119 protein-coding genes and 3 tRNA genes (1 of these 122 cut by a window edge) are annotated in these 108961 nt (G+C 62.5%); 48 read left to right on the top strand and 74 right to left on the bottom strand.

Going from position 1 to position 108961, the window contains the following annotated elements:
* From nuoH to Q0603_RS17935, 10 genes are all read right to left on the bottom strand, one after another.
* A protein-coding gene (gene nuoH, locus Q0603_RS17980; RefSeq protein WP_298728291.1) for an NADH-quinone oxidoreductase subunit NuoH crosses the window boundary here: on the bottom strand, window positions 1-963 show its 5' portion. Its footprint begins 72 nt before the window's first position; 963 of the gene's 1035 nt are visible here — the first part of the coding sequence; the start codon lies at window positions 961-963; the stop codon falls past the left edge of the window.
* A complete protein-coding gene (gene nuoG, locus Q0603_RS17975; RefSeq protein ID WP_298728289.1) occupies window positions 956-3019 on the bottom strand; it encodes an NADH-quinone oxidoreductase subunit NuoG in 2064 nt (687 codons plus the stop codon). Before nuoG ends, nuoH begins: the two co-directional genes overlap by 8 nt.
* Window positions 3020-3052: 33 nt before the next feature.
* A complete protein-coding gene (gene nuoF, locus Q0603_RS17970) occupies window positions 3053-4351 on the bottom strand; it encodes an NADH-quinone oxidoreductase subunit NuoF (RefSeq protein WP_298728287.1) in 1299 nt (432 codons plus the stop codon).
* Window positions 4352-4366: 15 nt separating this feature from the next.
* Window positions 4367-5005: an NADH-quinone oxidoreductase subunit NuoE gene (gene nuoE, locus Q0603_RS17965; protein WP_298728285.1), complete on the bottom strand. Its 639-nt coding sequence runs from the start codon at window positions 5003-5005 to the stop codon at window positions 4367-4369.
* Complete coding sequence (locus Q0603_RS17960; protein ID WP_298728283.1) at window positions 5002-6180, bottom strand: NADH-quinone oxidoreductase subunit D; 1179 nt, start codon at window positions 6178-6180, stop codon at window positions 5002-5004. Before Q0603_RS17960 ends, nuoE begins: the two co-directional genes overlap by 4 nt.
* A gap of 1 nt (window position 6181) precedes the next feature.
* Window positions 6182-6841 (bottom strand): NADH-quinone oxidoreductase subunit C, encoded by a 660-nt coding sequence (locus Q0603_RS17955; RefSeq protein WP_298728281.1) that lies wholly within the window; start codon window positions 6839-6841, stop codon window positions 6182-6184.
* 23 nt (window positions 6842-6864) lie between these two features.
* Window positions 6865-7437 carry an NADH-quinone oxidoreductase subunit B gene (locus tag Q0603_RS17950; protein ID WP_298728374.1) on the bottom strand — a complete coding sequence of 191 codons (573 nt, stop codon included), beginning with the start codon at window positions 7435-7437 and terminating at the stop codon, window positions 6865-6867.
* An 11-nt stretch (window positions 7438-7448) separates the two neighbouring features.
* On the bottom strand, window positions 7449-7814 hold the full coding sequence (locus Q0603_RS17945; RefSeq protein WP_298728372.1) for an NADH-quinone oxidoreductase subunit A: 366 nt from the start codon (window positions 7812-7814) through the stop codon (window positions 7449-7451).
* Between the two features lie 442 nt (window positions 7815-8256).
* Window positions 8257-8333 (bottom strand) — tRNA-Asp (locus Q0603_RS17940).
* A 57-nt stretch (window positions 8334-8390) separates the two neighbouring features.
* Entirely contained in the window at window positions 8391-9317 is a 927-nt protein-coding gene (locus tag Q0603_RS17935) for an RNA polymerase factor sigma-32 (RefSeq protein ID WP_298728279.1), read from the bottom strand.
* Window positions 9318-9484: 167 nt separating this feature from the next.
* On the opposite strand from Q0603_RS17935, the gene Q0603_RS17930 reads away from it, so the two are divergent.
* The 3 genes from Q0603_RS17930 to Q0603_RS17920 all read left to right on the top strand — a co-directional run bounded on the left by Q0603_RS17930 (window position 9485) and on the right by Q0603_RS17920 (window position 12286).
* Window positions 9485-10087 (top strand): MarR family winged helix-turn-helix transcriptional regulator, encoded by a 603-nt coding sequence (locus Q0603_RS17930; RefSeq protein ID WP_298728277.1) that lies wholly within the window; start codon window positions 9485-9487, stop codon window positions 10085-10087.
* Between the two features lie 138 nt (window positions 10088-10225).
* Window positions 10226-11071, top strand: a complete 846-nt coding sequence (locus Q0603_RS17925) for a MoxR family ATPase (RefSeq protein ID WP_298728275.1) — start codon at window positions 10226-10228, stop codon at window positions 11069-11071.
* Window positions 11072-11101: 30 nt separating this feature from the next.
* Window positions 11102-12286, top strand: a complete 1185-nt coding sequence (locus tag Q0603_RS17920; RefSeq protein WP_298728273.1) for a VWA domain-containing protein — start codon at window positions 11102-11104, stop codon at window positions 12284-12286.
* Here Q0603_RS17920 and Q0603_RS17915 read toward each other — a convergent pair whose 3' ends face one another.
* From Q0603_RS17915 to rplM, 4 genes are all read right to left on the bottom strand, one after another.
* A complete protein-coding gene (locus tag Q0603_RS17915; protein ID WP_298728271.1) occupies window positions 12287-12853 on the bottom strand; it encodes a hypothetical protein in 567 nt (188 codons plus the stop codon).
* The gene (locus tag Q0603_RS17910; RefSeq protein ID WP_298728270.1) at window positions 12846-13415 is read right to left on the bottom strand and encodes a hypothetical protein; all 570 of its coding nucleotides are present in this window, start codon (window positions 13413-13415) and stop codon (window positions 12846-12848) included. The genes Q0603_RS17915 and Q0603_RS17910 overlap by 8 nt, the downstream gene beginning before the upstream one ends.
* Window positions 13416-13608: 193 nt before the next feature.
* Window positions 13609-14097: a 30S ribosomal protein S9 gene (rpsI, locus tag Q0603_RS17905; protein ID WP_298728269.1), complete on the bottom strand. Its 489-nt coding sequence runs from the start codon at window positions 14095-14097 to the stop codon at window positions 13609-13611.
* Window positions 14098-14099: 2 nt separating this feature from the next.
* The gene (gene rplM, locus Q0603_RS17900; protein WP_298728267.1) at window positions 14100-14567 is read right to left on the bottom strand and encodes a 50S ribosomal protein L13; all 468 of its coding nucleotides are present in this window, start codon (window positions 14565-14567) and stop codon (window positions 14100-14102) included.
* Between the two features lie 94 nt (window positions 14568-14661).
* Between rplM and Q0603_RS17895 the strand changes: the two genes are divergently transcribed.
* The gene (locus tag Q0603_RS17895) at window positions 14662-14970 is read left to right on the top strand and encodes a hypothetical protein (protein ID WP_298728265.1); all 309 of its coding nucleotides are present in this window, start codon (window positions 14662-14664) and stop codon (window positions 14968-14970) included.
* 102 nt (window positions 14971-15072) lie between these two features.
* Here the strand turns inward: Q0603_RS17895 and Q0603_RS17890 are convergent, their stop codons facing one another.
* On the bottom strand, window positions 15073-15495 hold the full coding sequence (locus Q0603_RS17890; RefSeq protein ID WP_298728263.1) for a PaaI family thioesterase: 423 nt from the start codon (window positions 15493-15495) through the stop codon (window positions 15073-15075).
* A 151-nt stretch (window positions 15496-15646) separates the two neighbouring features.
* On the opposite strand from Q0603_RS17890, the gene Q0603_RS17885 reads away from it, so the two are divergent.
* Both Q0603_RS17885 and Q0603_RS17880 read left to right on the top strand, forming a co-directional pair.
* Window positions 15647-15721, top strand: a tRNA-Asn gene (locus tag Q0603_RS17885).
* Window positions 15722-15914: 193 nt separating this feature from the next.
* Complete coding sequence (locus Q0603_RS17880; protein ID WP_298728261.1) at window positions 15915-16196, top strand: hypothetical protein; 282 nt, start codon at window positions 15915-15917, stop codon at window positions 16194-16196.
* A gap of 38 nt (window positions 16197-16234) precedes the next feature.
* On the opposite strand, the gene Q0603_RS17875 is transcribed toward Q0603_RS17880, so the two are convergent.
* Both Q0603_RS17875 and Q0603_RS17870 read right to left on the bottom strand, forming a co-directional pair.
* Window positions 16235-16909: a hypothetical protein gene (locus Q0603_RS17875; RefSeq protein WP_298728259.1), complete on the bottom strand. Its 675-nt coding sequence runs from the start codon at window positions 16907-16909 to the stop codon at window positions 16235-16237.
* 70 nt (window positions 16910-16979) lie between these two features.
* A complete protein-coding gene (locus tag Q0603_RS17870; RefSeq protein WP_298728258.1) occupies window positions 16980-17606 on the bottom strand; it encodes an NAD(P)H-dependent oxidoreductase in 627 nt (208 codons plus the stop codon).
* Between the two features lie 80 nt (window positions 17607-17686).
* Here Q0603_RS17870 and Q0603_RS17865 point away from each other — a divergent pair, with 80 nt between their 5' ends.
* A complete protein-coding gene (locus tag Q0603_RS17865; protein WP_298728256.1) occupies window positions 17687-18298 on the top strand; it encodes a TetR/AcrR family transcriptional regulator in 612 nt (203 codons plus the stop codon).
* A gap of 111 nt (window positions 18299-18409) precedes the next feature.
* Window positions 18410-19051, top strand: a complete 642-nt coding sequence (locus tag Q0603_RS17860; protein ID WP_298728254.1) for a LysE family translocator — start codon at window positions 18410-18412, stop codon at window positions 19049-19051.
* Window positions 19052-19092: 41 nt separating this feature from the next.
* On the opposite strand, the gene Q0603_RS17855 is transcribed toward Q0603_RS17860, so the two are convergent.
* A complete protein-coding gene (locus tag Q0603_RS17855) occupies window positions 19093-19992 on the bottom strand; it encodes an NAD(P)-binding domain-containing protein (protein WP_298728252.1) in 900 nt (299 codons plus the stop codon).
* Window positions 19993-20104: 112 nt separating this feature from the next.
* Here Q0603_RS17855 and Q0603_RS17850 point away from each other — a divergent pair, with 112 nt between their 5' ends.
* The 8 genes from Q0603_RS17850 (at window position 20105) to Q0603_RS17815 (ending at window position 26066) form a co-directional block, all read left to right on the top strand.
* Window positions 20105-20467, top strand: coding sequence for a helix-turn-helix domain-containing protein (locus tag Q0603_RS17850; protein WP_298728249.1), 363 nt, complete (start codon window positions 20105-20107; stop codon window positions 20465-20467).
* A gap of 223 nt (window positions 20468-20690) precedes the next feature.
* A complete protein-coding gene (locus Q0603_RS17845; protein ID WP_298728247.1) occupies window positions 20691-21575 on the top strand; it encodes a response regulator transcription factor in 885 nt (294 codons plus the stop codon).
* A gap of 101 nt (window positions 21576-21676) precedes the next feature.
* The gene (locus Q0603_RS17840; RefSeq protein WP_298728246.1) at window positions 21677-22126 is read left to right on the top strand and encodes a gamma-glutamylcyclotransferase family protein; all 450 of its coding nucleotides are present in this window, start codon (window positions 21677-21679) and stop codon (window positions 22124-22126) included.
* Entirely contained in the window at window positions 22111-22758 is a 648-nt protein-coding gene (locus Q0603_RS17835) for an NUDIX domain-containing protein (protein ID WP_298728244.1), read from the top strand. Before Q0603_RS17840 ends, Q0603_RS17835 begins: the two co-directional genes overlap by 16 nt.
* Before the next feature lie 68 nt (window positions 22759-22826).
* Complete coding sequence (locus Q0603_RS17830) at window positions 22827-23828, top strand: cysteine synthase A (RefSeq protein WP_298728241.1); 1002 nt, start codon at window positions 22827-22829, stop codon at window positions 23826-23828.
* Between the two features lie 12 nt (window positions 23829-23840).
* Window positions 23841-24563, top strand: coding sequence for an alanyl-tRNA editing protein (locus tag Q0603_RS17825; protein ID WP_298728239.1), 723 nt, complete (start codon window positions 23841-23843; stop codon window positions 24561-24563).
* Between the two features lie 26 nt (window positions 24564-24589).
* Complete coding sequence (gene sseA, locus Q0603_RS17820) at window positions 24590-25444, top strand: 3-mercaptopyruvate sulfurtransferase (protein ID WP_298728237.1); 855 nt, start codon at window positions 24590-24592, stop codon at window positions 25442-25444.
* A 10-nt stretch (window positions 25445-25454) separates the two neighbouring features.
* Entirely contained in the window at window positions 25455-26066 is a 612-nt protein-coding gene (locus Q0603_RS17815) for a GNAT family N-acetyltransferase (RefSeq protein ID WP_298728235.1), read from the top strand.
* Here the strand turns inward: Q0603_RS17815 and Q0603_RS17810 are convergent.
* The 3 genes from Q0603_RS17810 to Q0603_RS17800 form a co-directional block, all read right to left on the bottom strand.
* Window positions 26030-26488: a response regulator gene (locus Q0603_RS17810; RefSeq protein WP_298728233.1), complete on the bottom strand. Its 459-nt coding sequence runs from the start codon at window positions 26486-26488 to the stop codon at window positions 26030-26032. The genes Q0603_RS17815 and Q0603_RS17810 overlap by 37 nt on opposite strands.
* Before the next feature lie 44 nt (window positions 26489-26532).
* Window positions 26533-27987, bottom strand: a complete 1455-nt coding sequence (locus tag Q0603_RS17805) for an HWE histidine kinase domain-containing protein (RefSeq protein ID WP_298728231.1) — start codon at window positions 27985-27987, stop codon at window positions 26533-26535.
* Window positions 27988-28145: 158 nt separating this feature from the next.
* A complete protein-coding gene (locus Q0603_RS17800) occupies window positions 28146-28787 on the bottom strand; it encodes an ABATE domain-containing protein (RefSeq protein WP_298728229.1) in 642 nt (213 codons plus the stop codon).
* Between the two features lie 131 nt (window positions 28788-28918).
* Here Q0603_RS17800 and Q0603_RS17795 point away from each other — a divergent pair, with 131 nt between their 5' ends.
* Window positions 28919-29563: an AzlC family ABC transporter permease gene (locus tag Q0603_RS17795; protein WP_298728227.1), complete on the top strand. Its 645-nt coding sequence runs from the start codon at window positions 28919-28921 to the stop codon at window positions 29561-29563.
* On the top strand, window positions 29553-29873 hold the full coding sequence (locus tag Q0603_RS17790) for an AzlD domain-containing protein (RefSeq protein ID WP_298728225.1): 321 nt from the start codon (window positions 29553-29555) through the stop codon (window positions 29871-29873). The genes Q0603_RS17795 and Q0603_RS17790 overlap by 11 nt, the downstream gene beginning before the upstream one ends.
* A 49-nt stretch (window positions 29874-29922) precedes the next feature.
* On the opposite strand, the gene Q0603_RS17785 is transcribed toward Q0603_RS17790, so the two are convergent.
* The 6 genes from Q0603_RS17785 to Q0603_RS17760 form a co-directional block, all read right to left on the bottom strand.
* Window positions 29923-30663, bottom strand: a complete 741-nt coding sequence (locus Q0603_RS17785) for an amino acid ABC transporter ATP-binding protein (RefSeq protein ID WP_298728223.1) — start codon at window positions 30661-30663, stop codon at window positions 29923-29925.
* A gap of 13 nt (window positions 30664-30676) precedes the next feature.
* A complete protein-coding gene (locus tag Q0603_RS17780; protein WP_298728221.1) occupies window positions 30677-31765 on the bottom strand; it encodes an amino acid ABC transporter permease in 1089 nt (362 codons plus the stop codon).
* Between the two features lies 1 nt (window position 31766).
* Window positions 31767-32960: an amino acid ABC transporter permease gene (locus Q0603_RS17775; RefSeq protein WP_298728219.1), complete on the bottom strand. Its 1194-nt coding sequence runs from the start codon at window positions 32958-32960 to the stop codon at window positions 31767-31769.
* 100 nt (window positions 32961-33060) lie between these two features.
* Window positions 33061-34080 (bottom strand): amino acid ABC transporter substrate-binding protein, encoded by a 1020-nt coding sequence (locus Q0603_RS17770; RefSeq protein WP_298728217.1) that lies wholly within the window; start codon window positions 34078-34080, stop codon window positions 33061-33063.
* Between the two features lie 60 nt (window positions 34081-34140).
* Window positions 34141-34614, bottom strand: coding sequence for a YqaA family protein (locus Q0603_RS17765; RefSeq protein ID WP_298728215.1), 474 nt, complete (start codon window positions 34612-34614; stop codon window positions 34141-34143).
* The gene (locus Q0603_RS17760; RefSeq protein WP_298728213.1) at window positions 34611-36008 is read right to left on the bottom strand and encodes a M20 family metallopeptidase; all 1398 of its coding nucleotides are present in this window, start codon (window positions 36006-36008) and stop codon (window positions 34611-34613) included. The genes Q0603_RS17765 and Q0603_RS17760 overlap by 4 nt, the downstream gene beginning before the upstream one ends.
* 97 nt (window positions 36009-36105) lie before the next feature.
* Here Q0603_RS17760 and metC point away from each other — a divergent pair, with 97 nt between their 5' ends.
* Both metC and Q0603_RS17750 read left to right on the top strand, forming a co-directional pair.
* Window positions 36106-37287 (top strand): cystathionine beta-lyase, encoded by a 1182-nt coding sequence (gene metC / locus Q0603_RS17755; protein ID WP_298728211.1) that lies wholly within the window; start codon window positions 36106-36108, stop codon window positions 37285-37287.
* 46 nt (window positions 37288-37333) lie between these two features.
* Window positions 37334-38089, top strand: coding sequence for an enoyl-CoA hydratase (locus Q0603_RS17750; RefSeq protein ID WP_298728209.1), 756 nt, complete (start codon window positions 37334-37336; stop codon window positions 38087-38089).
* A 3-nt stretch (window positions 38090-38092) separates the two neighbouring features.
* Here Q0603_RS17750 and Q0603_RS17745 read toward each other — a convergent pair whose 3' ends face one another.
* The 8 genes from Q0603_RS17745 to Q0603_RS17710 all read right to left on the bottom strand — a co-directional run bounded on the left by Q0603_RS17745 (window position 38093) and on the right by Q0603_RS17710 (window position 44986).
* Window positions 38093-38566 (bottom strand): YbaK/EbsC family protein, encoded by a 474-nt coding sequence (locus Q0603_RS17745; protein WP_298728207.1) that lies wholly within the window; start codon window positions 38564-38566, stop codon window positions 38093-38095.
* Window positions 38567-38728: 162 nt separating this feature from the next.
* Window positions 38729-39235, bottom strand: coding sequence for a Fur family transcriptional regulator (locus Q0603_RS17740; RefSeq protein ID WP_298728205.1), 507 nt, complete (start codon window positions 39233-39235; stop codon window positions 38729-38731).
* A gap of 54 nt (window positions 39236-39289) precedes the next feature.
* Window positions 39290-40132, bottom strand: a complete 843-nt coding sequence (locus tag Q0603_RS17735) for an alpha/beta hydrolase (RefSeq protein ID WP_298728203.1) — start codon at window positions 40130-40132, stop codon at window positions 39290-39292.
* Window positions 40129-41211, bottom strand: coding sequence for a branched-chain amino acid ABC transporter permease (locus Q0603_RS17730; protein ID WP_298728201.1), 1083 nt, complete (start codon window positions 41209-41211; stop codon window positions 40129-40131). Before Q0603_RS17730 ends, Q0603_RS17735 begins: the two co-directional genes overlap by 4 nt.
* Window positions 41212-41223: 12 nt before the next feature.
* The gene (locus tag Q0603_RS17725; protein ID WP_298728199.1) at window positions 41224-42246 is read right to left on the bottom strand and encodes a branched-chain amino acid ABC transporter permease; all 1023 of its coding nucleotides are present in this window, start codon (window positions 42244-42246) and stop codon (window positions 41224-41226) included.
* Window positions 42243-42968 (bottom strand): ABC transporter ATP-binding protein, encoded by a 726-nt coding sequence (locus Q0603_RS17720; protein WP_298728197.1) that lies wholly within the window; start codon window positions 42966-42968, stop codon window positions 42243-42245. The genes Q0603_RS17725 and Q0603_RS17720 overlap by 4 nt, the downstream gene beginning before the upstream one ends.
* A complete protein-coding gene (locus Q0603_RS17715; protein WP_298728194.1) occupies window positions 42965-43735 on the bottom strand; it encodes an ABC transporter ATP-binding protein in 771 nt (256 codons plus the stop codon). Before Q0603_RS17715 ends, Q0603_RS17720 begins: the two co-directional genes overlap by 4 nt.
* 54 nt (window positions 43736-43789) lie before the next feature.
* On the bottom strand, window positions 43790-44986 hold the full coding sequence (locus Q0603_RS17710) for a substrate-binding domain-containing protein (RefSeq protein WP_298728192.1): 1197 nt from the start codon (window positions 44984-44986) through the stop codon (window positions 43790-43792).
* A 311-nt stretch (window positions 44987-45297) separates the two neighbouring features.
* Here Q0603_RS17710 and Q0603_RS17705 point away from each other — a divergent pair, with 311 nt between their 5' ends.
* Genes Q0603_RS17705 through Q0603_RS17680 form a run of 6 tightly spaced genes read left to right on the top strand, consistent with a single transcriptional unit; the run spans window position 45298 to window position 49760 of the window.
* Complete coding sequence (locus Q0603_RS17705; protein ID WP_298728190.1) at window positions 45298-45942, top strand: TetR/AcrR family transcriptional regulator; 645 nt, start codon at window positions 45298-45300, stop codon at window positions 45940-45942.
* Window positions 45939-46715: an enoyl-CoA hydratase/isomerase family protein gene (locus Q0603_RS17700; RefSeq protein WP_298728188.1), complete on the top strand. Its 777-nt coding sequence runs from the start codon at window positions 45939-45941 to the stop codon at window positions 46713-46715. Before Q0603_RS17705 ends, Q0603_RS17700 begins: the two co-directional genes overlap by 4 nt.
* Before the next feature lie 9 nt (window positions 46716-46724).
* A complete protein-coding gene (locus tag Q0603_RS17695) occupies window positions 46725-48224 on the top strand; it encodes a long-chain fatty acid--CoA ligase (RefSeq protein WP_298728186.1) in 1500 nt (499 codons plus the stop codon).
* Between the two features lie 3 nt (window positions 48225-48227).
* A complete protein-coding gene (locus Q0603_RS17690; RefSeq protein ID WP_298728184.1) occupies window positions 48228-48593 on the top strand; it encodes a MaoC/PaaZ C-terminal domain-containing protein in 366 nt (121 codons plus the stop codon).
* Window positions 48590-48964, top strand: coding sequence for a hypothetical protein (locus tag Q0603_RS17685; protein WP_298728182.1), 375 nt, complete (start codon window positions 48590-48592; stop codon window positions 48962-48964). The genes Q0603_RS17690 and Q0603_RS17685 overlap by 4 nt, the downstream gene beginning before the upstream one ends.
* Window positions 48965-48974: 10 nt before the next feature.
* The gene (locus Q0603_RS17680) at window positions 48975-49760 is read left to right on the top strand and encodes an alpha/beta hydrolase (protein ID WP_298728177.1); all 786 of its coding nucleotides are present in this window, start codon (window positions 48975-48977) and stop codon (window positions 49758-49760) included.
* On the opposite strand, the gene Q0603_RS17675 is transcribed toward Q0603_RS17680, so the two are convergent.
* The 10 genes from Q0603_RS17675 to Q0603_RS17630 all read right to left on the bottom strand — a co-directional run bounded on the left by Q0603_RS17675 (window position 49735) and on the right by Q0603_RS17630 (window position 59882).
* On the bottom strand, window positions 49735-51234 hold the full coding sequence (locus Q0603_RS17675) for a tripartite tricarboxylate transporter permease (RefSeq protein WP_298728176.1): 1500 nt from the start codon (window positions 51232-51234) through the stop codon (window positions 49735-49737). The genes Q0603_RS17680 and Q0603_RS17675 overlap by 26 nt on opposite strands.
* A gap of 4 nt (window positions 51235-51238) precedes the next feature.
* On the bottom strand, window positions 51239-51715 hold the full coding sequence (locus Q0603_RS17670) for a tripartite tricarboxylate transporter TctB family protein (RefSeq protein WP_298728174.1): 477 nt from the start codon (window positions 51713-51715) through the stop codon (window positions 51239-51241).
* Between the two features lie 49 nt (window positions 51716-51764).
* On the bottom strand, window positions 51765-52757 hold the full coding sequence (locus Q0603_RS17665) for a tripartite tricarboxylate transporter substrate binding protein (protein WP_298728172.1): 993 nt from the start codon (window positions 52755-52757) through the stop codon (window positions 51765-51767).
* Window positions 52758-52942: 185 nt separating this feature from the next.
* Window positions 52943-53716, bottom strand: a complete 774-nt coding sequence (locus Q0603_RS17660; protein ID WP_298728170.1) for a Crp/Fnr family transcriptional regulator — start codon at window positions 53714-53716, stop codon at window positions 52943-52945.
* 37 nt (window positions 53717-53753) lie between these two features.
* On the bottom strand, window positions 53754-54887 hold the full coding sequence (locus Q0603_RS17655; protein WP_298728168.1) for a DNA polymerase III subunit delta': 1134 nt from the start codon (window positions 54885-54887) through the stop codon (window positions 53754-53756).
* Window positions 54884-55540, bottom strand: coding sequence for a dTMP kinase (tmk, locus tag Q0603_RS17650; protein WP_298728166.1), 657 nt, complete (start codon window positions 55538-55540; stop codon window positions 54884-54886). Before tmk ends, Q0603_RS17655 begins: the two co-directional genes overlap by 4 nt.
* On the bottom strand, window positions 55537-56718 hold the full coding sequence (locus Q0603_RS17645; RefSeq protein ID WP_298728164.1) for a D-alanyl-D-alanine carboxypeptidase family protein: 1182 nt from the start codon (window positions 56716-56718) through the stop codon (window positions 55537-55539). Before Q0603_RS17645 ends, tmk begins: the two co-directional genes overlap by 4 nt.
* Window positions 56696-57688: a septal ring lytic transglycosylase RlpA family protein gene (locus Q0603_RS17640; protein WP_298728162.1), complete on the bottom strand. Its 993-nt coding sequence runs from the start codon at window positions 57686-57688 to the stop codon at window positions 56696-56698. The genes Q0603_RS17645 and Q0603_RS17640 overlap by 23 nt, the downstream gene beginning before the upstream one ends.
* A gap of 114 nt (window positions 57689-57802) precedes the next feature.
* On the bottom strand, window positions 57803-58981 hold the full coding sequence (locus Q0603_RS17635; RefSeq protein WP_298728160.1) for a lytic murein transglycosylase: 1179 nt from the start codon (window positions 58979-58981) through the stop codon (window positions 57803-57805).
* A 58-nt stretch (window positions 58982-59039) separates the two neighbouring features.
* Window positions 59040-59882, bottom strand: a complete 843-nt coding sequence (locus Q0603_RS17630; RefSeq protein ID WP_298728158.1) for a YdcF family protein — start codon at window positions 59880-59882, stop codon at window positions 59040-59042.
* A gap of 102 nt (window positions 59883-59984) precedes the next feature.
* Between Q0603_RS17630 and Q0603_RS17625 the strand changes: the two genes are divergently transcribed.
* From Q0603_RS17625 to Q0603_RS17610, 4 genes are all read left to right on the top strand, one after another.
* A complete protein-coding gene (locus tag Q0603_RS17625) occupies window positions 59985-61289 on the top strand; it encodes an MmgE/PrpD family protein (RefSeq protein ID WP_298728156.1) in 1305 nt (434 codons plus the stop codon).
* 35 nt (window positions 61290-61324) lie between these two features.
* Window positions 61325-61816, top strand: a complete 492-nt coding sequence (locus Q0603_RS17620; protein ID WP_298728154.1) for a hypothetical protein — start codon at window positions 61325-61327, stop codon at window positions 61814-61816.
* Window positions 61817-62061: 245 nt separating this feature from the next.
* A complete protein-coding gene (locus tag Q0603_RS17615) occupies window positions 62062-62817 on the top strand; it encodes an MBL fold metallo-hydrolase (protein ID WP_298728152.1) in 756 nt (251 codons plus the stop codon).
* Window positions 62818-62896: 79 nt separating this feature from the next.
* Window positions 62897-62986 (top strand) — tRNA-Ser (locus tag Q0603_RS17610).
* 5 nt (window positions 62987-62991) lie between these two features.
* On the opposite strand, the gene Q0603_RS17605 is transcribed toward Q0603_RS17610, so the two are convergent.
* Window positions 62992-64458, bottom strand: coding sequence for a diguanylate cyclase (locus Q0603_RS17605; RefSeq protein WP_298728149.1), 1467 nt, complete (start codon window positions 64456-64458; stop codon window positions 62992-62994).
* A gap of 139 nt (window positions 64459-64597) precedes the next feature.
* On the opposite strand from Q0603_RS17605, the gene Q0603_RS17600 reads away from it, so the two are divergent.
* From Q0603_RS17600 to Q0603_RS17590, 3 genes are all read left to right on the top strand, one after another.
* Window positions 64598-65581 (top strand): DUF72 domain-containing protein, encoded by a 984-nt coding sequence (locus Q0603_RS17600; RefSeq protein WP_298728147.1) that lies wholly within the window; start codon window positions 64598-64600, stop codon window positions 65579-65581.
* 87 nt (window positions 65582-65668) lie between these two features.
* Window positions 65669-66025 (top strand): hypothetical protein, encoded by a 357-nt coding sequence (locus tag Q0603_RS17595; protein WP_298728145.1) that lies wholly within the window; start codon window positions 65669-65671, stop codon window positions 66023-66025.
* Window positions 66026-66520: 495 nt separating this feature from the next.
* The gene (locus Q0603_RS17590; RefSeq protein WP_298728370.1) at window positions 66521-66724 is read left to right on the top strand and encodes a cold-shock protein; all 204 of its coding nucleotides are present in this window, start codon (window positions 66521-66523) and stop codon (window positions 66722-66724) included.
* Window positions 66725-66791: 67 nt separating this feature from the next.
* Here the strand turns inward: Q0603_RS17590 and Q0603_RS17585 are convergent, their stop codons facing one another.
* Entirely contained in the window at window positions 66792-67844 is a 1053-nt protein-coding gene (locus Q0603_RS17585) for a tartrate dehydrogenase (protein WP_298728142.1), read from the bottom strand.
* Between the two features lie 175 nt (window positions 67845-68019).
* On the opposite strand from Q0603_RS17585, the gene Q0603_RS17580 reads away from it, so the two are divergent.
* On the top strand, window positions 68020-68508 hold the full coding sequence (locus Q0603_RS17580; RefSeq protein ID WP_298728140.1) for a PAS domain-containing protein: 489 nt from the start codon (window positions 68020-68022) through the stop codon (window positions 68506-68508).
* A 22-nt stretch (window positions 68509-68530) separates the two neighbouring features.
* Here the strand turns inward: Q0603_RS17580 and Q0603_RS17575 are convergent, their stop codons facing one another.
* The 6 genes from Q0603_RS17575 to Q0603_RS17550 all read right to left on the bottom strand — a co-directional run bounded on the left by Q0603_RS17575 (window position 68531) and on the right by Q0603_RS17550 (window position 74444).
* A complete protein-coding gene (locus tag Q0603_RS17575; protein WP_298728138.1) occupies window positions 68531-69781 on the bottom strand; it encodes an adenylate/guanylate cyclase domain-containing protein in 1251 nt (416 codons plus the stop codon).
* Window positions 69781-71055: an MFS transporter gene (locus tag Q0603_RS17570; RefSeq protein ID WP_298728136.1), complete on the bottom strand. Its 1275-nt coding sequence runs from the start codon at window positions 71053-71055 to the stop codon at window positions 69781-69783. Before Q0603_RS17570 ends, Q0603_RS17575 begins: the two co-directional genes overlap by 1 nt.
* A 177-nt stretch (window positions 71056-71232) precedes the next feature.
* Window positions 71233-71568: a hypothetical protein gene (locus Q0603_RS17565; RefSeq protein WP_298728134.1), complete on the bottom strand. Its 336-nt coding sequence runs from the start codon at window positions 71566-71568 to the stop codon at window positions 71233-71235.
* A gap of 56 nt (window positions 71569-71624) precedes the next feature.
* Window positions 71625-72092 (bottom strand): kelch repeat-containing protein, encoded by a 468-nt coding sequence (locus tag Q0603_RS17560; protein ID WP_298728132.1) that lies wholly within the window; start codon window positions 72090-72092, stop codon window positions 71625-71627.
* Window positions 72093-72404: 312 nt separating this feature from the next.
* Entirely contained in the window at window positions 72405-74093 is a 1689-nt protein-coding gene (locus tag Q0603_RS17555) for a thiamine pyrophosphate-binding protein (protein WP_298728130.1), read from the bottom strand.
* A 27-nt stretch (window positions 74094-74120) separates the two neighbouring features.
* Window positions 74121-74444, bottom strand: a complete 324-nt coding sequence (locus tag Q0603_RS17550; RefSeq protein WP_298728128.1) for an NIPSNAP family protein — start codon at window positions 74442-74444, stop codon at window positions 74121-74123.
* A gap of 344 nt (window positions 74445-74788) precedes the next feature.
* On the opposite strand from Q0603_RS17550, the gene Q0603_RS17545 reads away from it, so the two are divergent.
* Together Q0603_RS17545 and Q0603_RS17540 are read left to right on the top strand one after the other, a co-directional pair.
* Entirely contained in the window at window positions 74789-75142 is a 354-nt protein-coding gene (locus Q0603_RS17545; protein WP_298728126.1) for a DUF1428 domain-containing protein, read from the top strand.
* A gap of 27 nt (window positions 75143-75169) precedes the next feature.
* Window positions 75170-76375: a multidrug effflux MFS transporter gene (locus tag Q0603_RS17540; RefSeq protein ID WP_298728124.1), complete on the top strand. Its 1206-nt coding sequence runs from the start codon at window positions 75170-75172 to the stop codon at window positions 76373-76375.
* On the opposite strand, the gene Q0603_RS17535 is transcribed toward Q0603_RS17540, so the two are convergent.
* Complete coding sequence (locus Q0603_RS17535) at window positions 76372-76752, bottom strand: RidA family protein (protein WP_298728122.1); 381 nt, start codon at window positions 76750-76752, stop codon at window positions 76372-76374. The two genes, Q0603_RS17540 and Q0603_RS17535, sit on opposite strands and share 4 nt — an antisense overlap.
* Window positions 76753-76967: 215 nt before the next feature.
* On the opposite strand from Q0603_RS17535, the gene Q0603_RS17530 reads away from it, so the two are divergent.
* The 6 genes from Q0603_RS17530 (at window position 76968) to Q0603_RS17505 (ending at window position 82860) form a co-directional block, all read left to right on the top strand.
* Entirely contained in the window at window positions 76968-78155 is a 1188-nt protein-coding gene (locus Q0603_RS17530) for a pyridoxal phosphate-dependent aminotransferase (protein ID WP_298728120.1), read from the top strand.
* A gap of 193 nt (window positions 78156-78348) precedes the next feature.
* On the top strand, window positions 78349-78687 hold the full coding sequence (locus Q0603_RS17525; RefSeq protein WP_298728117.1) for a P-II family nitrogen regulator: 339 nt from the start codon (window positions 78349-78351) through the stop codon (window positions 78685-78687).
* Between the two features lie 106 nt (window positions 78688-78793).
* Window positions 78794-80203 carry a type I glutamate--ammonia ligase gene (gene glnA, locus Q0603_RS17520; RefSeq protein WP_298728115.1) on the top strand — a complete coding sequence of 470 codons (1410 nt, stop codon included), beginning with the start codon at window positions 78794-78796 and terminating at the stop codon, window positions 80201-80203.
* Window positions 80204-80345: 142 nt separating this feature from the next.
* On the top strand, window positions 80346-80879 hold the full coding sequence (locus Q0603_RS17515; RefSeq protein ID WP_298728113.1) for a DUF2231 domain-containing protein: 534 nt from the start codon (window positions 80346-80348) through the stop codon (window positions 80877-80879).
* A 98-nt stretch (window positions 80880-80977) separates the two neighbouring features.
* Window positions 80978-82468: a TrkH family potassium uptake protein gene (locus Q0603_RS17510; protein ID WP_298728111.1), complete on the top strand. Its 1491-nt coding sequence runs from the start codon at window positions 80978-80980 to the stop codon at window positions 82466-82468.
* Between the two features lie 83 nt (window positions 82469-82551).
* Entirely contained in the window at window positions 82552-82860 is a 309-nt protein-coding gene (locus Q0603_RS17505; protein WP_298728109.1) for a ferritin, read from the top strand.
* Between the two features lie 5 nt (window positions 82861-82865).
* Here the strand turns inward: Q0603_RS17505 and Q0603_RS17500 are convergent, their stop codons facing one another.
* The 3 genes from Q0603_RS17500 to Q0603_RS17490 form a co-directional block, all read right to left on the bottom strand.
* Window positions 82866-84083 (bottom strand): MFS transporter, encoded by a 1218-nt coding sequence (locus Q0603_RS17500; protein WP_298728107.1) that lies wholly within the window; start codon window positions 84081-84083, stop codon window positions 82866-82868.
* Window positions 84084-84240: 157 nt separating this feature from the next.
* On the bottom strand, window positions 84241-85005 hold the full coding sequence (locus Q0603_RS17495) for a glucose 1-dehydrogenase (RefSeq protein ID WP_298728105.1): 765 nt from the start codon (window positions 85003-85005) through the stop codon (window positions 84241-84243).
* A 4-nt stretch (window positions 85006-85009) separates the two neighbouring features.
* A complete protein-coding gene (locus Q0603_RS17490) occupies window positions 85010-86974 on the bottom strand; it encodes a PAS domain-containing sensor histidine kinase (RefSeq protein ID WP_298728104.1) in 1965 nt (654 codons plus the stop codon).
* A 78-nt stretch (window positions 86975-87052) separates the two neighbouring features.
* Between Q0603_RS17490 and Q0603_RS17485 the strand changes: the two genes are divergently transcribed.
* A complete protein-coding gene (locus Q0603_RS17485; RefSeq protein WP_298728102.1) occupies window positions 87053-87325 on the top strand; it encodes a hypothetical protein in 273 nt (90 codons plus the stop codon).
* Between the two features lie 21 nt (window positions 87326-87346).
* On the opposite strand, the gene Q0603_RS17480 is transcribed toward Q0603_RS17485, so the two are convergent.
* Entirely contained in the window at window positions 87347-87784 is a 438-nt protein-coding gene (locus Q0603_RS17480) for a nuclear transport factor 2 family protein (RefSeq protein WP_298728101.1), read from the bottom strand.
* A gap of 76 nt (window positions 87785-87860) precedes the next feature.
* Between Q0603_RS17480 and Q0603_RS17475 the strand changes: the two genes are divergently transcribed.
* Window positions 87861-88820 (top strand): LysR family transcriptional regulator, encoded by a 960-nt coding sequence (locus Q0603_RS17475; protein WP_298728099.1) that lies wholly within the window; start codon window positions 87861-87863, stop codon window positions 88818-88820.
* A gap of 128 nt (window positions 88821-88948) precedes the next feature.
* On the opposite strand, the gene Q0603_RS17470 is transcribed toward Q0603_RS17475, so the two are convergent.
* Entirely contained in the window at window positions 88949-90145 is a 1197-nt protein-coding gene (locus Q0603_RS17470; RefSeq protein ID WP_298728097.1) for an ABC transporter substrate-binding protein, read from the bottom strand.
* 296 nt (window positions 90146-90441) lie between these two features.
* Here Q0603_RS17470 and Q0603_RS17465 point away from each other — a divergent pair, with 296 nt between their 5' ends.
* On the top strand, window positions 90442-90792 hold the full coding sequence (locus Q0603_RS17465) for a GIY-YIG nuclease family protein (protein WP_298728095.1): 351 nt from the start codon (window positions 90442-90444) through the stop codon (window positions 90790-90792).
* Window positions 90793-90939: 147 nt separating this feature from the next.
* On the opposite strand, the gene Q0603_RS17460 is transcribed toward Q0603_RS17465, so the two are convergent.
* Window positions 90940-91464, bottom strand: coding sequence for a hypothetical protein (locus Q0603_RS17460; protein ID WP_298728093.1), 525 nt, complete (start codon window positions 91462-91464; stop codon window positions 90940-90942).
* 49 nt (window positions 91465-91513) lie between these two features.
* Window positions 91514-91930, bottom strand: coding sequence for an acyl-CoA thioesterase (locus tag Q0603_RS17455; RefSeq protein WP_298728091.1), 417 nt, complete (start codon window positions 91928-91930; stop codon window positions 91514-91516).
* Between the two features lie 93 nt (window positions 91931-92023).
* Here Q0603_RS17455 and parE point away from each other — a divergent pair, with 93 nt between their 5' ends.
* Entirely contained in the window at window positions 92024-93988 is a 1965-nt protein-coding gene (gene parE, locus Q0603_RS17450; RefSeq protein ID WP_298728089.1) for a DNA topoisomerase IV subunit B, read from the top strand.
* Window positions 93989-93991: 3 nt separating this feature from the next.
* On the top strand, window positions 93992-95188 hold the full coding sequence (locus Q0603_RS17445) for a GGDEF domain-containing protein (RefSeq protein ID WP_298728087.1): 1197 nt from the start codon (window positions 93992-93994) through the stop codon (window positions 95186-95188).
* Here the strand turns inward: Q0603_RS17445 and Q0603_RS17440 are convergent.
* From Q0603_RS17440 to Q0603_RS17385, 12 genes are all read right to left on the bottom strand, one after another.
* Window positions 95185-95883, bottom strand: a complete 699-nt coding sequence (locus Q0603_RS17440) for an alpha/beta fold hydrolase (RefSeq protein ID WP_298728085.1) — start codon at window positions 95881-95883, stop codon at window positions 95185-95187. The genes Q0603_RS17445 and Q0603_RS17440 overlap by 4 nt on opposite strands.
* Before the next feature lie 20 nt (window positions 95884-95903).
* A complete protein-coding gene (locus Q0603_RS17435) occupies window positions 95904-96449 on the bottom strand; it encodes a hydrolase (protein ID WP_298728083.1) in 546 nt (181 codons plus the stop codon).
* Between the two features lie 60 nt (window positions 96450-96509).
* A complete protein-coding gene (locus Q0603_RS17430; RefSeq protein WP_298728081.1) occupies window positions 96510-97346 on the bottom strand; it encodes a universal stress protein in 837 nt (278 codons plus the stop codon).
* Window positions 97347-97377: 31 nt separating this feature from the next.
* Window positions 97378-98214: a universal stress protein gene (locus Q0603_RS17425; RefSeq protein WP_298728079.1), complete on the bottom strand. Its 837-nt coding sequence runs from the start codon at window positions 98212-98214 to the stop codon at window positions 97378-97380.
* Window positions 98215-98319: 105 nt separating this feature from the next.
* On the bottom strand, window positions 98320-99156 hold the full coding sequence (locus tag Q0603_RS17420; protein ID WP_298728077.1) for a universal stress protein: 837 nt from the start codon (window positions 99154-99156) through the stop codon (window positions 98320-98322).
* A gap of 199 nt (window positions 99157-99355) precedes the next feature.
* On the bottom strand, window positions 99356-100387 hold the full coding sequence (locus tag Q0603_RS17415; protein WP_298728075.1) for an oligopeptide/dipeptide ABC transporter ATP-binding protein: 1032 nt from the start codon (window positions 100385-100387) through the stop codon (window positions 99356-99358).
* Complete coding sequence (locus Q0603_RS17410; RefSeq protein WP_298728073.1) at window positions 100380-101360, bottom strand: ABC transporter ATP-binding protein; 981 nt, start codon at window positions 101358-101360, stop codon at window positions 100380-100382. Before Q0603_RS17410 ends, Q0603_RS17415 begins: the two co-directional genes overlap by 8 nt.
* Before the next feature lie 6 nt (window positions 101361-101366).
* On the bottom strand, window positions 101367-102302 hold the full coding sequence (locus tag Q0603_RS17405) for an ABC transporter permease (RefSeq protein WP_298728072.1): 936 nt from the start codon (window positions 102300-102302) through the stop codon (window positions 101367-101369).
* Window positions 102299-103285 (bottom strand): ABC transporter permease, encoded by a 987-nt coding sequence (locus Q0603_RS17400; RefSeq protein ID WP_298728070.1) that lies wholly within the window; start codon window positions 103283-103285, stop codon window positions 102299-102301. The genes Q0603_RS17405 and Q0603_RS17400 overlap by 4 nt, the downstream gene beginning before the upstream one ends.
* Window positions 103286-103347: 62 nt before the next feature.
* Window positions 103348-104967: an ABC transporter substrate-binding protein gene (locus tag Q0603_RS17395; RefSeq protein ID WP_298728069.1), complete on the bottom strand. Its 1620-nt coding sequence runs from the start codon at window positions 104965-104967 to the stop codon at window positions 103348-103350.
* 188 nt (window positions 104968-105155) lie between these two features.
* Window positions 105156-106112, bottom strand: coding sequence for a succinylglutamate desuccinylase/aspartoacylase family protein (locus Q0603_RS17390; protein ID WP_298728068.1), 957 nt, complete (start codon window positions 106110-106112; stop codon window positions 105156-105158).
* The gene (locus tag Q0603_RS17385) at window positions 106109-106762 is read right to left on the bottom strand and encodes a LysE family transporter (protein WP_298728066.1); all 654 of its coding nucleotides are present in this window, start codon (window positions 106760-106762) and stop codon (window positions 106109-106111) included. The genes Q0603_RS17390 and Q0603_RS17385 overlap by 4 nt, the downstream gene beginning before the upstream one ends.
* A gap of 163 nt (window positions 106763-106925) precedes the next feature.
* On the opposite strand from Q0603_RS17385, the gene Q0603_RS17380 reads away from it, so the two are divergent.
* Entirely contained in the window at window positions 106926-107600 is a 675-nt protein-coding gene (locus Q0603_RS17380) for a pyridoxamine 5'-phosphate oxidase family protein (protein WP_298728064.1), read from the top strand.
* On the opposite strand, the gene Q0603_RS17375 is transcribed toward Q0603_RS17380, so the two are convergent.
* Window positions 107573-108889 (bottom strand): PLP-dependent aminotransferase family protein, encoded by a 1317-nt coding sequence (locus Q0603_RS17375; RefSeq protein WP_298728062.1) that lies wholly within the window; start codon window positions 108887-108889, stop codon window positions 107573-107575. The two genes, Q0603_RS17380 and Q0603_RS17375, sit on opposite strands and share 28 nt — an antisense overlap.
* Window positions 108890-108961: the final 72 nt, after the last annotated feature.

Below are 108961 nucleotides of genomic sequence, written 5' to 3'. Positions count from 1 at the left end.
CACCGGCAGGAAGACCTTCCAGCCCAGACGCATCAGCTGGTCATAGCGATAGCGCGGCACGGTGGCGCGCACCCAGATGAAGACGAACAGCAAGACGAAGATCTTGAGGCAGAACCAGACGATGCCCGGGATCCAATTGAATGGCGCAATGTCCAGCGGCGGCAGCCAGCCTCCCAGGAACAGGATGGAGGTCATGCCCGACATCAGGATCATGTTCGCGTATTCGCCAAGGAAGAACAGCGCGAAGGTCATCGACGAATATTCGACCTGATAGCCAGCGACCAGCTCGGCCTCGGCTTCCGGCAGGTCGAAGGGATGCCGGTTGGTCTCCGCCAGGGCCGAGATGAAGAAGATGACGAACATCGGGAAGAGCGGCAGTGCAAACCAGACCGTCTTCTGCGCTTCCACGATATCGACGAGGTTGAGCGAGCCGACGCAGAGCAGCACGGTGATGATCACGAAGCCCATCGAGACTTCGTAGGACACCATCTGCGCCGAGGAGCGCAGCGCGCCGAGGAAGGCATAACGCGAATTCGACGACCAGCCGGCGATGATGATGCCGTAGACGCCAAGCGAGGAGATCGCGAAGAGATACAGCACGCCGACATTGATGTCGGCGATCACCCAGCCATCGGCCACCGGGATCACCGCCCAGGCAATCAGCGCCAGGATGAAGGTGATGCAGGGTGCGGCGATGAACAGGAACTTGTTCGCACCCGACGGGATGATCGGCTCCTTGAAGATCAGCTTCACGGCATCCGCGAAGGGCTGCAGCAGGCCGAAGGGGCCGACCACGTTCGGGCCCATGCGCAGCGACATCGCCGCCAGCACCTTGCGCTCCATCAGGGTCAGGTAGGCCACCGCGATCAGCAGCGGCACGACGAGCATCAGGATATGGACCAGGATCGTCCCGCCCGGGAAGACATAACCGGTCCAGAGCGTGTTCCAGAAAGCGTCAGTCATGGGTGCCCGTCTTCGGCGTGGTTTCGCCGCGCGCGATGGCAGAGCATTCGGCCATGACAGCCGAGGCGCGGGCGATCGGGTTGGTCAGGTAGAAATCGTCAATCGGTGACTTGAATGGCGCGTCGGTGATCGAACCCGGCGTGCCGAAGCTGCCCCAGGCAGCCGGCGTCAGCTTGTCGACGGCGGCGAAATGCGGCGCCGCCTCCAGCATGCGGCGGCGCAGCTGGCCGAGATTGTCGTACGGCAGGGTCTGGCCGAGCACGTCCGACAGGGCGCGGATGATCGCCCAGTCCTCACGGGCCTCGCCCGGCGGAACCGCAGCGCGACGGCCAAGCTGCACGCGGCCCTCGGTATTCACCCAGGTGGCGTCCTTCTCGGGATAGGCCGCGCCCGGCAGGATCACGTCGGCGCGCTTGGCGCCGGCATCGCCATGGCTGCCCTGATAGACGACGAAGGCCGAACCGAAGGCGCTGGTGTCGAGCTCATCGGCACCGAGCAGGTAGACGAACTTCACCGCCCCCGAAATCGCACCGGCCTGGATCGCCGCAACGTCGCGGCCGCCCTCGCCCGGCACGAAGCCGAGATCGAGCGCGCCGACACGGCTGGCAGCCGTGTGCAGCATGTTGAAGCCGTTCCAGCCGTCCTTCACCAGACCGCAGTTCTCGGCCACCTGGCGGGCGAGCGCCAGGATGGCGGCGCCATCGGCCCGCGTGAGCGCACCCTGACCGATGATCAGCATCGGCCGCTGGGCGGACTTCAGCACGTCCGCGAAAGCATGCTTGCCTTCGGCAATGTCCTTCAGCGTCGACGGACCGGCGCCAAGGTAATCGACGCGATAGGTCAGCGGCACCTGCTCGCCGATCAGACCGATCTTGACGTTGCCGCGCAGATAGCGCTTGCGGATACGGGCGTTGATCAGGGCCGCTTCGCGGCGCGGATTGGTGCCGACCAGCAGGATCGCATCGGCCTCTTCAATGCCGGCGATGCCGCTGTTGAAGAGATAGCCGGCGCGGGTCGCCGGGTCGATCTTGGCCCCGTCCTGACGGCAATCCAGATTGGGCGAGCCCAGCTTGCCCATCAGATCCTTGAGGGCCATGACGCTCTCGGCGCAGGCGAGATCGCCCGCGATGGCGGCGATCTGGCTGCCATTCAGGCCCTGCAGCGCATTGGCAATGGCCGCGAAGGCCTCGCCCCAGGAGGCTTCCTGCAGCTTGTCGTCCTTGCGCACATAGGGGCGGTCCAGACGGCGATGCTTCAGGCCGTCATAGGCGAAGCGGCTCTTATCCGAGAGCCATTCCTCGTTGACCTCTTCGTTCAGGCGCGGCAGCACGCGCATCACTTCGCGGCCGCGCACGTCGATGCGGATGTTGGCGCCGACGGCATCCATCACGTCGACGCTTTCGGTCTTGCGCAATTCCCAGGCGCGCGCGGTGAAGGCGTAGGGCTTGGAGGTCAGCGCACCTACCGGGCAGAGGTCGATGACGTTGCCGGACAGCTCCGAGGTCAGCGCCTGCTCAAGATAAGTGGTGATCTGCATGTCCTCGCCGCGGCCAATGGCGCCGAGTTCGGGCACGCCGGCGATCTCCTGCGCGAAGCGGATGCAGCGCGTGCAGTGGATGCAGCGCGTCATCACCGTTTCGATCAGCGGGCCCATATACTTGTCTTTGACCGCGCGCTTGTTCTCGTCATAGCGCGAGGTGCCACGGCCATAGCCCATGGCCTGGTCCTGCAGGTCGCACTCGCCGCCCTGGTCGCAGATCGGGCAGTCCAGCGGATGGTTGATCAGCAGGAATTCCATCACGCCTTCGCGGGCCTTCTTGACCATCGGCGTGTCAGTCTTGATCACCATGCCATCGGCGGCCGGCATCGCGCAGGATGCGATCGGCTTCGGCGCCTTCTCCTGCTCGACCAAGCACATACGGCAATTGCCGGCGATCGACAGGCGCTCGTGATAGCAGAAACGCGGGATTTCCTTGCCGGCCGCTTCGCAAGCCTGCAGCACAGTCGAGCCGGGCTCGACCGTTACCTCAATCCCGTCAATGGTCAACGTGGGCATGCGTCTACCTTCCCCGCCTACGCTTCGCTACCGTCACTCGGCCGCAACCGGCAGAACCGGCTGGCCAGCATGGCGGGCGTCGATGCGGCGTTCGATTTCGCCGCGGAAATGCCGGATCAGGCCCTGGATCGGCCACGCCGCGGCATCGCCGAGCGCGCAAATCGTATGGCCTTCCACCTGCGTGGTGACCTCGAGCAGCATGTCGATCTCGCGCTTCTCGGCGCGGCCCTCGACCAGACGCTCCATCACCCGCCACATCCAGCCGGTGCCTTCGCGGCACGGCGTGCACTGGCCGCAGGATTCATGCTTGTAGAACTTCGACAGGCGCGCGATGGCGCGCACGATGTCGGTCGACTTGTCCATGACGATGACGGCCGCGGTGCCAAGGCCCGAGCGCTGAGCACGCAGGCTGTCGAAATCCATCAGCACGTCGTCGCAGATTTCCTTGGGCAGCAGCGGCACGGAGGAGCCGCCCGGGATCACGGCCAGCAGGTTGTCCCAGCCGCCGCGCACGCCGCCGGCATGCTTCTCGATCAGCTCCTTGAGCGGGATGCCCATCTCCTCTTCCACATTGCACGGCTTGTTCACATGGCCGGAAATGCAGAAGACCTTGGTGCCGGTGTTGTTCGGCCGGCCGAGGCTGGCAAACCAGTCGCCGCCGCGGCGCAGGATGGTCGGCACCACCGCGATGCTTTCCACATTGTTGACCGTGGTCGGGCAGCCCCAGACGCCGACATTGGCCGGGAAAGGCGGCTTCAGGCGCGGCTGGCCCTTCTTGCCCTCCAGGCTTTCGATCAGCGCGGTTTCCTCGCCACAGATATAAGCGCCGGCGCCGCGATGGATGTAGACGTCGAAATCGTAGCCCGAGCCGCAGGCATTCTTGCCGATCAGACCGGCGGCATAGGCTTCGTCGATGGCGGCCTGCAGGTTCTGGGCCTCGCGGTAGAACTCGCCACGGATATAGATGTAGGCCGCCACCGCGCGCATGGCGAAACCGGCGATCAGGCAGCCTTCAACCAGCTTATGCGGATCGTGACGCATCATGTCGCGGTCCTTGCAGGTTCCCGGCTCGCCCTCGTCGGCATTGACCACGAGATAGCTGGGGCGCCCGTCGGACTGCTTGGGCATGAAGGACCATTTCAGGCCGGTCGGGAAGCCCGCGCCGCCGCGGCCGCGCAGACCGGACTTCTTCACCTCTTCGATGATCCAGTCCTGTCCCTTCTCAAGAATGGCCTTGGTATTGTCCCAATCGCCGCGCTTGCGGGCAGCTTCAAGCCGCCACGACTGCTGGCCGTAGAGATTGGTGAAGATGCGGTCCTTGTCCTGCAACATGGGGCTGGCTCCGCCTTAATCGTCACTGCCGCCAGCGGAGGCCGGCGGATTGAAGCTGGTCAATGTGGTCGGACCGCCGAACGGCTCGGAGGACAGACGGCCGTTCTGCGGGCCGGGCTTCGGCGTCTCGCCACGTTTCAGCGCCTCCAGAATCTTGCCGGTCGACTCCTCGTCCAGATCCTCGTAGAAGTCGTCGCCGATCTGCATCATCGGCGCATTCACGCAGGCGCCGAGGCATTCCACCTCGATCACGGTAAACTTGCCGTCCGGCGTCGTCTCGCCCGGGCCGATGCCAAGATGCTTCTTGCAGGCCGCAACCACCTTGTCGGAGCCGCGCAGCCAGCACGGCGTCGTCGTGCAGACCTGGATGAAGTTCTTCCCGACCGGTGCCAGGTTGTACATCGTGTAGAAGCTGGCGACCTCGAGCACGCGGATCACCGGCATGCCGAGCATCTCGGCGATGTAGCGGATCGCCGCCTGCGGAACCCAGTTGTCGTGCTGACGCTGGGCCAAGTCGAGCAGCGGCATGACCGCGCTCTGCTGGCGGCCCTGCGGATACTTGGCGATGATCTTCTTCGCCAGCTCCAGATTCTCCGGCGTGAACTCGAAGCTCGCCGGCTGCTGCTCGGGGGGTGCGATATGGACGCCACTCATCGATCGATCTCCCCGAACACGATATCCATGTTACCGACGATAGAGACGGCGTCGGCCAGCATATGCCCCTTCGACATGAAGTCGGTGGCCTGCAGATGGGCAAAGCCCGGCGCATGGATGCGGCACCGGTACGGTTTGTTGGTGCCGTCCGAAATCAGATAGACGGCGAACTCGCCCTTCGGCGCCTCGACGGCGGCGTAGGTTTCGCCAGCCGGCACGTGGAAGCCTTCGGTGTAGAGCTTGAAGTGATGGATCAGCGCTTCCATCGAGCGCTTCATCTCGCCACGCCGCGGCGGCACGATCTTGCGGTCGTCGGACGAAACCGGGCCGCCTGGCATCGTCTCGATGCACTGCTTGATGATCCGGGCACTCTGGCGCATCTCCTCGATGCGGCACAGATAGCGGTCGAAGCAATCGCCGTTCTTGCCGACCGGAATATCGAAATCGTACTTCTCGTAGCCGTCGTAAGGCTGCGACTTGCGCAGGTCCCAGGCAACGCCCGAGCCGCGCAGCATCACGCCGGAGAAGCCCCAGTCCATCGCATCCTTGGCGCTGATCACGCCGATATCAACGTTGCGCTGGCGATAGATGCGGTTCTCGGTCAGCAGGCCTTCGATATCATCGATCACCTTCAGCATGCGCGGCAGGTAATTGATGATGTCCTCGTCCATGCCTTTGGGCATGTCCTGGTGCACGCCGCCGGGACGGAAATACGCCGCATGCATGCGGGCGCCCGAGACCCGCTCGTAGAACTCCATCAGCTTCTCGCGCTCTTCGAAGCCCCAGAGCGCCGGCGTCATCGCACCGCAATCGAGCGCATGCGTGGTGACGTTGAGCAGATGGTTCAACAGGCGGCTGATCTCGGCAAACAGCACGCGGATCGCCTGACCGCGCGCCGGCACTTCCAAGCCGAGCAGACGCTCGGTGGCCAGCACGAAGGCGTGCTCCTGGCTCATCGGCGCGACATAGTCGAGCCGGTCGAAATAAGGCATCGCCTGGAGATACGTCTTGTATTCGATCAGCTTCTCGGTGCCGCGATGCAGCAGGCCGATATGCGGATCGCAACGCTCGACGATCTCGCCATCCAGCTCCATCACCAGGCGCAGCACGCCGTGGGCCGCAGGATGCTGCGGCCCGAAATTGACCATGTAGTTGGCAATCGTGACTTCGGCCATCTTAGGACTTGGCCCCCTCGCCCGCCTTCTCGTCGCCCGGCAACACGTACTGGGCGCCTTCCCACGGACTCATGAAATCGAAACGGCGGAATTCCTGCGTCAGCTGCACCGGCTCGTAGACCACGCGCTTCTGCTCGTTGTCGTAACGCACCTCGACATAGCCGCTGAGTGGGAAGTCCTTGCGCTGCGCATGACCCTCGAAGCCGTAATCGGAGAGGATGCGGCGCAGGTCCGGATGGCCGGAGAACATCACGCCATACATGTCCCAGGTTTCGCGCTCGAACCAGCCGGCGGAAGAGAAAACGCCGGTCACGGACGGCACCGGCGTCTCCTCGTCAGTCTCCACCTTTACGCGGATGCGCTGGTTCAGCTTCAGGCTGAGCAGGTGATAGACGACGTCGAAACGCTTGGGCCGCTCCGGCCAGTCGACGCCGCAGATGTCCATCAGCTGGGCGAACTGGCAATTGCCATCGTCGCGCAGGAAGGTCAGCACCTTGGTGATGCGCTCGGCGGGAACGCGGATCGTCAGCTCGGCCTTGGCGACGCTCCATTCGAGCACGTCAGCTCCAAGGCTGGCCGCGATATGCTCGCCAAGCTCACGCAGCGCCTGCTCCTGCTTGTGCACGAGCGTCTTCCTATCTGGGGCAGTGGTCTCGGTCATACTCGCCGTCCTCAGCGCACGCGTCAGCGCGCAATCGTTCCGGTGCGCCAGATCTTCTTCTGCAATTGCAGAAGACCGTAGACCAGCGCCTCGGCAGTTGGCGGACAGCCGGGGACGTAGACGTCGACCGGAACGATGCGGTCGCAGCCGCGCACCACCGAGTAGGAATAATGGTAATAGCCGCCGCCATTGGCGCAGCTTCCCATCGAGATGACGTAGCGCGGCTCGGCCATCTGGTCGTAGAGCTTGCGCAGCGCCGGCGCCATCTTGTTGGTCAGCGTGCCGGCGACGATCATCACGTCGGACTGGCGGGGCGAAGCGCGCGGCATCGAACCGAAGCGGTCGAGATCGTAACGCGCCATGTAAGCGTGAATCATCTCCACGCCGCAGCAGGCCAGGCCGAAGGTCATCGGCCAGAGCGAGCCGGTGCGCGCCCAGTTTGCCAGCTTGTCGAGCGTGGAGATCACCACGCCCTTATCGGCCAGCTCGTCGGAGATATCCTTGAAGAACGTGTCCTGCGGGGAACCGGGCTGGACCAGATTGCTGGCCGACATGCCGGGGGCGCCGGGCAGGCCCGCCGCCTGAGGCTTGGTCATGGCGCCGTCGCTCATTCCCATTCCAGCGCTCCCTTCTTCCACTCATAAATAAAGCCGATGGTCAGAACGCCGAGGAAAACGACCATCGACCAGAAACCATACACACCGACCTCACCCAGCGAGATCGCCCAGGGGAAAAGGAAGGCCACTTCCAGGTCGAAGATGATGAAAAGGATGGCGACCAGATAGAAGCGGACGTCGAATTGTTTGCGCGAATCGCTGAACGGCTCGAAACCGCATTCGTAAGTCGAATTCTTTTCAGGATCAGGGGCGCGCTTGGCGGCCACGAAGGGCAGCAGGGCCAAGACCACAGCCAGTACGATTGCTAGGCCGAGAAAAAGCAGGATCGGCAGGTATTCCCGTAGCAGGGCGTCCACGGTCATTCCCCTTCCATAAAAAAAGCGGTCTGCTTTGGAGAGGCCCACCCCTCCCCGAAGCCGTGGCTGTTCTAGCCGGTTCTCTCTGGCGCTGCAACACGACCATTCGCCAAAAATTGCCGCAAGTGGCCGCCCCGGAACCGATTTTCGCCCTCGCTTGCGGCCGGCTGTCAGCCCTGCCTGAAGGCAGCAAAGCATGGATTTTTCTGGCGCGGAGTGCGCTGCGGCGCGTCGTGAAGCATGATGCCCGATTACCCGCAATACTGCTTTCGGTTCCTTCGCCGGCCGAAGGCTCTAAACGGAAACGCGCGGCACGCGTTCATCCGAACCACCATACGCGACGGACTTTTCCAGGTGCCGAGTCGGTCAGCCGCCGATGCGCCGTATCAGATGGCGCTCGTTACTGTTTGTTGTGATGGGATTTTCGGGATACCGGCGGGAGTGGCGAGAGTGACGGGACTTGAACCCGCGACCTCCGGCGTGACAGGCCGGCGCTCTAACCAACTGAGCTACACCCCCGCGGCAGGCGGCGGTTTACCCTCCGCCGCCGCCGAAGTCAAGCACAGGTCAGCCGAATTATGCAGCCGCGAAGCCGCTTAGATCTTCCAGCCGTTGCGCGGGCCGTTCATTGGCCTGTTTTGAGCGCCGCAGAACCAGGTTTTGCAGCTTCCGGAAGGCCTTGGTTTCGATCTGGCGCACGCGTTCCTTAGTCACGCCAAGCCGGCTGCCAAGCTCTTCCAGCGTTGTTTTCTCGTCCTTGAGCATGCGCTCGACGATGATGAGCTGTTCGCGCGGGCTCAGTTCCTTGAGCGATTCCACCAGCCATTCATGCCGCAGGCCGCCATCCATCTTCGTGGTGACGATTTCCTCCGGATTCGGATTGGGATCGGCCAGGAAGTCCTGGAAGGCGTCGCCGCCCTCTTCGCCGCCCACCGTTTCGTTCAGCGAGTGGTCGCGTGCCGCCAGGCGCTGAGCCATCGCGGCGACATCGGCTGGGGACACCTTGAGCGCCGTGGCGATCTCATCCCGCGTGGCATCGTCCAGCGTGATCGTGCCGCCACCGGCTCGTTCCAGCTTGGCGCGCAGCCAGCGAAGGTTGAAGAACAGCGCTTTTTGGCCCGCGGACGTGCCGGAGCGTACGATCGACCAGTTGCGCAGCACGTATTCCTGGATCGACGAGCGAATCCACCAGGCGGCATAGGTCGAGAACCGCACGCCGCGCTCGGGGTCGAAGCGGTTCACGGCCAGCATCAGGCCGACATTGCCCTCCTGGATCAGGTCAGGCATCGGCAGGCCGTAATTGCGGAAGCGCGCCGCAGTCGCGACCACCAGCCGGAGATAGGCCGAGATCAGCTTCTGCATGGCGGCATGCTCGCCGTTGTTGCGCCAGCGCCGGGCGAGGTCGAGTTCCTCCTCCTCGCTCAGCATGGCTTTACTCATGACGGTCGACAGATAGCGCCGGTCGGCGCCGTCCAAAGTCCGGGATGTACGCTCGGGGGCCATATTTTGCTCTCCCTCCATCGACTTTTACCCGCTGCTGTTCTAGGTTGGGTTCTTGAACGGCAGCCGGGCGGGGCTGGCTAAGTGGTATCGTGTCGATACGATCCCAAGGTTACTCCCCTCCTTCGTGGGCCGACAAGGATTTAATTTCGAGTCGATACAAAACCGTGATGCCGGTCACACCTCTCTCTGAGATCCTGACGAACGGGGAAAAAAGCCCGGTCGCTCAACGGGTTATCCTCCTCCTCGACCGCCTGTCGCGGCTGACCCGCGAGCTGCAATTCGTCGATGGCCTCAATCCCGCCCAGTGGGAAGCGCTGCGCTACATCGCCCAGGCCAACAAGCTGTCCCGCTCGCCCACCGCGCTCGCAGAATATCTCGGAGCCACCAAGGGCACGGTGTCGCAAACCCTAATCGCCCTCGAAGGCAAGGGCCTCATCACCCGCTGCAAGAAATCCTGCGACCGCCGCCAGGTGGAGCTCTGCCTGACTGAAGCCGGCGAAGCGATGCTGGCCAAGGATCCCATGCAGACGCTGGAGCGTGCCGCCACCGAGATGGCCGACGATCTGGGACCGCAGCTCGTAAAGGGCCTCACCCGACTGCTGCACGACCTGCAGACCCACCACAAGATCATGGAATTCGGCGTTTGCCAGGATTGTTCCCTCTTCTGCCTCCAGGACGATGGCGAAACCGGCGTCTGCGGCAACAACGGCCAGACGATCGACGCGCAAGAGAAGACCAAGATCTGCGTCAACTACAAAGCGGCGAGCTGAACCGGCCTCCCGCCGCCTTTCCGAAGCGATTGACGTCACGTCACCGCTTGCACGGCTGCTTTCCCCGACCTAGCGTTGAGCGCCTGCCGCCCCGCTGAGCCTCTCCTGATGAGCCTCACCAGAACTGGGAAACGTCGAATGAAATTCACTGGCACTGAATCTTACGTCGCCACGAACGACCTCAATGTCGCGGTCAACGCGGCCATTGCCCTGGAACGCCCGCTGCTGGTGAAGGGCGAACCCGGCACCGGCAAGACCGTGCTGGCCATCGAGATCGCCAAGGCGCTGAACGCGCCGCTGCTCACCTGGCATGTGAAGTCGACCACCAAGGCACAGCAGGGGCTTTACGAATACGACGCCGTCTCGCGCCTGCGCGACAGCCAGCTTGGCGACGAGCGAGTGAAGGACATCCGCAACTACATCAAGAAGGGCAAGCTGTGGGAGGCCTTCACCTCCGACGTTCGCCCCGTTCTGCTGATCGACGAGATCGATAAGGCCGACATCGAGTTTCCGAACGACCTGCTGCTCGAACTCGATCGCATGGAGTTCTTCGTCTACGAGACGGGCGAGACGATCAAGGCCAAGGTGCGCCCGATCATCGTCATCACCTCGAACAACGAGAAGGAGCTGCCGGACGCTTTCCTGCGCCGCTGCTTCTTCCACTACATCCGTTTCCCCGATCGCGAGACGATGGAGCAGATCGTCGAGGTGCATTATCCGGGCATCCAGAAGACGCTGGTGCGTGATGCGCTCAACATCTTCTACGACATCCGCGAAACGCCCGGCCTGAAGAAGAAGCCCTCGACCTCCGAACTTCTGGATTGGCTCAAGCTGCTGATGGCGGAAGATCTGCCCCCGGAGGCGCTGCGTACCAAGGAGCAAGGCAAGCTGATTCCGCCTTTGGCCGGGGCACTGCTGAAGAACGAGCAGGACGTGCATCTGTTCGAACGTCTCGCCTTCATCGCCCGCCGCGAGCGCGGCTGAGCCTGAAGCGGACCGGAACGCGAGGCCGGCATGTTCATCACCTTCTTCCTCGAACTGCGCAAAGCCAAGGTTCCCGCGACCTTGCGGGAATACCTGACGCTGATCGAGGCGATGGAAAAGGGCGTGCCGGAATACCGGGTGGAGGATTTCTACTACCTCGCCCGCGCCACCCTGGTGAAGGACGAGCGCAACCTCGACAAGTTCGACCGCGTCTTTGGGCAATGCTTCAACGGCCTGGAATTCATCGGCGCGGGCAGCGAGATCACTGCCGAGATTCCGGAGGAATGGCTGCGCAAGCTGGCCGAAAAAGTCCTGACTGAAGAGGAAAAGCGCCAGATCGAGGCGCTGGGCGGCTGGGACAAGCTGATGGAGACGCTGAAGAAGCGTCTCGAAGAGCAGAAAGGCCGCCACCAGGGCGGCAATAAATGGATCGGCACTGCCGGCACCTCTCCCTTCGGCGCCTATGGCTATAATCCGGAAGGAGTGCGCATCGGCCAGGACAAGTCGCGCAACCGCCGCGCCGTGAAGGTCTGGGACAAGCGCGAATACAAGAATCTCGACGACAGTGTCGAGATCGGCACGCGCAACATCAAGATCGCCCTGCGCCGCCTGCGCAAATTCGCCCGCGAAGGCGCCGAGCTCGAACTCGACCTGCCCGACACGATCAAGTCGACGGCCGCCAATGCCGGCTATCTCGACATCAAGATGGTGCCCGAGCGGCACAACAAGGTGAAGGTCCTGCTGCTCTTCGATATTGGCGGCTCGATGGACGACCATATCCGCGTCACCGAGGAGCTGTTCTCGGCCGCGCGCGCCGAGTTCAAGCATATGGAGTTCTTCTACTTCCACAATTGCGTCTACGAGAAGCTGTGGAAGGACAACCGCCGGCGCCACACGGAGTTCATCCCGACCTGGGAAGTGCTGCGCACCTATCAGCACGAATACAAGATCATCTTCGTCGGCGACGCGACCATGTCGCCATACGAAATCGTGCAGCCCGGCGGCAGCGTCGAGCACTGGAACGAGGAAGCCGGCTCGGTGTGGATGCAGCGCCTGCTGGACACCTATCCGAAGGCGATCTGGCTCAATCCGGTGCCGGAGAAATACTGGGATTACACCCCATCGGTGCAGCTCATGCGGCAGATCATGGGCAACCGCATGTTCCCGCTCACGCTCGACGGCATCGAGCGCGGCATGAAGGAACTGAACCGCTAGTTAGATGATGACCGCTTCGGCCGGTTCCTCGACGCGCTCGCGGGCCGGTTCGATCTGGAAGCCTTCGCGGGGCGGCAGCCGCAGCTGCATCGCCCCGATCGCATATTCCAGATTCGGCGCCGGCACTTCGTAGAGCCGGCCTTCGATCCAGCGATGCGCCGGATGGGCGAAACTGCCCGCATCGGCGCCGAGATCGGGATTGCGCACCAGCACCCGCCAGGTGCGATAGCGACGGTCCACCACATCCACCAGCGTCGCGGTGTAGCCGAGCGGCAGATCCTCCTCGCGATGGCGCCGCTGCAAGGCTTCCAGATCCGCCTCGGCGCGCTGCAGCTGCCCTTTCAGATCGGCGATCTCCTCGCGCATCGTCTCGATCATCTGTTCGGACGTTTCCGCCTGATGGGCGATCTGATCGCGCAGCGCGCTCAGCTCGTCGGCCTGCAAGCGGATGCGGTTCCAGGCAACATGCGAACGCTCGCCCAGCAGCAGGATGATCATCACCGCGATGCCGATATTGGCCGCCAATGCCAGAAAGCCGACGAATTCGGAGAGCGAGGCGTCAAACATCGCTCATCCTCAGCTTGCCGTCGAAGCGCCGGATCACCATGATCTCGGACAGTGCGCCGAACACCTTCTTGCTGCGCAGCCGCGCCATTTCCTCGTCTTCGTTGCCCCAGATGATCAGCCGCGCCGCGCGCCGGCCAGGAAACGGACAGACGGTCGAGCCCGGCCCGCTGAACATCTCGTGCATCTCCGGCCCGATCGCCTTGATGTACCAGCCCATCTGGCGTGGCCGCGGAATGCCGATCTCGTAGATCACAATGTTGTTGGGATCACTGAACTCGATTTCCTTGGCGAGCTTTTCGCCATAAGCGCTCTGTTTTTCCTGCAGCTTCAGCTCAAGCGCGGCTTTTTCCTCAAACAGCGCGTTATGCTCGCCGCTTAAGCCGACGAGCTTTTCGCGCATGTTCTCCGCTTCCTGCGCCAGGCGTTCGATTTCGAACTTGCCGCGGGCGTAATTCTTCACAAAGCGCTCAAGGCTGCTGGCGCCGAGCGAAACGGCAAAGAACATCAGCAGCGACGGCAGCAGCGCGTAAACAACGTCGGCGAGTTCCATAAAGGCGACCATTCAACCTCGTGACTTTCCAGCCGTCACTGTCAGGCAAAGCCGGAGCCAAATCAACGCCGTTTTACGGTAAACGCCGGGTGAATCTGCAAACCGGGACAGCGATTCGCGCGATCCCCTCGCCCAAGCAAAAAGGCCGGGGCAGAACCCCGGCCTTTGCAGCCGCCCAAGGGGCGGAGAAAGTAGCGGTAAGTGATCAGCGCTTCGAGAACTGGAAGCTGCGGCGGGCCTTCGGCTTGCCGTACTTCTTGCGCTCGACCACGCGCGGGTCGCGGGTCAGGAAGCCCTGAGCCTTCAGGGCCGGACGCAGCGCCGGCTCGAAATAGGTCAGCGCCTTGGAAATGCCATGCCGCAGGGCGCCCGCCTGGCCCGACAGGCCGCCGCCGGAAACGGTGGCGTAGATGTCGAACTGGCCGGTGCGGTTGGTCACCACGAAGGGCTGCTGCAGCAGCATGCGCAGAACGGGGCGAGCGAAATAGGTGGTGCTCTCCTTGCCGTTCACGATGAACTTGCCCGTGCCGGGCTTCAGCCAGACGCGGGCGACCGCGTCCTTGCGCTTGCCGGTGGCGTAGGCGCGACCGAACTTGTCCAGCTTGCGCTCGCCGGTGCCCTGGGCAGCGGCGGGAGCGGCCTTGCCGGCGAGATCGCTCTTGCTCAGATCAGCGAGTGTACGTGCCTCGGCCATGATCAGTCGTTCCTCTTATTCTTCGGATTGAGCGCGGCCACATCCAGCTTCACGGGCTGCTGCGCCTCGTGCGGATGGTTCGGGCCCTTATAGACCTTCAGCTTGGTGAGCTGGCGGCGGGCAAGCGGGCTTTCCTTCGGCAGCATGCGCTCGACGGCCTTGATGATGACGCGCTCAGGGAAGCGGCCATTGAGGCCCTCGCCGATGGTGCGGCCCTTGATGCCGCCCGGGTAGCCGGTATGCCAGTAGAAGGTCTTCTGCTGTGCCTTACGGCCGGTGACGCGCACCTTCTCGGCGTTGATCACCACGACATGATCGCCGGTATCGGCGTTCGGGGTGAAGATCGCCTTGTGCTTGCCGCGCAGACGCATGGCGATCAGGGAGGCAAGCCGTCCCAGCACCAGGCCCTCAGCGTCGATCAGCACCCACTTCTTGTCCACTTCGGACTCTTTAGCGTTGTAGGTCTTCATCGCACTTCCTAACGGGTAGAAGCCCGGGAAAGGCCATAAGGCCGTGCCACGGGCGGATCGGCGCGCACTATGGCGATTTCGCGCGCATAGTCAAATGCAATCCGCACAGAATTTCAAAGATTTACAGAGCGGTACTATAATACCAATAAACGATATTAGTAATTTCAACAACTTAAGTAAAAATACAGAAACTTACGCCATTCTGCCTACGCGGCGTGATATCAATGATTGCGGTGATATCAAATTGAGCCTTTCTGCACCGTTTCGCATCGTTGGGAACCGATTGAGCCCGTTTCAGCCCGTTTCAGCCCGTTTCGACTCGTTTGGATCCGTTCTGGCTCGTTCCCTGACCGTTTCAGCCTATTCCGCTCCGTTTGAAATGCTTCTGGCCCTGCCCACTTAGACACAGGGAATGCAGCCCCCTGCCGTGCCTAAGGTCCATCAGAACATGATGGGAACGAGGCGGCTCGATCAAACCTTCGTCGCGCCTGCTTATCCGCGCCAGCTACTTCTTCGCCGGGGGAATCGAATAGGTCAGAGTCGCATGGGCCACCGGATCGTCCCCGCTGCCATCCGACAGCAGCGTGATCTCGGCGACCGCCAGGCTCTTGCCCAGTTTGAGCATGGTGGCCTCTGCCGTCAGGCTGTGGACGCCCGGCTTGCGCAGGAAGTTGATGTTCAGATTCGTCGTGACCGCCAGCGCCACTGGGCCGATCAGGCCCAGGATCAGCAGATAGGCAGCGCAGTCGGCCAAGGTCATCATCGTGGGGCCAGAGACGGTGCCGCCGGGGCGCAGATGGCGCTCGTCGATCGGCATGCTGAGCCGCAGCTTCTGCCCGTCCCACGAATCGATACGAAACTGCGACGAGCGCATCTGCGGAAATTCCCGGTCCAGAAAAGCAGCCAGTTCGGCCTTGTCCATCTTCATGCGCTGCGGCCCTCCCCTTATTTCCGCTTAGCATCGCGGCGGACAGACGAAAAGTCCGGCCGTTACGTAAGATGGCGAAAAGCCGGGCGAAAATTTTGCTGACGGGACTTGCAGTTCGAAGCGCCTGTCGCTAGGTTGCGCGCCGCACTGATCCCAGGTAGCTCAGTGGTAGAGCAGGCGGCTGTTAACCGCCCGGTCGGGGGTTCGAATCCCTCCCTGGGAGCCATTCTCCCCAAAAGTCAGACACCTTCGGTTTCGGACGGCTCCGGCCAGCGTCATTCTGCCGCGCCGGGCATGTGCGGCGGTTTACTAATATAGTAAGCCTATTGGTAGAGCGTGCGCCGGTTCTGCCGCTGCGGGGGGAGCCGGACCGTTCTTCGGGAGCTTTCGCTTATCCGCTTCGGGGTTGGGTTGCTGACATGTCGACCGTCCTTCTGATCCTTGCCTTCTTCCTGATTGGCGTCCCCGGCGTGGTCTTCGTCATCCTTCAGGCGATCGCCGCGCATAAGCGCGCCAACCTCGCCTATGACTGGAGCCGCAGCGAGATCGCCCGCCGCACCCAGCGGGCGCACGAGCTCGAAATGGCCATCGGCAAGGAACGCGACACCATCGGCCGGCTGATGAAGGATGTTGCGGCACTGACCGCCCAGCGCAGCAAACTGGAAGCCATGCTCGAACAGAGCAAGTCGCAGCAGCAGTAAGCGCTGCGGCCAAGGGGCCCCCCTCGGTGCCCCACTTTTCAGTCTCCCACTATGTAATCCGCCAGGCTGTAGCAGTGGCTCGCCTGATAGGCATTCCGCCCGCGGTTCATATGCGTCAGGTTGAACCGGCGGATGGCACGCAAGGCACGCGGATTTGCCAGGAATTTACGGATCGATGCGGAGCCGCGGATTTTGACGACAAAGATATCGTCCCCGCGCGGGAAAAAATAACTGATGTCCTCCGGCTCCGCCACACAACCTTCGAAAAAGGCTTCGTCCAAGCTGTTCTGTCCCAGGGAATGATCGGTGGTAAAATCGGAGAGATGCACGATGCATCTCGCGCGGATGCCCTCGCCGTCTGCATAGATCGTGAAAAGCTCCATCCAGCTCGCATTGACCCGGATAAGCGGTCTGTCGGTGGTCGATGGCAGGCACGATACGGACCAATAGTGACGCTCGGTCTGCCGTGGCACGGGAACGCAGCTCTGGCCATAGATCCGGAGGATATCCAGAACCTCCGGCGCCTGCGAACGGCGCAGCAGCTTCTGGAACCGCGGAACGTATTTGAAGCGTAACTCTGGCGACTCCGCGCGCTCACCAGTATCGCGCAGGCTTATCTTTCCTTCCATCCAATCGCGCTGCTGTTCCAGATCAACGAACTGGCGCAGCCCCTTGAGGCTGCGGCGGCGACAGGAACCTCTGTCAGATGCCATGCAAATCCTGCGCTCTATGTCTCACCGACTTATCGGTGTCGCTCAACAATATAGAGCGCAGACTGCAAAGTTATGCTAGCAGTTTGGTTGCCGCCTTTTCCTGCTCCGCTGCGCTGAGCAGTTCGCGGCCGATTGCGCGGGCCCGCGCCAGATGAATGGCGGGGTCTTGCGTATCCGCTTCCAGCAGCATTTCCGAGCGCACGACGCGCGCACCGCAATAGTCGAAGATTCCATGCTCGATCTGGGTCTTCATGGCGGTGTCGTAGCCATGCCGCGCATAGAGGCCGGCATCGGCGCCGCCGATGGCGACAAGATGAACCGTCAGGCGCTGCAGCTTCTTGGTCGTGCCGCTGCCTGGCCGCTCGTCATAGGCCCAGCCATTGGAAAAGACCCGATCGATCCAGCCCTTGAGCAGCCCCGGCATCGACCACCAGTAAACCGGATAGACCAGCACCAAGGTATCGGCGTGGTCGATCCGCGCCTGTTCGGCCGCGACATCCGCAGGCGGCCCTCCCATCCGGCGATGCACCGCGTAATCGGCAGCACCGAAGCGCGGATCGAAGCCTTCCGCGGCAAGGTCGGCGATCTCGGCGCTATGGGCGGGATTGGCTTCCGTGACGCCGGCCGCGATCTCGCGGGCGATGCTGTTGGTCAGCGAGGCGGGATTCGGATGCGCTGTGACGATCAGGGCGTGCATGAGGCCTAACTCCTTGTGTGAACTGGAATTTCGAGGCATGCTTTTATATACTTTTAGTAAGTTACTTTTGGTATATAGGGATGGGAAAAGCCAAGGCAAGCAGGCAGACCGGCAAAACCGCGCGGCGGCGCCTGTCGCGCGACGAGCGGCATCGGCAGCTCATGGAGATGGCCTGGACGCTGATCCGCGAGGAAGGCAGCGATGCGCTAACGCTTGGCCGGCTGGCCGAGCGCTCGGGCGTGACCAAGCCTGTGGTCTACGATCATTTCGGCATGCGCGCTGGCCTGCTGGCGGCGCTGTATCGCGAATTCGATGTGCGCCAGACCGAACTGATGGACGCAGCCCTGGCGGCGAGCGCGCCGACCTTGGATGACCGCGCATCCGTCATCGCCGCGGCCTTCGTTGATTGCGTGCTGTCGCAGGGCCGCGAGATCCCCGGCGTGATCGCTGCCCTGGCCGGATCGCCCGAACTGGAAGCCGTCCGGCGCGAATGCGAGGCGGTCTATCTGGAGAAATGCCGCGCCGCCCTCGCCCCCTTCGCCGGTCCGCGCGGCATCACGCTTGCGGGGCTGCGGGCAATGGCGGGCGCGGCTGAAGCGCTTTCCGATGCCGCCGCCAACGGCGAGATCACGCCGCAGCAGGCGAAAGACGAACTGCGCGCGGTGATCATGGCGATGGTGCAGCGGCAATAACGCCGCTTCACGGGATCAGCGCTTCCTCAGGCCGGGATCGTAGCGATCCGTCATTGTATCGATACATCTGGGCACTTGCCTTGGTCTGCTGAACGAGACCAAGCTGGCGTCATGCTTGGCGACATCAATCTTCCGCTCATTCTTCTCGCCGCCCTTCTGGCCACCGGCAGCCCCGGTCCGGCGACGCTGGCAATTGCCGGCGCGTCGATGAAATCGGGCCGCAAATACGGCCTGGCACTGGCATCGGGCGTCAGCACCGGCTCGCTGATCTGGTCCGTGGCGGCAGCCTTCGGTCTTGGCGCGGCGATGCTGGCCAATGCCTGGGTGTTAGAAGCGATGCGCTATTGCGGCGCGGGCTACCTCCTCTACCTCGCCTTCAAATCCGCCAGGTCGGCGATGAAGCCGGACGAACTGAAGCCGGGCGAACTGAAGCCGCGCGAGGGCGTCTATCTGTCGCTCAAACGCGCCTATGCGAGCGGGCTTGCGATCCATCTGACCAATCCGAAAGCCATTCTGTTCTTCGGTTCGCTCTATGCCGTAGGCATACCGCCGCAGACCCCGCCGCAGGCACTGGCGATAGTGATCCTTGCCGTGGCGATCCAGAGCACGCTGATTTTCCATGGTTATGCGCTGCTGTTTTCCAGCGCGCCGACAATCAGGGGCTACATGCGGCTGCGGCGCTGGTTCGAAGGCGTCTTTGCCGTCGCCTTCGGCGCTGCGGGCCTGAAGATTCTCACCACGCGGCTTCAGTAAGAATGCTTCGGGCCGGCTGAGCGGCCCGAAGCGATGTCGGTTCAAACCGTTTCCATCTTCCGCGGCGCGCTTGTGGGCGTGCGCAGAATCTTGATCAGCGCGGCCAGTTCCTGATCGGCAAGGCCCGCCCGCTGCGCCTGCCGCAGCCAGCCATTCATCATGCGGGGCAGTTCCGTATTGAGCCCCAGCGATGCAGAAATCTGCTGAATGCGGGCCACGGCCGGGATCGAGATGCGCAGCGGGCTTTCCGTCACCGTGAAGTCGTCTGACTGGATCGCCTTGCTTTCATGCTCGAAGAAAGCGCCAAAGCTTGGCGACATGACGTTGACCAGTCTGCCATAGACGGCGACATCGATGCCGACGGTCTCGGCGATCCGCGCGCCATGCAGGAAGCCGGCATAGGCGCCGTAGACGTAGGACAAGGTCGCCAGATCCGCCGCAGCGGCGGCTTCAATCCGCTCGCCGAGATAGACGATGTTGCCGCCGAGGATTTTCAACGCAGCCTCCGCCTCCGCGAAGACGGCCTGCTGGCCGCTGACAAGGATCGGCGTATCCGGCTGGCCCATCTGGCTTGGCGCCGCCTGGATCGCGCCATCGAGATAGCGGCCGCCATGGGCTTCGACGAAGCTGGCGGCGCTGCGCGCATCCTCCGGGCTGCCGGTGCCGAGATTGATGATCAGGCGGCCGTGCAAGGCTGGGGCTGCTCCCGGACTGGCGAGGATTGCGTCGGCGGCGGCGTGGTCGAAAACGATAAAGAGCGTCAGCGGACTGGCGGCAATTGCTTCGGCTGGCGTCACAGCCAGCTTTGCGCCGCGCTTGACCAGGGCTGCGGCCTTCTCCGCGCTGCGGTTCCACAGCGTCACCGTCCTGCCCGCCTTGAGCATCAGATCGGCAAGCGCAACGCCCATTTGCCCAAGGCCGACAATCGTCACATCTGTCATTGATAGTCTCCTTTTTGATGTGGAGACGCTCAACTGGGGCCGCTATATCCCCTCCGACAAGTACGGACCAATTTGTCAGCTACGCACCGGCAGGTATGTAACGGCGGGAAACATGGCGAAAAAAACTTATGCCTGCGGCATCGGCCCCTCGTTTGAAGTGATCGGCGGCAAATGGAAGGCCGTCATCTTATGGGAATTGCGCGATGGCAGGCTGCGTTTCGGCGAATTGAAGCGCCGCGTGGAAGGCGCCAGCGAAAAGGTGCTGATCCAGCAATTGCGCGAGCTGGAGCGCGACAAGCTGATCACCCGCCATGTCTACCGTGAGGTGCCGCCGCGGGTGGAATACGAACTGGCCGAATGGGGGCACAGCCTGAACGCAGCTCTAGCACCGATGGCCGACTGGGGCGAGGCCTATGCCAAGGCGACCGGGCGCTATCCGGCAGAGCCGCTGCCCGAGCAGACGGTATCCCGGTAAGCGACTTATGGAATCGAACCAATCCGCCCACTGTTGCAGTTGAAATCACATCTTAAACTTTAGTCTGAAGAACTCTGCTAAGACCAAGGGCGGCGCCGCTGAACCACATTCTCCGATCCTGGAGCGGTTGAATAACATTTACCCGCTACTCTGGAAAATTCGCGCTAAAAATCCAATTTTTGTCGCAGCGGACGCGTTCCGGCTGTGCTGCGGTTACGCTAGAATGCGCCCCTCCAAGGAGATGATGGCTTTGTCGAACGGCTCGATCAGATACGCCGATGACGTAGGCGACGACCGCCACGACGGTCCGCGTCCGCCCCAGGCCAGCGCCTGGAAGGTGCTGATCGTCGACGACGAACCCGACGTGCATTCGCTGACCAAGCTGCTGCTGCGCAACTTCAACTACCGCAAGCGGGGATTGCAATTCCTCAGCGCCTATAGCGCGGCGGAAGCGCGCGAGCTGCTGCGCAATAACCCGGACACGGCCCTCGTGCTGCTTGACGTGGTGATGGAGACCGAGCATGCCGGGCTCGCGCTGGTCGATTACATCCGCAACGAACTCGGCAACAAGTCGGTGCAGATCGTCGTGCGCACCGGCCAGCCCGGCCAGGCGCCGCCGCTGACCGTGATCTCGAACCACGGCATCAACGATTACAAGGAAAAGACCGAGATCACGCAGCAGAGCATGATTCTGACGGTCGTGAAGGCGCTGCGGCTCTATGAGGATTTCCTGCCGAGCTACATCGCTGCGGCGAAATTCGCGCACCTGGCCGACCGCGCACGCGCCGGCGCCGATGACCGCGAATTGCTGCGCAGCCTGCGCCAGGAACTGGAGAATGCCGACGAGATCGCCATACCGCGTCCGCCGGCGGAAGAGCCGCCCGATCCGCGTCTGGCGGCGCTTACCGAGCGTGAGCGTGAAGTGCTGAAATGGGTCAGCCAGGGCGATTCCAACAAGGCCATCGCGATCCGGCTCGGCGTGCAGGAAGTGACCGTGAAGGCGCATCTGCGCCAGATCTTCTCCAAGCTGCAGGTCTTCAACCGCACCCAGGCGGCATCGCTGGCGCTGCGCCTGCTGGAGCGCGAAGCCGAGACGGCGGCGCGCTGACGCTTGCTGTCACGGTTACCGTCACGGCCGAGCGGCGCGTCCGCATTCGGTCACTGCGAGAACTTTGCGAAGACCGCGCATCTCCATTAACTACCAGGTCCATGCAGTATTTCTTTTACGGCACGCTTTGTGATCCCGATATCCGCCAGTTCGTGCTGGGCTACCGGCCCAGCCCGCGGCAATTGCGGGCGGCGGTGCTGACCGGCTTCCGCCGCAAGCAGGTGTGCGGCCGCAGCTATCCCATCCTGGTGCCCTCGCCGGGCAGCAAGGTGGATGGCCTGCTGTTCGCCCCCGCCCGCGCCGAGGATGCCTTGCGCCTCGCCGCCTATGAGGGGCCGGAATATCTGACGCGCGCCTTGCCGGTGCGTCCCGTTGGCGCCGCCGGGTCATGCCGCGCGTTTGTTTTCCTGCCTGCGCGTGACGCCACGGGCGAGCCTGCCTTGACGCCATCCCATGGCGACTGGCGTTTCGAAACCTGGCTGCGCCGCCATAAAACCAGCTTCCTCTCCAGCCTCCAGAATCAGGGCCTGTTTCCATGCGCCAACCCGTGAATACCAAGCTGCAACCCATGCCGGTGGAACTGATCCGCCAGGAAGGCGTCTTTCGCGGCCATCTCAAGGTGGATGAGCTGATCCTCCGACACGGCCTGTATGCCGGGGGCATGAGCGATGAGATCAGCCGCGAGGTGATCTGGCGCCGCGATGCGGTGACGGTGATCCCTTACGACCCCAAGCGCGACGAAGTCGTGCTGATCGAACAATTCCGCGCCTCGGCGCTGTTCAACAACGATCCCGCCTGGATGGTGGAAATCGTCGCCGGGCTGATCGAGGATGGCGAAGACATCGAGGATGTCTGCCGCCGGGAGCTGAAGGAAGAAAGCGGACTGGAAGCCATCGGGCCGCTGATCCCGATCAACATGGTCTATTCGACGCCCGGCTTCTGTTCGGAACGGTTCTACATGTATTGCGCCCAGGTCGACGCCTCTCAGGCCAATGGCGTCTATGGTCTGAAAGACGAGCATGAGGATATCCGCGTCTTCGCCCTGCCCTTCCAGGAAGCCTTTGCCCAGTGGGAAGCTGGGAAAATGCCGAACTCGCCGGCCACCATCGGCCTGCTGTGGCTGGCGGTATACCGCGACCGACTGCGCCAACGCTGGGAAGACCCCCGCGGGTTGCGACCCTAACCCCCCCTCGGTATAGGATGGTTCCGGGGAGAGATTTTTCGGCCTGGACCCACCATATCGAGCCCGTCATGGATATCCGCAAAGACTTCATCGACAGTATCGGCAAGACCCCGCTGATCCGCCTCCGCCGCGCTTCCGAGATGACCGGCTGCGAGATTTACGGCAAGGCGGAATTCATGAATCCGGGCGGCTCGGTAAAGGACCGCGCCGCTCTGTTCATCGTCCAAGATGCCATCGCCAAGGGCCAACTGCGCCCGGGCGGCACCATCGTGGAAGGCACGGCCGGCAATACCGGCATTGGCCTGGCTTTGGTCGGCAATGCGCTCGGCTTCAAGACCGTGATCGTCATGCCGGAAACCCAGAGCCAGGAGAAAAAGGACATGCTGCGGCTCTGCGGCGCCGATCTGCGCCTAGTGCCCGCCGTGCCCTATAAAGACCCGAACAACTACGTGAAATATTCCGGCCGCCTGGCCGAGGAACTGGCCAAGACCGAGCCCAACGGCGCGATCTGGGCGAACCAGTTCGACAACGTCGCGAACCGCGAAGCGCATTACCGCACGACGGGTCCCGAAATCTGGGAGCAGCTCGACGGCAAGATCGACGGCTTCACCTGTGCGGTCGGTTCGGGCGGCACCTTCGCCGGCGTGCTGATGGCGCTGAAGGAGCGTAATCCGAAGGTGCAGGTGGCGCTGGCCGATCCGATGGGCGCCGCTCTGTATCACTATTACAAGCATGGTGAGCTGAAGGCCGAAGGCAGCTCGATCACCGAAGGCATCGGCCAGGGCCGCATCACGGCGAACCTGGAAGGCATTACGCCGGACGAGGCCTTTCAGATCCCTGACGAAGAAGCCCTGCCGGTGGTGTTCGATCTGCTGCGCTATGAAGGCCTCGTGCTGGGCGGCTCGACCGGTGTCAACGTGGCGGCGGCAATCCGGCTGGCCAAGCAGATGGGCCCGGGCCACACGATCGTCACCATCCTGGCCGATGGTGGCGCGCGCTATCAGAGCAAGTTGTTCAATCCGGAGTTTTTGCGCAGCAAGAACCTGCCGGTCCCGAGCTGGTTGGAGTGAAAGTAGAGTGCGATGACCGAGTTGCTGTTTCGTGAGGATGCTTATCTGCCCCAGTGTCAGGCGGTGATTACCGCCATCGACGAGCGCGGTTTCCAGACCGACAAGACGGTGTTCTATCCGCTGGGCGGCGGGCAGCCGGGCGATATCGGGCGTCTGGTGCTGGATAGCGGCGAGGTCGTCGAGATCACCGACACCGTGAAGGGCGATGGCCCCGATGGCGTCATCCACAAGCCGGGCGCGGGCAGCGCCGCGCTGAAGGTCGGCGCCACCGGACGGCTGGAAATCGACTGGGAACGCCGGCACCGGCTGATGCGCATGCATACCTGCCTGCATCTGCTCTCTGCGCTGGTCCCCTTCCCCGTTACCGGCGGGCAGGTCGGCGATGGCAAGGGACGGCTCGATTTCGACATGGCCGACAGCATCCCCGACAAGGAAACGCTGACCGCCAAGCTGAACGAGCTGATCCAGGGCGATCACAAGGTCACGGCGCGCTGGATCAGCGATGAGGAACTGCTCAGCAATCCCGAACTGGTGAAGACAATGGCGGTGAAGCCGCCGATGGGATTGGGGCGCGTACGCCTGGTCGAAGTTCATGGCGTGGACAAGCCGCTGGACCTGCAGGCCTGCGGCGGCACCCATGTGAAACAGACCGGCGAGATCGGTCTGGTGACAGTGCGCAAGATTGAAAACAAGGGACGGCAGAATCGCCGCGTCAATATCGAATTCGCCGCCTGACGAATGTGGCTCCAGGGAGTGTTTTCATGGATTACGTGAATGCCGATGCGCTGGTATCGACCCAATGGCTGGCCGATCATCTGACAGCGCCTGACCTGCGCATCGTGGATGCTTCCTGGTATCTGCCGCACATGAACCGCAACGGCAAAGAGGAATATGCTGCGCAGCATATTCCCGGCGCCGTTTATTTCGACATCGACGAAATCTCCGACACCGACAGCAACCTGCCCCATATGCTGCCGAGCCCGGAGAAATTCGCGTCCCGCATGCGCCGGCTGGGCATCGGCGACGGCAACCGCATCATCATCTATGACGGATCGGACAACCACCTCTCCGCCCCGCGCGCATGGTGGATGTTCCGCGTCTTCGGCCATGAAGATGTCGCCGTGCTGAATGGCGGCCTGAAGAAATGGATGGCCGAGGGCCGTCCGGTGGAGGACCTTCCGCCGCTGCCGCGTGAGCGTCATTTCACCGCGCGGCGCAACGACCTGCTGGTGCGCGACGTCGATCAGATGCGCGCCAATCTCACCAGCCATCGCGAGCAGGTACTGGATGCGCGCAGCGCCGGCCGCTTCAACGGCACTGAGCCCGAGCCCCGCCCCGGCCTGCGCGGCGGTCACATCCCCGGCTCGCTCAACGTGCCGGCCTCCATGCTGACTGATCCTAAGACCGGACAGTTCGCATCCGCCGATGCGCTGCGCGGGATTTTCGAAAAAGCAGGCCTCGATCTCACCAAGCCTGTTACCACCACTTGCGGCTCCGGTGTGTCAGCCTGCGCTCTTGCGCTCGGCCTGCATCTGCTCGGCCACCGTCAGGTTGCCGTCTATGACGGCTCCTGGACGGAATGGGGCGGCCGCCCCGATCTGCCGGTAGAGCGGTAAGGCCGGAGCAATGGCAGAGGCGCCGCAGACCGGCAACGGAACGGTAGAACCGGCAGTCTTCCGCCTGCCGCCGGCGCAACTGCAAAGCGACGGCCGCTACAACGTCACCGTCGTCTATCTAGAAATGACCAAGGCACCACCCGAGACGCCCAATCCGCCGCCTCTGGTACCGAAACTGGCCCTGATGAAGCTCGACCATCCTACGGTGAGCTTCTACCGCTATCTCTACGAAGCGGTGGGCCGCGCCTGGCATTGGGTGGACCGGCACCGGCTGAGCGACGTTGCCCTGTCGCAGATCATCAACGATCCGAAAGTCGAAATCTGGGTGCCGTATGTCGGCGGTGTGCCGGCTGGCTATATCGAACTGGATCGCCGCGACGAAGCCAACAGCGAGCTGAAGCCGATCAACATCGCCTATTTCGGCCTGATGCCGGAATTCTTCAGCCGCGGTCTTGGCCCATGGCTGCTGCGCTGCGGGATACGCCAGGCCTTCAGCTATGGCACCAGGCGGCTGACGGTGAATACCTGCAACCTGGATCATCCGGCAGCATTGCCGCTGTATCAGAAGCTTGGCTTCCGCCCCTATCAGACGCGCGAAGCGCTGTTCGACCCGCGTTGGTAATTAATACAAAGCTGTTGCGGCGAATTCGGCCCTGCCTGCTTGAGCATCCAGGCCGAGCTCAAGGCGTTAAGCAGCATCTCCACGTCATAAGGCTTGTGCACGACCTTGCAATGCAGCCAGGACTGCAGCAAGCCGGTGCGGCCATAACCGGTGGTGAAGACAAACGGGATACCTCCATTCTGCAGGCGTTCGGCCACCGGGAAGATCAGATCGCCGCCGACATTGACGTCCAGAATCGCCATATCCGGCTGATGGCGGTTCAGCGTCTCATCAGCCTCCGCGACACTGGCCGCAAGCCATATGGCGGAGCAGCCGAGATCGCTTAAAACCTGCTCGATCATGAAGGACACGATAGCCTCGTCCTCAACGACGAGGATTTTCAATCCCTCCAGGGAGGCACTGGATAAATCGAACCGTGCCATATCGTTGTTGCCTGTCGAGCGAATTCCCATCGCTGATCTACCGGCTAGTGATTTTCGGCCGCTGGGGTTGCCGCCAGCGGAATGTTTATGGTGCAGCGAAGCCCGCTCGGCTCATAGGCGATGACGGCATCGCCTTTCAGTTCAGCGGCTACGCCTCGTTCAATCAGACGGCTTCCAAAGCCACGCCTATGCGGCGGCCGCACCTCCGGCCCGCCGGATTCCTGCCATACGGCCTGAAGCATATGCCCGGTTTCGCTTTCCCGGGTAGTCCATTCTATGTCGATCGCTCCTGTCTCTGCCGACAGAGCGCCATACTTTGCGGCATTGGTCGCAAGTTCATGCAGAATCATGGCGAACAGCGGCGCCGCCCGCGGGGTAAGCCGAACGGGCATTCCTGCCAGGCGGATGCTGTTTCCGCTGTTGCTGTAGGGCTCGAGGATATTCTCGATCAGGGTTTTCAGATCGGCATTCGTCCAGCCCGAAAAGGTCAGCAACGTATGCGCCTTGCTGAGGGCAAAGAGGCGTCCGTCAAAGATCCGGCAAGCCTCGCTGGGCAGGCCGACGCCCCGAAACGTCTGCACGGCCAGCGATTGCACAGTGGCCAGCGTATTCTTGACGCGATGATTGAGCTCGTCGATCAAAACCTTCTTGCGCTCTTCCGCTTGTTTGCGTTCGCTGATATCGACCAGCATGTTGACGGCGCCGGTGATCGTTCCATCGGCATCAAATAGCGGCGTCGGATAGGCAATGAACGGCACCCGCGTTCCATCCGGCCGTTCAGTGATGGCTTCCTCTCCGCGGATGGCGCGACGCTCCCTGATCGCAACCGCCATCGGGCATTGATCATGCGGCAAGGCTTCGCCATCGGGCCTGTAGATGCGCCAGGAACCGCACCACCGGCTTTCTCCGATCACCGGCGTAACGCCCCAGAACACCTTGGCGGCGGCGTTGTAGAAGGTAATGCGGCCTTCCGCATCTGTGGTGTAAACAGCCGCCGGAAGGCTCTCCAGCAATTCGCGGAACCAGCGTTCGCGCTCGCGCAGATCATCCTCCGCCTGCCTGTGGCGGCTGGCGTCATGGAAGCAATTGATGGCACCGACGACATTACCCCCGGCATCTTCCACCGGATCGATGAAAGCAAGCACGATGCTGCGTGAACCATCCGGGCGCTCGACAATCAGTTCCTTGCCGCGCAGGGGCTGGCCGGTTCTTAGAACCTGCGCCATCGGCGCTTCATCAGGCGGCAGCTCACTGCCATCGATTTCATAGAGTTTATGGGCGCCGCCGAACCGCGTCTGACCGTCTTCCAATTGCGGAATCCGTCCCCAGATCTGCACGGCATGGCGATTGAACCAGCAGATGCGGCCGTCCGCGTCACAGGCGTAAACCGCGATCGGCAGCATGTCGACGAAGCGCGGCGGCGTTTTGAGCACAGCTTCGCTGCCATCGAATTGCTTGGCGAAGGCTAAGTGCGGCCGGGACATTTCCACTTCACTCATCACACCTCCGCCGCATCGCGGCTGCGAGTCGATTGTGCACGGTGTTCGTGTGTTAAACCCACATCCAGGCAATTTGGAGGCAGAAAAAATCGCTCTGCCGTTTGGATGCGGGAGCTTTGGCGCGGCAATACCCGCGCAGCGGGCCAGCCGTGCCAGGCTTAAAGATCGGCCTGGCGTTTGACCCGCTGGTAATGCCGGCGCGCTTTGGCGCGATTGCCGCAGGCCTCCATCGAGCACCAGCGGCGGCGGCGATTGGGGCTCGTATCGAGAAACAGCCAGCCGCAGCCCGGGCCGGCGCAGCGGTGAATGCGATCCAGATGATCGGAGGTCAGCAATTCGGCCGCGAGATGTGCCAGCCGAATCACCGGCACCTGCAAGCCTGCCGCCGCTTGCCGGCGGACCCAGGAATAACCGCCGTTTTTCGGCGAAACCTGCAAGGTGGCCGGCGCCGCAACGAGCAAGCTATTCACGCAGGTCAGATCATCATCCGCCGGGTCCTGCCCGGTCTTGGCTGCAGCCAGCAGCCGGTAGACTGCTTCCCGCAAAACCTTGGCCTGCTCCAGCACGGCATTCGCCGCTGCTGCATCGCGGATCGCCTCGGCTGCCAATGCCTCGGCTTCTTCCGCGCCGACCAGATTGAGCCGTCTTGTCCAGGCAAGCAGCGCATCGTAGGAAACCAGCAGTTCCACGGGGCCGCCGGCTTGCGCTTCACGGTCGCGCCAGTCGAGCGTGTTGATGAAATCGAGGACCGGATGGCCCCCGAGAAGCTCGATGGTCAGAACGCGCAGCGGCTGGGTCATACTAACCAGCATACTGGTTGACTGAAATACCGCCAAGTCCTAGCTTCCCCGCCATGCCAGACGCAATTCAACAGGTGGAGCCGCAAAACTCCGCGCCTCCCAGTTTTACCCGCTCCGGTGTGTGGCATGGCATGCGGCTGACGGTGCCTTTCAGCATCAGCGCCTTTCCTTTTGGCGTGGCCTTCGGTGCGGCAGCGGGCGCCGTGATGCCGCCGGGCGACGCTACGCTGATGAGCGCGCTCGTCTTTGCCGGCAGTGCGCAATTCGCCGTGCTGGGCTTATGGACGATGCCCCTGCCGCTGGTGGCCCTCACCCTCACCGCCTTGCTGGTCAATGCCCGGCATGTGGTGATGGGAGCAGCGCTGCATCCCTTCTTCGCTGGATTGCCGCGGCGCTGGGTGATGCTGATGGCCGCCGGGATGACCGATGGTGGCTGGGCAATCACCATGCAGGAAGTCACGCGCGGGCGGCGCGATCTCGGCATCCTGGCCGGAACCATCATCATGCAATGGCCGGTCTGGGTCGGCGGCACCTTGCTGGGCGCCCTGATTGGCAGCGCCGGCCTTGATCCTAAGCGCTGGGGCCTGGACGTCCTGATTGCCGGCGTCTTCGCCACCACGGTGATTGGACTGTATCGCGGCCGCGGCGACATTCTGCCCTGGCTGGCGGCCATCGGCGGCACCGCAGGGGCCCTGCTCTGGCTGCCGGGCAACTGGTACATCCTCATCGGCGGCGCCTGCGCCGGGCTGGCCGGATTGTGGCGCCATGACAAGTGACCTGATCGGCCTGAACTGGATCTCCGTCGCGGCGATTGTCGGGATGGCCGTTGTCACCCTGGCGACGCGGCTTGGCGGCTTCTGGCTGATGGGCAATGTCACCATCACGCCGGGGATCGAGCGCTTTTTGCGTCACATGGCGGGTGGCGTGCTGGTCGCCATCGTCACGGCTGCGGCCATGAATGGTGACGAGGCGATGTGGGCCGGTCTTGCGGCCGCCATCGCCGCCATGCTGATCCTGCGCAAGCCGATGACGGCCATCGCCCTCGGCATGGCGATTGCCGTAGGCTTGCGACAATTCCTGATCTGAACCCCGCGCCGCCCTACGCGCCGATCTAATGGGGCGAGCCTGAGCCGGATCAGTGCAGGATCTGGCTCAGGAACAGCTTGGTGCGCTCGTTCTGCGGATTGGCGAAGAATTCGTCGGGCTTGTTCTGCTCGACGATCTCGCCGCGATCCATGAAGATCACGCGATGCGCCACGGCCTTGGCGAAGCCCATTTCGTGCGTGACGCACAGCATGGTCATGCCGCCCTCTTCCGCGAGCTGGATCATCACGTCCAGCACTTCCTTGACCATTTCCGGATCGAGCGCCGAGGTCGGCTCGTCGAACAGCATGATCTTGGGGTTCATGCACAGCGACCGCGCGATGGCGACGCGCTGCTGCTGACCGCCGGAAAGCTGGCCCGGATATTTCTTCGCCTGTTCCGGGATGCGAACGCGCTCCAGATACTTCATCGCGGTGGCCTCGGCTTCCGCCTTCGGCTTCTTCAGCACCCAGATCGGCCCCAGCGTCAGGTTTTCCAGCACCGTCAGATGCGGAAACAGATTGAAATGCTGGAACACCATGCCGACCTCACGGCGGATCGCCTCGATATTCTTGAGATCGTTGGTCAGCTCGGTGCCGTCCACGATGATGTGGCCGCGCTGATGCTCTTCCAGGCGGTTGATGCAGCGGATCATCGTCGACTTGCCGGACCCGGACGGACCGCAGATCACGATACGCTCGCCGCGCGCCACGCTGAGATTGATGTTCTTCAGGACGTGGAACTCGCCATACCACTTGTTGACTTGTTGCAGTTCGATAATAGGCGCAGCCATGGTTGTTTAATCCTCAGCGCTTATGTCCGGTGGCCAGCTGCTTTTCGAGCTGCTGGCTGTATTTCGACATGGAGTAGCAGAACACGAAGTAGATGGCCGATATGAACAGGTAGGCTTCGATGGAGAAGCCGCGCCATGCCGGGTCGACCAGCGAGGTCTTGGTCGCATTCATCAGATCGAAGATGCCGATAATGACGACCAGCGACGTGTCCTTGAAGACGGCGATGAACAGGCTGACCATCGGCGGGATAACGATCTTGAGCGCCTGCGGCAGAATGACCAGTCCCATCTTCTGCCAGTAGCTCAGGCCCAGAGAATCGGCGCCTTCATACTGCCCCTTCGGGATCGCCTGCAGGCCGCCACGCACCACCTCGGCGATGTAGGCCGCCGCGAACATGATGATGGCGATCTGCGCGCGCAGCAGCTTGTCGATGGTGAAGCCTTCCGGCAGGAACAGCGGCAACATCACCGACGACATGAACAGCAGCGAAATCAGCGGCACGCCGCGGATCAGCTCGATATACACCACACAGATCGTCTTGATCGCCGGCATCCGCGAACGGCGCCCCAGGGCCAGCAGCACCCCTAGGGGAAATGCGAAGGCGACGCCGAAGGTGGCCAGGATCAGGGTCAGCGGCAGGCCGCCCCAATTGGTGTTCTCGACATAGGTCAGGCCGAAGACGCCGCCCCACATCAGGATGCCGACCAGGGTGAGACCAACGGCCCAGATCCCGACCAGCCGCGGCTTCCAGAACCGCCGCATGCAGCTCACCACGATCAGCGAGGTGAGAATGATCGCCGCCAGCAGCGGCCGCCACTGCTCGTCGTAGGGATAGATGCCGAAGAGAATGAAGCGGTATTTCTGCCCAATGAAGGCCCAGCAGGCGCCGGGCGACGCACGGCATTCCGCCGAAGTAGCGGCGGTGAAATGCGCGTTGATCAGGCCCCACTCGACCAGCGGCGGCAAGGTCATGAGCAGCAGCCAGACCGACAGAAGCGTCAGCACCGTGTTCAGCGGCGACGAGAACAGCTTGTCGCGCACCCAGGCTACCGGACCGGTGGCCGTTGTGGGAGGCGGAAGAGATTCGGATACGCTCGACATCTCAGCGCTCCACCAGTGCGATATGCTTGTTGTACCAGTTCATGAACACCGAGATCGACAGGCTGATGGTAAGATATACCGCCATGATGATCAGGATGCCCTCGATCGCCTGACCGGTCTGGTTCAGCGTGGTATTCGCCACCGATACGATATCGGGATACCCGATCGCCACGGCGAGCGAGCTGTTCTTGGTGATGTTGAGATACTGGCTGGTCATCGGCGGGATGATGACGCGCAGCGCCTGCGGCAGGATCACCAGCCGCAGAACCTGATCGCGCTTCAAGCCGAGCGCCTCGGCCGCTTCCCACTGGCCGTGGCTGACCGCCTGGATGCCGGACCGCACGACCTCGGCGATGAAGCCCGCCGTGTAGATGACAAGGCCGGCCAGCAGGGCCGCGAATTCCGGCGTGAGGGTCGCGCCGCCAACAAAGTTGAAGCCCTGCAGGCGCGGAACGTCGAGTTCGAGCGGCGCGCCGCCGATGATCCAGCCAAGCAGCGGCAGGCCGATGACGAGCGCGATTGCGGTGCGCCAGACCGGGAAAGGCTGCCCAGTGGCATCCTGGCGTTTACGCGCCCAATGGGAGACAATAACCGCCAGAACCAGCGCCACCAGGAATCCCAGCCCAGCGAGATCGAAGGCGAAGTGATCGGATGGCGCCGGCAGCTTGATGCCGCGATTGGAGATGAAGATGCCCGGCAACGGGTGAAAGGCCGAGCGCGGCCCCGGCATCGTCTCGGTAATGATCGCGTACCAGAAGAAAAGCTGCAGCAGCAGCGGCACGTTGCGCACTACCTCGACATAGATGCTGGACAGCTTGGCGACCAGCCAGTTCTTCGACAGCCGGGCGATGCCGATGATGGTGCCGAGGATCGTCGCCAGGATGATCCCGATCACCGCGATCCGCAGCGTATTCAGCAATCCGACCAAGATGGCCCGGGCGTAGGTGTCGCTCGGTTCGAACGGGATCGGCCCCTCGCCGATCGCAAACCCCGCCTCGCGGCTGAGGAAATCAAATCCGGACGCAATGTTGCGGGTCTGAAGATTGTACAGCGTATTGGAAACCAGGAACCAGCCGATCAGGCCGACCGCTGCCAATGCAACAATCTGATAGACGACCGAGCGAACATCGGGATCGTTCCAGCTCAGCCGCCGAGCTGGCGCTTTTTGACCGCCGCTCATCGGATTAGACGCCATGTGCCCCCCATGGCAAAAACTGACACAAAGGAAACGTTATAGGCTTGGAAAAAGGTCCGGCAGCGCCCTGTCTCGCCGCCGGACCGCATCTTCCTAGTGCTTAGCGCACCGGCCAAGCATACATCAGGCCGCCCTGAGTCCACAGCGCGTTCACGCCGCGCTCCAGCTTCAGCGGGCTGCCCTTGCCGACATTACGCTCGAAGCTTTCGCCGTAATTGCCGACCTGCTTGATGATGTTGTAGGCCCACTTCTCGTCGACGCCGAGATTCTTGCCCATGCCCGGGGTGACGCCGAGCAGGCGCTTGATGTTCGGGTTCTCGCTCTTCAGCATTTCGTCGACATTGGCCGAGGTGACGCCGAGCTCTTCAGCCTCGATCATCGCGAACAAGGCCCAGCGGACCAGCACCAGCCACTGGTCGTCGCCCTGACGCACCATCGGACCGAGCGGCTCCTTGGAGATCACTTCCGGCAGGATGATGTGGTCATCCGGATTCGGAAGCTGCGTCGCGCGGGTGGCGGCCAGGCCCGAGATGTCGGTCGTGTAGGCGTCGCAGCGGCCGGAAGCATAGGCGCCGACCACTTCGTCCATCTTCTCGATGACGACGGGCTTGAACGTCATCTTGTTGGCGCGGAAGAAGTCCGCGAGGTTCAGCTCGGTGGTGGTGCCCGGCTGCACGCAGACCGTGGCGCCGTTCAGTTCCTTGGCGCTCTTCACGCCCAGCTTCTTGGTGACGATGAAGCCCTGACCGTCATAGTAGTTCACGCCCGCGCCGATCAGACCGAGCGAAGCATCGCGCGCCAGAGTCTGGGTGGTGTTACGGGTCAGGATGTCGATCTCGCCCGACTGCAATGCGGTGAAGCGCTGCTGTGGAGTCGTCGGCGTGAGGCGGAACTTGCCCGCATCACCGAACATCGCCGCGGCCACAGCGCGGCACATATCGACGTCCAAGCCCTTCCAGACACCCTTGTCGTCCGGCGCGGAGAAGCCGCCGAGACCCGTATTGACGCCGCACTGGACATAGCCCTTGGCTTTGACGGCGTCGAACGTGGCGCCGGCATAGGCCCCTTGCGCAGCAAGCACGAACACCGCCGCTGCTGCGGCCGTCTTCAAAATCTTCATCTGATTTACCCTTCCCTGTTGTGACTTGGACTGCATTTTCGCAGGCCGGTCGTAAAATTATCACGAGGCTGCGAAAATGGGCAAGACAACGTCAGTTATCCACAGGACAAAAGCATAACGCGCCGCCTTACCCGCCGTCACCGCTATCAAAAATCGGGCCAACGGATAACGCAAAGCGCCGGCAGCAAAGGTCAGCGGGTCACCAATGAGCGGAATCCAAGAGAAAAAGAGAATTGCTGCGCCCCAACGGCTGAACCGCTCTGATGCTTTTTGCAGTTGCTCAGCGTTGATTGGAAACCAGCGCCGATGCTTAAAGCGCAGGCAGTATGCTCCGAGCACCCAATTGATCAGTGCACCGCCTACATTGCCCGCGGTGGCAACTACAAAGAGAGAAAGAGTCGGCGCGAGCTCGACTGCCCGCGCCGTTGCCAATGCTGCTTCAGATGAAAGAGGCACTATGGTCGCTGCCAGGAGCGACCATAGAAACAGCCCCGCAAGGCCCCATTCGAGAGTAAAGGCCGGATCGAGACTCACGCGAGGATGTTCGTATCCGCCTCGCCCAGATCCCAGAACAGACCGGCCATCATCGCCAGACCTTCACGCATCACCGGCAGCAGAACGTGTTCGTTCGGCGCATGCTGCGAACAGGCTGCGTAGGAGTGCGGCACCCATACGGTCGGCAACCCAAGTGTTTCGGAAAACACATCGTTGGGCAGCGAGCCGCCGAGATTGGGCAGCAAAGCCGGCTTGCGCCCTGTCGTGCGCGTGACGGAGTCGAGCGCAAAATGCACATAAGGATGATCGGGATCGAGGCGCGTCGCCTTGAAAATGTCCGCACGCGATTGCGCCACCTGCACCATCGGAAAACCATGACGGTCGAGATGGCGCCGCAGCGCGGGCAGGAATTGCTTATGATCGGTTCCGACGACGAAGCGGATCTGGCAATGCGCGGTAGCGATGCCCGGGATCGCGTTCACCGGCGCTTCCGGGTTTCCAGTCTTGAAGGCCAAAACGTCGAAGCTGCACCAGCCATAGACGCGCTCAGCCGGCGTCAGGCCCGGCTCGCCCCACCAGGTATCGATCTCCGGCCCGTCGCTGCCGCCGCTGACTTCGCAATCGGCAAGCGCGCGACGCACGCTGGCTGGCAACTCGCTCGGCACCCATTCAGGGATGCGGATCTGGCCGGTGGGGCTCGCAATGCTGGCGATGGCATGCGCCAGGATGATGCCGGGATCGGCCAGCAAGCCGCCCCAATTGCCCGAATGGTGCGCGCCCTTGCGGAGTTCGACGGTCATGTCGAAATTCAGCGCGCCGCGGGCGCCGCAATACAAAGTCGGCCGGTTCGGGTCCAGACGCGGTCCATCGGAAGCGAGGAAGAGATTGGCACCCCAGGCCTCGCGCTGCGAAGCGCAGAAGGCATCGAGGCCGGGCGAGCCGACCTCCTCGCCCGTCTCGATCAGCAGCACAACATTGAAGCCCAGCTTGCCGCCGCGCGCCTTCAGCACCGCCGCCAGCGCGGCGATATTGACCGTGTGCTGCCCCTTGTTGTCGGCCGTGCCGCGCCCATAAAGCTTCTCGCCTTCCTGAACCAGTTTCCATGGGTTGAGGCCTTCGCGCCATTGCGCTTCCTGGCCGCGGATCACATCGCCGTGGCCATAGGAGAACAGCGTCTTGGCCGCGCCCGGCTCGCGCCGAATCGCCACCAGGAACGGCCCGCCCTTCGGGGAGGGATTGGGATGAATGGTGCACTGGAAACCCAGAGCCTCGAGGCTGCCGCGCATTTCCTTCTCGAGGTATTCGCCCAGGGCGTCGCGCCGGTCGGGATTCTGGCTTTCCGTCGGGATAGCGACACGGCGCGCGAGATCGGCGGTGAAACCTCCCTCATCCAGATAAGAGGTGGCAGCGCGAATGGCAGCGTCTCGGGTCATAGGCAAATCTCCTCCTCTCCCCTTCTTAACGCCCCCCGCGCAGGCTGGAAAGCCCGGCGCGGCTTTGCGATAGTCGGGGGAACCTGGAGTCCCAAAAATGAAAGACGAAACCAAACTCGCCACTCTCGGCCGCGACCCGGAAGGACATCACGGCGCCGTCAATATCCCCGTCTATCGCGCTTCGACCATTCTGCAGCCCGATCTTAAGACGCTCGGCGAAATCTATGCGGCCCGCGCGCGCGACGAGCAGGTCACCTCCTATGGCCGTATCGGCACACCGCTGACCTTTGCCTTCGAAAATACCGTCGCCGAGATCGAGGGCGGCTATCGCGCCATGAGCTTCCCGTCCGGCGCAGCCGCCTGCTCAGGCGCCATCCTCGCTGTGGTCAAGGCCGGCGACCATATCCTGGTCACTGACAGCGCCTATGGGCCGACCCGGCATTTCTGCGACACGGTGCTCAAGCGGCTTGGCGTCGAGACGCAGTATTTCGATCCGCTGATCGGCGCCGGCATCAAGGATCTGATGCGGCCGAATACCTCGCTGGTCTTTTTGGAATCGCCGGGCTCGCTCACCTTCGAGATCCAGGATGTGCCAGCCATTGCCGAGATCGCGCATCGCCATGGCGCGAAGGTCGCCATGGACAATACCTGGGGCACGCCACTTTACTTCAAAAGCTTCCAGCACGGCGTCGATCTCTCCGTGCACGCGGCCACCAAGTATATCGTCGGCCATTCCGATGCCATGCTGGGCGTCGTCATCGCCACCAAGGAAAGCTGGCCAGAGCTGCGCGACAGCACGCGCGCCCTCGGCACCAATGCCGGGCCGGATGAGATCTATCTGGGCCTGCGCGGCATCCGCACGCTTGCCGTCCGCCTGCCGCGCCATATGGAAAGCGGCATCAAGGTCGCCGACTGGCTGAAAGGCCGGCCGGAAGTGACCCGGGTGCTGCATCCGGCCCTGTCCGACGATCCGGGTCATGCAATCTGGAAGCGCGACTTCCTCGGCGCCTGCGGCCTCTTCTCGTTCGAGCTGGACCGCAAATACGGCGACGAGGCTGTGGCCGCCTTCGTCGATCACCTCGAACTTTTTGGCATCGGTTATTCCTGGGGCGGCTTCGAAAGCCTCGTGACCGTGGCCAAGCCGCATGCCCTACGCACGGCCAAGCCTTGGAAGGACCACGGCGCTCTTCTCCGCCTGCATATCGGCCTGGAGGCAACCGACGATCTGATCGCAGATCTGAAAGCCGGCTTCGAGCGGCTGAACAAGGTGCAAGGCTGAGGATGGGCACAAGGCCGCACAGACGGCTTAGCTGGAGGAAACGATCATGTCCGAGATTCTGACCACCCCGGCCGATGGCATCCTGACGATCACCTTTAACCGGCCAGACAAGAAGAATGCGCTGACTTCGGCAATGTATGCTTCGCTGGCCGATGCGCTAGAGAAGGCTGACACCGAGAGCGATGTCCGCGTCATCCTGTTCACCGGCAATGGCGGCGCCTTTACGGCCGGCAACGACCTGCAGGATTTCCTGAACAATCCGCCGGCCGGCGAGGAGACGCCGGTCTTCCGTTTCCTGCGCGCCATCAGCACGATTTCCAAGCCGATGATCGCCGCGGTTTCGGGTGTGGCGGTTGGTGTCGGCACGACGATGCTGCTGCATTGCGATCTCGTCTATGCCGCCGAGAACGCCAAATTCTCGCTGCCCTTCGTCAACCTTGCCCTTGTGCCGGAAGCGGCTTCATCCCTGCTGTTGCCGCGCATGATCGGCCATCACCGCGCCTCCGAACTCCTGCTGCTGGGCGAGCCGTTCACGGCTGCTACGGCAAAGGAATACGGCATCGTCAACGCGGTCCATGCGGAAGACAGGCTGCTGGACGAAGCCATGCAGGTTGCACGGAAGATCGCTGCCAAGCCGCCGACGGCGGTGAGACTGACCAAGCAGCTGCTGCGGCAGTCGAAGGGCGACGTGGCCGGGCAGATGGCCGCAGAAGGTGTGCATTTCCGCGCCCAGCTCAAATCGGCCGAAGCCCGCGAGGCAATGACGGCGTTCTTCGAGAAGCGTCCGCCGAAATTCAGCTAAGGCCTACCGGCCGCTGTCGCGGATCGAGGCGTGCCGCGCCTCGGGAATGAGACGTTCGAAATCCTCGCCCTTGACGTGGATGAGCGTGCAATGATCGCCGCCCTCGAAATAGAGGTCGTAGCGATCATCCAGACTGTCATCCACCACCACGTCCACGCCATAGGCAGCGCCGACCGGCGGCAGCGCCCCGGGCTCGCAATCGGTGAATAGCGTGGCGATGTCTGACTCGGTTGCCAGATCCACCGGACGGTTCACCACCTTGGCCAGCTTGTTCAGCTCGACATTGCAGGAGGCCGGCACGGCCGCCAGCATGAAGCCGTCATCGTCTTCGACCAGCACCGCCTTGACCACCGCATCTTCGGGCAAGCCGGCGCAATGCGCCGCGGCGCGCATGGTGCCGGAGCGCGGATGCGAAATCACTTCGTAGTAGATGTGATTGCGTTCGAGATATTGCTGCAGGCTGCTTGCAATCGCCATGGCGCGCTCTCCTCATTGCAGAGTGGCAGCCGCCGGCATGCATTCGTCTTGTTCTTCCGGCAAAGACTGCCGATCATCAAGAGGCTACACCCGATCGGGCGCAGCGCCAATGACAAGGATAAGTTCAAATCGGCGCCTGCAGGCAATCGCCCCGCACGAGTGCTAAAGCTTGCGGCATTCGCGGCAGGTGCCGACAACCTCGATAGTCTGGCGTTCGACTGCAAAACCCAGCGCCCGCGCATCCTGCTGAATCCGCTGGCCCAATTCGGGATCGTTGATTTCCGTTGCAGTGCCGCATTCCTTGCAGATGAAGATTTCCTGCTGCACGGCATGGCCGGGCTCGGTACAGCCGATGAAGGCATTCAGGCTTTCGACCCGATGGACCAGCCCCTGCTCGACCAGAAAATCCAGGGCGCGGTAGACGGTCGGCGGCGCCACCTTCTGCCCTGCACCACCCAACTGGGCTAGCAGATCGTAGGCTCCGGCCGGCTTGTGGCTCTGCCAGATCAGTTCCAGAACACGGCGGCGGATTGGCGTCAGCTTGGCGCCGGTGCCCGCGCAATGCGCCTCCGCCTTGGCCAGAGCATCAACGATACAGGCCGCGTGATCGTGCCCCGGGGCGTGCTGACGTGGGTGCTGATGGGCGTGCTGGTGGATTTGACTCGTCATTTGCCCACTATAGGGCGACCGGCGCCTCAGGCCAACCCAGCCTCCCTGGCCGGGCTAAAGGCTCAAAAATTCAGCGACAATGCCGATCTGCTCGGGTGTATCCAGCGCCGGCGCGTGGCCGATGCCGGGAATGTCGATTCGCCGCGCACGCGGCCCGCGCTGGGTCATCTGCGTAGCGGTTTCCGCGCTGAGCAGATCCGACACCGCGCCGCGAAGCAGCAATGTCTTAGCCGAAATCTGCTCATACAGCGGCCAGGCATCGCCGGTGACCGTGGCGGCCTGCTTGGCCATCACCGCGGCGATCTGCGGATCGTAATGTGGCGTCAGCCGGCCATCCGGCAGGCGCCGGGCGGAAGTCTCGGCCAGCTTGCGCCAGCCGGCATCGGAGGCAATGCCGAAGGGTGCATAGATGGTGCGGAAATACTGCTCCAGCTCGGGCAATGTAGCGAAGCTCGGCGGCGTGCCGGCATACTGCAGGATGCGCTCCACTGCGCCCGGTGCAATCGCTGGGCCAACGTCGTTCAGCACAAGATGGCTGATCCGGTCCTTCAGAGGACCGGCTGCAACTGCCATGCCGATCAAGCCGCCCATCGAGGTGCCAACCCAGCGCAACTGCGTCAGCTTCCACTGTTCGACCAACTCAACAGCCTGTCGGGCATAGAACGGGACGGTGTATTCGCTGTCCGGCTCCGGGCTCCACTCGCTTAAGCCGCGGCCGATGGTGTCGGGGGCAATCAGCCGGTAATGCGGCGCCAGAGCCTGCGCGAAATCGTCGAAATCATGGGCATTGCGGGCGAAGCCATGCCAGAGGATCACGGCCGGCGCATCCGCCCTGCCCCATTCGAGCAGATGAACACTGCGGCCGCCGAGGGTGAGGTAGTGGGATTGAGGCTTCATGAACGCAACTGCCGCAATTTGCCGACGATGCCGACGGGGAAGAAATAGACACTGAGCACGAACAGGATGCCGAGCCAGAGCAGCCAGCGGTCGGCATGAAACAGGGCCGGCAACAAGGGAATGCCGGCGGCCGCCAGGGCGTCGCTCAGTTCGCCCATCAGGACCTGAAGATAATTCTGCGCCAGGATGAAGATCGTAGCGCCCAGCACCGCGCCGTAAAGCGTGCCCATGCCACCGATCACCACCATCAGCAGGATGTCGATCATGATGGCAAAGCTTAGCGTCGTATCCGGGCCCGTGTAGCGCAGCCAGATCGCCATCAGCACACCAGCCAGTGTCGCCATGCCCGCCGAGAGACAATTGGCGATGGAACGGTAGACCAACACGCGATAGCCGAGCGCCTCGGCCCGGAAGTCATTCTCGCGGATCGCCTGCAGCACGCGGCCGAATGGCGAATTCACCACGCGCAGAGCCAGTAAAAACAGGATCAGCGCCGAGAAGAAGATCAGGTAATAGGTCAGGATGCGGCCGTTGATCATCACACCCAGCACCGGCTCGTCGAACAGGCGGAAGCCCGGACGGAGCATTTCGGGGATGCGGTACGAACGGCCATCCTCGCCGCCCGTAATCTCGTTGAGCTGCGACGCCAGGATGGCGAAAGCAGAGGCCACGGCCAAGGTGATCATGGCGAAGAAGATTGCCCGCACGCGCAGGCTGAACAGGCCAATCACCAGCGCCAAAGCCATGGACAGGATCAGCGCGGCGACAACGCCGATGCCCATCGCGCTCCAGGTCGGGCTGAAATTGTACATGGCAATCGCAACGCCATAGCCGCCGATGCCGTAGAACATCGTATGGGCGAAGGAGACGATGCCGGTATAGCCGAGCAGCAGGTCGTAGCTGGCAACCAGGATCACAAAGACACAGATCTTGGCCGCGACGTTTATCGGCTGACTTCCGGGGAACAGAAACGGCGCGAACGCTAAGCAGACGAGGATGATGAAGAGCGTGGCGGCGAGAACGCGGGAGCGCGGATAATCACCGGAAAGCAGGCTGTGCAGCGGATTGGCGGGCAGCATCTTTGACAACCCTTATCGCTTGGCCACGGGATAGAGGCCCTGCGGCCGCCAGAGCAGGATCAGCACCATCAGCATGATGCTGGAACCCAGTGCCAGTTTCGGCACGAGGAAGCCGGTGTAATTGGCCACCAGCGCAACCAGCAGCGCGCCGACGAAGCAGCCACCCACCGATCCCAGACCGCCGATGATGATGACGATGAAGATCAGGACGTTGACCTCCATGCCCATGCCGGCGGTCAGCGTCTGGCGATAGAAGGCCCACAGAACGCCGCCCAAGCCCGCCAGGGCCGATCCGGCAATGAAGACGCCCACGAACAGACGGCGGATACGGTAGCCCAGTGCCTCTACCATCTCGGCATTCTCGACGCCGGCGCGGATGAGCAGGCCGATCTTCGTGCGGTTCAGCATCACATGCATGGCGCCGAACACCAGCAGGCCAAGCACGACGGCAATGACGCGGTAGCGTTCCATGGCGGCATCGCCGATGACGATGGCGCCCCGCAGCCCTTCCGGCAGGCGAAGCGGGATCGGGCTGGCGCCCCAGATGACGTGAATCATCTGCTCGGCGACGATCATGCCGCCCATCGTGATCAGGATCTGCTTTAAATGCTGGCCATAAACCGGGCGGATCACGATGCGCTCAAAGGCCCAGCCAAGGCCGCCCGTGACCAGCATCGCAACCGCGATGCAAGCCAGCAGCACCAGGATATTGAGGCCGATATTGTCCGACGCCACCCAGCCCGCCAGCGGCCCCAGGGCGATCAGGCTGACATAGGCGCCGAAAGAGATGAAAACGCCATGGCCGAAATTCAGTACGTCCATCAGGCCGAAGACCAAAGTCAGGCCCGAGGCCATCAGAAAGATCATCATGCCCATGGCCAGGGCAGCGACAGTGAGCGTGACCCAGGTGGAGAAGCTACCAACCAGCGGCAGCGCGGCCAATGCCAGGATCGGCACCAGCATGGCCGGCAGCCAATCGATCTTCACCTTGGGCAAGGTGGCGTTATCGGCGGCAGTAGCGGTCGCAACGGTCATTGATGCGCATCCATGCTGAGGCCCAGCAGCTTTTGCTGCAGCACCTTGTCTTCGGCCAGTTCAGCCATTTCGCCGCGATGCACGATGCGTCCGTCATCCATCACGGCAACGGTATCGCCCAGCATCTTCGCGGCGAGAAAATTCTGCTCCACCAGCAGGATCGTCACGCCAGTGGATTTCAGTTCCTTGAAGGCCTGGATCATGTTCATGATGATGGCCGGCGCCAGCCCCTTGGTCGGCTCGTCGATCAGCAGCAACTGCCGCGGCTCGACGATGGCGCGCGCAATCGCCAGCATCTGCTTCTGCCCGCCGGACAGCGACCCAGCCGCCAGCGACCAGAATTTCTCCAGCGCCGGAAACAGTCCAAAAATCCATTTCAGACGATGTGGATCGATCTCGCCCTCCCGCGCAGCCAGGATCATGTTCTCACGCACCGTGAGATCGGCGAAAATGCCCATATTCTCCGGCACGTAGGCAATGCCGCTGCAGGCAATATCGGGCGTCGGCAGCGCGGTGATATCGCGGTCATCGAAGATCACCCTGCCCTTGCTGGCCTGCCACAGGCCCATGATGGTGCGCAAGGTGGTGGTCTTGCCGGCACCATTGCGGCCCAGCAGCATGGTGAGCTGGCCGCGTGGCACGGTGAAATCCACCCCGTGCAGGATGTGATAGCGGCCGATATGGGTATGCACGCCCTCCAGGCGCAGCATGGCGTCACTCATGCCGCGGCCTCCGGAGAAATGCCCAGATAGGCTTCCTGAACGATGGGCGATGCGATCACTGTCGCCGGCTCGCCATCGGCAACCAGCGTACCGTTATGCAGCACGATGATCCTGTCAGCCAGGCTGCGTACCACATCCATTTTGTGCTCGACCAGCAGCACAGTCTTGTCGCCGCGCGCTTTGATCTGATGGATCAGTTCGAGCACGGTCGGCACTTCATCGACCGACATGCCCGCAGTGGGTTCGTCGAACATGAAGACGTCCGGCTCCAGGGCCAGCAGAAGCGCGACCTCCAGCTTGCGCTGGTCGCCATGCGGCAAGGCGCCGGCCATGGCGTTACGCTTGTCCAGCAGCTTTACCGAGGCCAACAGACTGTCGGCCTTGTCAATCAGATCGCCGCGATGGCTCCAGAGCTGTAACAGCTGCATGCCCGCCCCTGCCCGGCTCTGCACAGCGAGGCGGACATTCTCCATCACGGTCAAATTCGGAAACAGATTGGTCAGCTGAAAGGCGCGCCCCATGCCGCGCTTGGTGCGGGCGGAAGCGGTCAAGCCGGTGACATCCTGGCCATGCAGCAGAACCTGTCCGGATGTCGCCTTCAACTGGCCGGAAATAAGGTTGAAATAGGTGGTCTTACCGGCGCCGTTCGGCCCCACGATGGCGGTGAGCGTTCCCGGATGGAAGGCGCAACTGACCGCATTCACGGCGACATGGCCGCCGAAGCGGATCGTCAGTTCGCGGGTTTCAAGAGCAGGTGTTGCGGGCATGACCTTGACGCAAAGATGGCCGGGGCCCAATGGCCCCGGCCGTGACAGAGAATCTTAACGCTTGTTGCGGATCGGCAGCGGCATGTCCTGCGGCGAGATCACCTGAACGAGATCGAGCAGGTCGTTCTCGTCCTTGCCGTCCTTCTTGACCTTGAAGTGATACATCGACTGCAGAGCCTGATGATCTTCCTTGCGGAACTGCATCTTGCCCTTCGGCGTGTCGAAGGTCATGCCTTCCATAGCGGCAATCAGCTTCTCGGTATCGGTACCGCCCGCCTTTTCGACCGCGGTCAGGATCGCGGACGCGGCGGCGAAGCCACCAGCGGTGAAGAAGTCCGGCGGCGTCTGGAAGCGCTTCTTATGCTCGGCGACGAACCAGTCGTTCATCGGGTTCTTCGGGAAGTCGTAGTAATAATAAACGGCGCCTTCCATGCCCGGATAAGGCTTGTAGAGCTTCATCACCGGCAAAATGTTGCCGCCCGGCGCGATCTCGATGCCGTAACGCTCCGGCTTCAGGTCGGCGATCTTGGGCAGCGGATGCGGGCCGGCCCAGATGACCGCAATCACCTTCTTGCCCGGCTTGTCCTTCAGCGCATCAAACAGGCGCTGGGCCGAGGCGGTGAAGTCGGTGGTCTGCGTCGGGGCATATTCCTCGAACACCACCTTCACATTCGGACGCAGCTCGGCGAGCGCATCCTTCAGCGCCTTGATGCCGTCCCGACCAAAGGCATAGTCCTGCGCAAGCGTACCAACGTGGACCTCGCCCGTCTTCGGGAAAGCCGCAGCGGCCGCATAGGCATCCTGCATCGAGGAACGCGCGGTGCGGAAGATGTAGCGGTTCCACTTCTCGCCAGTGATGGCATCGGCCACAGCGGGTTCGACGATCAGGATCTTCTTGTGCTCCTCGGCCACCGGCAGCATCGCCAGCGCGGCGCCCGACGAACTGGTGCCGATCGCGATGTCGACATTGTCGTCGGCATAGGCTTGCTCCAGCAGCGACTTGGCGAGGTCGGGCTTCAGCTGGTCATCCTTCACGATGACCTGAATCTTGCGGCCCTGCCAGGTCATGGTGCCCTTGGTCAGATATTCCAGCCCCATCATCAGGCCGGTTTCGGTTTGCTTGGCATAAGCCTCGAGCGCACCCGTCTTACCGGCGATCAAGGCGATTTTCAGATCGGCCGCCAGAACCGGCGTGGCTGCGCAGGCAGCCAGGGCGACGGCGAGACCCGCCGCCTTCATCACGCGCTGCATTTATTCTCTCCCTTGCGACGATGCGGACAGACCAAGCCGGCTGTGCGCCGGCCCAGCAATGGCGACGGAGACGCGATTCCAAGCATGCAGGATGCGCAACATCGTTTCTCCTCCCTCTTAGGCCCGGGTGATCCCGGTGCCTCTCCCAGGCCGATGCCCGCTTGCTCGGCCCTCAACATGACAGTTGATTCATGTTTCGGGTTATTCGTAACCCCGCTTGGATTGGGCGTCAAGCCTGGTTTTATGAAATCCGGCTTGACAATCCGGCATCAGACTGCGAGTTCTAACATGACAACTGATTCATATTGCATATGACCCTGAGGAAACGCTCTTTGCCGCCGCCGAAGACTGGCCGCGGCGAAATGACCCGCCGCAAGATTCTCGACGCCGCCAAGCGCGAGATCGGCCGCCGCGGCTTCGCCGAGGCGTCAATCAGCACGATCACAGCGGAGGCTGGCGTGGCCCAGGGCACCTTCTACATCTACTTCCGCACCAAGGAAGACGTGATGCGCGAACTGGTCCTGCATATGGGCCGCATGCTGCGTCATCACCTGACGGAGGCCACGGCTGGCGCGAAAAACCGCCTCGAAGCCGAAAAGCTGGGCCTGCGCGCCTTCCTCGATTTCGTGCGCAAGAATCCTGACCTCTACAAGGTGGTCGAGGAATCGCAGTTCGTCGATGAGAAGGTTTACCGGCAGTATTACACAGACTTCGCCAAGTCCTACCGCATCGCGCTGGCTGCCGCCGAAAAGCGCGGCGAAGTCGCCGCGAGCAAGAATGGCGTCTCCACTGAAGTGCGCGCCTGGATGCTGATGGGCATTTCGGTCTTTCTGGGCCAGCGCTATGGCCTGTGGGATCCGAAAACGCCACTGGAGCCGATTGTCGAGGCGGCAGCCGCGATGATCGCCCATGGCCTCAGTCCTGCCCCGGGCGCCGCGCCCGGACGCGCGAAATGACTGCGCCGCTGGCATTGCTGTCCATCGAAGGTCCGGTCGCGCGCCTGACGCTCAATCGGCCCGAGCGGCATAACAGCCTGATTCCGGAGCTGATTGGCTCCCTGCTCACCCATCTGCAGCAGATTGCGGCAAATAAGGACACCCGCGTTCTTATCCTGCAGGCGGCTGGCCGCAGCTTTTCGACCGGCGGCGACGTGCAGGGCTTCTTCTCAACACCACGCGCCGAACGACGCGCCTATGCCCAAAAGCTGATTGGCGGACTGAACGAAGCGATCCTTGCCCTGCTCGACCTGACCATTCCCGTTATCGGCCGCATCCATGGGCCGGTCACCGGCGGTTCGCTGGGTTTCGTGCTGGCCTGCGATCTCGTCGCCGTCACCCCGCAGGCTTTCATCCAGCCTTATTACACGCAGGTCGGCTTCAGCCCGGATGGCGGCTGGACGGCCTTGCTGCCGGACCGCATCGGTGCTGCCAAAGCACGGGAAATCCAGCTTCTGAACCGGCCTATCTCCGCCGGAGAGGCCGTACAGCTTGGCCTCGCCACCACGCTGGCCACTACGGATGTGATTGACGGCGTCATTGCCGATTGGATCGCAGCGCTGCTCGACAAGCGGCCGGGAGCCATGACACGCACCAAGGCTTTGCTGCTGACCGCTGAGCAGCGCCGGCGCGTGCAGGAGGCGTTGGCCGCCGAAGCCCAGAGTTTCATGGAACAGATCGACAGCGAGGAAGCCGAAGCCGGGATGGCGCGCTTCCTCGCCAAGTCGGCATAGGGAGGGCGGATGGACATCCTGTTCGACATAGCAGCCCGGCGTGCGGAATTGACGCCGAACCGGGTGGCGCTGATGGAGATCGATAGCGGCCGCAGCGTGACTTACGCGCAACTGGACGTCCGCGCTGCCCGCTTTGCCGCATGGATGCAGGCCAATGGCATATCAGTAGGCGACCGCGTTGCCATTCTTTGCCTGAACAACATCGCCTTTTTTGAAATCCTGTTCGCCTGCGGCAAGCTGGGGGCGATCCTGGTGCCGCTGAACTGGCGGCAACCCGCGCCCGAACTCTCCCCTGTGGTGCAGGATGCGGCGCCGAGGCTGCTGATTCATGACACCGAAAATGCAGCCGTCGCGGCGACGCTGGGGACGGAACTGAAGATCCCTCTCCTGCCGCTGAGCGATTTCGATGCAGCCATCGCAAAAACGTCCAAGGCTGACTTCGACACGGCCTGGCCCAGTGGCCGCATCTGGTACATGCTCTATACCTCCGGGACCACGGGCAAGCCGAAAGCCGTAATCCAGACGCCAGGTATGGCCTATGCCAATGCCGTCAATATCGGCCAGGCGATCGATCTCATCTCGACCGATACGACACTGAATTTCCTGCCGCTCTTCCATACCGCAGGCATCAACCTGCATACCCTGCCTGTCCTGATCCATGGCGGCACGGTGCGCATCTTGAAGAAATTCGAGATCGATCCGGTGATGGCGGCGCTGCAGAATGGCGATTGCACGGCCTTCTTCGGTGTGCCGGCAATCTATCAGGCGATCAGCCTGCATCCGGATTTCGCAACTGCCGATTTCAGCAAGGTGCGCTCCTGGGGCTGCGGCGGTGCCCCGCTGCCCGCCACCCTGATCAGCCAGTTCGCTGCGCGCGGCGTCAAAGTCTGCAACGGCATGGGCATGACCGAAACCGGCCCCACCGTGTTCCTGATGGACCGCGATCATGTGGAAGCTAAGATCGGTTCCGTCGGCAAGCCGCAGATCCTGGCCGAGGTCCGCGTGGTGGGCGATGACGGCAAGCCCCTGCCCGCCGGACAATCGGGTGAACTGCAGGTGCGCGGCCCGGGTGTCACGCCCGGCTATTGGAACAATCCCGCCGCCACCGAAGCCGCCTTCACCCGCGATGGCTGGCTGAAAACCGGCGACGTCGCCCGGCGCGACGAGGATGGTTATTACTACATCGTCGACCGCATCAAGGACATGTACATCTCCGGCGGCGAGAACGTCTATCCGGCTGAGGTCGAGGTCGTCATCTACAAATTCCCCGGCGTGCTGGAATGCGCGGTGCTGGGCGTGCCGGATGAGAAATGGGGCGAGGTCGGCTGCGCCTATATCCTGCCGCGGCCTGGCGAAAGCATCGACCCCGAAGCCTTGCGCGCCTTCTGCCGCCAGAATCTCGCAGCCTACAAAGTGCCGAAATATATCGAAGTGGTGCAGGACTTCCCCCGCACCGCTGCTGGCAAAATCCAGAAACATGTCCTTCGCAGCAAGGCGAAGGCGGGATAGGTCATGGTCAAGATCGAACGCACCCTTCATCAGCCCGATTTCGATCTCTTCGCGAAGATCAGCGGCGACAACAACCCGATCCATGTCGATGCGGAATTCTCAGCGCGCACGCGCTTCGGGCGCACGGTCAGCCACGGCATGCTGCTCTACACGATTCTTTGGGGAATGGTGCAAAAGCAGTATCCCGGCGCCAGGCAGGCCAGCCAGAACCTGATGTTCCCCAATCCGGCCTATGCCGATGAGCCGCTGGATTTCGAGGTCACTGAAATATCCAGCGACGGCAATCGCCGCCGCCTGGCCACCAAAGCCAGCCGCAAGCATGACGGCGCCGTCGTTTTGGACGGCGAGACCGAGATCGTTCTGCCATGACCAAGACCGTCCTCGAAATCGGCGCCCGCGCCAGCGTCACCCGCAGCTTCTCGGCAAAGGATCTGCAGGCCTTCCAAAGCCTGTCCGGCGACAACGCGATGCTTTCCCATGTGCCGGAGCCGCTGATCGGCGCGCTCTTCTCCTACCTGCTGGGCGTCGAACTGCCGGGCTTCGGTACTAATTATCTGAAGCAGGAGATGCAGTTCGAGCGTGCAGCTCCCATCGGACAACCGCTCACGGCGACCGTAGAAATCACACGGCTGCGTCCCGAAAAGCATCTCGCCGATCTTTCCACCATCTGCACCGATGCATCCGGTACTGTCATTTGCCGCGGCCGCGCGCTGGTTCTGGTGAGGGATGTCGGCGCCTGAGATTTTCCCCATGTATGTTGCCGAAGCGGGACAGGGACGGCCGCTGATCTTCCTGCATGGATGGTCAAGCCATGGCGGCTATTTCGCGCCGCAGGTCGAGGCCTTCCGGGAAAGCCATCATGTGCTGGTCCCCGATCTGCCGGGGCACCGGCGCAGCATCGCGCCGCTGACGGAACTGAGCATTCCGCATCTCGCCGATCGCCTGCACGAAGCGATCACCGCCAGAGGCCTGCAGCACGTCATCCTGGTCGGCTGGTCGATGGGCGCGATGGTCGCCTTCGACTATATCGCCCGCCATGGCAGCGCAGCGCTGGATGGCCTCGTGATTGAGGACATGACGGCGAAGATCGTCAACGATTTCGAATGGCGGCTTGGCATCCGCAATGGTTTCGACGCAGCACAGAACGCGGCAGTGCTGCAGGCAATGCAAGCCGACTGGGCTGGCTATGCGACAGGCTCCTTGCCCCGCCTGTTTGCCCGCACGCAGCGGCCGGATCAGAAACTGTATGACTGGATCGGTGGCGAAATCGTCAACAATGACGGACGGGCGATGGCTGCGTTATGGGCTTCGCTGGCCGAGCAGGACCACCGCACCCTGCTGCCACGCCTGCGTTTACCAGTCCTGCTGCTGCATGGCAGCGACAGCCAGCTTTACGATCCTGCGGTGGCGGAATGGATGGAAGCGCAGATTCCCGGCGCCCGGCGGATCTGCCTGGAAAGAACCGGCCATACGCCGCATCTGGAGAAGCCAGCTGCTTATAATGCGGCTCTTAAGACGTTCTTGGCTGCACTCTGACGTTCCGCCATAGGCGCATCAGCAGCGGCGACAGCCAGAGCAGGATTGTCAACACGCCAAGGGTGCCGGCGATGGGACGGTTGATGAAGCCGATCAGATCGCCCTGGGTCTTCTGCATGGAGTTGAGGAAATTCTCCTCCAGCATGGGGCCGAGCACCAATCCCAGGATGATCGGCGCCACGGGAAAATTGTTTTCCTCCATCAGATAGGCGATCAGGCCCAGCGCCAGCATCGTCATGATCCCGAAAACGGTGTTGTTGCTGGCGAAGGCGCCGACGATGCAGAACAGCAGGATCAGCGGCATCAAAATCGGCCGCGGCACGGCCAGCAGATAGCCGGCCGATTTGATCGCCGCCCAGCCGAAGGGCAGCAACAGCAGATTGGCCAGGATGAAGGCAAAGAATACGCCATACAGCATTTCTGGGTTGTTCATGAAGATCATCGGGCCGGGCGTCAGCCCTTTCATGAACATCACCCCGATGGCGATGGCCGTGATGGAATCGCCTGGAATGCCGAAGACCAGCGCCGGAATCCATGCCCCGCCCAAGGCGGCATTGTTGGATGCGCCGGATTCCACGATCCCTTCCGGATGACCATGGCCGAACTTCTCTGGCGTCTTGGAGAATTTCTTCGACAGCGCATAGCTGACCCAGGCAGCGATATCGGCGCCTGCCCCCGGCATCGCGCCGATGACAGTTCCCATCAGTGAGCCGCGCACTAGACCCCGCCAGTAGCGGCGCAGCAAATCAAGCTGCGGCGCGAGTATCTTGCCGAAGCGCCGCTGCGTGAGCGGCAGGTGACGGTCCTCCGACAGGACGTAGCGGATCACTTCCGGCAAAGCGAACATGCCGATCAAGGCCGGAATCAGTGGCACGCCGCCCATCAGTTCCAGATTGTCGAAGGTAAAGCGCGGATGGCCGCTGGTCGTCCCGATCCCGATGCAGGACAGCAGCAGCCCCAGCAGCAGCGCCACCATGCCTTTGACCTGCGACTGGGGTGTGATGAACACCGAGCAGGTCAGCCCCAGCAATGCCAGCCAGAAATACTCAAAGGATGAAAAGTTCAGCGCAAACTCGGCCAGCACCGGCGCACCCAGGATCAATACCGCGACGCCGACCAGACCGCCCAGAATGCTGAACACAAGGCCCGCGCCCAGCGCGACATTGGCTTGGCCATTTTTGGTCATGCGATAGGATTCGTCCGCATAAGCCGCCGAAGCTGGGGTTCCCGGTATCCGCAGCAAAGCGCCAGGAATATCGCCCGCGAAGATCGCCATCGCGGTGCAGCTCACGATCGCGGCAATCGCAGGCACCGGCGGCATGAAGAAGGTCACCGGCACCAGCAGCGCGGTTGCCATGGTGGCCGACAATCCCGGCATCGCGCCGACGAATAATCCGAAGACCGAAGCCAGCGCGACAACGGCCAGAACGTATGGATCTAAAATCAAATCGAAAGCGTTGCCGAGAACGTCCATGCGCTCACCAGAGGATGGATGTCAGGACGCCGCCCGGTAAAGGAACCAGCAGCACGCGGGCAAAGAACAGCCACAACGTGATAGCCGCTATGACGGCCACGAGCAGGGCGAGCCAGACGCGCACGCCGAGATAAATCATCAGCACGGCGGCAATGAGAAAAACCGTGACATGAAAGCCCAGGCTGGCGCTGATACCGGAATAAAGCAGCAAGGCGCCGATGATCAGGCCAAGCCCCAGCCAGCGCGCAGGATTGCGAACCCAGGCTCCGGCCTGAATGACCGCTTCGCCATTGCGCCAGGCCTGGATGCCGCGAAAGATCAGCACCAGTGCCGCCAGCCCCAGCAGAACGGCCAGCACTTGCGGGAAGAAGGCCGCGCCATAAGGCGCACCCGTCAACTTCGGAAATCCCGCCGCCGTCGCCCAGACGAAAACGGCAAGGGCGAGCAACACAAAACCGGAAAGAGCGTCGTTGAATCGCACGGCTCAGCGACCTGCCCCGCCTTGGCGACGGAGCAGGTTCCTTGGTGTCTTAGGATGACTTCGCCAAGCCGATTGCCTTCAGCACCTGCCCGCTCTCTGCTTCCGACTCTTCCATAAACTTTGCGAAATCCGGCCCCGCCTTCCACATCAGGCCAAAGCCGCGATCCGCCATGAATTTGCGGAACTCTTCGCTCTTATGGATTTTCTCCATTGCGGCGATCAGCTTCTTGGTCGCCTCTTCCGGCATGCCCTTCGGTCCGCCGATGCCGCGCCAAGCGCCCGCCTGGACCTCTACGCCCACCGCTTCTTTCGAGGTCGGGACATTCGGATAGGCCGGCAGCCGTTCCGTATTGAGCACGGCCATCGCCTTGATCTTGCCGGCATCCAGCAGCGCCTTTGCCTCAGGCAGAGAGCAAGGAACGATATCGGTGCCGCCAGCAACCAGTTCCTGCAAGGCCGGTGCGGCACCCTGGCTGGCGATCCAGTTGAACTGTCCCGGATCGATCCCGACCTTCAGCAGCAAGGAGCCGAAAGCCATATGCCAGGCGCCGCCGACCGACGATCCGGAGGCCAGTTTGTAAACGCGCGGATTGGTCTTCAGCGCGTTGATGACATCCTTCGCATCCTTGAACGGCGAATCTGCTGCGACATAGAAAGCGCCGGGATCGAAATTGTAGAGCGCGATCGGCGTGAAATCCTTGGCGCCCGATAGATTGGACTGCCCAAGCCATTTGAACGTGCCGATCTCGATCGTCATCACGCCGATCGTATAGCCATCGGCGGGAGCCTGGGCTATCGCCGCATGGCCGACCACGCCACCGCCACCGGTGCGGTTCACGACATTGAACGGCTGCTTGAATTCATCCTGCAGCATCTTGGCAATGATACGGCCAGTCGCATCGGTGCCGCCGCCAGCCGCCCAGGGCACGATCACCTGCACCGGCCGCTCGGGCCATGCAGCCTGCGCCGCTGTCGTTGCGAAGAGTGCGACGGCGCTAATGCCCGCAGCCAAACCGGTGAACAACGCTTTCATGCCACGCATGGAACTCCCTCCTGCTGGTTTGCGTTTCCTCGGTGGCGCGTCTTGGAGCGCGCCTTACCCAACTACTATCTTCCATATAAGATGCCAAGGCAACGTGACAAATCAGGGGCTGAGTACGCTTAGAGGCCGGTGCGCTTAGCGCGACCGGCCCCTTCACTTGTCAGTTGCAGACTCAGTTCGAAATATCAGCTCAGCGAAGGCTGCTGACGCACGTCGAGGCGGACGATGGCCTGTTCAAGAACAGCGCGATCTGTCAGATAGTAAGTCTTGTCGCGGCGCACCATCTGGCCGCCATGCAGCAGATTGGCGAGCACGCGCGCCACCGTCTCGCGGGTCGTAGCGGCGCGGCGCGCGATCTCATGCTGCTTTGGCATGGGATAGATCATCCAGCCACCTGCATTGATCGGATCGGGCCGAGCCATCTTGAGCAGTTCACGATAGACGCGCTGGATCGCGCCCAAGGTGGCGAGGTCCATGATGCGTTCGTTGTTGGTGCGGATGATGCCGGTCAGGCGACGCATCACCTTCAGGGCAACGCTGGGCTCGCGCGCCAGCAAGGCCTCGAATGCCTTGGGCGGCAGCGAGGCCAAGCGGCAGGCTGTCTGTGCCACAACACTGGCCGAACGCCGCTCTCCGTCAATGGCGGCGATCTCGCCGAAATATCCACCGGCGGGCACGATGGCGTAAGAAATCTCGCGGCCATTGCCGGAGAAGTTCACCACCTCAACGCTGCCTTCGACGACGAAATACACATCGCGGCTATCGCTGTTGCGGTCGAGGATCTGCTCACCCGCAGCAAAACGCCGCCACTGGCATGAGCGCTCGACCTCCAGCCGTGCGGCCGGACTGAGTTCGGATAGCAGTTCGATCCGCTCCAGACTATCCGAGCCTGGCTGCGGCATCTTTCCTTTGCCGGCCCCGACCGAGCCGGTTGCCGTATTGCCACTCTGGACGACCATCAGATCCCCCTCGCTGCGGCGGCGGGGGATACCCGCCTTACCGGGTTGCAGCCCTCCCCAGCGCTGCGAATAGATTCAGGAACATTTGCTTACGGTCGAGATTGACCGATTCCCCGCGGTCGAGCAAGCGACCGATCTGTTCCCAATCCTCCGCCCAGCGAACCGGACTCTGCCACTGCGCCATTCTCTGCGCCAGAGCGGTCTCGCCGGGGAAAATCTCGCTCCAGCCGACGCCGCCGATCTGCCCGGCCGCCGCGGCTCGCACCAGTCGCGCAAGCCACCAGCGAAACAATTCTCCCATGAGTTGAAAACCGTTACCGCTCCGGTCGCGTGCCAGCGCGTCGCCGAAGCTGTGCAGCTTGGCGATATCGGGCTTGGGCAATTGCCCGACCATTTCCAGCAGACCATGCAGCAGTTTCAGACCGCCCTGCCCCGCCAGCAGGACGGCCCGGCCGGGCGAGCCTTCCGCCAGCACGGCCAATCCGCGCCGCTCGGTGGCATCCAGATCGGGCAGCAGGCGGTCGATGGCCTGTGCCAGGGCGGCATCATCCAGCGGCTTCAGCGCCAGACGGCGGCAACGTGAACGGATCGTCGGCAACAGGCCGCCGGGCGCATGGCTCACCAGCAGGAGCACGGCATTGGGCGGCGGCTCTTCCAGAATCTTCAGCAGCGCGTTGGCCGCATTCACGTTCATGTCGTCAGCGGCGTCGACAATGCAGACGCGATAGCCGCCTTCTGCCGCCGTCATGCCGAAGCGGTCGATCACCGCGCGCACATCCTGCACCACGATGTCGCCGCGCCAGCGGTCAGCCTTGTCGTCCCAACTACGCTCCACCGTGATCAAATCGGCATGGCCCGCACTGGCGACGCGCGCGAAAACGGGATGCTCCTCGCTGATAGCCAAGCTATCCGGCAGAACTGGCGCATCGCCGAACAGGCTGGGACCGCTGTCGAAACTGCTGGCTGGACCATTGGCCAACAGAAACCGTGCAAACCGGAAGGCCAGCGTCGACTTGCCCACGCCGCGCGGACCGGTGATCAGCCAGGCATGCGGCAAGCGGCCGCTCGCCCAGGCTTCCAGCATCGCTTTCTCGGCAGTCTCATGGCCAAACAATACGGAGGTGTGGCGCGGCGCCCAGGTTGCCGCTTCCTGCGGATCGTAACCGCTCATGGCTTTAGTCCGAACTGGCCGGCGACCGATTTCCAGATCGCGGCTGCCACTGCATCCATATCACCACTGGCATCGATGATCCGGCAGCGTCCGGGCTCGCGCGCGGCGATGTCGTGGAATGCGGAGCGCAGCGCCTCATGGAACGCAGTGCCCATCCGCTCGTAACGATCTTCCGCCGCAGCCTGTCCCTGCATCCGGCTGCGCGCACGGGACAGTCCGATCTCAACGGGAAGATCGAGCACCAGTGTCAGATCCGGCTTAAACTCGCCCAGCACCAGGCGATGCAGTGCCGTCACCGTCTCGCGTCCGACGCTGCCGGCATAGCCCTGATAGGCCATGGTGGAATCCGCGAAGCGATCCGAAATGACCCAGGCTCCGCGATGCAAGGCGGGCTTGACGGTCTTCTCGACATGCTCGCGCCGGGCTGCGTAATGCAACAGGGTTTCGGTGACGGCATCCCATCGTCCGGTATCGCCGCTGACCAGCAGGCCGCGGATCGCTTCGGCGCCGGGCGTGCCGCCCGGCTCGCGCGTCAGCACCACCTCGATGCCGCAATCCTGCAATCTTGCTGCAAGACGCTTGATCTGGGTCGATTTGCCGGCGCCCTCGCCGCCTTCCAGCGTGATGAATCGGCCGGAGGCAGACAGGCTCACTGCTTGCTCGCGCCCCACAGCAGATAGCTCACGGCCGCGCCGACGCGGCCGGTGAAGCCCAGCAGCTCCACATCGGCGCCAGCCACCAGCGGCATTTCCACCAGCGTGCCTTCGCGGCCGGCGACCGTAAGCGTCGCGACCGGCGTGCCTTTCACGATCGGTGCCGGGATGGGGTTGTCGTAGGTGACGGTCACCTTGACGCCGCTTCTGGCCTGACGCGGCATGGTGACAGTCAAATCGCGCTCGACAATCAGCGGCAGGCGCGACTGGCTGCCCAGCCAGACATCGGCTTCATCCACCACCGCGCCAGCCGAGAACAGCTTGTAATTGTCGAACTGGCTGAAGCCCAGTTCCAGCAGGCGCTCAGATTCCCGCGAACGCTCGTTCATGCTCTTCAAGCCATTGACCACCAGGATCAGGCGGCGATCGCCGCGCTTGGCAGAGGCAGTCAGACCATAGCCTGCAGCTTCCGTATGGCCGGTCTTGAGGCCATCGGCGCCGATGCTCTTGTACAGCAGCGGATTGCGGTTGCCCTGCGTGATCGGCTTCTTGGTCGCGGCATCGATGCCGTAGGTGAATTCCTTCTCGGAATAGAAGCCGTAATACTGCGGGAACTTCTGGATGATGTGCTTGGCCAGCAGCGCCAGTTCGCGCGTCGTCATCACATGCTCAGGGTCCGGCCAGCCGGAGGCATTGCGGAACACGCTCTTGGTCAGGCCAAGCTCGCGCGCACGCTCGTTCATCATCTCGGCGAAACGCTCTTCCGTGCCGGCGATGCCTTCGGCCAGCACGATGCAGGCATCGTTGCCCGACTGCACGATGACGCCGCGCAGCAGGTCTTCCACCTTCACCCGGCCGCCCAGCGGCACGAACATCTTCGAGCCCTGCATGCGCCAGGCTTTTTCGCTGACTGGGAATTCGTCATCGAGGCGGAGCTTGCCGGCTGCAAGCTGTTCAAAGACCATGAAGGCGGTCATCAGCTTCGACATCGACGACGGCGGCATCAGTTCGTCGGCATTCTTCTCGAACAGCACCGCGCCGGTATCGTAATCGACCAGGATCATCTGCCGCGCCGTCGTATCGACCTGGCCAAGCTGAGCGGCGGCAGGATTGGCCAACGCCAAAGCGACGGCAAAGGCCGTCGCGGCGACACTCTTAATCCACAATGATACGCGCATTGGTATGTCCGCTAGAGATCACTTGCTGCAGGGCCTGGTCGGCTGCGGCGACCTGATCGTATGGCCCAAGCCGTACACGGAAGTATTCCTGCTGGTTCACGAATGTCGAACTGACGCCGACCGGGCCGATCACCGACATCCGCGCGGCCAGCTTATGCGCATTCTCGTGCACCGTGAAGGCGCCAACCTGCACATAGATCTGTCCGCCGCGTGCGGGGCCGACTTCCACCTTCTGATTAGCCAGGTCTATCGCCGGGGCAGCAGCCAGGTTGACGCTGGGAGCTTCGGCAGCATCCGACTTCGGATTCTGCGCTGCCAGGATCTGCATGGGCGACGGCTGGCTCTGCGCCGGGGCTGTTACATCCGCGCTGCGGCCTTTGACGCCGGGCGGCGGCGGCAGGGCTTCCGCCGACACGGTTGCGCGCGGCGCGGCTGCGGGCCGTTCGTCACCGCCGACACTGCGCGAGGCGACCATGGTCTCGCCGCCGGCCAGCGGGGCCGGACCGATATACTGCACGCGGACGCGCGCCGTGCCCTGCCGCTCAAAACCAAGCAACTGAGCAGACCGGCGCGACAGATCGATGATGCGGCCGTTCACATAAGGTCCGCGGTCATTCACCCGAACGACGATCGAACGGCCATTTTCCAGATTGGTGACCCGCACCAGCGAGGGCATCGGCAGCGTCGGATGGGCCGCCGTCACCTCGTTCATGTCGAAGATTTCGCCGTTGGCGGTTACCTTGGCGTGGAACTGCTCACCATACCAGGAACCGATGCCGGTTTCGTCGTAGTTCGGATCTTCCTTGGGGTAATACCAGACGCCGTTGATCTGGTAGGGATTGCCGACCTTGTAGACGCCGCCGCGGGCCGGCCCGGCCACCTGGGTATCGCCGCGGCCGAGCGATTTCGCGGCATGATTCACCAGGGCCGTCTCGGCGCATCCGGCCAGCCCCAGCAAGGCTCCGGCCACCAGAACAACAGGACGGACAGACTTGGCCCAAGCGGTTCGGGCGACCCCCCGACCCCCCCGGAGAAAGCAAGGGATGGCGTATAGTTTGTAATGCATAGCTATATGTTGGGCATACTACCCGTCCCCCAGCCGGTCGGCAAGGAGGCTGACGGTCAGCGCATAATGGTGGGCGCAGTTATAACGAAGGATTGAGCGGTAATTGTTGTAGACGAGGAAGCTCGGACCGCCGGGGCCATCGGGCTGCACCAGCGCGCCGCTGACCTGCACCTTCGGCAGTTCGCCGCCATCAGGCCGGCGCACGCCAAGCTTTTCCCATTCCGTCAGCGGCAGATCCTTGCTCATCTGATCGATGGCGCGGCAGCCGGACTTGCCCTCGCGGGCGAACTCGCCCAGCCGGGATTGCAGCGATGCCGGCACCTTCACCTCGCGTCCCCAGGTCTGCGCGGTCGTCCAGCCATGCTTGGCGAGGTAATTGGCGATGGAGGCGAAGACATCGCCGGTATTGGCCCAGATGTCGCGGCGGCCATCGCCGTCGAAATCCTCGGCATAGGCCAGATAGCTGGTCGGCATGAATTGCGGCTGGCCCATCGCGCCGGCCCAAGACCCCTTCATGGTCGCAAGATCAATGTAACCACGGTCCAGCATGGTCAGCGCGGCGAACAATTCGTTGCGGAAATAGGCCGAGCGGCGCCGGTCATAGGCCAAGGTCGCCAGTGAATGAATCAGCGGCACGTCCGCCTTCACCGCGCCGTAGCGCGTTTCGATGCCCCAGATCGCAAGGATGAAGCGCGGCTGCACACCGTAGCGCTGCGCCACCTGCCGCAGCAAAGCCTGATGCTCGTCGCGCAGCTTCTGGCCGCGGGCGACATTTGCCGGCGTGATCACGCGGTCGCGATAGGTGGTGAAGGATAGTTTGAATTCGGCCTGATTGCGATCGCGCTCGATGATGCGCATCACCGGCTCGACATCAGCCAGCGCGACGTCGAGGACGGCAGGTTTGATCCCCTTCTGCAATGCCTCGGCACGGATTTCCGACAGGAAACTGTCGAAGGCAGCGCGATCGAAAGAAACAGACTGGGCTTGAGCGCCAACCGATGCTGCTGCATTCGCCGGTGGGGTGGGTGCAGCAGCCGTAACCGTTTCATTCGCCGGAGCGGCCGTCTGCTCAGTCACGGAGGCGGGCGCCGTCGGTGCGGAGGATGCGACGGTCGCGCCGGCTTCGGGTGCGGGCGACTGGCTGGCGCCGCAGGCGGCAACCAGACCGAAGGCCAATGCCACGAACCCAACTCGCATCCGCCCCATGATCAGTCCTCCGAATCGCACCAAAACAAACGCATCTGGGGGTGTTACCTTACACAGCCGCCGCGGCAAAGCCTTGCGGTGCAACATTTGCGGCTTTCTCACTCGTTTGAACGCGCGGTGGCAGAATGGTCCGCGTGTGTCCCAGCAGGCGGTAGGCAATCAGGCCGATCCACTCGCGCACGGCACCATCCAGCAGCAGCAAATTCACTGCAGGCTTGAATTCGCTGAAGAACCGTCCGGTGCGGTAATCGACGACATGCGGGATAACCGGCCAGTCGACCGCCAGAAAGCAGTTTATTGAACGCGGCATATGCATGGCGGAGGTGACGAGCAGCCAGGTCTCGCCCGGCTTAGGCTGCGCCAGCGCCTTGGCATAAATGGCGTTTTCCGCGGTATTGCGTGATTTGTCGTCGAAAAGAACGCGCTGCAGGTCCAGCCCCAGCTTGGCCAGAACGTCGCGCGCGATATGTGTTTCGTTGATCTTCGTACGCCCCCAGTCCACGCCGCCGCCGGTATATACCAGCCGCGCCTCGGGAAATTGCCATGCCAGCGCAGCGAAGGCGACATAACGGTCGCCGGCATTGTTCAACTCGCCCTGGCCACGGAATTCGCCGATTTCCACCTCTTCGCTGCCACCCAACAGGATGATGCCATCGACTTTGTTCGGCAGCGGCTGCGGCGGGAAATATTCCTCCAGAGGGCGCAGCACTGCATCGCCCACCGGCAGGAATCCAAGGACCAGCAACAAGCCTAATGCCGCAATGCCAAGGCGCCGCCCCAGCACACGGCTGCGCCGCCAGCAGATCAGCAGCAAGGCCACGATCGCCAGGGTGAAAGGCAGGTTGGCCGGGCTCGCAAGCCACCATAGGATTTTGCCGAGATACACAATCATAGGGATTCGCCAGCCCGCCGGATCAGCCGGTGACTTTGGCTCTTAAGGTGGTAAATTTCGGTTAAGCTTCAGGATTGTTGCGACATTCGGAAAGACGCTCCCATGACGGCTCCCCTCACCCTCTCGCTGACCGGCCGCCTCGCCGCCCTGATCGCCGCCCGGCCGATCAGCGATGACGATTATCGCGCCGCCGCCCTGTTCACCCTGGATGCACTGGCGAACGCCCTGGCGGGCCGCAACACCAAGCCGGGCAAGATCCTGCTCGACTGGGCGGCCAGCGAGCCGCTGACCATGGGCCGCGAAGCCCTGCTGCTGGGCGGCCTGACCCATATCCTCGAGGTGGACGATCTGCATCGCGCCTCCGTGGTGCATCCGGGCTGCGTCGTGGTGCCCGCAGCATATGCACTGGCACGGCGGCGCGCTGTGCGCGGCCGCTCCCTTCTCGCTGCGATCCTGCGCGGCTTTGAAGCCTGCTGCCGCGTCGGCATGGCAGTGGGGCCGGCGCATTACAAGATTTGGCACAATACCGCCACCTGCGGGCCCTTCGGCTCGGCCTATGCGGCAGGCGACCTGCTGGGCCTCGACCATGCAGCGATGACCGACGCGCTGGGCAATGCCGGCACGCAATCCTCAGGTCTTTGGCAGTTCCTGGAAACCGGCGCGATGAGCAAGCATCTGCATGCTGGCCGCGCAGCGGAAGCCGGACTGCTGGCCGCCGATCTGGCCGCGCGCGGCTTTTCCGGCCCGCCGAAAATTCTGGAGGGTGAAAAAGGCTTCTTTGCCGCGACCTGCGCCGATCCCAAGCCGGAACGACTGCTGGTCGAGCCGGACGCGCCCTGGCAGTTGCGGCTGACCTCGATCAAGCCCTGGCCCTGCTGCCGTCATACCCATCCGGTGATCGATGCGGGGCTGGAAATTGCGCGCCAGGTCGGCAATCGCAAGGTCGAGCAGATCCATGTCGCGACCTATCAGGCCGCGCTGGACGTCTGCGACCGCGTGGCGCCGCAGAGCGAATATGAGGCGAAATTCTCCCTGCAGCATACCGCAGCCGCCGCAATCACTGACGGCAAGGTCGATTTCAGCAGCTTCGATGCGGATGCCCGCGCCCGCCTCGCCGCCCAGGCCGCAACGGTTTCGGTGCAGACTGCCGAACCCTTCCTGAGCCGCTACCCCAAGGCCTGGGGCGCCCGCGTCACGGCAAAACTGGGCGACGGCGCCGAACTGACGGCGGAGCGTGAACATGCCTTTGGCGACCCGGAAAACCCGCTGGATGAGGCCGCGATGCGGGAAAAAGCCGCGATGCTGCTCACCTTCGGCGGCGTGCGCGATGTCGACGGCTTTATCAATTCCGTAATGGCTTTGGCCGATGATGCTCCGATCCCGGCCCTGCCGGAGGCTGGGCAGTAACGCTCAGCGATTGGTTTTCAGCGATAGGTTTTATTGTGATCGGCCGTTTGGGAATTGTCGCGCTGCTGCTTTTTGCCGCCCCGGGCTGGGCGCAGCAAGCAACGCCTGCCCAAAGCGGCAAGCAGCTCTGCTTCAACGAAAAGGAAGCCGAAGCCGAAGCCGAAGTCCGCACCGGCATGCAGATCCGTGAGATCCTGCGCCGCTGCGCCCTGGCCGATCCGGTGAAAGGTCAGGCGGCGCTGGAGGAATGGTACCGCTTCGATCAGGAGCATGGCGATCGCCTGCGCGCCGCCGTCGAATTGCGGCGCCAGGCAATCAGCCGCATCTACCCCAACCGCCGACAGATGCAGCAATGGGAAACGGATTCCGTCGTGGCAACCATCAAGGCGGTCGAAGTCAACGACGGAGTCTGCAAGCAGACCTATGATCTGATGGACCGTCTGAAGACCGAAAAATGGGCAGGTTTTAAATATTACGCCCGGCTGGGCGGAATTCTGCTGCGAGAGCAGATCCCACTCTGCCGCTGACAATCCGCGTTCAGCATTTTTGCCGCTTCCCGCCTGCGTAAAGGTGGCGTTAGGATCGCATCAAGGCCGGCACGACGCGGCCGGGCCTGCGCAGAAGGCGGCCTGTACCCAAGTTATCGCCAAAACTATCTATCGTCAGGGAAGCGATTTCGACCGCCTAATCCGACTGCCCATACCCGAGGTGACCCATGTTCCGCCGCCAGGCCGTGTCCGTCGCCGTTTGCGTTGTTGTTTGCCTCGTTGTCATGATGCTTTTCCCCGGCCGGCTGATGGCCGCCTGCCTTGGCGCCGTAGCGGAATTGGCGCCGCGTGTGATGCCTGCCGCATTGCGGCTGGCCGCCATCCCCGAAAACAGCGCCCGCATCACCTTCATCGGCCATGCGACCTTCATGATCGAGAGCCCTCAAGGGGTGATCGCCGCTACCGATTACAACGATTACATCCAGCCGCCGGTGCGGCCCGACATCGTGACGATGAACCATGCGCACAGCACGCATTTCAGCTATGCGCCGGACCCTGCCATTTTGCATGTCCTGCGCGGCTGGCCGCATGACGGCAAGCCGGCGCGGCACAATGTCCAGCTCAAGGACATGCGCGTGCGCAACGTGCCGACCAACATCCGCGGCTATGGCGAGACCACGGAATATGACGGCAATTCGATCTTCATCTTCGACGTGGCCGGCCTATGCATCGCCCATCTCGGGCATCTGCATCATAAGCTGACACCCGGACACCTGGCCGATCTCGGCAAGATCGACGTGCTGTTCGTGCCGGTAGATGGCGGCTTCACGCTCAACATTGTGGAGATGCGGGAGGTGGTCGACCAAGTGAAGGCGCCGCTGGTCATCCCGATGCATTATTTCAGCGAGGCGACGCTGGAGCGCTTCCTGGCCCGGTTGGATGGACATGAGATCAAGCTGAACGACAGCGCCACCACCCTGGTCTCCCGCGCCAGCCTGCCCAGGAAGCCGACCGTTCTGGTCCTGCCCGGTCCGCATTGACGGCACCCGCATCGGCGCCGGCCAGCCGGGTTGACGGCGCCGCTACCGCGCCGTATCACCGGCCCCGGAAACAGGACGTGGATGGGTGGCCGAGTGGTTTAAGGCAGCGGTCTTGAAAACCGCCGTACCGGCAACGGTACCGTGAGTTCGAATCTCACCCCATCCGCCAGCTACTCATGCTGTCTCGGGCGCCTCCAGAGTAGACCGCACGCAATTCCTGCCCGCCTGTTTTGCCGCATAAAGTGCGGCATCGGCGCGTGAGATCAATCCTTCGGCGTCTTCCTCGGGCTCCAGCTTGGCGACACCGATACTGACCGTGGCCGGAATGATGCGCCCTTCGAAGGTGAAATCGGCCTGCGCCACGGTCTGGCGGACCGTCTCCGCAATCCGTTCGGCATTTGCCAGATCGCAGTTGCGCAAGGCTACCAAGAATTCCTCGCCCCCCCAGCGGCAGATGATGTCGGACGAGCGCAGACTGGCGCGCATCGCATTCGCCACGCCGCACAGCACGCGGTCGCCCGCCACATGACCGAAGCCATCATTGATCGACTTGAAGTGATCGACATCCAGCATGACGATGGTGAGCGGCTGACCGAAGCGCCGTGCGTCGCGGATCGCCTGATCCATCAGGATGTCATAGGCATGGCGGCTGGCCAGCCCGGTGAGCCGGTCGGTGGTCGCCATCGCCTCCAGGCGCCGCTGAAACCGTGTGATCGTCAGCCAAGTCGCGAACAGCACCAGGCCGGTGATAGCGATGCAGATCAGGATGTTGACATAAAGCGCCTTGCGGATGCCGGCGAGATCTCCTTCGGCATCTTTCTCCACCAGCAGAAACCAGTCGAGTTCGGGGATGAAGCGAACGTTCAGCAGCCGCTTGTGCCCCTGATAGTCGTATTCCAGCGACCGGGTCTCCTGCCGCGACCATTGCGTCATCAGTGCGCCGAGACCGCCGCGTTGCTCGACATGATCCTCGGGCACGGCGTTGCCGCCGCCGATCAGGACGATCCTCCCCGTAGCGTCGGTGAAATAGACCGTCCGCCCGAAGCGATTTTGGTAGTCATCGATCAGCGAGCGTACCGCGTTGACGGTCAGCCCCACCCCGGTCGCGCCGATGAACTTGTTGTCGTAATCGAAGACGCGATAGTTGATGAAGATCGTCATCGCATCCTGATTGGCCATGTCCGGATCGACATTGATCTCGTAGGGGGCGGTCATCTGCTTGACGCGGAAATACCATTCATCGCGCGGCTCCTCCTGATGCACTGTCTTGAGGATGCCTTCGGCGTGGTAATAGATCCGCGTTTTCTCGGAGACGAAGAAGCTGGTAAAGGCGTTATAGCTTTGCTTGATCTCGCGCAGATACTGAATCATGTGGATGGGGTCAACTTCGCCGCCCAGCACCCAGTTGCGCATGAAGGTGTCGCTCGCCATCACCGACGAGATCAGGATCGGCTGGATCAGGTCCTTCTGGATTTCGGAATAGATGTTGTCGGAGGTTAGCGGCAGCTCGTTCCGGATCACCGCCTCGCGCAGCGACTCCCGGGACACGAAATAGCTCGCCAGCGACGTTACCAGGAACCCGCCGATAAGCAGTCCACTGATCAGCAGGACCAGAATGCGTTTGTCGCCGATCCCCTTCACCTGTCCCCCTTGCCTGCCCATCTGAGGGCCGGAAATAAATACCCGCAGGACGGGCGAAAAGTACAGGGGCAAACTCGCGATATTTACGTCGCTAACCGCTTAGGCCGGAACCTGTTTTTCCGGCGAGCGTTGCAGCCTCATGACCATACGGATCGGGATTTCCGGTTGGACCTATACCCCGTGGCGCGGCGTCTTCTATCCCGAAGGGCTGAGGCAGAAGGATGAAATGGCCTATGCCGCGGCCACCTTCCCCAGCATCGAGGTGAACGGCACGTTTTACGGCTCTCAATGGCCGGCAAGCTTTAAGCGCTGGGCCGCCGTGGCGCCAGAGGACTTCGTCTTCTCCATCAAGGCGCCTCGCTACATCACCCATATCCTGCGCCTGCGCGATGCCCGCAGCGCGCTTGCCAATTTCCTCGCCTCCGGCCTGCTGGCGCTGGGGCCGAAGCTTGGGCCGATCCTGTGGCAGATGCCGCCAAGCTACCGCTTCGATGAGAAAAGTCTGGCGGCCTTCCTGAGGCTTTTGCCGCATGACACCGAAGAAGCTTCCAAGCTGGCGGCCCGCCATGACCGGCCCATCAAGGGCGGCGCCTTTCTGACGCCGGATGCCAAGCGCCCGATGCGGCACGCGCTCGAAATCCGGCATGACAGTTTCCGCGATTCCCGCTTCATCGACCTGCTGCGGGAGCATGACGTTGCGCTGGTAGTGGCCGACGCGGTGGAATGGCCCTGCCTGGAAGATGTCACATCCGATTTCATCTACGCACGCCTGCATGGCTCCGAGCAACTTTATGTCAACCGCTACACCACCAGCGCACTGGACCGATGGGCGCGGAAATTCAGGACCTGGGCCGAGGGCGGCGAGCCGCGCGGCGCCAACCGGATCGGCAGGAAAGCGCCGCGCCGCAAGCGTGACATTTTCGTCTACTTCGACAATGACGCAAAGGTGCACGCGCCCTTCGACGCGATGCGGCTGGCACGACGGCTGGGCGTGTCGGCTAAGCCGCCGCCCTTCAATCCGCCAAAAAAGAAGGCCGCCGCCAAAAGCGAAGCGAAACTCCGCCCGCGCCGGAAACCGCAACGTCGGACCTCCACCTCCCGCGCCCCGGCCAGCTTGGCCTGATTTCATTTTTGCTTTGGATCAATGCCGGAAGCCGGCGGCCATTTAGGCTGGGAACACCGCAGCCAAAGAAGCCTTAGAGGGATTGACATGACGTGGAAGACCATCCGCATGGAACTGGCCCGCACACCCGAATTCCCTCTGGGCAGCAGCGACTACGGCTATGAGCTGCATGCGCCGTTGAGCGCCGAGGGCCATCTCGATGTCAAGGCATGGCGGGCCGACCGTAAAAACTGCACCGTAAGGCGCTTCTGGCGCGGCGAGCCGGACCGCAAGGGCGAGCTGCTGCACACCCGCCATGGCTGGGCCTTTTCGTATGAGCCCGGCGAAGAGGATGACGAGGCCCTGTTCAAGCTGGACCGCCATCTCTTCAGGCAGGGCGAATACATCACCGTCCGCGAACCGGGCGGCGAGGCCCATACCTTCAAGATTGTCAGTGTGCGGTAAGGCTGCAGGACGGATTGACCGCAGGCATAAAAAAGCAGGCATAAAAACATAAAAGCAGGCATAAAAAAATCGGGCGCCTCGCTATTGAGGCTCGCCCGATTTGTCCCCACCTCAAAGACCAAAGGTCTCCAAGGCTGGAGATGAAACACCGGTGGGCCACTGCATCCCACTTTACGGGCGGCGATCATCTTTAGCATAGATAGGGTGCTCAGGGCCGAATTCAAGAGTCCGGCGTAGATCTTCGTAAAATTCCACAATTCTGCCTTATTTCGGCTTGGCAGAGATAACAGTCGAAGAAATTGTTCCCTGCCGGCGACAACCTTTTCCGCTCTGCGAAGTTTATATCAGGCAGCCGCTTTTTGCCTGCCAGGCAGGCCGTCAGCCGTCCGGGCGCTTCCTCCGCTCTCCCCGGCCGATAGCGCCGGGCGCCAAACAAGAGGTTGTGCGATGCCCGTGAGGGGTCGCCGCTACGACTATGCCTATCAGGAGTTTCCTATGGCGAACGGCACTGTGAAATGGTTCAACAACACCAAGGGCTACGGCTTCATCCAGCCGGAGGCGGGCGGTAGCGATGTTTTCGTGCATATCAGCGCAGTCGAACGCGCGGGCCTATCGACCCTCAATGAGGGCCAGAAGCTCGGCTACGAACTGGCGACGCAGAAGGGCAAGACCTCTGCCGTTAACCTGAAGCCGCTCTGACCGCAGCTTCAGCCGGAAGGTTCGAAACGGCGCCTGCAGCAGGCGCCGTTTCTTTTGCCTCCGGCGCCTATTTCAGCGCAGCGATCAGGCTTTCGGTGACGGTCTTGGTATCGGCCTGTCCGCCAAGATCGGCAGTACGTGGCCCGCCATCGCGCAGCCCGTCTTCGATGGCCTTTTCGATGGCGCGCGCTGCTTCTACCTCGCCCAGATGCTCCAGCATCATCGCGCCTGACCAGATCTGCCCGATCGGGTTGGCGACCCCCTTCCCCGCGATGTCGGGGGCCGAGCCATGCACCGGCTCGAACATTGAGGGATACTTCTTCTCCGGGTTGATGTTGCCGCCCGGCGCGATGCCGATAGAGCCCACCGTAGCCGGCCCGAGATCGGAAAGGATGTCGCCGAACAGATTGGAAGCCACCACCACGTCGAACCAGTGCGGATTGCGCACGAAATGCGCCGTCAGGATGTCAATGTGATACTGGTCGGTGCGCACATCGGGATAGGCCTTGGCGATTTCGGCGAAGCGCTCGTCCCAATAGGGCATGGTATGGACGATACCGTTCGACTTCGTCGCCGACGTCACATGCTTCCTGCGCTTGCGGGCCAGTTCGAAGGCATAGGTCATGATGCGGTCGCAGCCGCGCCGGGTGAACACCGACTCTTGCACCGCAAATTCCTCCTCGGTGCCCCGATACATCCGGCCGCCGACTTCGGAATATTCGCCCTCGTTGTTTTCGCGCACGACGTAATAGTCGATGGCACCGGGATTCTTCAGCGGTGATTCCACGCCGGGCAGCAGCCTGATCGGACGCAGATTGACATATTGTTGGAAGCCGCGGCGGATCGGGATCAGCAGCCCCCAGAGCGAAACGTGATCGGGCACGCCGGGGTAGCCCACCGCGCCGAGATAGATGGCGTCGGTGTCGCGCAGTTGATCGAGCGCGTCATCAGGCATCATCTTGCCGGTCTTGGCGAACCGCTCACAGGACCAGTCATAGTCTCGCCATTTGAGCTCGAAACCGAACCGGCGTGCCGCCTGCTCCAGCACCGCCTGGCCCGCCGGCACCACCTCTTTTCCGATACCATCGCCGGCGATCACCGCTATTGTATACGTAGCCATCAAGCCCCCTGATTTATATGGCGTTTTCCTCGCGTTTACGTTCCCACGCCGGCCAAGGACTGTCAAATCCCGGCGGAAAACCGGCCTTCTTCGGGCCGGAATGTCACGGGACTGCATACATCTCCTTTCACTGAGCAAATCAATGCGTTAGTATTTCAACCAGAGAGGGCATGACATGACCGGGCCAAATATCGGAATGGTCCTCGATCCCGAGTTGAGCCATCTGGTCCCGGGAGCGGAGAAGCTATTGGCTTATTGGAAGGCCAATTGCGGTTCTTCGGGCCTGCCTGATCGCAGCCGCTTCGATCCCCTCTCGCTGCGGCCTTATCTGGGCAACCTGCTGATCGCCGATGTGGAAGATGGCCAGCCCGAGCGGCGCTTCCGCTACCGCCTGATCGGCACCGATCTTGCGGATGTCAGCGGCCGCGACATGACCGGACGCTATTTCGAGGAAATCTACACGCCGGCCTCGCTGGCCGAGATGCGGCATTGCTTCGGCTGGGTCGTCGATCACAAGCAGCCCGCGCGGGTCTTTGGCACACTGCGTCATGCAAACCGCGCCTTCGTTCCGTTCGACGGCATCTTCCTGCCCATTGCTACTGAGGGCGGCGACTCGGTAAGGCAGGTGATCGGCTATATCGCCGCTGGCAAGGACGCTGGCTGAACAGCTGAATAGCTAAACATAGCTAGCTGCGCAGTCCGAATACTTCTTGCGGCTCGGCCACCCCGCGCAGGGAATGGCAGCCAAGCGATACCAGCCGCTCGGCCATACCCGGCCCGGCCGCAAGGGCAAATGACCGCGACGCCAGCAGATTGCGGTTCAGCCCTCCGCAGAGATTTTCCAGCCGCGCCACTTCGTTCACCGCCGGACCGATCAAGGTGAAATCCAGCCGCGCGCCGGTGCCGACATTGCCATACATCACAGTGCCCCGATGCAGCGCGATATCGAGATCGAGCGCTGGCTGGCCGGACTGGCGGCGCGCCACATTCAGCACGGCCACTGCCGCCAGGGCGCGCTCGGCAGCGGCCAGAACCGCAGCGCAGACTGGCGCTGCATCCTGGCCCTGATCCAGCCGGAAGCTGGCCAGCAGTCCGTCGCCGAGAAATTTTAGGACATGGCCGCCCTGCTCTTCGATGGCTGGTCCCAGGCAGTCAAAATACGCATTCAGGGTTTCCACCAGCGGCTCCATCGCGACGCAGTCGGCAACGCTGGTGAAGCCGCGCAGATCGGCACACAGGATCACCGCATCAATCTTGCGCGCCATGCCGCGCCGGATCTCGCCGGACAGGACATGGCTGGCGGCATCGCCGCCGATATAGGAAGCGGTGACGTCACGGGTCAGCCGGACCAAGGTCGCGCCTTTCACCGCCAAGGCCAGCAACGGCGCGAGCCAGCGCAGCCGTTCGATCTCAGCCGGATAGAAACCGTCCGGCCGCTTGGTGGCGAAGGAGGCAACCATGCCGATACCGGCATAGCGGTCGCCAATCGCCGTGCTGTCGAGTTCCCAGCCGAAGCTATGGGCGGTCGCCATCCAGTCGGTATGGCCAGCTTCGGCAAATTCCTTCAGCACGGGGAAATCGAGTTCGGCATTGGGACCGCTTAAGCGGCGGCGCAGTTCGTAGCGCCTGTTCTCCAGCATGTAGCGGAACGGGCTGTCCCGCCATGCGGGCTGCTCATCCTCGGGATCGCGATGCAGCATCTCCTCCTGCTGGGTCCGGCCTTCCTCCGCCATCCATGTATGCCCGACGGCGCGGACCAGCGGATGCAAGGTCGCGATGGCGGCATAGACGCGGGAGACCGCAATCCCCTCGGCGCGCAGCCGCTTGGCGAATTCCTCGATCAGCGTCTCGGCGGGCAGGCCGTCGAGCCCCGCCCCGACCAGCCATTGATCGAGGCTGACTGCAAACTCAGGCTGCGCAAGGTTTGGCGTCATCATCAGGCAGCATCCCGCTCTGGCGGCGGCTCATCTTCCACCGAAGGCTCCAGGCTCTCCTCGGCGCGCGGGTCGATCTTGGCCTGCACCGGCGCCGTGGTCGGCATCGCCACGAAATCGGCTTTCTGATCATCGGCCGGCGCCGCGCGCCGCCGCATGCGATAGACGGTGAACAACGCCATCGCCGCATGGATGACGGCCGTGTAGCCGAACAGCCCCACCGGGCCCGCCGTCTCGATGGCAATCGAGCCCAATACCGGACCAATTACCGAAGCGATGCCGTTGATCAGCAGCAAGCCGCCAGCCACAGCGACGAAATCCGCCTCGGTGGCGACGTCATTGGTATGGGCCACGCTGAGGGCGTATAGCGGAAAGGAGAAGGCACCAAACAGGAAACCGGCGACCAGCGTCAATCCCGGGAATGCCAGACCAGCCACGATCATCAAGCCACCCGCCGCCGCTGCGGCTGCGCAGGAAACGATGATGGTCACTCGGCGGTCTACGCGGTCGGATATGCGGCCGAACGGCCATTGCGACAGTGCGCCGCCGATCACGGTCGCGCTCATGAACCACGCCACCTCGCTGACGCCAAGGCCGGACTGGATCACGAAAGCCGGGCCGAGCGCCCAGAACGCGCCATTGGTCAGGCCGACCACGATGCAGCCCATGACCCCGACCGGCGAGATGCGGAACAAGCCCGCGAAGGACACCCGCGTGGCCTTTGCCATGACCGGCTGCGGCGACCGCGAGAGAGCGACCGGTATGGCGGCAAGCGAAACCAGAATGGAAGCGATTGCGTAAAGCGGAAAGCGTGCCGGGTCGTCGACCAGCATCAGCATCTGCCCCAGCGTAATCACGCTGAAATTGACCGTCGTATAGGTGGTGAAGATCAGACCGCGATTCTGGCTGCTTGCCCGCTCGTTCAGCCAGCTTTCGATAATCAGATAGAGACTGGCCAGGCACAGCCCGGTCACGCCGCGCAAAATCCACCAGTAGACCGGTGCCACCAGCAAGGCGTGGACCAGCGGCGTCACCGATGCCAGCGCGACCATCGCCGTGAACAGGCGGATATGGCCGACCCGGCGGATCAGTTTCGGCGTGATCAGACAGCCGAAGACGAAGCCGACATAATAGGAAGCGCCCAGCACGCCGATCGACAGCGGCTCGAACTTCTCCAGACTGGCGCGCACCGGCAGCAACGTGCCTTGCAGGCCATTGCCGGTCAGCAGCAGCGCAACGCTTAAAAGCAGGGCTCCGACCGGCGCAAGGGCCGCCATGAAATCTCCTCCCGGGTTGCAGCAGACAGGATGGTCGTTTCCATCCCGGCGGGCAAATGAAACAAGGGCCAGACGAGTTTAGTATGATGGCTGGAAACATCTAGGCGTCTTGCGCGATTACGCATGATGCGCAAAGCGGTGTTGCGCCAAAGCCACGACATGGGCGTTACGATGCACTCAGCCCAAGGTGAAGGCTTCATGGACGGCGGATTGCACGGAGCCTCCGGTCACCGCGCCGCCGCCCGCCACATAAACGGTATCGCCCAGCACCGCTGCGCCCACGGCATGCCGCGGCGTCGGCATCGGCGCATGGCTCTGCCAGCTATCGGTGGCCGGGTCGTAGCTTTCCATCTGACCGAAAACCTTCGCCTGGGTGATGCGTCCCTGCGCGATCACGCCGGCTTCTCCCCCCATAGCGAATATCCGGTTGCGATAGACCACCAGGCCATGGCCCGAACGCGCCACCGGCAGCGGCGCGCGCGTCTCCCAGGTATCGCGGCCGGGGAAATACACATGATGCAGATCGGTATTGTATTCAAAGGTATTGAAACGCCCACCGATGACATGGATTACGCCGTTACCGCGCCGACATGGTCCCGCGCGCCGGGCAGCGCCTTGCGCAACTCCCATTTATCGGCTTGCGGATCGTAGACCTCGTGCCAGCCGACGCTGGCGCGCTCCCGTGCTGGCTCCGACGCGCCGCCGATCAGATGGATCTTGCGATTCAGCACGACGGCCGCCGCGGCGCCACGCGGGCGCGGCAACGGTGCGATCTCGATCCAGCGGTTGCTGGCCACGTCATAGGCATAGGCCTTGGTATCTGAATTGCGGTTCTGCTCGATGAAGCCGCCGAAGGCATAGATCCGCCCTTCATGGGCCGCGACGGCGACATGATTGGCCCCACGCGGCAGCGGCGCGCCATCGAACCAGCGGTCCTCAGCCGGATCGTAGATGTGGTGATAGCTGCGGTCGACACGGCACTCGCCATAGCCGCCGACAATATGCATGCGCCCGGCCCAGGCGGTGGCCCAGGCCATCTCACTGCGCGGGATCGGCAGGGCTGCGCGGGGAAACCAGCGCCCCGGCTGCCCGGGGGCGCCGGGCTTTCGGAATCGCGCTGCGCTTCCTGATCGGTGGTCAGATGCGGCGCCCCGCCCTGCTGCAGATTGGCCTATGGCTGCGGCGAGGGCTTGGCCTCGGCAGATGCGGGTGATGCTGAGCGAACGCTGGCACACCGATCGGCATCGCCGCCGCAGATCCGAGAAAGACGCAACGATCCATGACTCGCCTCCTCCGACGTGAACGCCTTATCGAGGTAAAACGCGGCGAGGCGCGATCAAGGCAGGGCGTCAGCGATCCGAATGATGCGCCTTCGCCTTGATGCCCGCCTCGCGGATTTCGCTCAGCGACGCCCGCGGCGTCAAAGCCTCAGGATCCAGCTTGATCTCGATGATCGCCGGCTTGTTGCTGGCCTGCGCCCGCTTGAACGCCTCGGCGAAATCCTCGGTCCGCTCCACCGTCTCGCCATGGCCGCCGAAGGCGCGCGCATAGGCGGCGAAATCCGGATTTCGCAGCGTGGTGCCGCTGATGCGGGTCGGATATTCACGCTCCTGATGCATGCGGATGGTGCCGTACATGCCGTTATTGACGACAACGATGATGATGTTCGCGCCATACTGCAGGGCGGTGGCGAATTCCTGACCGGTCATCAGGAAGCAGCCGTCGCCGGCGAACGCCACCACGGTGCGCTGCGGGTTGATCAGCTTGGCTGCCACCGCCGCCGGCACGCCGTAGCCCATCGAGCCCGAGGTCGGCGCAAGCTGGCTGGAATGGCGGCGGTAACGATGGAAGCGATGCAGCCAGGTGGCGTAGTTGCCCGCGCCATTGGCCAGCACGGCATCGGGCGGCAGGTTGGCGGCGAGCCAGCGCACGATCTCGGCCATCTGCACATTGCCCGGCGAAACCGTCGGCTTCTGCCAGGCTTCGTAATCGACGCGCGCAGCCTTCACCTGCTCAGCCCATTTGGCACTGCCCTTCACCGGACCCAGCTTTTCCAGCGCGGCCGCAAAGGCGCGGTTGCTGGCGTTGATCGGCAGGTCGGCCTGATAGACGCGGTTCAGCTCTTCCGGCCCGGCATGGATATGGATCAGCTTCTGGCCCGGTACCGGAATGTCGATCATGGTGTAGCCGCCGGTCGCCATTTCGCCCAGCTTGGCGCCCATCACCAGCAGCAGGTCGCTGTCCTTGATGCGCTGCTGCAGCTTCGGATTGATGCCGATGCCGACATCGCCGGCATAAACCGGGCTGTCATTGTCGATGTAATCCTGGCGGCGGAACACCGCGCCCACCGGGATATTGGAGGCTTCCGCCCAGGCCTGGACCTTCTGGCGGACCGTCTCGCTCCAGCCGCCGCCGCCGACGATCATCATCGGCCGCTCGGCAGCCTGCAACATCGCCTTTACCTGAGCCATCTGCTGATCGGAGGGATGCGCCTCCGCCGGCACCACCGGACGGCCATCGCTGCATTCCACTACATCGGTCAGCATGTCTTCCGGCAGCGCCAGCACCACCGGCCCCGGCCGGCCCGACATCGCCACCGAAAAGGCGCGGCCGATGAATTCCGGAATGCGCGTGGCGTCGTCGATCTGCGCCACCCATTTGGCCATCTGGCCGAACATGCGGCGATAGTCGATTTCCTGGAACGCCTCGCGCTCCATCATGTCGCGGCCGACCTGCCCGATGAACAGGATCATCGGCGTCGAATCCTGATAGGCGACGTGCACGCCGGCCGAGGCGTTGGTGGCGCCCGGCCCGCGGGTGACCATGCAGATGCCGGGGCGGCCCGTCGTCTTGCCGTAAGCGTCGGCCATCATCGCCGCCCCACCTTCCTGACGGCAGATCACGAAGCGCATGGTATTGGAGTGGTCGTGCAGCGCATCCAGCACGGCAAGAAAGCTTTCGCCCGGCACGCCGAACATCGTGTCGACGCCATGCAGCCGAAGCTGCTCTACCAGAATCTGACCGCCACTCCGTTTCATAACGCTACCTGTCTCCTCTAAAGGCGCTCACCGCTTAATGGGCGCGAAGGACGCCGGGGTCATCAGTCTGTTTTCCTGGGCTACCAGATAGCCCGCTTCCGCGCTTTTCTTCAGGTATGCCTGCCATTCCGGATCGGCTTGCATGGCCGCCCGCTTCCTGGCGCGGTCGGCGGCATCCTCGTAGACCCAGATATGCGTGAAGGTATTCTGCGGACCGGTTTCCGTGATCAGGTAGGCCAAGGGCTCGCCGAGATGCCGCTTCTGCGCCGCGAAGCCGTATTTCTCATACAGCTCCAGATGCGCCTTGATGGTTCCCGGCCGGCAAGTATAGGTACGGACATCCAACAGCATTTTCAATCCTTTCTGGGCTTAAAGCCCGGCCTTCCATAGCCCTGGCGCGCGAGAAAATGAGGCCACGGCTAACGCCGCGGCGATTATGCGGACAATCACCCTTATTCGGTAGCCTCATACCGGCGCTGGTCGCAGGCAGCACTTACCACACTGACACTAAGCCCTTCCCATTTGCTGCCCCGCATTCAAGGCTCATTCATAAGGCAGGCATCGGCCTGCCACCGGACGCGGTTTGACATCGCATGATTATGTTGATATCAACTCTTTATGTCGAACGGTATGGAGGCGACACTGCCGCCTACGAGTGGTGTCAATGAATAACAACGTTCAAAGGGAGTCGGTCTATGTATGTTGATGGTTTTGTTCTGCCGGTGCCGAAGAAGAAGATCGCCGAGTACAAGCGCATGTCCACCAAGGCCGGCAAGATTTGGCGCGAATACGGTGCGCTCGATTACAAGGAATATGTCGGCGATGACCTCAAGGTGAAGATGGGACTTCCCTTCCCCAAGCTGGTAAAGCTGAAGACCAGCGAAGTGCCGATCTTCGCCTACATCGTCTTCAAATCGCGCAAGCATCGCGACAGCGTGAATGCCAAGGTCATGAAAGATCCGCGGCTTGCCAAGCTGTGCGATCCGAACAACCCGCCCTTCGATTTCAAGCGCATGAGCTATGGCGGCTTCAAGCTGCTGGTGAAGTAAAACGAACTCTTCAGCCGGATCGCCGCGATGCAGCAGACAATTGCTGTTCAGGGGAAAACTCGTTTCCTGCGCAACGCACTTGTGCTGGGGCTGCTCACGGCGATCGGCCCCTTCGCAATCGACATGTATCTGCCATCCATGCCCTCCATCGGCGCCAGTCTCGGCGCCGATGCGGACCGGGTATTGCTGAGCCTGACGGCTTTCTTCGTGACCTTTGCCCTGGGCCACATGCTCTTCGGCCCGGTTTCCGACATGGTGGGGCGCAAGGCGCCCCTCTATTTCGGCATCCTGCTTTTTGCCGGTGCCAGCATCGGCTGCGCGCTTGCCACGGATATCGAGACGCTGATCGGCTTTCGCGCATTGCAAGGCCTTGGCGGCGCTGCCGGAATCGTGATTTCCCGTGCCATCGTCCGCGACCTCCATAGCGGAGTTGACGAGGCGCGGCTGCTCGCATTGCTCATGCTGGTGCTCAGCGTCTCGCCGCTTTTTGCACCGCTAATCGGCAGCATCATCATCGAACAGACAAGCTGGCGCAGCGTCTTCTGGCTGGTAATGGCGGCCGCTCTCATCGGCTTCGTCCTCGCCATCGTCTTCGTCCGCGAAACCCGGCCGGCGCATCTGCGCGGCGACAGCAACTGGGCCGGTGTGCTGGCGGGCTGCAAATTCCTGCTTACCGACCGGCAATTCCTGGGCCTCACCTTCATCGGCAGTTTCGCGCTGTCCAGCTTCTTTGTCTTTCTGGCGCAATCCTCCTTTGTGCTGATGGACCGCTACGGATTATCGCCGATGGCCTACAGCCTGGTTTTCTCCGTCAACGCTGCCGCCTTTTTCGCCGCCATGCAGTTCAACGGCTGGCTCGGCGCGCGGTTCGGCCTGCGCCGGCTGGTGCGCCCCGCCGTGTATGGCTATGCCGCGGCGATGCTGCTGCTCCTCGCGCTGGTGCTGGTGGGCGTTGAGAATCTTCTATTGCTTGAGGTGGTCTTGTTTGCCGGTTACGCTTTCGTTGGCATCCTGCTGCCGGTCAGCTCCGTGCTGGCGCTGGAGGATCACGGTACCATTGCTGGCACCGCCTCCTCGCTGATGGGGACACTGCAGCTTGCCTGCGGCGCGATTGCCATGGCGCTCAGCGGCGCCTTCGCCGATGGCAATCTGCTGCCGATGGTGGCCGGGATCGCCGGCTGCGCCGCCATGTCGCTTCTGCTGGCGCTGATCTTACTCAAACCGAGGGACTAGCTGCCGCGCGGCAGCACCGCCAGTGCCAGCCGTGGCACCGGGATCAGGGTGCAGGCCGGTTTCGGCCCGGTGCCAAAAGCCTGCTCCAGTTCCGCGCCGAAGATATGCAACTTCGCTTCCGTATGATCGACGATCAGCACGGTCAACTTGGCCACATGCTGCGGCCCCACGCCCGCAGCCGCCAAAGCGATCTTCAGGTTTTTAAAGGCCTGCCGCACTTGTGCAGTGAAATCTGCGGTCAGACTGCCGTCTTCTGTTTCGCCGCCCTGCCCTGAAATGCAGATCACCTGCACACCCGGATCGAGAATGGCGAGATGGGAGTAGCCGTTCTTCGCCGCGTCATAAAGGCCCGGCGGATTGATAAGCGCAAAAGTCATCGGATCGCTTCCTGACAGTATTCAGTCTTTCGGTTTATTACGCCTGTCATTGCCATTCAGGCTGGCCACCCGGATTGGCACTGACATCCCTATGACGTTTGAGCAGATACGGTTGTGACGCGGCCACCGGCGAATCATCCCCATATGGCCGCCCTGCCTTGCCCCTCCCTCTGAAACCCGGCATAAGCAGCAGGCAACGAAACCGGAGGGACGCCATGCAGGTTGCCGCGCGCATGCTGCGCCTGGGCTCGGAAAGCGCCTTCGAGGTGCTGGCCCGCGCCAAGGCGCTGGAGGCCGAGGGGAAGACAATCATCAATCTGGGTATCGGGCAGCCCGATTTCCCGACGCCGCCGCATGTGGTCGAAGCGGCCATCAAGGCGCTGCGTGACGGCCATCACGGCTATACGCCCGCCAACGGCATCCTGCCTTTGCGCGAGGCGGTCTGCGCCGAGATCCACCGGCGTTACAGGCAAACCGTCTCGCCCGAGCGCATCGTGATCGTGCCGGGCGGCAAGGTCACCATGGCCACCGCCATCATGATGTTCGGCGAGCCGGGCACCGAGATCATGTATCCCGATCCGGGCTTCCCGATTTATGAGTCGTTGGTCCATTTCACCGGCGCGAAGCTGGCCGGCTATCCGCTGCTGGAAAAAGACCGCTTCGCCTTCCGCGCCGGCGATCTGCTGGCGCGCATCACGCCGCAGACGCGCCTGCTGATCATCAACTCGCCTGCCAATCCCACCGGCGGCGTCGCGCCTGCGGCGGAAGTGAAGAAGCTGGTCGAAGGCCTGCAGAACTTCCCGCATGTCACCGTCTTGGCCGACGAGATTTATTCCCGCCTGGTGCTGGATGGCGACGGCACGTATGCCAGCTTCATCCCCTATCTGGATCAGTTGCAGGACCGCCTGATCATCCTGGAAGGCTGGTCCAAGACCTATGCCATGACCGGCTGGCGCCTGGGCTGGGGCCTGTGGCCGGCAAAACTGGTGGACCTTGCCACCAAGCTCGCCATCAATACCCATTCCTGCGTCAACGCCGCCACGCAATATGCGGGCATCGCCGCCCTGGAGGGGCCGCAGGACGCGGTGGAAGAGATGCGCCAGGCCTTCCGCCGCCGCCGCGACCTCTGCGTTGCCGGGCTGAACAGGATTCCGGGCCTGAGCTGCATCAAGCCGGAAGGCGCCTTCTATGCCTTCCCCAATATCTCAAAAACAGGGCTTACCGCGCGGCAGATACAGGACGAATTGCTGGAAAAGGCCGGGGTGGCCACCATCGCCGGCACCAGTTTTGGCCGCCACGGCGAGGGCTATCTGCGGCTGTCTTTCGCTGCTTCCGATGAGGCCATCGCCGAGGCACTGGACCGGATCGCTGCTTTCTTGTCCAACCGCGCGCCGAAACAATAGGCAGAATTTAGTCTATTTTTTAATCACAGAGGCGCTTTTATATGCAAATCCGCACAGAAACCTATCCACAGCCCCCGCCTTCCAGCGGGATTCCAGCCACTTCATCTGGTGTTGAGGGTGGCACGGGCCGTGCATACCACAGTGCAGACCCTAACTTCGTCTTTTCTAAACTGACCAACCGTCTGTAGCACCCATGAAAAAAATCGAAGCCATCATCAAGCCCTTCAAACTCGACGAGGTGAAGGAGGCACTGCACGAGATCGGCCTGCAGGGCCTGACCGTCACCGAGGCCAAGGGCTTTGGCCGCCAGAAGGGTCATACCGAGCTGTATCGCGGCGCCGAATATGTCGTCGATTTCCTGCCCAAGGTGAAGATCGAGGTGGTGCTGGACGACGGCATGGTCGACCGCGCCGTGGAGGCCATCACACAGGCCGCCCGCACCGGCCGCATTGGCGACGGCAAGATCTTCATCTCCACCGTCGAAGAAGTCATCCGCATCCGTACCGGCGAGAAAGGCGCGGAAGCGGTCTGACGGCGAGGCAGGTATACCTCGCCAATCATCCTCATCGAGTCACCCCCGTTCGGGGAAATCTTCGTGAGCAGTTAGCAACCAGGGAAGAAGCAGCAGGAAAACAGCCATGGCTGATGCAAAATCCATTGTGAAGCAGTTAAAGGACAAGGATACCAAGTACGTCGACTTCCGGTTCACCGACCCGCGTGGCAAGTGGCAGCATGTCGCTTTCGACATCACCATGATCGATGAGCCGACCCTGAAGGAAGGTATCATGTTCGACGGCTCCTCAATCGCTGGCTGGAAGGCGATCAATGAGTCGGACATGCTGCTCAAGCCTGATCTCGACACCCTCACCTTCGACCCGTTCTCGGCGCAGACCACCGCCGTGCTGTTCTGCGACGTGCTGGAGCCGCATGAGGGCACCAACTACAACCGCTGCCCGCGTTCGATCGCCAAGGCCGCCGAAGCCTACATCAAGTCCAGCAAGATCGCTGACGTCGCCTATTTCGGTCCCGAGGCCGAGTTCTTCGTGTTCGACGACGTCCGCTTCAAGGTTTCGATGAACGAGACCTATGTCTACATGGACGACATCGAAGGTTCGTACAACTCGGGCAAGGTCTACGAAGGCGGCAACATGGGCCACCGCGCCCCGATCAAGGGCGGCTACTTCCCAGTCGCTCCGCTGGATCAGGGCGGCGACCTGCGCTCGGAAATGCTGTCGACCATCGCCGCCATGGGTGTCACCGTCGAGAAGCATCACCACGAGGTGGCGAACAGCCAGCATGAACTGGGCATCAAGTTCAACACCCTGCTGAAGTGCGCCGATGCGATGCAGATCTACAAGTACTGCGTCCACAACGTCGCCCATGCCTGGGGCAAGACCGCGACCTTCATGCCGAAGCCGGTCAAGGGCGACAACGGTTCGGGCATGCACGTCCACCAGTCGCTGTGGAAGGGCGGCAAGCCGCTGTTCGCCGGCAACAAGTATGCCGGCCTGAGCGACATCGCGCTCTACTACATCGGCGGCATCATCAAGCATGCCAAGGCGCTGAACGCCTTCACCAACCCGCTGACCAACAGCTACAAGCGCCTGATCCCGGGCTTCGAGGCTCCGGTGCTGCTGGCCTATTCGTCGCGTAACCGTTCGGCCTCCTGCCGCATCCCGTTCGGCGCCGGCGAGAAGGCCAAGCGCGTTGAGGTCCGCTTCCCCGATCCGGGCGCGAACCCCTACCTGGCCTATGCCGCGATGCTGATGGCCGGTCTGGATGGCATCAAGAACAAGATCCATCCGGGTCCGGCGATGGACAAGAACCTCTACGACCTGCCTCCTGAGGAACTGAAGGAAGTGCCGCAGGTTTGCGGTTCGCTCCGCGAGGCCCTGGAAAACCTGGACAAGGATCGCGCCTTCCTGAAGGCCGGCGGTGTCTTCACCGACGATTTCATCGACAGCTATCTCGAGCTGAAGTGGGAAGAGGTGTACGCGTTCGAGCACACCCCACATCCGATCGAGTTCTCGATGTACTACTCGGTCTAATTAACGACCTTCCCTGGGCTCACGGCGTCAGCCGCGTGTCCATTAAGGCCCCGCCGGTTCCTGCCGGCGGGGTTTTTCTTTTGAGGAACCCGCCTTTCCACTGCCGTGTTGGCTATCCATCCTCACAAGGCAGGAGTTGATCATGGCCGCGCATTATCCCTCTGGAACCGGCAGCATCGTCGCCATCGCCGGTCATCCGCTGCATCCGATGGCAGTCTCGCTGCCCATCGGCGCGCTCATCCTGGCGCTGGGCGCCGATATCGGCTTCTGGATCACGCAGAATCCCTTCTGGGTCTATGCTGCCACCTGGCTGCTGCTTGCCGCCTTGGTAACGGGCGCCATCGCCGCCCTGCTCGGCGTGATCGAACTAATCGGGTTGGGCCGCGCCCGCACGCTCAAGGTTGGACTGGCCCACGGCGCCGGCAACGTCCTGCTGCTCATGCTGTCGCTCTGGAATTACAGCCTGCATCTCGACACGCCGGAACAGGTCATTCCTTATGGCCTGATCATCTCCATCGTCGGCGTCGTACTGGTCGTGGCCACAGGTTGGCTGGGCGGGGAGCTGTCGTACCGCCATGGAATTGGCGTCTCGCGTCAGATCGGCGTGAGCGAAGGCTACGATCACGGCTACCCGCCGAACAGCCGGGACCGTTCGGCAAACCCTAAAGTCCGCTGACCCCACGGGAATCGCAGCGGCCACTGCGGCATGAGGCCGACTGTCAAGCACGAAGGCCCTCTTGATTCCGCCTCGGGCCGCGCCCACACTCCGCCGCCATGAGTACCCCCTCCCAAAGCGCCGCCGGCCGCGGCAGCACCGGTGTGCGGCTGGCGCCGATCCTGTTCTTTGTCGGCGCCGTCAGTTGCTGCTTCGGCATCGCCATGCTGGCGCCGATGCTGGCCGACCTGCTGGAAGGTCATGAGGATTACAAGGTCTTTCTGATCTGCGCCTTCGGCACGCTGTTCATCGGCGCCGGGATCGCGATTGCGACCTACGACCGCAATCAGAATATCAATCTGAACGAAACGCTTCTGCTGCTGCCCGCCACCTGGATCACCGTCAGCCTCGTGGCGGCCTTGCCTTTCATGATTTCTGAGCTGCAGCTTTCGCTGGCCGATGCCGTGTTCGAATCCGTCTCCGGCCTAACCACCACGGGTTCGACGGTGATCACCGGTCTCGACACGCTGCCGCGCGGCCTCCTGCTGTGGCGTTTTCTCATCCAGTGGATTGGCGGCTTCGGCATGGTCACCGTCGCCGTTCTGGCCCTGCCCTTCCTGCGCATCGGCGGTCTGCAGCTATTCAGCCTCGATCTCTCGCCAAGCTCGACCAAGTTCGTGCCCCGCATCACCGAGGTGGTCGGACAGATCGGCATCATTTACACGCTGCTGACCGCGCTTTGCGCCCTGTGCTTTTGGAGCGCGGGCATGGACGGGTTCGATGCCATCGGCCATGCGATGACGGCCCTGTCCACCGCCGGCTTCTCCAGTCACGATGCCGGTCTGGCCTATTTCGACAGCGTCTTGATCGAATGGATTGCCATCATGTTCATGGTGATCGGTGCCATTCCCTTTGGCCTCTACGTCGTGGCGGCCTATGGCCGGCCCGATCGCCTGCTGAACGACGATCAGGTGCGCCTCTTCTTCGCCATCATCCTCACCGTTGCAATCCTGCTGACCGTCTGGCGCATCGCAGAACATGACCGGCCGTTCTGGCTGGCCCTGCATGAATCGCTGTTCATGACGGTGGCGACCATCACCACCACCGGCTTTGCCGGATATGACTTCACGAACTGGGGCGGCTTTGCCGAACTGATTGCCCTGCTGTTGATGCTGATCGGCGGCTGCACGGGCTCGACGGTCGGCGGCATCAAGGTTTTCCGCATCCTCACCATGATGCGCATGCTGCGCGCGCAGCTTCAGCGCCAGATCTTCCCGCATGGCGCCTTCAGAGTGACCTTCAACGGCGAGAATATCCCCGACGCCGTGCGCGCGGGCGTCGCCAGCTACATCTTCATCTACCTCGTGCTGCTGATGCTCCTGACCCTGGCAATCGCGCTGTTCGGTCTGGACTTCCGGGAAAGCCTCGGCGCCGCGGCCACGGCGCTGGGCAATAACGGGCCGGGCCTGGGACCGCATAGCGGGCCCTGCTGCACCTTCAAGGATGTCCCCACCGGGGTGAAATGGCTGATGGCGGTCGGCATGCTGGCGGGCCGCCTGGAAATCCTGATCCTGCTGATCCCGTTCAGCCGGTCTTTCTGGCGCCACTGACGCCCGCCGACCGCAGAAGTCACAACCGCGGCGAACATTTTCCCGCTTGAATGGTTTCCCGACCAGCAAGGGAGACGCCATACATGTCGAGTGAAGACCTCCACGCGCCGCGCGAACGCCTCAGCAAGCATACCCTGGCCATGCACCAGGCCATCGTCTCGCTGATGGAAGAGCTGGAAGCGGCCGACTGGTATCAGCAGCGGGCCGACGATTGCGAGGATCCGGCCCTGAAGGAAATCCTCCTGCACAACATGCGCGAAGAGATCGAGCACGCCGCCATGGTGCTGGAATGGCTGCGCCGCAACAGCCAGGACTTCAATAAGCACCTCAAGGACTATCTCTTCACCGAGGGCGACATCGTCAACCTCGAAAAGCATTCCAAGGAGGAGTGAACGTCTCAAAGCTGCGGCGGTCGCAACGCCGCCGCCAGCCCCATTGCCAGTACCGCACCGATGGCGCAGGCCAGAAACACCGTCGGATAGCCGAAGCCTGCGGCAACAAAGCCCAGCACCGGACCGGCCAGAAAGATGGCGAGATCGAAAAAGGCGATATAGCCGCCGATCGCCATACCGCGGCTTTGCGGCGCCACCCGACGCATCGCCTCCACACCCAGCGCCGGAAACACCAGCGAAAACCCAAGACCCGTCAGCGTCGCGCCTGCAAAAGCGAGCCAGCTTGAATGGGCGAAGAACAAAACCACCTGCCCCATGGCCTGCACCGCCAGGGACACCAGCGCCACGATGGTGCCGCCGTGACGGTCCGGCAGGCCGGCGAAGAATAGCCGCACCAGGATGTAGCCGGCGCCGAAGCCACTGAGCGCCAGACCCGCGCCGTCCCAGTCGCGGCTCGCGTAATGCAGCGTGATGAAGGATGCGAGCGCGCCGAACGACATCGCGCTCAGTGCCAAGGCCAGGCCCGGCTGCCAGATCAGTCCCAGTACGCGATAAAACGGCACGCGCGGCCCCGCCTGATGCGGTGCAATGCCCGGCCGCAGCAGCGCCAGCGCCAAGGCTGGCAGCGGTACCGCCATGGTGACGACAGCCACCGCGATGAAGCCGGCCTGTTCCAGCAGCCATAAGCCTAACGGCGCACCGAGCCCCATCGCGCCATACATCGCGATCCCCTGCCAGGCCATAACGCGGCCGGTATTCTGCGCGCCGACCGTGGCAATAGCCCAACTCATCGCGCCGGTCAGGAACAGGCTTTCCGCCACCCCGAGCAGCAGCCGTCCGGCAAACAGGATGCCAAGGCTGACCGCCGAACTAACCGGCAGCACGGCCGAGAGCAGATAAGCGCCGCCGGCCAGAATCGCCGCGGGCAGGCCGAGCATTACGGCGGACTTCGCGCCGTACTTGTCGCAGGTCACGCCAGCAGGCTGTCGCGTCAGCACGGTCGCCAGCGACTGGATGCCGATCACCCATCCCACCACGACGGTGCCGTAGCCCAGCGCGCCATGCACCTGCGCGGGCAGCACCGGCAGGGGAATGCCGACCGTCAGAAAACTGAAGAAGACCATGGCGACGAAGGGCAGCAGGCGCAGCAGCACCGGCTTGTCGGCAGCGGAATTGGGAGAAGCAAAATTAGACGAAGCAGAACCGGAAGTCTTGGCCGTCATCACACGCATACCTCAACGGCGCTCACATTTATGAGCGCGCAGCATGCGTTGGTTGACGTTAACGCCTACGGCCGGTCACCGGAATGGTGGCGCGACTTCTCATCCGGACTTAGCAAGCAGGCGGCGATCCTGTCAAGCGCGGCATGCATTGCCGCGCCTAGTCGACATAGATCATCTTCACCGTCATGCCGCCATCGATGACGATGGGCTGCCCGGTCATGAAACCCGATGTTTTGTCATCGGCCAGAAACAGACAGGCTTCGGCGATGTCCTCGGGCTTGCCCACACGGCCGACCGGATGCTGCTCGCGATCCGCTTCCGAATGCTGTGGCTCTTCGGCGCGTTTGGAATATTGCCAGTCGCGTGTCTCGATCCAGCCCGGCGCAATGGCATTCACCCGGATGCGATGCGGCGCAAGGCTGATCGCCATGCCATGTGTCAGCGCCGCGATGCCCCCTTTGGAGGCCGTATAGCCTTCAGTACCGGCCTCCGACATATAGGCGCGGGTAGAAGAGATGTTGACGATGGCGCCGCCCTGGCCGCGCGCCGCCATGCGCTTGGCTGCGGCCTGGCTGCACAAAAAAGTGCCACGCAGGTTCACGGCAATGACACGGTCGAAATCCACCGCACTCAGCGCGAGGAAATCGACGCGCTTCATGATGCCTGCATTGTTGATCAGGATGTCGGGGCAACCGAGCTGCCGCTCTGTCTCGGTCATCCAGGTCTCGACATCGACCGCCAGCGCCACATCGGCCGGACGGAACAGCGCCGTACCGCCACGCGCGCGTATCTGTGCCGCCGCTTCATCTCCCGCATCGATATCGAGGTCGCACAGCGAGATAGCATAGCCTGCTTCGGCGAAGCGATAGGCGATAGCGCGGCCGATGCCCTGACCGCCGCCGGTGATGGCTGCGACTTTCATGGCGTCAGCCGTTCTGGCTCAGAGCCGGTTCCGCGCGCACCGCTTCGGCAATGACGCGCACCAGATCGACCTGCCGGAACGGCTTGGTCAGGCGCTGCAGTTTCGGATTGAGCCCCGGCTCCAGTTCGGTATGGCCGGTCGCCAGGATCACCGGCAGGTGCGGCCATTTCAGCTTGATCACATCGGCAAGCTGCGTGCCGGTCATCTGCGGCATCGCCTGGTCGGTGATGACCAGATCGATCGCCGCCTCGCGCTCCAGGACCTGCAAGGCCTGCTCGCCCGAGCTTGCTTCGAAGACGCGATGCCCGAGGTCTTCCAGCATGGCGACGGTGTTGGTCAGCACGAGGAAATCGTCATCCACCGTCAGGATCGACAGCTCGCGCGTTCCCGGCGCGGCCGAAGGCGTGCTGGCCTGGTTGAGGAAGCTCAGTGTCGCTGCATCCAGTTCAGCCACAGGCAGCCACAGCAAAGCCATCGTACCCTCGCCCTTGCGGCTTTTCAGGATCAGCCGCCCATTTGACTGCTCGGCCAGACCATGCACCATCGACAGGCCAAGGCCAGTGCCCTTGCCAACGCCCTTGGTGGTGAAGAACGGCTCCATGGCGCGCGCCAGCGTCTGCTCGTCCATGCCTTCGCCGGTATCCGATACCGACAGGCAGACGTAATGGCCGGGCTCCAGCTTGCTGCTATGACCGGGGACGATCATTTCCTGCCGCGCCGCGATGGTGATGACACCGCCATCCGGCATGGCATCGCGCGAATTCACAGCGAGATTCAGCAGCGCGGATTCAAGCTGGTTCGAGTCCGCCAGCACCGGCGGCAGGTCGTGCGGAAAGTCAATCTCGATCGTGATCGACGGCCCCAGCGTGCGCTGCAGAAAAGCGCTCATGCCGCGCACCAGAGCCGCCGCGTCAACCGGTTCCGGGTTCAGCTCCTGGCGCCGCGCAAAGGCGAGCAGGCGCCGCGTCAGCGAAGCGCCGCGCTGCGCGCCCTGGATCGCATTCTCGATCAACGGCCGCACCTTGGCATCGGCCGGGAGGCGCTTGTCGACCAGTTCCAGGCTGCCAAGGATCGCCGCCAGCAGATTGTTGAAGTCATGCGCGATGCCGCCGGTCAGCCGGCCGATCGCCTCCATCTTCTGCGACTGGAACAGAGCCTCGCGCGCCTCTTCCAGCGCCTTCTGGGTCTCCATCCGCTCGGTGACGTCGCGGGTAATCTTGGCGAAGCCGATCAGTTCGCCATCGTCGTCATGGATTGCATCCAGCACGACATGGGCCCAGAAGCGGCTGCCGTCCTTACGCACGCGCCAGCCCTCCTTCTCGCAGCGCCCTTCGCGGATCGCCACTTCCAGCGAACGCTCAGGGTCGCCGCGCTCGCGGTCCTCCGGGGTGTAAAAATGCGAGAAATGCGCACCGATGATCTCGTCCGACGTATAGCCCTTGATCCGCTTGGCGCCGGAATTCCAGCTTGAGACGCAGCCATCGCGGTCCAGCATGAAGATCGCGTAATCGGTGACGCCCTGCACCAGCAGGCGGAACTGCTGCTCGCTCTGGCGCAACGCCTCCTCGGCGGCCTTCTTCTCGGTCAGGTCGCGGGTGATCGTAGCAAAGCCGACCAGCTTTCCTGTCGGATCGAGGATCGGGTCGATGACGACATGCGCCCAGTACACGCTGCCATCTTTGCGCACCCGCAGGTTCTCGGCCTCGTATTTGCCGGCATTGATCGCGATGTCGAGGGACCGCTGCGGCAGACCGGCCTGCTGATCTTCTTCGGTGTGAAATAGCGAGAAATGGCGGCCGACGATTTCGGCCGGCGTATAGCCGCTGAAACGCTGCGCACCGGAATTCCAGCTTGTGATGATCCCGGCCGGATCCAGCATGTAAATTGCGTAGTCGGTGATCGCGTCCAGCAGAAGACGGTGCTGGCCCTCTTCCGCGAATGGAGCTTGAGGACGCTCGGCGTTAGGCATACCGGAGCTTTCGTAAAATGTTGAAAGAGTGCAACTATCAACCACGGCGCCGGGCTTGTCAGCCCTGTCGGAAGAGGTATGGAGACGCCCTGCGGATATTTCCCTTATGGGTTGCATACCTTTTATATCGAACCTGGCAGAAAGGTCAAACCCAACCATTCCCCCACTCCGCTTGCGACAACCGGATCGAGCGACCTGTTTAAACACGAGAAACCCGCCGATTGTTCATCAGGCGAAAAGAAAATCGCCGCGATTGATCAGGGATATCCGAGGGATGCGAGAAAGCCCAGACGACGCCGCATCGCGCAGCACCGCCCGGTTTCTTCTTCTTCTAAAAACTGCTTTTCCTGAAATTTGTGGCGTATGAAAGGCCTAAGTCGCCGCCAGGGCTGCTGCACCGGTCGTTTGGGGTGGATCGCCGAGCGCTTTCGTCACCAGCTCCGTATCGAGATATTCTACCAGCTCCACCAGCTTGCCGTCGCGCAGACGGCAGACCATGCAATAATCGTTGCAATAGGGCTGGCCTGCCACGGTTACGTTGTTGCCCCTCGCCAGCACCACCACCGTATCGCCCTCGGCGATGAAACGGCGCGGCACAGTCTTGATCTGGCCTGCGATGACCTGCCGTAGTGGGCCGAAAAGCTCATCGATGACCGTCTGCTTGCCGTCATAGCGGCGCGACCAGCTCGTCGTGCCGCACATGTCCCAGCAGAAATCCTCGGCCATCGCCTCAATCAGGGGCCGCGAATTGCCCTCCGCCAACCCTTCGAAAATCCGCTGCACGATCTGTTTGTTCGCTGCTGCATTCATGCGCATTCCTCCGTTTCGCCTACCTGTCGCGCTATGATGCGCATGGATAACGCCATTCTTCCAATCGATAGATCATATGATGTATATTCACACCATGAATTTAGCCGCCATCGACCTCAACCTGCTAGTTGCCCTGGACGCACTGCTCACCGACGCTCATGTCGGCCGTGCGGCGATGCGGGTTGGCCTGTCACAACCGGCGATGAGCCATGCGCTGCGCCGCCTGCGCGAGATGCTGGACGATCCGCTGCTGGTTCGCAGCGGTGCGCGGATGGAGTTGACGCCGCGGGCACTAGCCTTGCGAACGCCCTTGGCCGATGCACTGCATCAGGTATGCGGCCTGTTCGTCTCCGAGCAGTTCGATCCCGCCACCTCGACGCGGCGCTTTCGCCTGATGACGGCGGATCATTTGCTGAACCTGCTGATCGCGCCATTGAGCGAGCGTTTCGCCACGCTGGCACCCGGGGTACGTCTGGATGTCGAAGCCTGGCGCGGACCGGCCACCATGACGCCGGAGCTTGCCCGCAATATCGATCTGGTGGTGGCCTGCACGCCTGAAGCGTTTCCCGCTTTCCACCGTCAGCGTCTTTTTGCCGATCACGATGCGCTGGCGGTGCGCCGCGGCCATCCGCAGACCGCTAGGCTGCGGCGACTGGATGTGTTTTTGAAGGCGCGCCATGTGGCCGTTGTCGGCCGCGGCCAGCGCGAAGATCCCATCGATACCTGGCTGCGCGAAACCCATCGCGTCGAGCGCCGCATCGCGCTTACCGTGCCCAGCTATCTGCAGGCCCTGCACATGGCATCGGGCAGCGATCTTGTCGCCTTCGTCCCCCGCCGCCTAATCGAGGCGCAATCCCGCGCGCTGTCGCTTATCGCCGTCAACCCGCCACTCGATCCCGGCCTGGACGAGGAATTCATGTTCTGGCCGACGCGGGCGCAAATGGATCAGGGCTCAATCTGGCTGCGCCAGCAGGTCGCCGCCATCGGCTGCAGCCTCGACCGCGCGCGGAACGGCAGAAGCAAAGAGGCAGCGTGAGCGATAGCACAACCGCCCGCTCCACCTCTTTCACCGCATGACACTTGAGAAAAACCGCTAAGGTCCTCACCAAAAAACAGGGCGCCGAAGCGGCGCCCCGCCCTTTCCGCATCCTTAATCCCAGCGGCCTACTTCACCAGCGGGCAATTCCCGTCCTTCAGCGGCCGGAAGGCCTGCTCGGCGGGTACGGTGGCAACCACCTTCAGGTAATCCCAGTCGCCCTTCGATTCAGACGGCTTCTTCGCTTCCAGCAGATACATCGGATGCATCTTGCGGCCGTCGATGCGGATGCTGCCCTTGCCGAACAGCGGATCGTCGGTCGGCATCGCTTTCATCGCCTCGACAATGGCGCGGCCATCCTGCGGCCCGCCCGCTTTCTCGACCGCCCTGAAGTAATGCATCAGGCCAGCATAGACGCCGGCATGCATGTCGTTCGGCATCATCTTCTTCGGATGCGCTGCCTGGAACCGCCTCGACCAGGCGCGCGTGCCATCGTTCATGTCCCAGTAAAACGGCGCCACCGATTGCAGACCCTGCGTCGCTTCCAGCCCCAGGGCCGGCACATTGGTGACACCGAAAATCAGCCCGATCACCTTCTGCTTCTGCGCTAGGCCGAATTCAGCCGCCTGCTTCAGCGAATTGGTCAGATCGCCGCCGGCATTGGCAAAAGCCACCACATCGGCGCCGGAGGACTGCGCCTGCAGCAGAAAGGAGCTGAAGTCGCTGGCATTGATCGGATGGCGCACCGCACCCACCACTTCGCCGCCCAGCGCCTTGATCTCGTCGCTCGCCTGCTTTTCCAGATCGTGGCCGAAGGCGTAGTCGGCGGTGATGAAGAACCATTTCTTGCCGCCGCCAGCAAAGGCCGCACGCGCTGCCGAATGACCGTAGGACCAGGTATCGTAGGTCCAATGCACCATGTTGGGCGAGCAGCGTTCGCCGGTCAGCATCGCACTGCCCGCGCCCGAGCCGATCATCACCTTGTTCTTGTCGCGCACGATCTCGTTGACGGCAAAGGCCACCGCCGAATTGGGCAGGTCGACGATGACATGCACGCCGTCAACATCCAGCCACTGCCGCGCCGTATTGGCGCCGATATCGGGCTTGTTCTGGTGATCAGCGGAGATCACCTCCACCTTATACTCGCCGCCCTTCATGTAATCCTCGGCGGCCAACTTGGCGGCCAGCACCGAACCCGGCCCCTGGAAATCGGCATAAACGCTCGACATGTCGTTCAGCACGCCGACGCGCACGACATTATCCGCCGCAACAGCGGACCAACTGAACCCGCCTGCCAGAATGGCGGCAGCAATGGCTTTCCGCATGGCCTCCTCCCTTTGTTGTGTCTATAATTGTTGTTTTATAATACTATTTTGACTGAGAACATTTCAAGGGAAAAAGGCGGATGCCAGCACAGGCGCGCGCTAATAAAACGGCGCGAAGCGCATAGATGCTCCGCCCGTCTCGGCAAATCTCGTTCGTCTGCGAATAAAGCGGGTCGTGCCGCGGCACGGCTGTGGCATCAGCAGTGTTTCTTGTTGGCGCTTCACCGCGCTAGCCGACAATCACTAGATCGCCTCCTACGCCGTCACGCCGCGGCTTGGCGTATGAGGAGAGACGTATGCAAGATGAGTGGATGGCAATGGCACAACAATGGCGACCGGTCGCAAAACTCCTTGCCTCTCGCTCTGCTCTTCGCGACGCTTTACTCGTGACGGGCAGGTGGATTTACATCGTCACCAATCGCCCGAATGGCACGATCTATATCGGTGTCACCAACGACATCCGGCGCCGCGCGTATGAGCATCGCGAGGGGCCGGTCGGACTTCACCAAAGACTTACGGTTGCAAGCGACTGGTCTTCGCCGAGCAGCGTGACCCTATCACCGAAGCAATCCCTTGCGAGCAAGCAACCCACCGCACCCGCAGAACGAGAACATCTCGTTCCGCGACTGGCCTCCAACTGGCTCTGAACCGGATTCAACTGGCACTCAACGGGACTCAATTGGCATCCAATGGGATGCAATTGGCTCTCAACGGGCTGAACCGGCCGCCAATGGGCTTCAAACAGCACGGCCTCTGCCGTACTGCCCATAAAACCCATTGCGTTGCCGGACAGATCAGCCCGATTTGGCCAGTCGGAGGAAAACCTCACCAACCAGCAGGTGTGTCACCTCTCCGCAACCATCGCCGTCCAGCGGGCCGCTCTGGCCGTCGTCCAGCGGCAGGATCAGCCGGTCGTATTGCAGGATCTTCGGCCCGTCCCAGCGTGTGATGCTGATATGAAAGGGGCGGCGCTCGGTCACGGCCAGATCGAAATGCTGGCGGATCACCGGCCGTCGCTCCAGGGTCACGCCGTCCGGCCCGGGCACCAGTCCCTCGCCGCCGCCCACTTTGGCGGTTTCGTGATAGCCTTCACCGGCCGCCAGATAGATATAGCGTCCCGCCTCCTGCCCCACTTTTACGATGGCGAGATCCGTCACACCAGGCAAAGTTTCCACCGGCGGCAGATCGGCGTAGGCGAGCATGCGGCGCTCGCCGCGCGCCTGGTCGTAGAGCGCCTTCAGCGCGATCAGCTCCGGCGCCACGATCTCATCGGCCGCCCAGCGATCGGCAGGCCTGGTCTGAGTTGGCGGCTTGGTCATGCTCCCTCGCTTAATCCGCGGCGCTCGTCTTCAGCACGCTGGCCCAGATTCACGGCTGAGGCACAGGCCGCGGCCGGCCATTCTCATCGATGGCGACATAGGTATATACGCCCTCGGTCACCTTGATCTCGGTGGGATCGAGTCGGCGCGCCACGATGGTCTCCAGCTTCACCGCCATCGAAGAACGGCCAACGCGGATGATCTCGCCATAGATCGAAACGATATCGCCCACCTTGATCGGCTGATGGAAGGTCATGGCATCCACCGCCACCGTGGCGACGCGGCCCTGCGCGCGGCGCGCAGCGACAATGCCGCCGGCGATATCCATCTGGCTCAGCACCCAGCCGCCGAAGATGTCGCCGTTGCCGTTCATGTCGGCCGGCATCGGCGCAGTGCGGATCAAAGGTTCGCCGCGCTCGGGGCGCGGATGCGAAATTCCGCCCTTTTCGTCGACCGTGCCCGTCATTGATCCACCATATGTTGGTTGTGTCCCGGAATGCGCCCACACTATACTGCGGCGCAACGACGAGTCACCCCTTTAACAGAATCTATGAATAGTATGAACGACTTGTTTCAGTCCGGCCCCAAGGGCGGCGGCGATTACACCGCCAAGGACATTGAAGTCCTCGAAGGCCTGGAGCCGGTCCGGCGCCGGCCGGGCATGTATATTGGCGGCACCGATGAGCGCGCGTTGCATCACCTGTTCGCCGAGGTGCTGGACAACTCGATGGACGAGGCCGTGGCCGGCCATGCCGACCGCATCGAGGTCGAACTGCAGGCCGATGGCGCACTGCGGGTCAGCGACAATGGCCGCGGCATTCCGATCGACAAGCATCCCAAGTTCAAGGACAAGTCGGCGCTGGAGGTGATCCTCACCACGCTGCATTCCGGCGGCAAATTCTCGTCCAAGGTCTACTCCACCGCCGGCGGTCTGCATGGCGTCGGCATTTCGGTGGTGAACGCGCTGTCGGATCAGCTCATCGTCGAAGTCGCCCGTGATCGCGAATTGTGGCGGCAGGAATATTCGCGCGGCACACCGAAGGGCAAGCTGGTGAAGGTCGGCCCGGCGCCGAACCGCCGCGGCACCACCGTGATCTTCCATCCCGACGAACAGATCTTCGGCAAGGGCGCACATTTCCGCCCGGCCCGCATCTTCAAGATGGCGCGCTCGAAAGCCTATCTGTATCCGGGCGTGAAGATCATCTGGAAATGCGCGCCGGAACTGATCCCGTCTGGCGACGACACGCCGGCGGAAGCCATGCTGCATTTCCCTGGTGGTCTGCAGGATTACCTCTCGGCGCAGCTCGAAGGCCAGCAGACCGTCACGCCGACGCCGTTCGCGGGCCGCGCGGCTCTGGCGGGCGAGCGCGGTCAGGTCGAATGGGCGATCCATTGGCCGCAGGAGATCGACGAAGGCTGGCTGCATTCCTACTGCAACACGGTGCCGACGCCGGAAGGCGGCACGCATGAAGCGGGCTTCCGTTCCGCCCTGCTGCGCGGCTTCAAAGATTACGCCGAGCTCACCAACAACCGCAAAGGCAGCCAGATCACCGCCGACGACATCATTGGCGGCGCCACCGCGATGCTGTCGGTTTTCATCAAGGAGCCGCAGTTTCAAGGCCAGACCAAGGACAAGCTGGTCACGGTCGAGGCGCAGAAGCTGGTCGAAGCGGCCGTGAAGGATCACTTCGACCACTGGCTCGCCGGCGCGCCGCAGCATGCCAATGCGCTGCTCAACCGCATCATCGAGCGCGCCGAGGACCGCCTGCGCCGCCGCGCCGAAAAGGAAGTCAGCCGCAAGTCGGCGACCCGCAAGCTGCGCCTGCCGGGCAAGCTGGCCGACTGCTCCGACGAAGCCGCCAACGGCACCGAGATTTTCATCGTCGAGGGCGACAGCGCGGGCGGCTCGGCCAAGCAGGCGCGCGACCGCCGCACGCAGGCCGTACTGCCGCTGCGCGGCAAGATCCTCAACGTAGCCTCGGCCGGCTCGGGCAAGCTGGCGGCAAACCAGGAACTGTCGGATCTGGTGCAAGCGTTGGGCTGCGGCACCGGCAGCAAGTATCGCGACGAGGATCTGCGCTACGACAAGGTCATCATCATGACCGATGCCGATGTCGACGGCGCGCATATCGCTTCGCTGCTGATGACCTTCTTCTTCCGTGAGATGCCCAAGCTGATCGAGCACGGCCATCTCTACCTGGCACAGCCCCCGCTCTATCGAATCAGCCATGGCGGCAAGACCGTCTATGCCATGGACGATGCCGACAAGGACCGCCTGATCAAGGAGGTCTTCGGCAACAAGAAGGTCGAGGTCAGCCGCTTCAAGGGTCTCGGCGAGATGCCGCCGGCGCAGTTGAAGGAAACCACCATGAACCCGAAGAACCGCACCCTGCTGCGGGTTCAAGTGCTGACCGACGACGTGAAGGAGACCGACGATCTGGTCGAACGCCTGATGGGCCGCAAGCCGGAACTCCGGTTCCAGTTCATCCAGGAGCGCGCGGCATTCGCAGAGGTCGACGTCTAAGGCATGGACTACCCCGGCGTAGACCACTTCTCCGTTGTCTCGCTGGTATCCATTGCCATCGCGACCGTGAATGTCATGGTGATGCTGGGCGTCAGCCTGGTGCATCCCCGTGAATCCGGGCCGCCGATCTGGGCCTTGGGCAATGTGATCTTTGCGATCGGCATTGCCACTCTGACCTTGCGCACACCAGAGACACAGTCCTATCTGTTCTTCTGCGGCAACGTCGCCTTCGTGGTCGGCTATGTGGTGTTCTGGTGGGGCTGTGCGCGGTTTCAGCAGCGGCCCGCGCCCTACCGCGCCAGCCTTGCCATCATCCTGCTGCATCTTGCGCCGTTCAGCTTCTTCCTCTTCATTGAGCCCAACACGGTCGCGCGCATCATCGTCATGGCAACGACGCTTGCGATCATCTGCGCGGCGATTTCATGGATGATGCTGCGCCGGATCGAGCCGGGCCTGCTGCAGAGCCAGGCGCTGGTCGGCATGATCTTCGGCGTTCTGGCGGTGCTTTACCTGCTGCGGAGCGTTGCGGTGGCGACCGGCGCACTGGATGTAAGCGATTTCGGCAAGGGTCCGCTGGGTAGCGGGGTTTTCATCCTGCCCGCGGTCGGCTCACTGCTGGCGACTGCCGCCTGCGCGCTGATGCTGACCCAGCGTCTGCAATACCGCCTGCAGGCCACCGTATGCTCCGATGCGCTGACTGGCCTGTTGAACCGCGGATTGCTGGATGAAATCGGCGCCAAGGAAGTCTCGCGCGCCCGCCGCCATCGCGAGCCGCTTTCCGTGCTTGCCTTCGACACCGATTTCCTCGGCCGGATCAACCGCGAGCATGGCGTGGGCGCTGGCGACGCTGCCCTGCGGCATATCGCGGAGATCGTTTCATCCAATCTGCGGCTGGAGGATCATTTCGGCCGCCTGGATGGCGGCACCTTTTGCGTGATCATTCCCGCAACACCACTGCAGGGCTCCATCAATCTGGCTGAACGGCTGCGCAGCCGCATTGCCAGCGCGCCGCTCCGTCTCGACGGCAACGCGGCGGCAACCGTGACCGCCAGTTTCGGCGTCTCCTCCCTTGGTCTGCATGGCGACGATTGGGCGTCGATGCTGCAGCGCGCATCGATGGCGCTGGATCAGGCCAAGGCCCAAGGCCGCAACCGGATCGAGGTGGCCGCGTTGGAAGAGCGAAGCTTCCGCCGCACCTAGCGTTGCAGCCAGCGGCGCAAGGCCGCAGCAACTTCGTCCGGCGTTTCCATCGGCGGCAGATGGCCGGCCTCTTCGATGATGGTCAGCTCGGCATCAGGGATCAGCGCCGCCATTTCCTCGTGCACTTCGATGGGGGTGAGCGCATCGACGCGGCCGCACAGTACCAGGGTCGGCAGCTTGTATTGCGGCAGATAGGGCCGGCTGTCGATCCGGCCCATGATCGCCGTCTGCTGCTTGAGATAACCGTCGCGGCCGATCTCTTCCGCCATAGCCAGCAGGCGATCGACCAGCGGCTGCTTCTTCACGTTGCCGGGATGCAGCAGGAAAGGCAGAAGCTGCGGCGTGATTCCCTTGAAGCGTCCGGTCTGCGCAAGCTTCAGGAATGAGCGCCGCTTCTCGGTCTGCTCCGGCGTATCCGGCCGCGCCGAGGTGTCGAGCAGCGCCAGACGCTCCACCCGCTCCGGCGCCTGGCGCATGATCTCGTGGCAGATATAGCCGCCCATGGAAAGGCCGCAGAGCGCGAAACGGTCCGGAGCCTCGGCCAGCACGGCGCGCGCCATATCGCTGATGCTGTCCTGATGATACTGGCCTGAAGGCACAATGCATTGCGCGATATCGGATAGCCGCGCGATCTGCTCCCGCCAGAAATCCGCAGTCAGCAACAGTCCTGGGACGAATACCAGCGGCTGGCGCATGGAAAAACCTTTCCTCAGACTTACTTGATCAGGCGCGACAACGCCTTGAACTCAGCATGGGTCGCTGTGCCCAGCCATTCGAACAGACACATCTCGGTATTGACCAAGGTGATGCCTGCGGCCGTCAGCCGGCGATGCGCCAGTTCGGCACTCTCCTGCCGGCGCGAGGAGGTGGCATCGGCGACGACATAGACATTGCGCCCGGCAGCCGCGAGATCAATCGCGGTCTGAAGCACGCAAACATGCGCCTCGATCCCGGCGATCACCACCTGTCGGCGGCCGAAGCCCTCGATATCCGCGCTGATCGTCGGATCGGCCCAGGCAGAGAAATGCAGCTTTTCGCGAACCAAGGCGCTACCGGCCGCTTCACTGACCGGCGCCACCGTGGGGCCAAGACCTTTGGGATACTGCTCGGTCACAAGGACTGGAATCCCCAGTCGCTTTGCCGCTTCCAGGAGCAGCCCGGCATTGCGCACCACCCGCTCCGGCTCCTGCATCACGGGCAGAAGCCGCTCCTGAATATCGACAATCAGCAGGAGACTATCAGGGGCAGAAAGCAAGGTCATGGCACATGGCGACTTTAATGCCTGCCGCCGCCATGCGCCAAGTCCTAGGGATGGGTAAACTTAGTGGCTAAACAACACCGGGAGCGGGGCTTTCTCCAGCATCGTTTCTGTTGCGCCGCCGAAGACGACCTCGCGCCAGCGGACATGGCCGTAGGCTCCCATGACGATCAGATTGGTATTCAGCCGCTCGGCTTCCGCCAGCAGGATTTCACCCGCCGCAGCGTCGTCACCGGAGCGCAACACCAGCTGCGCCGTGACGCCGTGGCGCGTCAGGTGATTGACCAGCCGCTCGCCTTTGGCTGCCGCCTCATCCGGCCTGCCCACGCAGAGCACATCCACCGATTTCGCCGCCTGCAACAGCGGCATGGCATCGTGAACGGCGCGGGTGGCCTCCTTGCTGGCATTCCAGCCGACCAGGATCCGCTCACTCGACGCGTCCGGCTTCGGGGTGCAGGGAAACATAAGGACCGGACGCCCCAGGCCGATCGCCACATCATGCCGCAGCAGCTCGGCGCCATACTCGCGACCGAGAATGGGATCGTTGCTGCAACCCGCCGTCTGGTTGACCAGAACCAGATCGGCGGTGCGCCCATAGCAGTGGATCGCCTCCAGCGATCCGCCCTGCACCTCCACCCATTCCCCTGCGACATCGGCACGAGTGATGGCTTCGTTAAAGCGTTCGCGCCCGGCCTGAGCCTCAAGCTCCATCGTTCTGGAATGCTCCTGGATGACGGAGGTGGGAATGTAGTGATAAGCCAGCGGCAAACGCGGCCGCGTGAACAACGCGGTCAGATGTGCTCCGGACTGACGCGCAAGTGCAACGGCATAGTCAATGCCGACTTGCAGTCCCTCCGGATTGCCGACCGTAAGGTGCAGAACGAGGTCCCGATAAGGCATCTGTATCAATCCAATTCAGTTATCGAGAAGCTCAGTTACCGAAAAGCACGGGGACCGTCATGCTGTTCAGGACGGTTTCGGTTACGCCGCCGAACACCATCTCACGCAAACGGGAATGACCGTAGGCGCCCATAACGAGAAGATCGGCGCTTTGATCAGCGACCGCCGACAGCAGCGCCTCGCCCGGTTCGATATCCTCGACCACGGTATGGGCAACTTCCACCTTGACGCCATGGCGGGCCAGATGGCGCGCCATTTCGGCGCCAGGCGTGCCGCGGCTGTTATCGGGGTTGATTCCGAACACGACCACCTTGCTGGCCGTCTTCAGGAAAGGCAAAGCGTCGTGCACGGCGCGGGTTGCTTCCTTGCTGCCATTCCAGGCGACCATCACGCGGTTGCCGATGGCCGGATACTGGCCGGCATAGGGAATGGTGAGGATCGGACGGCCGGCCCGCAATGCCAGTTCATGCGGCAGGATGTCGACGCCAGCCGGCACCTTCGCCGGGTCTTTCGGATCGGGATCGGGCTGGCCCAGCACGATCAGGTCGAAGGCGCGCCCCTGTGTTTCGATGGCATCGACCGGCAGACGCTCGCTTTCGAGCCAATCGACGATGATGCCCTGCTTCTGCGCTTCGGCTTCGAATTCAGCCTTGGCTTTGGCCGCAGCGGCGCGGGCCTCGTCGGCCTGACGCTGGAAAAGCTCGGGCGGCACATATTCGCCCATGTAATACAGGTGCTGCGGCGGAGGCAGCGTATACAGCGCCGTCACATGCGCGTTGAAACGTTGCGCCAGCTGAAAAGCGGCAGCGGCCTTGGCACCGTTGCGCGGATCGTCCGTCAGGTGAACGAGAATATCGGTATAGCTCATTTATGCCCTCGCTTCTCCGATTGCCGTTTGCCGAATGGCGACAACACCATCCTGCCGGAGGATACTGTTGCGGCATTGACTTGGGTCAATCTTCGAGCGGAGCTTTCAGTTGCTGAGCAGAACCGGTAACGTCATGTTCGACAAGACAGTTTCGGTCACGCCGCCGAATACCATCTCGCGCAAGCGAGAATGGCCGAAGGCGCCCATCACCACCAGATCGGCGCCCCTGGCCTGGGCCTCAGCCATGAGAACCTGACCGACTTTCTGGCCGCCGCCATCGATCACCGTGCTCTGGATGCGCAATCCATGCCGTTGCAAATGCTCGGTGATTTCGCTCAATGGCGAACGCCCTTTCTTCTCAGGCGCAACGACGACGATGTGCACGGCCTCAGCACCGCGCAACAACGGCATGGCATCATGCACTGCACGCGCCGCTTCACGCTTGCCGTTCCAGCCGATCAGCACATTGCGCCCGATCTCAGTGAATGTTCCCTGATGCGGGACTGCAAGCACGGGCCGGCCCGCCTGCAGAGCCAGTTCATGCGGAAGCACATCGGTTCCGTAAGGAATGGCGGCCGGGTCGCTGGGATTGGGATCCGGCTGTCCGACGATGACGAGATCGCTGGCCCGGGCTGCGAGCCGCAAGGCCTCCACCGGTGCCATGTCGCTGGCCAGCCAGCGGTGCTCGACATTGGCATCTGCGCAGGTCGCCAGGAACGTTTCCTTAGCGCCGACCGAAGCCTTCTGCGCTTCATCCATCTGCTTCTGGATCAGCTCAGTCGGAATGTATTCGCCCATGTAGTAAGGCACATTGGGCGGCGGCACCGTATAGAGTCCGCTGATGCGGGCGCCGAAGCGCCGCGCGATCGCAATAGCCAATTGGATCCGAGCCTCGTTGCGCGGATCAAGCGTCAGATGAACGATGATATCCCGGAAACTCATCGCCTGGCCTCCTTTGTTGACGGCCGCATCCACGTCCCCCGACGACGCGGCCATGTTCTATTTGGCTTACGCAATGGGCGATGACGGCTGGTCAGCACCAACCGACAGGACCAAATGGCCCTTATCAGAAATGTAGGGATCTGCCGGCCATGAAACAAGACCGGAAGGCTGGCGAACACCGGCCAGGTGATCGCTCAGCTTAGGCAGCGGCTTGAGCCTTCCAGGGCGGCAGCCGCCCCTCTTCCACCGCGTGGCAGGCCACCGCACCGCCAGGAACCGGAATTGTCTTCGGTACCTCGCGCTTGCAGCGCTCATTCGCCAGCGGACAGCGGGGATGGAAGCTGCAACCAGGCGGCGGGTTGAGCGGGCTCGGTACTTCACCGGCCACCGGCGTACGCGAACGCCCGGTCATGTCCAGATCCGGAATCGCATCCAGCAGCATGCGCGTATAAGGATGCTGCGGACGGTTGAACAGCGTTTCCGTATCCGCCCATTCAACCAAACGGCCGAGATACATCACACCGACCTTGTCGGAGACGTGATACACCACTGCCAGATTGTGGCTGATAAAAAGGTAAGTCAGGTTCAGCTTGCGCTGCAGATCCTTCATCAGATTGAGGATCTGCGCCTGCACCGAAACGTCGAGCGCCGATGTAGGCTCGTCGCAAACGAGGAATTCAGGCTCGCCCGCCAGGGCGCGGGCGATCGAAATGCGCTGACGCTGGCCGCCGGAGAACTCATGCGGGTATTTCCGCGCATCCAGCGGCGAAAGGCCGACCTGGGTCAGCAGCTCGCCAACCCGCTTCTCGATGGCCTTCTTGTCCTTGAGCAGACCACGGAAACGCAGCGGCTCAGCCACGATGTCACCTACGCGCCAGCGCGGATTGAGCGATGCATAAGGATCCTGGAAGATCATCTGCATGCGGCCCTGAATCTCAGGGTGCTTGGCACGCTCCGCAGCCGGACCGATATTCACGCCTTCGAAATTGATTTCGCCTTCCGACGGCTCGTAGAGGCCGACGATCAGGCGCGCCACGGTGGACTTGCCGCAACCGGACTCGCCGACAAGGCTGAAGGTCTCGCCCTTGTTGATCTCGAAACTGACGCCATCCACTGCGCGGACGATGCTTTTCCCCTTGCCTTCGAGCACACGGTTGAGCCAAGGCGGAGAAACGTCGAAGACGCGCTTCAGATTGGTGACGCGCAGCATGGGAACGGTCTGCTCAGACATGGGCCTTCTCCTCGACCAGCCAGCAGGCAGCCAGGCTGTTGCCGGCAGGCATCGGGTCGGGTCGATCTCGATAGCAACGGTCGAATGCCTTCGGGCAGCGCGGATTGAAAGCGCAGCCCTTCGGGATCGCATTCAGCCGCGGCATCGAGCCATCGATCTGCGTCAGGCGCTCCACCTTGTGGGTCATGGTCGGAATCGCGCCCATCAGGCCGATGGTATAGGGATGATGTGGACGCTTGATCACATCCTGCACAGGGCCGATTTCGGCGATACGACCGGCATACATGACAGCGACACGATCAGCCGTTTCGGCGATCACGCCCATATCATGGGTGACCAGCATCACCGCCGTGCCATGCTCGCGGCACAGCCGCTTCAACAAGGTGATGATCTGCGCCTGGATCGAAACGTCGAGCGCCGTCGTTGGCTCGTCAGCGATGATCAGCTTCGGCTCGGCCGCCAACGCCAGCGCGATCACGACACGCTGCCGCATGCCGCCGGAGAACTGATGTGGATAGTGGTTGATGCGCTCCGAAGCAGACGGAATGCCGACATCCTCGAGCAGCTTCACCGCGCGATCCCGCGCCTGCGCCTGGGTTAGCGGCAGATGGGTCAGAATGGTCTCGATGAGCTGGTCCCCGACCTTGTAGAGCGGATTGAGGCTGGTCAGAGGATCCTGGAAGATTGCGCCGATCTGACGGCCGCGGATCTTGCGCATCTCATTATACGGAAGATTGTCGATGCGCCGCCCTTCCAGGCGGATCTCGCCCGCCGCGATACGGCCGGGCGGCTCAAGCAGGCCGATGATGGCAGCGCCGGTCATCGACTTGCCGGCACCGGACTCGCCCACCACACCAAGCACTTCACCGGCAGCAATATCGAGGGAGACGTCGTCAACCGCGACCAGCGTGCCGCGCCGGGTCGGAAACTCGACACGCAGATTACGGACTTCAAGAAGCTTCGGGCTGGTCATGAGCGATCACCGGAGCTTGGGATTCAGGGCGTCTCGCAGCCAATCGCCAAGGAGATTGACCGACAGGACAAGGGCGGCAAGCACAACTCCCGGGAATATGGTGATCCACCACTCGCCCGAGAACAAGAAATCATTGCCGATGCGTATCAGGGTACCGAGCGAGGGTTCGGTCGGCGGCAGGCCGACACCCAGGAAGCTCAGGGTCGCCTCGGTAATGATGGCGAGCGCCAGGTTGATGGTCGCGATTACCAGCACCGGCCCCATGACGTTGGGCAACACATGGCGCAGCGCGATCAACGGGCCCGGCAGGCCGATCACCCGGGCGGCCTGGACATATTCCTTGTTCTTCTCGACCAGCACCGAGCCGCGTACCGTTCGCGCATACTGCACCCAGTAGCTGAGGCCGATGGCCACCACAAGCACGGCTTCCGCGATGTCGGAATGCCGCGCCTCGCCCAGGATGCCTCGGCTGACGCCGTCGACCAGCAAGGCGATCAGGATGGCCGGGAAGGACAACTGGACATCCGCGATGCGCATGATCAGGCCGTCCACCGGACCGCCGACATAACCGGCGATCAGGCCCAGGCCAATACCCAGAACCATCGCAAAAATCACCGAAAGGAAGCCGACCACGAGCGAAATGCGCGAGCCATACATGATGGTCGAAAGCAGATCGCGGCCCTGATCGTCGGTGCCGAGCAGGTACTTCATTTCCCCGCCCTCTTCCCAGGCCGGCGGCTTGAAGGCATCCGACAGTTCCAGCGAAGCCAGGTCGAAGGGGTTATGCGGCGCAAGGTAAGGCGCGCCGAAAGCCATGATGAAAAACAAAACCGTGATGACGGCGGACACCATCACCAGCTTGGAGCGCTTGAAGCTCCAGAACAGGTCGCTGTCGGTGGTCTGGCGCCAGAATTCGACGACGCGTGCAAACGGCAACATCATTTCGCACCCGCCTTCGCGCCCTGCGAGCGCAGCCGCGGATCAACCACGAAATAAAGCACGTCGACAATCAAATTGATCAGCACGAACAACAACCCAATCAACACGAGGTAAGCAGCCATGACGGGAATATCGACGGCCTGCACCGATTGCAAGAACAGCAGGCCCACGCCGGGCCAGGAGAACACCGTCTCGGTGATGATCGCGAAAGCGATGATGGAGCCGAGCTGCAGGCCGGTGATGGTGATGACCGGAACCAGGGTATTTTTCAGCGCGTGGCCGAAATGCACGGCGCGATTGGTCAGGCCTCGGGCACGGGCGAACTTGATGTAGTCGGTGCGGAGCACCTCAAGCATCTCAGAACGTACCAGCCGCATGATCAGGGTCATCTGAAACAGGCCAAGCGTGATCGACGGCAGGATGATGGCCTTCCAGCCGCTAACGGTCAGAAAGCCGGTGGTCCAGAAGCCGATCTTCACGGTGTCGCCCCGTCCAAATGACGGCAGCCAGCCGAGCATCACGGCAAAAATCAGAATCAGGAGAATGCCAATCAGGAAGGTCGGCAGAGAAATACCGATCAATGAAACAGTCATCATCGCGCGACTGATCCAGTGATGCGGATACAGCCCCGAGAACACGCCCATCGGAATGCCGATGACGAGGGCGACGAGGACGGCGATGAGGCTTAATTCGAGCGTTGCCGGCAGCCGATCGAGGATCATCCTGCCAACCGGTTCGGTCGTACGATAGCTGAGGCCGAATTGGCCCTGCGCCGCATTGGCGACGAACCGCGCAAAGCGAACTGGCGTCGGATCATCGAGGCCAAGGGTTTTGCGCAGCTCCACACGCTGTTCAGCGGGCAGATCCTGGCCAGCCATTATGGCCACCGGATCGCCTACAAAATTGAACATGGTGAAGGCGATGAAGGCCACGGCCAGCATGACCAGCACGGCCTGAACCATACGACGAACAATAAACGCAATCATGGGACAGTCTGAGGGAAGACGGCGGCCCGGCTATTGCCGGGCCGCGCATCGACGCTGGTGCCTTACTTGATCTTGACGAAACGCAGCGGGAAGTAGTTGTCCGCCGGCTGATGGAGATCAACGTTATCCTTCGCGGCCCAGACAACGAACTGCTGGTGCAGCGGGATATAGGCAAAGTCGTCCACGTAGATCTTGGTGGCTTCCTTGATCATCGCATCGCGCTTCGCCTTATCGGTCTCCTGCTCGATCTTGTCGGCCAGCTCATCGAACTGCTTGTTCGAGTAGCCGCCAGCATTGAACAGGCCCTTCTTGGTCGCCGCCGACGGAGTCTGGATCAGCGATTCGAAGACGTTATGCACGTCGTAGGTGGCGCCCGGCGACCAGCCCAGCATGTAGAGGGCGATCTGCGGCGACTTCTCGATATCCGAGGCCGTGCGCAGGATCTGCGCGAAGTACTTCGCGCGGGTCTGCGCCACCAGATTCACCTTCACGCCGATCTTGGCCAGCATCGCAACGGTGGCCTGGCAGATCGCTTCGTCGTTGATGTAGCGATCGTTCGGGCAGTCCATGCGGGTCTCGAAGCCGTTCGGATAGCCGGCCTCGGCCAGCAGCTTCTTGGCCAGTTCCGGATCATACTTCGGACGGACGTCCATCTGGGCATCATAGCCGTTCAGGCCCTGGCCAACCATCAGAGCGGTCGGGCGAGCCTGGCCGCGCATCACGGTGCGCTTGATCGCCTCGATGTCGATGGCACGATAGAGCGCTTCACGAACCCGCTTGTCCTTGAAGGGGTTCTTGCCCTTCACGCTGGTGTCCGGCAGCTCGTCGAGCTGCTGGTTGAAGCCCAGGAACACGATGCGGGTCTCAGGGCCTTCCAGAACGCGGCGGCCCGAGGTCTTGCGGATGCGCTCCACGTCCTGCGGCGGGACCGTATAGATCATATCGATCTCACCGGACAGCAGAGCCGCGACACGGGTGGCGTCGTTGGCGACGCGCTGGAAGATGACCTCGGTCAGGTTATGCTCGGGCTTGTCCCACCAGTTCGGATTCGGGACCAGCACGGTCTTCACGTCCGGCTCGCGGACCTTCAGCATGAAGGGGCCGGTGCCGTTGGCGTTGCGGGTAGCGAAGTTCTCTTCGTTCTTCGTCATGTCCGCGGTTTCAAGGGCGTTGTTCTTCTCCGCCCAAATCTTCGACATGATGCCGATCTGCGCCAGCTTGTCGTTCAGCAGCGGATCAGGGTACTTGGTCTCGATCTCAACGGTGAAGTCGTCGACCTTACGAACTTCCTTTATCGAAGTGAAGTTACCGGCAACGTTCGAGCCCTTGCCCACGGCGCGCTTGTACGAGAACACTACGTCATCGGCGGTGAACGGCGAACCGTCGTGGAACTTCACGCCCTGGCGCAGCGTCCAGCGCCACAGCGTCGGGCTCGGCATTTCCACCTTAACAGCCAGCGCCGGCTCAAGCTTCAGCTCACGGCTGCGCCGGAACAACGGCTCGTAGAAATTGGCATTGAAGCTCAGCAGGAACGTCTCGTTGCGGGCATACGGGTCGAGCGAGTTCACATCGCCGTCATTTGCCCACTTGAACGTCTTGGCGGAGCTCGGCTGAGCGCCGAGCAACGCCACGGCGGCAACAGCCGCCACAAGCGTGGCCTTCAAAAAGGTGCCTCGTTGCATTGTCCCCTAATCCTTCTCCCGATTTGGTTTGGCCCATTTGTGATCTGGACCGAGATCCCACCCGCAGCCCAGTGAGGGGCCGTGGCGTTGGCCCGGATCATAGGGCTGTCACAGGGCGGCCGTCTACACTTGATGCGAAAAACGTCGTGGTGAAAAAACTACCCTGATGCCTGCGGTTAAGGCAGGCGCTACTGCAGACGGCGGGCGATGGAAACCACGTCCCGCCCCTTCATGATGCGACGCGTCGGCATGATGATGGTGCAGCCTTCCGCAGGGGCACGTATCTCCTCGCCGCCATCGGTCGCGATCAACGCGTCGCCGGGAAGCTCCTCGAATCCCACGAATGGCGCGGCAAAAACGAAGTTGTCGGTTTTCGCCACCAGCACATCCGTCACCTCGTAGCGCTTGGGCTGCCCCGCTTCGGGGCGATATTGCGCTGCAAGATCGGTGGGAATCAGGCCAAAGAAATCGAGGAAACGCATGGTCACCGCAATGGCGATATCCCCACTTGAACGTGCGAAATGCTGCCCGCATTCCACTACTAAGGCTACCGGCGTCGCCTGCGGGTCGCCGAAGGCGCCATACTGGATCAGCGGCCGGCCCGGATGTTTCACGCCGGGCAGGATGACGTGGTGTAAGGGCGAGTGCAGATGACGCGCCAGCGGCTCAATCTTCGCATGCGGCTCATGGATCAGCATCGGCGGCACAGCATAGGAGGTCGAATGCAGATCGAGCAGCGCATCGGCCTCAGCATAGATATGACGCAGCGCACGAGCGCGTTTTACATCGACCGTCGCATCTGGTCCTTCGAGCGTGTCGTTATCCCACACGCGGTTGAAATCGCGCTCGACAAAGCGCGATTCAAACGGCTTGCTGGGATCGAAACGATGGTAGGCATCCACATTGGCAAAGATGAGCGTGAGCTTGCCGCGCAGCGGCTTGATGCCGCGTTCAAGCAGATGGGTCACGGCAATCATGCCGCAGAATTCGTTACCATGGGTGAGCGCATTCACGATCACATGCGGCCCTGGCCGGCCTGAATCGAACGTGTGCACATAGTCCACGCCCCGATTCCCGGTGCGATACGCCGACAGATCCTTCGGCATCAATTCGATCGGCGGCAAAACCCCATGCTGCGCTGTCATTGCTGGCTCCAAAACCAAATTACACTGCCGATGCCGTAAAGGCCGAAGCCGAGCATCAGCAACCCAGAAAAACCATTGACCCATCGCATCTCGCCCAGGCCCAGGCGATGCCGGAAGGCACCGGCCAGTACGGCAAGCGACAGCCACCAAATCGACGATCCAATGAATACGCCGAGCACCAGCCAGATCGCCATCTGGTTGGACAGGCCGAAAGCGCCGATGCCGAAAAAGGCAAAGACGCCCAGAAAAGCGACGATGGTGATCGGATTGGTGACGGTGAGAAAGAAGGTGGAGACGAAGCCCGCAACGATGCCGCTGTTACGAATCGGCTCTTCTAAAGTCTGCTGTGGCGGCGGATGTATGGCGGCGCGCAACATCTTCCACGCCATGAAGCAAAGGAACAGGCCACCGCCGCAGCGGAACATCAGCTCGTGTTCCTGCAGCCAGTGGGAAATGAGGCTGAGACCGAAAGCCGCGACGCAGCCATAGAATGCGTCTGCGACGGCGGCGCCCAAACCGGCCATAAGCCCGTTCAGGCGGCCCTGGCTGAGCGTCCGCTGCAGACAGAGAATGCCGACCGGCCCCACAGGCGCGGCGATGATGAACCCCGCCAGACCGCCCTTGCCCAGCATCAGCAGGCTTTCAAACACAGTCTATTCACTCCAAACACGCTGATGGGGCAGGCTGTAGCATGGCGGCCCCGGCCCGTAAACCAATGCCCTTCCCTTTCTGGCTCCATAACATTGCAAAATACTGGCCCTTATTGGGGATCCGGATTCGCGGTATTCGCAGCGACCGAAGGAGAACACCTGTATGCCTCAAGCTGCTTCCGCCCCTACCCGCGTCCGTCCCCCAAGCCCACGCATCCGGGTCAAGCGAGTCCCTGACCGGGGCCATTACGACCGGGAAACCGTGCATGCCATCCTAGATGCCGGCTATGTCTGCCATGTCGCGTTCCAGGATCAGGGCCATCCGGTCGTCATCCCAACTGCCTACTGGCGGGAGCAGAATCACCTCTACATCCACGGCTCGACCAAAAGCCGCATGATGATGGCCCTCACCGCCGGCGCGCCGGCCTGCGTCGCGGTCACGCTGCTGGACGGCTTGGTGCTTGCCCGCTCGGCTTTTCACCACTCCATGAATTACCGCTCCGTGGTCGCCTTTGGGACATTCGAGCGCGTCGAGGACGGGGTCAAACTTAAGGCTCTGGAGGCCTTCACCGAGCGCCTGGCCCCCGGCCGCTGGGCGGAGATCCGCGGCCCGAACAAGCAGGAATTCAAGGCGACGATGGTGTTGCGCCTGCCGCTGGATGAAGCGGCGGCAAAGATCCGCAGCGGTCCGCCCAAGGACGATGCCGAGGATATGGCGCTTCCCGTCTGGGCCGGCGTTCAGCCCTTTGCACAGGGCTTCGGCGAGCCGGTGGCCGATCCGCAATTGGCGCCAGGTACGCCGCTTCCCGCCTATCTCAAGGCGGCGACCAAACGCTGAACCGCGCGGTCGATCTGCTCCTCCCGCGTCGCGGCAAACCCCAGCAGCAATCCGCTAAGCTGCCGCGCAATGGCGTAACGGCTCAACGGAACCGCGCCGATACCGGCGGCGACGGCCTTCTCGGCGGCCATTCTGTCATCGCGCCCATCGACGAATTCGGCGACGAGATGCAAGCCAGCCTCCGAGCGCCGCGGCCGCAGCGGACCGCCAGCATGGCGATCCAACGCCTCCAGGAGCGCGAGGCGGCGGCGGCGATACAACGTCCGCATCCGGCGGACATGCTGAGCCATATGGCCGCCGGCGATGAAAGCGGCCAGCACTGCTTGCGACCATCCCGGCGCATAGCCATCGGCCGTGGCCTTGAGCTTCAGGAAATCACCCACCAGCGCCGGCGGCAGCACCACATAGCCAAGCCGCAGGCCAGGAAACAGTGCCTTGCTGAAGGTGCCGACATAGAGCACGCGGGAGCCACCATCGAGCCCCTGTAAGGCTTGGATGGGCGGGCTGCCGTAACGGAATTCGCAGTCGTAATCGTCCTCCACAATCCAGAAGCCCCGCTCCCGTGCATCGTTGAGAAGCGCCAGACGACGCGCCAAGGGCAGCGTCATGCCGAGCGGGAACTGGTGTGATGGCGTGAGCATCGCAAGCTTCGGCGTTGTCGGCGCAGCCGTAATCGCCGCCGGGTCGAAACCCTGGTCATCGACGGGAACCGGCAGAAGCCGGGCGCCCACACCCGCCAGAGCCTCGCGGGCGCCGATATAGCCCGGATCCTCCACGGCAGCGGTATCACCCGGATCGAGGAGCAGGCGGCCGATCAGGTCCAAAGCCTGCTGGGCACCGGAGACGATCACGACGGTCTCCGGGGTGCAGACCACACCCCGCGTCTCCGCGAGATACCGGGCCAGCGCGACCCGCAGCTCGGGCAGGCCCCGGGCATCGCCCGGCCCGAGCGCCGCTTCCGGCTGCCGCCGCAAGACCTGCGCCGAGAGACGCCGCCAGAGTTCTATGGGGAATAAATCGAGCGCAGGCTGGCCGAAGGCCAGCAGGCTCGGTGCAGTCTTGAGCACACCTTCTGCGTGTACTGCTGGAAAGGCCCCGGCGCGCCGGGACAGACCCGGCGAATGGGCCTGACGCTGCGGGTTCCCCTCCGGGGGCAGGTCGGAGGCGATGAACACGCCAGCCCCCCGCCGGCTCTCCAGATAGCCCTCCGCCACCAGCCGGTCGATGGCGGCGACCACCGTATTTCGGGCCAGCCCCAGATCGACGGCCAGCGCCCGGCTGGACCCCAATTGTGTACTTGACTGAACAGTGGGAATATTCCGATGACGGAGCAACTATCCGAGATTACGCCTGAGATGTCG

This window comes from uncultured Ferrovibrio sp. (assembly GCF_937960835.1).
In the GTDB taxonomy this organism is placed as follows: domain Bacteria; phylum Pseudomonadota; class Alphaproteobacteria; order Ferrovibrionales; family Ferrovibrionaceae; genus Ferrovibrio.
Note: the sequence above shows the minus strand (reverse complement) of the source record. Positions and strands in the feature narration are given on the sequence as shown.

Excerpts from the sequence above, each read along its gene's own strand:
- nuoG (WP_298728289.1), bottom strand. The coding sequence starts at position 3,019 with ATGCCCACGTTGACCATTGACGGGATTGAGGTAACGGTCGAGCCCGGC.
- nuoF (WP_298728287.1), bottom strand. The coding sequence starts at position 4,351 with ATGTTGCAGGACAAGGACCGCATCTTCACCAATCTCTACGGCCAGCAG.
- nuoE (WP_298728285.1), bottom strand. The coding sequence starts at position 5,005 with ATGAGTGGCGTCCATATCGCACCCCCCGAGCAGCAGCCGGCGAGCTTC.
- Q0603_RS17960 (WP_298728283.1), bottom strand. The coding sequence starts at position 6,180 with ATGGCCGAAGTCACGATTGCCAACTACATGGTCAATTTCGGGCCGCAG.
- Q0603_RS17955 (WP_298728281.1), bottom strand. The coding sequence starts at position 6,841 with ATGACCGAGACCACTGCCCCAGATAGGAAGACGCTCGTGCACAAGCAG.
- Q0603_RS17950 (WP_298728374.1), bottom strand. The coding sequence starts at position 7,437 with ATGACCAAGCCTCAGGCGGCGGGCCTGCCCGGCGCCCCCGGCATGTCG.
- Q0603_RS17935 (WP_298728279.1), bottom strand. The coding sequence starts at position 9,317 with ATGGCCCCCGAGCGTACATCCCGGACTTTGGACGGCGCCGACCGGCGC.
- Q0603_RS17930 (WP_298728277.1), top strand. The coding sequence starts at position 9,485 with ATGCCGGTCACACCTCTCTCTGAGATCCTGACGAACGGGGAAAAAAGC.
- Q0603_RS17925 (WP_298728275.1), top strand. The coding sequence starts at position 10,226 with ATGAAATTCACTGGCACTGAATCTTACGTCGCCACGAACGACCTCAAT.
- Q0603_RS17920 (WP_298728273.1), top strand. The coding sequence starts at position 11,102 with ATGTTCATCACCTTCTTCCTCGAACTGCGCAAAGCCAAGGTTCCCGCG.
- Q0603_RS17915 (WP_298728271.1), bottom strand. The coding sequence starts at position 12,853 with ATGTTTGACGCCTCGCTCTCCGAATTCGTCGGCTTTCTGGCATTGGCG.
- Q0603_RS17910 (WP_298728270.1), bottom strand. The coding sequence starts at position 13,415 with ATGGTCGCCTTTATGGAACTCGCCGACGTTGTTTACGCGCTGCTGCCG.
- rpsI (WP_298728269.1), bottom strand. The coding sequence starts at position 14,097 with ATGGCCGAGGCACGTACACTCGCTGATCTGAGCAAGAGCGATCTCGCC.
- rplM (WP_298728267.1), bottom strand. The coding sequence starts at position 14,567 with ATGAAGACCTACAACGCTAAAGAGTCCGAAGTGGACAAGAAGTGGGTG.
- Q0603_RS17895 (WP_298728265.1), top strand. The coding sequence starts at position 14,662 with ATGCAATCCGCACAGAATTTCAAAGATTTACAGAGCGGTACTATAATA.
- Q0603_RS17890 (WP_298728263.1), bottom strand. The coding sequence starts at position 15,495 with ATGAAGATGGACAAGGCCGAACTGGCTGCTTTTCTGGACCGGGAATTT.
- Q0603_RS17880 (WP_298728261.1), top strand. The coding sequence starts at position 15,915 with ATGTCGACCGTCCTTCTGATCCTTGCCTTCTTCCTGATTGGCGTCCCC.
- Q0603_RS17875 (WP_298728259.1), bottom strand. The coding sequence starts at position 16,909 with ATGGCATCTGACAGAGGTTCCTGTCGCCGCCGCAGCCTCAAGGGGCTG.
- Q0603_RS17870 (WP_298728258.1), bottom strand. The coding sequence starts at position 17,606 with ATGCACGCCCTGATCGTCACAGCGCATCCGAATCCCGCCTCGCTGACC.
- Q0603_RS17865 (WP_298728256.1), top strand. The coding sequence starts at position 17,687 with ATGGGAAAAGCCAAGGCAAGCAGGCAGACCGGCAAAACCGCGCGGCGG.
- Q0603_RS17860 (WP_298728254.1), top strand. The coding sequence starts at position 18,410 with ATGCTTGGCGACATCAATCTTCCGCTCATTCTTCTCGCCGCCCTTCTG.
- Q0603_RS17855 (WP_298728252.1), bottom strand. The coding sequence starts at position 19,992 with ATGACAGATGTGACGATTGTCGGCCTTGGGCAAATGGGCGTTGCGCTT.
- Q0603_RS17850 (WP_298728249.1), top strand. The coding sequence starts at position 20,105 with ATGGCGAAAAAAACTTATGCCTGCGGCATCGGCCCCTCGTTTGAAGTG.
- Q0603_RS17845 (WP_298728247.1), top strand. The coding sequence starts at position 20,691 with ATGCGCCCCTCCAAGGAGATGATGGCTTTGTCGAACGGCTCGATCAGA.
- Q0603_RS17840 (WP_298728246.1), top strand. The coding sequence starts at position 21,677 with ATGCAGTATTTCTTTTACGGCACGCTTTGTGATCCCGATATCCGCCAG.
- Q0603_RS17835 (WP_298728244.1), top strand. The coding sequence starts at position 22,111 with ATGCGCCAACCCGTGAATACCAAGCTGCAACCCATGCCGGTGGAACTG.
- Q0603_RS17830 (WP_298728241.1), top strand. The coding sequence starts at position 22,827 with ATGGATATCCGCAAAGACTTCATCGACAGTATCGGCAAGACCCCGCTG.
- Q0603_RS17825 (WP_298728239.1), top strand. The coding sequence starts at position 23,841 with ATGACCGAGTTGCTGTTTCGTGAGGATGCTTATCTGCCCCAGTGTCAG.
- sseA (WP_298728237.1), top strand. The coding sequence starts at position 24,590 with ATGGATTACGTGAATGCCGATGCGCTGGTATCGACCCAATGGCTGGCC.
- Q0603_RS17815 (WP_298728235.1), top strand. The coding sequence starts at position 25,455 with ATGGCAGAGGCGCCGCAGACCGGCAACGGAACGGTAGAACCGGCAGTC.
- Q0603_RS17810 (WP_298728233.1), bottom strand. The coding sequence starts at position 26,488 with ATGGCACGGTTCGATTTATCCAGTGCCTCCCTGGAGGGATTGAAAATC.
- Q0603_RS17805 (WP_298728231.1), bottom strand. The coding sequence starts at position 27,987 with ATGAGTGAAGTGGAAATGTCCCGGCCGCACTTAGCCTTCGCCAAGCAA.
- Q0603_RS17800 (WP_298728229.1), bottom strand. The coding sequence starts at position 28,787 with ATGACCCAGCCGCTGCGCGTTCTGACCATCGAGCTTCTCGGGGGCCAT.
- Q0603_RS17795 (WP_298728227.1), top strand. The coding sequence starts at position 28,919 with ATGCGGCTGACGGTGCCTTTCAGCATCAGCGCCTTTCCTTTTGGCGTG.
- Q0603_RS17790 (WP_298728225.1), top strand. The coding sequence starts at position 29,553 with ATGACAAGTGACCTGATCGGCCTGAACTGGATCTCCGTCGCGGCGATT.
- Q0603_RS17785 (WP_298728223.1), bottom strand. The coding sequence starts at position 30,663 with ATGGCTGCGCCTATTATCGAACTGCAACAAGTCAACAAGTGGTATGGC.
- Q0603_RS17780 (WP_298728221.1), bottom strand. The coding sequence starts at position 31,765 with ATGTCGAGCGTATCCGAATCTCTTCCGCCTCCCACAACGGCCACCGGT.
- Q0603_RS17775 (WP_298728219.1), bottom strand. The coding sequence starts at position 32,960 with ATGGCGTCTAATCCGATGAGCGGCGGTCAAAAAGCGCCAGCTCGGCGG.
- Q0603_RS17770 (WP_298728217.1), bottom strand. The coding sequence starts at position 34,080 with ATGAAGATTTTGAAGACGGCCGCAGCAGCGGCGGTGTTCGTGCTTGCT.
- Q0603_RS17760 (WP_298728213.1), bottom strand. The coding sequence starts at position 36,008 with ATGACCCGAGACGCTGCCATTCGCGCTGCCACCTCTTATCTGGATGAG.
- metC (WP_298728211.1), top strand. The coding sequence starts at position 36,106 with ATGAAAGACGAAACCAAACTCGCCACTCTCGGCCGCGACCCGGAAGGA.
- Q0603_RS17750 (WP_298728209.1), top strand. The coding sequence starts at position 37,334 with ATGTCCGAGATTCTGACCACCCCGGCCGATGGCATCCTGACGATCACC.
- Q0603_RS17745 (WP_298728207.1), bottom strand. The coding sequence starts at position 38,566 with ATGGCGATTGCAAGCAGCCTGCAGCAATATCTCGAACGCAATCACATC.
- Q0603_RS17740 (WP_298728205.1), bottom strand. The coding sequence starts at position 39,235 with ATGACGAGTCAAATCCACCAGCACGCCCATCAGCACCCACGTCAGCAC.
- Q0603_RS17735 (WP_298728203.1), bottom strand. The coding sequence starts at position 40,132 with ATGAAGCCTCAATCCCACTACCTCACCCTCGGCGGCCGCAGTGTTCAT.
- Q0603_RS17730 (WP_298728201.1), bottom strand. The coding sequence starts at position 41,211 with ATGCTGCCCGCCAATCCGCTGCACAGCCTGCTTTCCGGTGATTATCCG.
- Q0603_RS17725 (WP_298728199.1), bottom strand. The coding sequence starts at position 42,246 with ATGACCGTTGCGACCGCTACTGCCGCCGATAACGCCACCTTGCCCAAG.
- Q0603_RS17720 (WP_298728197.1), bottom strand. The coding sequence starts at position 42,968 with ATGAGTGACGCCATGCTGCGCCTGGAGGGCGTGCATACCCATATCGGC.
- Q0603_RS17715 (WP_298728194.1), bottom strand. The coding sequence starts at position 43,735 with ATGCCCGCAACACCTGCTCTTGAAACCCGCGAACTGACGATCCGCTTC.
- Q0603_RS17710 (WP_298728192.1), bottom strand. The coding sequence starts at position 44,986 with ATGCAGCGCGTGATGAAGGCGGCGGGTCTCGCCGTCGCCCTGGCTGCC.
- Q0603_RS17705 (WP_298728190.1), top strand. The coding sequence starts at position 45,298 with ATGACCCTGAGGAAACGCTCTTTGCCGCCGCCGAAGACTGGCCGCGGC.
- Q0603_RS17700 (WP_298728188.1), top strand. The coding sequence starts at position 45,939 with ATGACTGCGCCGCTGGCATTGCTGTCCATCGAAGGTCCGGTCGCGCGC.
- Q0603_RS17695 (WP_298728186.1), top strand. The coding sequence starts at position 46,725 with ATGGACATCCTGTTCGACATAGCAGCCCGGCGTGCGGAATTGACGCCG.
- Q0603_RS17690 (WP_298728184.1), top strand. The coding sequence starts at position 48,228 with ATGGTCAAGATCGAACGCACCCTTCATCAGCCCGATTTCGATCTCTTC.
- Q0603_RS17685 (WP_298728182.1), top strand. The coding sequence starts at position 48,590 with ATGACCAAGACCGTCCTCGAAATCGGCGCCCGCGCCAGCGTCACCCGC.
- Q0603_RS17680 (WP_298728177.1), top strand. The coding sequence starts at position 48,975 with ATGTATGTTGCCGAAGCGGGACAGGGACGGCCGCTGATCTTCCTGCAT.
- Q0603_RS17675 (WP_298728176.1), bottom strand. The coding sequence starts at position 51,234 with ATGGACGTTCTCGGCAACGCTTTCGATTTGATTTTAGATCCATACGTT.
- Q0603_RS17665 (WP_298728172.1), bottom strand. The coding sequence starts at position 52,757 with ATGCGTGGCATGAAAGCGTTGTTCACCGGTTTGGCTGCGGGCATTAGC.
- Q0603_RS17660 (WP_298728170.1), bottom strand. The coding sequence starts at position 53,716 with ATGGTCGTCCAGAGTGGCAATACGGCAACCGGCTCGGTCGGGGCCGGC.
- Q0603_RS17655 (WP_298728168.1), bottom strand. The coding sequence starts at position 54,887 with ATGAGCGGTTACGATCCGCAGGAAGCGGCAACCTGGGCGCCGCGCCAC.
- Q0603_RS17645 (WP_298728164.1), bottom strand. The coding sequence starts at position 56,718 with ATGCGCGTATCATTGTGGATTAAGAGTGTCGCCGCGACGGCCTTTGCC.
- Q0603_RS17635 (WP_298728160.1), bottom strand. The coding sequence starts at position 58,981 with ATGCGAGTTGGGTTCGTGGCATTGGCCTTCGGTCTGGTTGCCGCCTGC.
- Q0603_RS17630 (WP_298728158.1), bottom strand. The coding sequence starts at position 59,882 with ATGATTGTGTATCTCGGCAAAATCCTATGGTGGCTTGCGAGCCCGGCC.
- Q0603_RS17625 (WP_298728156.1), top strand. The coding sequence starts at position 59,985 with ATGACGGCTCCCCTCACCCTCTCGCTGACCGGCCGCCTCGCCGCCCTG.
- Q0603_RS17615 (WP_298728152.1), top strand. The coding sequence starts at position 62,062 with ATGATGCTTTTCCCCGGCCGGCTGATGGCCGCCTGCCTTGGCGCCGTA.
- Q0603_RS17600 (WP_298728147.1), top strand. The coding sequence starts at position 64,598 with ATGACCATACGGATCGGGATTTCCGGTTGGACCTATACCCCGTGGCGC.
- Q0603_RS17595 (WP_298728145.1), top strand. The coding sequence starts at position 65,669 with ATGACGTGGAAGACCATCCGCATGGAACTGGCCCGCACACCCGAATTC.
- Q0603_RS17590 (WP_298728370.1), top strand. The coding sequence starts at position 66,521 with ATGGCGAACGGCACTGTGAAATGGTTCAACAACACCAAGGGCTACGGC.
- Q0603_RS17585 (WP_298728142.1), bottom strand. The coding sequence starts at position 67,844 with ATGGCTACGTATACAATAGCGGTGATCGCCGGCGATGGTATCGGAAAA.
- Q0603_RS17580 (WP_298728140.1), top strand. The coding sequence starts at position 68,020 with ATGACCGGGCCAAATATCGGAATGGTCCTCGATCCCGAGTTGAGCCAT.
- Q0603_RS17575 (WP_298728138.1), bottom strand. The coding sequence starts at position 69,781 with ATGATGACGCCAAACCTTGCGCAGCCTGAGTTTGCAGTCAGCCTCGAT.
- Q0603_RS17570 (WP_298728136.1), bottom strand. The coding sequence starts at position 71,055 with ATGGCGGCCCTTGCGCCGGTCGGAGCCCTGCTTTTAAGCGTTGCGCTG.
- Q0603_RS17560 (WP_298728132.1), bottom strand. The coding sequence starts at position 72,092 with ATGGCCTGGGCCACCGCCTGGGCCGGGCGCATGCATATTGTCGGCGGC.
- Q0603_RS17555 (WP_298728130.1), bottom strand. The coding sequence starts at position 74,093 with ATGAAACGGAGTGGCGGTCAGATTCTGGTAGAGCAGCTTCGGCTGCAT.
- Q0603_RS17550 (WP_298728128.1), bottom strand. The coding sequence starts at position 74,444 with ATGCTGTTGGATGTCCGTACCTATACTTGCCGGCCGGGAACCATCAAG.
- Q0603_RS17545 (WP_298728126.1), top strand. The coding sequence starts at position 74,789 with ATGTATGTTGATGGTTTTGTTCTGCCGGTGCCGAAGAAGAAGATCGCC.
- Q0603_RS17540 (WP_298728124.1), top strand. The coding sequence starts at position 75,170 with ATGCAGCAGACAATTGCTGTTCAGGGGAAAACTCGTTTCCTGCGCAAC.
- Q0603_RS17535 (WP_298728122.1), bottom strand. The coding sequence starts at position 76,752 with ATGACTTTTGCGCTTATCAATCCGCCGGGCCTTTATGACGCGGCGAAG.
- Q0603_RS17530 (WP_298728120.1), top strand. The coding sequence starts at position 76,968 with ATGCAGGTTGCCGCGCGCATGCTGCGCCTGGGCTCGGAAAGCGCCTTC.
- Q0603_RS17525 (WP_298728117.1), top strand. The coding sequence starts at position 78,349 with ATGAAAAAAATCGAAGCCATCATCAAGCCCTTCAAACTCGACGAGGTG.
- glnA (WP_298728115.1), top strand. The coding sequence starts at position 78,794 with ATGGCTGATGCAAAATCCATTGTGAAGCAGTTAAAGGACAAGGATACC.
- Q0603_RS17515 (WP_298728113.1), top strand. The coding sequence starts at position 80,346 with ATGGCCGCGCATTATCCCTCTGGAACCGGCAGCATCGTCGCCATCGCC.
- Q0603_RS17510 (WP_298728111.1), top strand. The coding sequence starts at position 80,978 with ATGAGTACCCCCTCCCAAAGCGCCGCCGGCCGCGGCAGCACCGGTGTG.
- Q0603_RS17505 (WP_298728109.1), top strand. The coding sequence starts at position 82,552 with ATGTCGAGTGAAGACCTCCACGCGCCGCGCGAACGCCTCAGCAAGCAT.
- Q0603_RS17500 (WP_298728107.1), bottom strand. The coding sequence starts at position 84,083 with ATGACGGCCAAGACTTCCGGTTCTGCTTCGTCTAATTTTGCTTCTCCC.
- Q0603_RS17495 (WP_298728105.1), bottom strand. The coding sequence starts at position 85,005 with ATGAAAGTCGCAGCCATCACCGGCGGCGGTCAGGGCATCGGCCGCGCT.
- Q0603_RS17490 (WP_298728104.1), bottom strand. The coding sequence starts at position 86,974 with ATGCCTAACGCCGAGCGTCCTCAAGCTCCATTCGCGGAAGAGGGCCAG.
- Q0603_RS17485 (WP_298728102.1), top strand. The coding sequence starts at position 87,053 with ATGGAGACGCCCTGCGGATATTTCCCTTATGGGTTGCATACCTTTTAT.
- Q0603_RS17480 (WP_298728101.1), bottom strand. The coding sequence starts at position 87,784 with ATGAATGCAGCAGCGAACAAACAGATCGTGCAGCGGATTTTCGAAGGG.
- Q0603_RS17475 (WP_298728099.1), top strand. The coding sequence starts at position 87,861 with ATGATGTATATTCACACCATGAATTTAGCCGCCATCGACCTCAACCTG.
- Q0603_RS17470 (WP_298728097.1), bottom strand. The coding sequence starts at position 90,145 with ATGCGGAAAGCCATTGCTGCCGCCATTCTGGCAGGCGGGTTCAGTTGG.
- Q0603_RS17465 (WP_298728095.1), top strand. The coding sequence starts at position 90,442 with ATGCAAGATGAGTGGATGGCAATGGCACAACAATGGCGACCGGTCGCA.
- Q0603_RS17460 (WP_298728093.1), bottom strand. The coding sequence starts at position 91,464 with ATGACCAAGCCGCCAACTCAGACCAGGCCTGCCGATCGCTGGGCGGCC.
- Q0603_RS17455 (WP_298728091.1), bottom strand. The coding sequence starts at position 91,930 with ATGACGGGCACGGTCGACGAAAAGGGCGGAATTTCGCATCCGCGCCCC.
- parE (WP_298728089.1), top strand. The coding sequence starts at position 92,024 with ATGAACGACTTGTTTCAGTCCGGCCCCAAGGGCGGCGGCGATTACACC.
- Q0603_RS17445 (WP_298728087.1), top strand. The coding sequence starts at position 93,992 with ATGGACTACCCCGGCGTAGACCACTTCTCCGTTGTCTCGCTGGTATCC.
- Q0603_RS17440 (WP_298728085.1), bottom strand. The coding sequence starts at position 95,883 with ATGCGCCAGCCGCTGGTATTCGTCCCAGGACTGTTGCTGACTGCGGAT.
- Q0603_RS17435 (WP_298728083.1), bottom strand. The coding sequence starts at position 96,449 with ATGACCTTGCTTTCTGCCCCTGATAGTCTCCTGCTGATTGTCGATATT.
- Q0603_RS17430 (WP_298728081.1), bottom strand. The coding sequence starts at position 97,346 with ATGCCTTATCGGGACCTCGTTCTGCACCTTACGGTCGGCAATCCGGAG.
- Q0603_RS17425 (WP_298728079.1), bottom strand. The coding sequence starts at position 98,214 with ATGAGCTATACCGATATTCTCGTTCACCTGACGGACGATCCGCGCAAC.
- Q0603_RS17420 (WP_298728077.1), bottom strand. The coding sequence starts at position 99,156 with ATGAGTTTCCGGGATATCATCGTTCATCTGACGCTTGATCCGCGCAAC.
- Q0603_RS17415 (WP_298728075.1), bottom strand. The coding sequence starts at position 100,387 with ATGTCTGAGCAGACCGTTCCCATGCTGCGCGTCACCAATCTGAAGCGC.
- Q0603_RS17410 (WP_298728073.1), bottom strand. The coding sequence starts at position 101,360 with ATGACCAGCCCGAAGCTTCTTGAAGTCCGTAATCTGCGTGTCGAGTTT.
- Q0603_RS17405 (WP_298728072.1), bottom strand. The coding sequence starts at position 102,302 with ATGATGTTGCCGTTTGCACGCGTCGTCGAATTCTGGCGCCAGACCACC.
- Q0603_RS17400 (WP_298728070.1), bottom strand. The coding sequence starts at position 103,285 with ATGATTGCGTTTATTGTTCGTCGTATGGTTCAGGCCGTGCTGGTCATG.
- Q0603_RS17395 (WP_298728069.1), bottom strand. The coding sequence starts at position 104,967 with ATGCAACGAGGCACCTTTTTGAAGGCCACGCTTGTGGCGGCTGTTGCC.
- Q0603_RS17390 (WP_298728068.1), bottom strand. The coding sequence starts at position 106,112 with ATGACAGCGCAGCATGGGGTTTTGCCGCCGATCGAATTGATGCCGAAG.
- Q0603_RS17380 (WP_298728064.1), top strand. The coding sequence starts at position 106,926 with ATGCCTCAAGCTGCTTCCGCCCCTACCCGCGTCCGTCCCCCAAGCCCA.